This window comes from Brevibacillus sp. FSL K6-0770 (assembly GCF_038000275.1).
Classification (GTDB): Bacteria; Bacillota; Bacilli; order Brevibacillales; family Brevibacillaceae; genus Brevibacillus; species Brevibacillus parabrevis.
Window position 1 is genome coordinate 3,762,479 of the sequence record NZ_JBBOBQ010000001.1, and the last position, 111,410, is coordinate 3,873,888.

The following is a 111,410-nucleotide window of genomic DNA, read 5'->3' on the forward strand; positions in this document are numbered from 1 at the left end:
CCTTGCCCTGTTGCTCGGCTGGGGCGACACGCAAATTTACACCGCTGCGGCACTGATTTTGACCGCAGTCGTGATCATGAATATTCTCGGAATGCACGTAGCGGCACGCGTCCAGACCATCGTCGTCTCCCTGATTATCGCCATCCTGATTTTGGCCGTAGTCGCTGCCCTGCCCCACGCTTCCGTCAGCAACTTCACCCCTTTCGTTCCCAACGGCTGGCTGAGCGTCATCCAGGCGGCAGGTCTGTTATTCTGGTGCTTTATCGGCTGGGAGGCGGTTACGCATTTGTCGGAAGAATTTGTCGATCCGGCGAAAAATGCCATTCGCGGTGTGCTGTGGAGCGCCGGAATCGTCGCCTTGCTGTACTTTTCCGTAGCGTTCATGACCGTAGCCACCCACAGTTACGGGGCAGGCATCTCGGCTGCTGCGCTCTCTGTCATGGTTCAGCTCACACTCGGCCCTTTAGGCGGCTGGATCGTTGCCGTGACGGCTTTGTTCATCTGTATTGCCACGACCAACGCCTACATCGGCGCAGCGTCGCGCATCGCCTATTCTCTGGCGCAGGAAAAGATCGCTCCGCGCTGGTTCGGGCTGCTGCACGCCAAATACCGGACACCGCTCGGCGGGCTTTTGTTTCTCTCCCTCTGCTTTGTTGTCGTACTGACGGTTTTGTACCTCGGACTGATTGATTTGGCACGACTGATCGAACTGCCCAACGCGACTTTTTTCGCCACTTACATCGGCGGCTGTCTCGCTGGTGTGCGGCTTTTGCGCGATCATCGCTTCGGGCGGCTGGCTGCCTGGACGTCGCTTGTTTTCACCGTCGGCCTGTACCCGTTTCTCGGCTGGTCTGCGCTGTACCCGCTCGTCATCGCTGCCGTCTTGCTCGTCTGGCAAAAACAAAAGCAAAAAGCTTGATGATCAAAAAACATGACTTTCGCAACAGCATCGACAGGCTGCCTCTTCCGCTCCGGGAGAAGCGCCTGTCTTTTTTTCGCTTTAAACAGTTTCCTAGCTTATGAATCTTGTGCACCTGCTTTCTCCGTGCTACAATGACGACATTCCCAATCATCGGATGTTTGGAGGTTTCGTTCATGACATTGCAAAAACCCGTTCGTTCCTCGCTCGTCAAGCAAATCGCGGAGCAGCTCGTCGAACGAATCGAGTCTGGCAGATGGAAGGTCGGGGAACGCATCCCGCCTGAGCCTGAATTGGTCGAACAGCTAGGCATCAGCCGCAATACGCTTCGCGAAGCGGTACAGGCGCTGATTCACACTGGCATGCTCGAAGCGCGGCAAGGGGACGGCACGTACGTCCGCGCAGCGAGCGAGTTTGGCGCGGCGATGCAGCGTCGGCTCAAGCGCTCGACTTTACTGGAAATTTTGGAGGTGCGCTACGGACTGGAGCGCGAGATCGCCAGACTGGCGGCAAGCCGCAGGACAGAGGCCGATTTGCAGACGATCCGGCAAAAGCTGGACACGTCCCTCTCGCTCAGACACGACCCCCAGGGCTATATCTCGGCGGATGTCGCGTTCCACATCGCGGTTGCCCGCGCGACCCGCAACAGCGTGATGATCGATCTGTACGAGCAAATGACCGAGTCGCTGCACATGTCCGTAGGCGGTACGGTCGATGTAAAAGAGTTGATGGATGAACAGGCACATACACACACGGCACTGGTTCAGGCGATTGCGGAGCAAAATGCAGACGCAGCCGAGGAAGCGGCAAGGAGCCTGATTCAAGCAAGCAAGACCGCTCTTTTGGAACGGATACAGAAAGGAAGTCTTGACTTATGAGTCCGACAGCATTGGCAACTGCGAAAAGCAACGCGCAGCCAGCCACCCCCAAACCGTTTCTGATCATCGCCGGAATCATTCTGATTACGTTCGCCATGCGCTCACCGTTGACTGCCGTCGGGCCGTTGGTCGGCTCCATTCAAGGCGATCTCGGACTGTCCAACAGCATGTCCGGGTTGTTGACGACGGTTCCTTTGCTCGCCTTTGCGCTGCTCTCCCCTCTGGCTCCGGGGATCGGGCATCGGCTCGGCGCAGAGCGAACACTTTTTGCCGGACTGCTTGTCGTTCTCATCGGTCTGATTTTGCGCTCGTCCGGCTACGTCTTCACCTTGTTTGCCGGAACCGCGTTGGTGGGAGCTGGCATCGCGATTTGCAACGTGCTGCTGCCGGGGCTGGTCAAACAGCGTTTCCCGCAAAAAGCCGGCTTGATGACCAGTGTGTACACGACGACGATGTCCATGTGCGCCGCTCTTGCTTCGGGCATCAGTATTCCGCTCGCCAGTACAGGGAATTGGGGCTGGCAAGGCTCGCTCTTTTCCTGGGCGCTTCCCGTCCTGTTCGCCATCGCTGTCTGGCTTCCGCAGCTGCGCTCTGCCGGAAGTGCTTCTGTCAAACACGCCGGGCAAAAAAAGCAGCCAGGGCTGTGGCGTTCCCTGCTCGCTTGGCAAATCACGCTGTTCATGGGGCTGCAATCCTTTTTGTTTTATTGCACGATCGCCTGGCTGCCCGCTATTTTGCAGCAGCACGGCATTAGCCAAGCCAGCTCCGGGTGGATGCTCTCGCTTGTTCAGGCCATCAGCTTACCCGCGAGCTTTTTCACCCCGGTGATCGCTTCCCGATTGTCCAATCAGCGTCTGCTGGCTGCCGTCATCGGGCTTTGCTCTCTCTTCGGATTCGCCGGGCTTTTGATCGGAAACAGCACGGTCTTGCTGTATGCCTGCCTGCTCTTGCTCGGCGTCTCGCAAGGCGCAGCAATCAGTCTCGCCCTCACGTTTATCGTCATTCGTGCACAAGACGTACGCCAGGCCGCCCGCTTGTCCGGCATGGCCCAGTCCATCGGTTACTTGCTGGCCGCGGTAGGACCGATTGTCGTCGGACTCGTCTACGACTGGCAGCAATCGTGGACATTGCCCCTCACCATCCTCTGCTTCGTCAGCCTGTTCGTAATCCTGAGCGGAATCGGTGCCGGGCGTAATCAGACGGTGTAAAAACAAGCTTCAAAAAAGCGTGCAAGAGCCCTTCGAAGGCTTGCACGCTTTTTTGTTCGGGGAGCAGAGTATCGACCCGCCCTGCCCGCATGGTAAAATATAGAAAACGATCCTTGCGAGGAAGGAGCCTGGAAAATGAAACGTCTGCTGCTATGTACCGCGATGACTCTGTCGCTTCTGGTCGGCTGTGCCGAACCGCAATCAAACACGCTTCCCTCGGCTATCGAAAAGCAGATGGAGGAGCAAATCGGTATGGATATCGCTGTTCCTTCAAACGACAAGCTGGTCGTCAAGTATGCAGAAATTCGCTATCCGCCCATCGTAAACGGGCAACAAATCGCTGGCCCCTCTATCGCAACCATCGTGTATACCGATGAAAAGGGAGAACTTTTGCCAATCACGGACGAGCAAAAAGCGGAAATGCGCAACAGGCAGCAGCGTGAAATCTTTTATGGCGAGTACGCGGGCAGGCCAATCATCATCATGGAAATCAGCACGATGAAAAACTCCTTACATGACGCCAAGACAGCCGAAATAGAAGGAATCACAGTCGAATACGGGCAAAAAGAAGCCGCCTCCGGAACGTATGCGTTTTATTCCTTTCACCATCAAAACGCCTCTTATATGACTACCTTCCTGCTCAATGACACGACTACGACTGATGACGCCGTTGCCTTCAACCGGAAACTCATTCGTCAGCTTCAAGGAAAACAGTAGCCCCTTTTGCAGGCAACAGCAACAGCGCTGGCAGCAAAAAAAGCAGGGAAGGCCCCCTGCTTTTTCGCTTTTCCACACCCGCTATTCATCTTTCCCAATCAATCGGAACGTCTTCCCATCCTGGGAGGACAGGTAAAAGGTCTTGTCGACGCTTCCGCCAAGCTCTCCGGCATAGTATTGCACGGTCAGCCTGTATTTGTTCGTGCCGATTTTAGCATAGTACATCAATTCATTAAATCGCGGGAACCGCACGTAATCGTAGACTTCGTACTTCATAAAAGAGAAGTGCTCGCGCAAAAACGGTTCGCTGACATTCAGCTTGTTCTCTTTGACGTAAGCTTGCAGATCAGCATAGCGTCTGATCTTTTTTTGCTCCATTACTTCGCGGACAAACGCCGATACCGCATCGCTCATCCCTTTTTTCTCGCTCGCCGTCACTTCGCCCGGGAACAGCTCTTCGATTTTGCTGTCCAGACGCGTCAGCATCACGACCGCCTGTGCCCGACTGATCGCACTATTGGGACGGAAAGAGCCGTCCGGGTATCCGGCGAGCAAGCCCATCTTGTACGCAGGGGACACGGTCATGACTTCCTGTTCGTTGGCGGTAGACAAATCAGAGAAAAAGCGCGTGGTCGTTCCCCGATACTTCTCCCCTTCGGATTGATGTCCGAGCGCCGCCAAAAGAATGCGGGCCGCCTCCAGTCTGGTCATCCCGTCTGTCGGTTTGCCTGTCGACATAATGCCTGCTGCCGCCAAATGACGGTACGTCTGCTCTGACCAGCGACCTACGGAAGGAGCCAAATACGTCTCTTTGACAAAAGCGTCAGGCTCAAATCCGCTATAGGATGGCAGCACACGCTCCACCAAGGCAAGAAATTGCTCTTGCGTAACGGTTTTTTCCGGCTGAAAAGTGCCGTCCGGAAAGCCTTGGATCAACCCGCTTTTCGCTGCCAATTCAATCTCTTTTCCTGCCCAGTGTCCTTTTGTGTCGAGGAAAGAGCCTGCGGAAGCTACGGGCTTTTCCTCCCTGGCCTGTGCCCGATTCCACTCACCAAAAGCCGCGCCCGCCCATGCGATTGACCAGGCAAGCGCCAAAACAGTGGCTTTTTTCCCGACTTGTCGCAACTTGTTCTGCATCTCGAGTACCACCTTTCCTCACAGGAATTGCCTTATTCGTAGGACGCAAAATTTGTCGGAAAAGTTTCGGTCTATTCGTTAGAAATTTTTCCCACAAGCGGTGCAACAACCAAAATGGTCATGTCCGTTTTGTTGACCGCAAGCCAAGCGGGCACATCCCATTTCCTGAAAAACATCGAGACGTTTTTCATAGAAAAAAGCCGACGTTTCGTCCAGGACGAGCAGTCGGCTTTGGCGATTTCTAGACAAAAAACAGTTGATGAGTCCCGTCATGGGTGAATGGCGCTTCGACCATGCGATCGATTAATTCCAATCCGTACTTGTTTGCAAAAGGGAAAAAGCACAGCTTGCGTTCTTGCAGACCGCCCTCCGGCAACAGCGTCGTCTCGATTCGCTTGATCCGGTTGTAGGCCACGTCTTCTTTTTGCTGCAAGGAACGAATCAGCCGCTCCTCCAAAAAGGAGACTTGTTCGAGCAAGAGCGTGCTGTTTTTCTCCGACAGCCCGCGCATTCCCGGGTCCAGCCGGATCACTTCGTCCACGAGCGGACGGTAGAGCTGCTCAATCGATTGGCGCACTTGGGCGAATTGTTCGTGCAGCGGATGCGGGCCTTGTTTCTTCTCCCAGTCAGCTTTCCATTCGGTGAAGCCGGTCAAAACCTGCTCGACAGACAGCTCCAGACCCTCCAGCAAGCGCAAATGCGCCCCTTCCACCAAAGTGATCGACATCCGCGGCAAAACGATCGGCATCTGCATCCCGAACAACGCAAAAACTTCGCGGTAATACGCCCAGTAGGCGATTTCACCGGGTCCGCCAATGAACGCAAGCGTCGGAAACAGTTGCTCCTGCATCAGACCGCGCGTGACCACATTGGCACTGAACCGCTCCGGCTGTTCCCGGACAAGCGCAAGCAGCTCGTCGCGGCTGTACGACTGCCGTCTGTTGACAAAGCGATCCAGATGACGGGAAAGCAAAAGGCGATCCTCGCCTTCATAAATAAACAAGTTGGCCTGATGTTCGTCGACTTCAAGCTGCAACGGGTAGCCCGCTGTGGCAAGCCGCTCGGAAGCCTGCACCAGCAACTGGGCCATTTGCTCGTTTTTCTCGATCACCTGCTGAAATACGGGACGTTCCAACTCCCGGACAAAAGGCAGCGATGACTCGACAAGGATCAGGCCATGCTTGCCAAACAACTGCGCCAATAGACGCGCAAACCACTCCACTACCGTGGATGAGCTTTTCGCCGTTTGCGTCAGCAATTCCCGTACGTTTTTCGTTTCCGCCGTCTCGGTTTGTTCCTGGAAAAACGTTTCCAGGAACTGCATACACACTTCCTCTTCCAAAGGAAGCTTGCTTGCAGACGCACGACCTTTCTTTTTCAGCGACAGCCGCTCTTTGTGCAGACGCGTATCGCCATCCGTCGTCCAGTACACGTGGTCGATCTCATCGATGTCGTGATCTTCGCCCGCGATCCAAAAGACCGGGACGACGTTTACTTGCAGCTCGGCAGAGAGCTTTTTGGCCGCCTGAATCAAATGGACGGCCTTGTTGATCGTATACAGCGGGCCTGTCAGGACGCCTGCCTGCTGACCGCCGATGACGACATATGTATCCTGCTGCTTCAACAACTCGATTTTGTCCAGCGCTTCGGGGTGGTTTCCGATCGCCTGATTAAAGTTATGTAAGCCTTCCGCCAGTTGGAGCCGATTGAAGGTTTGGGTGGACAGCCACTCCAGCCGCTCCCGGTATGCCTGATCTCGGTAGGGATTATGGGCAAAAAATGACAGGGCAGACTCGTTTTGCTGCTGGTACTCTCGCGCCAGCCGATTTGCCAATGGAAGCGCAACGCGTTCAACATTCATGCTAGCTCACCTTTCTTAGGGCGATGGTCACTGCAAATTATACCACGCCAGGCATTCACAAAAAACAAGACAACCCGCTTAAATGGGTTGTCAAAGTGTAGAGCTGGCATCTTTTTAAAATTGCGGCGGAGTAACAGACCAGATCAGGACAGCTTCCACCTCGCCGCTGTTTTCAATCGTGTGCGACTTGCTGCTGTCAAACGAGATGCTGTCTCCCGCCTCCAACACGTGCTCTTCATCATTGAACCTCGCTGTCACGCTACCCGATATGACGGTAAAGCACTCCTCGCCTTCGGACTGGACGAATTTGTCTGTGACCATTTCCTTCGGCATCAGACGCACTTCCAGCATGCCCAGCTTGGCGCTTCCTCCCATCGAGAGCAACGAATACGTGCCGGTCGATTCGGGAAAAACCAGCTGTCTGCGCTTTTGCAGACGTGTCACGTGTACTTGCTTTTGGTCGATGTCTTCGAAGAAATGAATGATCGGAGACTCCAGGGCCTTTGTAATTTTCCAGAGAGAATCCAGTGACGGTTGGGATATCCCCCGTTCCACCTGGCTGAGCAGCCCTTTGCTGAGCCCTGTTTTGCCTGCCATGATCTCCAAAGTAAATCCACGTTCTTTTCGAATCATCCGAATCTTATGTCCGATGCTCTCGATGGGAAGTCGCATAGTTCCAACCTTCTTTCTTATCGGAATAAATACGATATGTATCAGTCAGTGCGTTACACGACACCCATCGTCTTGATTATGCCGGTCGTAAACAGCACTATATAGACAAGTCCAAACCAGAGAAACGACAACCGCCAGGCGGAAAACCCGACCTTTTTCAGAGATAGCTTTCCTTTCAGCTTGACCTGGAGCCATCCCAAAAGCACAATGGCGCCGAGGAAAAAGCAGCTCACCCACCACCAGGCCGACATCGCCTCAGGCCAGATGAGTTCGTATGCGGAAACAGCGGAGCGAATCACCAAAAAATTCGTGATATTCACCGCCCAGCGACCGGCCAATCTCTTGTTCCGCTTCCACATGTACACGATCAAGTAAACAAGCGGAAACCCCAAGAAAGGCACTACGGTCAGCGTACCCCAAAAATAGGACCAGAAAGTTGTCCACACGGCCATCTACTGTCGCCTCCCCTCCTTCCCTATTCCCATGCTTGTCTTGAGAAGAATGACGCGAAGCAAGGTTTCGTGCAACGGAGTAGGAATCCCGGCTTCTTTTCCCCGCTTCACGAGGTAGCCGTTGATTGCTTGCACTTCCGTCGGTTTTTGCCGCTTCACATCCTGAAGCATGGAGGAAAGATTACGGGAAGTATTTCGGCAAATGGCGACAATTTCCTGCCATTCGGGATCGCCGATTTTCTGTCCGGAAAAAGCAGCTACCTCCACAGCTTCATTAAATAAATCACGCATCAGTCCTTGCGTATATGAACTGTCGAGGAGGGCGCCATTCGGAATCTCAAACAATGCCGTGAGCGGATTGATCAAGGCATTGGCCAACAGCTTTCTCCACGCATGCGGTTCGATTGCTTTTTCATAAAGCGCTGTGATGCCTGCCTCGACTGCCCATGTGACGAATGCATCAATCAAAGCATCGCGGTCTGCCTTTTCCTGCCAGGGACCAACGCGAAGCGTCCCTGTTCCGGTATGCTCCACTTCCGTAGCAGAATGCCTTCTGGCTCCTTCTGTATGAATGGCGAAGTAGCATTGCGCATCCTCCAGTACAGATGCGAGCAATTCCTGGTGTCCCATGCCGTTTTGCAAGGCAATGACACGCGCGTACGGAGGGATTTCGGCAAGAGCCGGGAGTAGCGAGGGCAAATCGGGCTGTTTGACAGTGAGCAAATACAAGTTCCCTTCCGGCAATCCATCTGCAATCGGTTGGGCTTGTACGTTTACTCTGTTTTTTTGGCCGTCCAGACTGTGGAGCCACAGTCCTTGCTCCATGAGTTGATTCGCCTGTAGTGAACTGCGCGTTACGACGGTCACGGACTGACCAGCGAGCGCAAGCCTTGCTGCATACAGCAAACCAACGGAACCTCCGCCAACGACAACCACTTGCAAAGCGCTTGTATCGGGTTGCATTTGTTCACCTACATTAATCAATACTTATTTTATAAGAATAGCAGAGTTTAGGAGATTGTTCAATTGATTGGAACAAAAAAGATCAAAATTATCGAAAAATTTCTATCAGCCACGTTCCTTTGTTTTTCAAGCGGTCAACTGCTCGCCGTTTTCAATCTGCTCAAAAAAGACTGCCGCGGGATAGCGACAGTCTCAACGAATATTTATACAGGATAAACGGGATGCTTACGGTCAGAGAAAACTTGCCGTTTCCCCTTGTAAATCTCGTAGCGCGAAATCAGATCATGGCGCAAACCGCTCGGCGGCACAATCGCGTCGACGATCAGGTTGGAAGCCAGCAAATACAAGTCGATGTCCTCCTGGTATTCCTTGCGCTTCTCCTGAATGAACGCCTGACGTTCTGCCGGGTCCTCGATCGCCTGAATTTTGTTGCTGTACACAGCGTTTACGGCAGCTTCCGGGCCCATGACCGCGATTTGCGCTCCAGGCAGGGCAATGCACGCGTCCGGTTCAAACGCCGAGCTGGCCATGGCGTACAGTCCGGCTCCATACGCCTTGCGCACAATCACGGAAATTTTCGGTACGGTCGCCTCGGCCATAGCGGAAATCATTTTCGCCCCGTGACGGATGATGCCCGCCCGCTCTACTGCGGTGCCGATCATGAAGCCTGGGACGTCGGCCAAAAACAGCAGCGGGATTCCGAACGCATCGCACAAAGTAATGAAGCGCGCCGCTTTGTCGGCGGAATCGACGAACAGGACGCCGCCTTTTACCCGTGGCTGGTTGGCGATGATCCCGACCGGCTTGCCATCCAGACGGGCAAGACCCGTAATCAGCTCCTGGGCGAACAGCTTCTTGATCTCGAAAAATGAATCCGCATCAACGAGCGATTGAATGAGATCGTGCATGTTGAACGCGGCATTTTGGTTTTCCGGTACGATAGTAGTGATGTCTTTGGCCGTCTCGATCGGCGCTTTTGCCGCCTGGAGCGGAGGCTGCTCGCTGTAGTTCGCCGGGAAAAAGCTCAAGTAGGTGCGCGCAGACTGAATCGCTTCCTCTTCGTTTGCTGCCAGCACATCGCCGCAGCCGCTCACCGAGCAATGCATCCGGGCGCCGCCCAGCTCTTCCAGACTCACCTTTTCCCCGATCACCATCTCCGCCATGCGCGGCGAGCCGAGGTACATGCTCGCGTTTTTGTCGACCATGATCACAATGTCGCAAAAAGCCGGGATGTACGCGCCGCCCGCAGCAGATGGGCCGAACAAAATGCAGACTTGCGGAATTTTGCCGGACAGCTTCACTTGATTGTAAAAAATGCGTCCCGCTCCCCGTCTGCCGGGGAACATTTCCAACTGGTCGGTAATGCGAGCGCCTGCCGAGTCCACGAGGTAAATCAGCGGTACGCGCATTTTTTCCGCCGTTTCCTGGATGCGAATGATTTTTTCTACCGTCCGCGAGCCCCAGGAGCCTGCTTTGACCGTAGAGTCATTGGCCATGACGCATACCGTCTGGCCGTTTACTTTTCCAATCGCAGTCACGACGCCATCCGCAGGCAAATCTCCCGCCATGACATTGGCGAACAGCCCGTCCTCGACCATGAACTCATCGTCGAACAACAGCTTCAGCCGATCGCGGACGAACAGCTTGTTCTGCTCCTTGAGCTTTTCGTGGTATTTGGCATCGCCACCTTGCTTGATATGCGCGATCTTCTCCTGCAACGTCTCTTCCAAATGCTTGGTCATCGGCTACTCCCCCTCGTCACTCTCCGCGATAGATCGGTTTTCGTTTTTCCGCAAAAGCTGCCAGTCCTTCCAAACGGTCCTTGGTCGGAACGAGCAGCTGGTACGCATTGCTCTCCATCATCAATCCGGTTGCCAGCTCTACTTCGCTGCCGCAGTCGATGGCAAACTTGGCCTGGGCCAGCGCCAGCGGAGCATTGCTCGCAATCTGCGCTGCCAGCTCCATGGACACATTCATCAGTTGCTCGTGCGGCACGACGCGGTTGACAAGCCCGATCGCCAAAGCTTCCGCCGGGAAAACGCGCCGCGCTGTAAAAATCAGTTCTTTGGCGATGCCCTTGCCGACTAGCCGCGGCAGCCGTTGCGTGCCGCCCGCTCCCGGGATAATGCCGAGAGAGGTTTCCGTCAAGCCCATTTGCGCCTGCTCGCTCATGATTCGCAAATCGCAGGCGAGCGCCAGCTCCGTACCGCCGCCAAGTGCCAAACCGTTGAGGGCAGCAATGACCGGCTTTTGCAGTTTTTCAAGCTCACTGAACGTGTCGCGAATCGTCCGAATGTACACTTCCACCTGTTCGGGCGACATGCCTCGCCGTTCCTTCAAATCCGCGCCGGAGCAAAATGCCTTGTCTCCCGCCCCGGTGACGATGACGACACGCGTGCTGCGATCGCAGGCAAGTTCGGCGATAAGCTTGCGCAGTTCCGTCAAAGTCTCCAGGTTCAAACAGTTGAACACATCCGGCCGATCAAGCGTCACGACACCGACCAGCCCGTCTTTTCGATAGGAAATCGTCATGTGGCCCTTCCTCTCTACGTATGCTCCTCCTGCTTTTGCTTTGCCAGGTTAGCTTTCAAAACTTTGGAAGTCAGCTCCCTGCCCAGCTGTTCCTGGATGTAGGCACCTGCCTCTGTCAGCCGATTCAGGTCAACTCCGGTTTCATAGCCCATTCCGTGCAGCATGTAGACCAAGTCTTCCGTCGAAATGTTGCCTGCCGCCCCCGGTGCGTACGGGCATCCGCCCAAGCCGCCGATGGAGCTGTCAAAAATCCGGATGCCTTCCGCCAACGCTGCCGCGACATTCGCCAGCCCGGTTCCTCGCGTGTCGTGAAAGTGCCCGGCTAAGCGCTCGGTCGTAACATCTTTCACAAGCTCCTGAAAAACCTCGTGCACTTGCTTGGGGGTTGCCACGCCGATCGTATCCCCGAGCGAAACTTCGGACACGCCCATCTCGACGAGCGCATGGGTCACTCTTCTCGTGTTGTCAACAGGGACGGCTCCCTCATACGGACAACCAAACACGGTGGAAACGTACCCGCGCACGCGCATGCCGAGAGCGAGCGCTTCCTTCGCCGCTTCCGCCAGCACAGGAAATGTTTCCGTGATGCTTTTGTTAATATTTTTGCGGTTATGGCTCTCCGAGGCAGACATGAACAGGGCAACTTCGCTCACGCCGCACTGGCGCGCCCGCTCCAGCCCGCGAACGTTTGGCACCAGCGCACTGATGCGCACGTCCTTTTTGCTGGCTGGAAGTATTCCTTGCAAAACTTCCTCGGCGTCCGCCAATTGCGGAATCCAGCGCGGATTGACAAACGAGCTGGCCTCGATCCGCACAAGCCCGGCGTCGATCAGCTTCTTAATCAACTCGATTTTTGCTTCTGCGGGTACGATGACGCTCTCATTTTGCAGCCCATCGCGTGGGCCAACCTCTACGATTTGCACGTTCACAATCTTCCCGCCCCTTTCCTAGCGACCGCTCAGTTTGGAAAGAAAAAAATTATTCGAGAACGACGATAATGTCGCCATCGTTGACAAAATCACCGATATTCGCTTTCACTTCCACGACTTTTCCCGCTTCCATCGACTGGACAGGCACTTCCATTTTCATCGATTCCAATACGATGACATCTTGCCCCTCGCTGATCGTGTCACCTGGCTGCACCAAAACAGAAATGACGGTTCCTGCCATATTCGCTGCTACTTGTTTCATCCAAGACCCTCTCCTTACTTGTGGTTGGTTTTCGTTGTCCGCTCCGTAATAAACCAGGTGGTGTAGTCTCCGCCCCGGAACTGTTCATCCGCCAATACTTCCTGCAAAAATGGAATATTCGTTTTAATACCAGTAATCAGAAAATGGTGCATAGCTTCCTGCGCCCGCTCCACAGCTTCTTCCCTTGTCTCGCCGGAAATGATCACTTTGGCAATCATCGGGTCGTAAAAAGGCGTAACCTGTGTTCCCGACTCTACCCCGTCATCGATCCGCACATGCTCCATGGCAGGCGGCTGATACAGGCTGATCGTGCCTGGCGACGGCAAAAACGTCACCGGGTCTTCCGCGTACACACGCAGTTCAATCGCGTGCCGCTTCGCCTGAACATCGCGCTGTTCGACTGGCAGCGGCTGTCCATCGGCAATCGCCAGCTGCATAGCGACCAAATCGTATCCGGTCATCTCTTCGGTCACGGCGTGCTCCACTTGCAAGCGCGTGTTCATTTCCAAAAAGTAAAAATTTTTGTTTTCATCTACGATAAACTCGACCGTTCCCAGCCCTGTGTAGCCGACAGCCTTCGCTGCCTTGACGGCTGCCTCGCACAGTTGTTCTCTCGTGGCAGGATCAAGAAAAGGCGACGGGCTTTCTTCCAGCACTTTTTGATGACGGCGCTGAATGGAACACTCCCGCTCCAGCAGATGAATGACATTGCCAGCGTTGTCGGCTGCAATCTGCACCTCGATATGCCGCGGGCGCTCCACATATTTTTCCACGTACATCGCATCGTTGCCGAAATACGCTTTGGCGCGACCCTTTGCCGACTGATAGGCTTGCAACAGCTGCGACTCTTCACGGCATATTTGCATGCCGATCCCGCCCCCGCCAGCACTGGCCTTCAACATGACCGGATAGCCGATTTGAGCGGCCTGCGCTGTCGCTTCTTCCACTGTCGCAAGCGAATCTTCGCAGCCTGGCACGACAGGCACGCCTGCCTCCTGCATGATTCTGCGGGCCGTCAGCTTGTCGCCCATTTGCCCGATGACCTTTGGCGAAGGTCCAATGAATACAAGCCCTTCTTCTAGAACGCGCCTCGCGAACGCTTCGTTTTCCGAAAGCAGTCCGTAGCCGGGATGAATGGCATCGGCATTCGTGCTTTTCGCCGCCGCGATGATAGCCTCTACGTTCAAGTAGCTGTGCGGCACTGGCGGCGGGCCGATATGGACGGCTTCATCCGCTTCACGGACAAACGGCAGGTCGCGGTCGGCATCCGAGTAGACGGCTACGGTTGCGACTCCTTTTTCGCGGCAGGTGCGCATAATTCTTCTGGCAATCTCACCACGGTTTGCGATCAATACCTTACGCATGGCAACGCTCCCCTCTTTGACAAACCGACTCCAATCGAAAGCGTTTCCAAATTGTTTGCTCGGTTTGTTTCATGTGATGCTTACTTCTATTTTGCCATGAGAATGAACATAGTTCTAGAAAGAATTTTTAAATTTTTTCCATGAACCTTTTTTCGCTTTCTGACAATTCCGCAACGCGGCAAAGAAAACGCTTCGGAAAATCCGATCATGGTGTATAATAAAGGGGAGTGGCCTAAGCCGGCCAAGGCAAAGAGCTGTGAGAGGAGTGGCTGACCATGTTTGAAGTAAGACGTTTACAGATCAACTACAAGACACTGGAGGAATTTCAAAAGTTTCGCGAATTTGGCCTGGAGGAGCTTTCGATGAAGGAAGACCTGGAGGCGAACATCGTGGAGAACGATTCGGAATCTCCTTTTTACGGTATTTATGACAACGATCTTCTGGTAGCACGCATGAGCCTCTATAAAATCGACGGGAAATACGACCGTTATTTCCAACCAGCCCAAGATTACTACGAGCTGTGGAAGCTTGAAGTCCTGCCTGATTACCGCAGCAAAGACTACGGCACGGCTTTGGTTAACCACGCAAAAAGCTTTGGCGCTCCTATTAAAACAAACTCCCGCTGTCGTGCGGACGAATTTTGGCTGAAAATGGGCTTTACCCCTGTCAAATACAATCCGATGCGCGATCGCGGCGAAAACCCTTACGTCTGGTTGCCAGAGAATGTGGAGCTGCAAGACTAGCTCTTCCTTTGGACAGGACAGAAAAAAGAAGCGGAATGTAACCGCTTCTTTTTTTGTTTGCTGCGCAGCATTTATTTTTCCACTCGCTCCAGGTTGCCGTTCTCATCCATTTTGAAAATAGCTTTGGAGGACTCCTCTTCCTGCAAAAAGGCCAGCTTGCGCGCGCGATCCATGATCTGAACAAGCGCGCGGTAATCGTCATTTACTCCCTGCACCTGCTCCAGTTCTTTTTTGGCTCGCTCATGCGCATCCTTCAATTCTTTTAACTCCAAATCTTTGCCTTCCAACTCTTGTTCCAGTTGTCGCAAGCGCCTCGCCATTTCCTTCTGGTTGACGAGCATGCGAATAACCGATTCGATTTGCTCTTCTTCCACTGATTCCAGTTCAGAAGCCTGCATCTCGGCAACAGCAGGCGGCAATTGCCTTTGCGGCAACAAAACAGCCTCTGTCTCCACAATGGTAGCTGGCGTTTGAATCCTGCCCATCTTCTTCAATTGCTGTCTCTGACTTTTGGCTATCGAGATTGCCGCATCGTAACGTTTGCGCACGCAACTATTCCAGCGAAATCCGCACGCAGCTGCTGTCCTGCCCAACCTTTGACCCACTTCTTCAAATGCGGCAAGTTGTGTACCGCCTTCGCGTATGTGGCGCAAGGTGACTTCCGCCAACACGAGATCGTCATCTTCGGTCCATGCGTCTTGTCTGGAAGCTACCATATGAGTCCCTCCCGTTACCTTTAAAAAGGATGATGTAGTTCATCCTATGCTTTTCCCTACTCTTGTAGAATCGCTTTCTACTAGAAAAAGTATGTCCAAGCAAATAAATGTTTAAACGAGAAGAACCATCTGGCGGGCGGTTACTGCTTGTTCAGAAATTTTTCCACGACGGCGACATGCGCCGGACTTCCCCATAGTTTTGCGCATTGATCCACCTCGCGCTCGATGCGCTCGGCCCGCACGATTCCTTCCCGCTTCCAGCGGACGAGCTGCATGTACGCTTCGATCCCTTCCAACGGCTGCGCGGCGATTTTTTTCGCGAACGCGTGCACAGCCGCTTGCAGCTGATCGTGCGGGTAGATTTCGTCCACGAAGCCGTACGACTTGGCCTCTTGCGCCGTCAGCCTTTCTCCCGCCAGCAAAAGAGCCAACGCTTTCGACTCCGGGAGCATGTCGAGAAGCCGGCTTCCCCCGCCCCAGCCTGTCGTAATATGCATGCCGATCTGCACAAAGCCGAACCGCGCCTGCTCGCTGGCGAAGCGAAAATGGCAAGCGCCTGCAAATTCGCATCCGCCTCCGACAGCAGCGCCGTTGATCATGGCAATGACAGGCTTGGTGAACGTGTCGATGGCAGACAACAGTCCCGCCACCTTGCTCAGCAGCGGATACGCCTGATCATGTCCGCGCGCCGCGATAAACTGGTTCAAGTCTCCCCCGGAGACAAAACTTTTGCCTGTACCTGTAATGATGAGCACCTTCACCTGCGAATCTGCCTGGCAGTCCGCCAAAACATGGTGCAGCTCGTCGACCAGCTCCATGCTGACCGCGTTATGTACGTGCGGCCGATTCAGCGTAATCGTGGCAATGCCCGCTTCTTTTTGCAGCAGTACGGTATCCATGAGCGCAATCTCATCCTTTGCTTCGATTTTGTTTGCTTTATTTTACTGGTTTGCGCGACAAAATCATATCGGATGCGGGCAAAAAAAGAAAAGAGAAGGCAGTATGCCTCCTCCTTTTCAGGACAACAAGTTTTTCATCGCGGAAGAATTGAAGCCGACAATCAAATTCTCGCCATCTGTCAAAATCGGGCGTTTCAGAAGCTGCGGCTCTTCGCTCAGCATCTCCAGCAACTCTTTGACAGACATGTCATTAATATCGACGTCCAAGTTTTTGAAGCGTTGGCTTCTCGTGGACAAAATCTCGTCCAGTCCGTTTGTCGTCATTTTGATGATGTCGAGCAGCTCTTCGGCTGTCGGCGGGTTTTTAAACAGGTGACGCTCTTCGTAATTGACGCCATTCTCTGCCAGCCATGCTTTGGCTTTGCGACAGGATGTGCAGCTCGGATACGTGAAAAACGTTAATTTTTGTGTTTGAGTACGTTCAGCAACTGCCATCGGTTACCCCTCCATCTCATCTATACCCATTTGGTTTCGTGTATTCTTGGTGTTTCCATGTGCTCTTTTGCCAATTGCCGGATGCAATTGCTTTGAGCTATTAACTCACAAAAAGTAAGCTAATAAAAATTCTTTCCTTACTTTGGATTATAAATCTACAATAAACACTATGTCAATAGTAGTTAATCTAAAAACTAGGCAGAAAATTTGGGGGATGTGTTGTTATAGCACACTGCCACCTTAACAAGCCAAACAAAATCGGATACACTTATGTGGATGTGAAATTTTTTCAAACAAATATGGAACACGGTTTGTCACTTGAGAAAGGGGTATCCGGCATGGACCACGACGCGCATAAGTTAACCAGTGCTTTGGCAGACCCCACCCGCTTCTCCATTTACCAATTTGTCGCGTACAGCAAAGATCCAATCACTGTCCAGGATGTCGCAGACCACTTTTCCATCCATCCGAATGTGGCCCGCCTGCATCTGACAAAGCTGGAGGACGTGAATTTGCTCACAGCCGTCTCGGACAAAAGTGGCAAAGGTGGACGTCCCAGTCGATTGTATTCCCTGTCTGAACAGGTGGTGAGCCTCCAGTTCCCACCTCGCGACTATCAGCTTCTGGCCGATATCGCAATCGAAAGCCTGCTGTCGCTCGGCGAGGCGGGCGAAGCCGCTCTGATCAATATGGGGCATCGCATTGGTACAGAGATGGCGAAACGGGCGGTTGTCCAAAGCGGATTGAATCTGCAAACGGCTACTTTGGAAGAGAAATTGAACCTGATCCATCGACTCGTCGTTGCTCAGGGATTGAAACCCGATATTGAAAAGCTGGACGAAGGCACCCTTCGTTTTCGTGTAAACAACTGCACGTTTTCCGACACGGCCAAAAAATATCCGCGCGCGGTTTGCGAGATGCATAACGCTCTGCTCATGGGAATATTCGAAACGTACTTAGGGAAGATTGAATTACGTGAGGATGGCTCGATGATCAGGGGCTGCAAATCGTGCAACTATACGGTTATCCATTATTGAGAATGATCCTCACCCGGACGGTGATTTGAAGCGTTTTCCTTCGCCCCAAATCCGTCATACCTTTATCGTTTACACGTCTTCGCCTGTCCTTTATAATGGGGTAGGAATCTTGTAAATCTTACCGATCTAGGCAAAAAGGGGGGACAACAAATGGATCGTATGTATCGCGTGCTTGGTTTCTGGACCATCGTTATCGCGCTGATGGCGTTCTGGGGCGGTCTGTACCCAATGTCGCTCATCTTCTTCGGTCTTACAGCATTCTTCGTAGCGTTGAGCTACATGAGCCTGACTGAGCGAGTGTATCTGAACATTTTTTTCGGCTTCATGTTCCTGTCTTTTGTAGGGTTCACGTACTACACGTTCTTCGTAATGCCTGTAGGCCCGCAAGAACACGCTTTCATGCAACTGATGATGTAAGAAAAAAAGATGCTCATCTGCGAGCATCTTTTTTTATGCAAACGACCTGAAAAAGCTTGCCGTATCCAGGCTGTTCTCCACGCCTTTTTGCTGGAGCATGACTCGAAACCGTCCGCCCAGCCCGGCAGGATCAATCAACTGGAGCAACGCCCGGTTGCGTTTCATCGCGACACTCGTAAACGGGTCTGTATCGTGATGGACGACCGCTTTGGTCAAAAGGCCGCTCTGGAGCAAAAATTTATCCTGGCGCATATACAAAACCTCTCGCAACCCCGCCGCTTCGCCAAAACGGCTCCATGCGGAAAAATTGACGTGCGCCGTTATATCTTGTTCGCCGACGTGAATGTACGGATTATCGTGGGCTTGATGGCGGTAGTAGCACATCAGTGTCCCGTTTTTCCGGCTGGCATGGTACAACTCCTCTTGTCTGTCGCCGTAATCGATCGTCATCACGTAGCCTTTGGCAAGCAGGCGTCCGACCTGCTGCGCCGCCTGTTCCAACCCGAGATTCACCTCGATGCGCATCCCGTTTGGCATCGCGGTAGCAGCCTCGATATCTGTCAGGCTGTTCAAAAGCGTGGCTCCCGGCTCTTGCAGCACCTCCGTGAACTGCCCCTCCTCGCATGTCACCGCTACTTCCTTCCAACCCGTTTTCGTCTTTTGCGCCAAGTGGACGGGAAAGGCATCCAGCCATTCATTGGACACGATCACTCCTTCTAGCCCGCCTGCTTTCGCTGCTTCTTCCAGTGACGAATACCATATTTTGCGCATCTCGTGCTCGCAAAGGGCCTCTTGCTGTTTTTGGCGATGATACGGGCTTGCTTCTATCAACACAACCGTAAGCTTGGCGTACACATCTGGCGCTGCTTCCTGTATGCGGGCAAGCATGCTTTTGCACAAGGAGCCAGTCCCGCCTCCGATTTCAACGAGCACAGGCTGCTCAATCGCCGCGGTGCTCCACAGCTTTATCACGGCATCCGCCAATGTTTCCCCGAAGACAGCGTGTACGGTCGCGCTGGTAAAAAAATCGCCATCTTTGCCTACCTTGGGCAAGTCCGACATATAATAGCCGTAGGAGTCGTGGTAGAGGGCCAGCTCCATAAAGCGTGCGAATGGGATCGCGCCTCCCTCCTGGCTTTCCATTTCACGGCGAATCATAGCGTTTATATCCATGGGCTCTTCTCCTGCTATCCAAATTCAACCTGATAAGGCTATAATACGAAAAAGAAGTCATACAATGTGGAAAGGCAAGCGACTTCCATCATGAAAGCAAAAGGTGAAAACATGCGTAAATTTTTGCTCGTCTTGTTCCTGCTTGTATGTCCGCTGACTGTGTTCGCCCAGGAAGAGACTGCAATTCCGCTGGAGCAGTTGATCTTGCAGCAGCATTTTACCCAAAAAGAACTGGAGCGAACTCTCACCTTGCTCAAGGATGAAGAGACGCGAACCTATCGGGATATCGCTCAAATCGATCTGGACCTGCAACGCCAAAAGCTGGTGATTGAAGCGATGCAGCGCCATGCCGGCGAGGTGGCACGGGCTTATTACATGGGTGAACGCGCCAATCTTCTCACGCTTTTACTCAATGCGGAAAATTTCAATGAGTTTTTATTGATGTTCGATTTCTACCAGCTCGTGTACGAGTATGATATGAATCGGCTCCAGACGTACCACGCCGAGCGAGTGAAGCTTGCCACGATGCAGACAGACAAGCAAGCACGACTCACTCTGCTCCAGGACCTCCGCAAAAAATACGAGCTGCAACTGGCGGAGATGATCGCCATTCAGGCGGAAAAAGAAAAAAACGTGCAAAAGCTTGACGATCCTACCACCGTGGAAGCGCTGATGGATCATCTGATCAATGATTGGGAAAAACGCGGCTTGCCCGCTTTCCAGACGTTTTTTGGCATGCTGGCCAAAGTGATGGTGCAAGTACCGGAGTTGGCCACGCCTGACCGGATTCAGTCCGACGGCTTTTTCTCGCACACGTTGACGATCAAGCAGAGCGATTTCAACCAGTTTTTGATGCAAAAAGACGAATTGTTCAAGCAATCCCGTTTTTCTTTTGAAAACGACAAGCTGACCGTCGAGGGCACGTATGACCACATGGAGCTTCGGCTGGTCGGCAACTACGAGCTTGTCTCTCCTACCCAGTTGAAGTTCCACATCACGGAGCTTTATTTCGACGGGTTCGCCTTGCCGCAAGCAACTGTCGACGAAATGGAAAAGACGTACGACCTCGGCTTCTACCCCGAGCTGATCTCCCCGAATATTCAGGTGCAAGGAATCAGCCTGCAAAACGAAGAGCTGAAGCTTCAACTGAAATTGAATCTCCCCTTCGGCTTCGGAAAGAAATAAGGCCAGCTAACGGTTAGCTGGCTTTTTTCTTGGAAACAGCCATATTCATGTGAACAGGCATCTCCTTTTGCAAGCGGGTCATGTACTGGATCGCTTCTTTCGTGAGGCCCGGATACTTCTCCCCGCGCTGCAATCCCTCCAATGTCTCCGCCACGGGATAAACGACATAATTGCGCTTGTTGTTTTTGCGGAAAAAATGAACGTAGGTCGGCAGCATTTCCGCCTGTTCGATACTCGCCTTTCCAGACTCGTCCTTGTGCAGCGTAAGCTTGAGAATCGCGCCGACATCTTTGTAATCCCATCTCTGGGCAGAGACGAAGTTCCCCAGCGAATACGTAATCAAGCCTTTGTGTTGTGTGCCGTCCTCCCGCGTAACGGTTTTCCATTCGTACGGCTGAACCACGTGCGGATGCGCCCCCAAAATCAAGTCGGCTCCGTACGTCAAGCACAGCTCGGCTGTCTTGATCTGCTCCGCATTCGGCAACCGCTGATACTCGACCCCAAAGTGCAGGGCGACGGCAACGAGATCGGCTCCCTTTTCTTTCGCACGGGCAATGTCCTGTTTCATCAACTCAGGCGAAATCAGGTTGACGAGGTATGGCTTGTCCTTGGGGATGGCGATTCCGTTCGTCCCGTACGTATAGGAAAGCAGAGCGAGCGTAAATCCGTCCTTGGTCAAAAGCAGCGGCTCGTCGCGCTCTTTGGCACTGGCAAACGTCCCTGTGTGCAAAATTCCCGCCTGATCGAGGTACTTGAGCGTTTGCAGCACGCCTTGCTCTTTGCGATCCATCGAGTGGTTGTTCGCAGTCGTTACCGCAGTGAAACCGACTTCCTTCAATGTCTGCCCCAAAGATTCCGGGGAATTGAACATCGGATATCCCGAGTAGCGGGCCTGACTGCCGCTCATCGTCGTTTCCAGATTGCCGATTACCCAGTCAGCCTGCTGAAACAGCGGCGTGACGTAAGGAAAAAACTTGTGGAAGTCATACGTTTTGGTCGCCGGGTTCCAGACGGCATCCATTTGCTCCTGGTGAACCATGATATCCCCGACCGCGAGAAGCGAAATCCGCTGTTCCGGAAAACGGGATGGCGGCGCTTCCCCAGTTGGGGGGACTGTATCGGATGGCGAGTCAGTAGTCGGTTCCTCTGCTGTCTGCGGCGTGGCATTGTCGGACGGACTCACTTGCAGGACAGGAGCCTTGGAAGCGTGGCTATCAGGGGCTGCTGGCGGGACACATCCGGCCAGACTCATACAGCCTAATGCTGTGATGATGACCCACTTGTTCCATGTTTGCTTCATGACAATAGCTCCTTTGGCGATAATGTAACCCACTTCCTTTTCGCCGTCTGCAAGCCATTTCCTCTTCTTTTGCCTCATAAACAATCGTGAAGTCTTTTAGCGCAGCATGCCTGTCACGAACGGATTGTACGTTTTTTCGTAGTCAATCGTCGTCTTGGGACCGTGTCCAGGGTAGACGATGGTGTCATCTTCCAGCTCAAACAGCTTGTCTTGAATGCTGATCATCAGCGTCTCGTAGTCGCCTCCGAACAGATCGGTACGGCCGATGCTTTGCTGGAACAGGACGTCCCCGCCAAAGCAATGCTTTCCGATCACAAAGGAACAGCTTCCCGGAGAGTGCCCGGGCGTATGCAGCACCTGGATGTAGAAACCAGCCAGAGCAAGCGTTTGACCATCGGCAAGCTCATGCTCTGCCCGCTCGCAAACAATCGGCTCAGGCAGTCCCCAACGGCTCGACCCGTTCAGATCAGGATTGGTCAGCCACTCTTGTTCCAGCGGGTGAATGTACACCGGAGCTTTGGTCAGCGCTCTTACTTGATTCAGCCCTCCGATATGGTCGAGATGCGCATGGGTCAACAAGATCGCTACGACGTTTTTACCGGCAATTTCCTGGAGCAGCCGCTCTGGCTGCATACCTGGATCAATGACAATCGTTTCGTTTGTTTCTTTGTTGGTCAAGACGTAGGCATTCGTTTGAAAGCCTCCCAAGGCAAAAGATTGGACGGCGAGATGTTGGTCGCTCATAAGAATAGGAACCTCCCTGATTTTTTGATACGATAAAAAGAAAGCTTGCGAAAAGGATGAAGGATATGCGACATATGTACGGAATCGAGCTTGCGATCCCCGCCGGGAAGCTGCCCGGGTTCTATGCTCAAGTCATACATAAAATCGGAGACCATGTCAATGTCTTTGCTCGGGACAAACTGCTTTTTATTGTCGAGAGCGAAGAAGAGCGGGACAAGCTTGCGGCGATCTTGCAAAAATCCAACATGCTTGGGGAGGAGTTCTCCTTGCTGCTGCTTCCTCCTCAAGCCGTAATAGACGAGGGGGCTGACATCGGCTTCGTCACGGAAAATGGCCATACGTTTGTTTATGCAGATCAAGTCGCGCTGTTTACGGCAGATAAAAACTCCGGCTCGCCCGACGATCGCTGGGCAGCGGCCGAGCAATGGAAAGAGCATGTCAAGGGCACGATCCCCCAGGCGGATCAAGCGGATACCATCTACCTCATCGACAGCAATCTGGCGGAGCTTGCCGCAGGGATCGCCAAGGCATACAAGGTCAAGCTGGACTTTCTGGCTTTGTCGTAACGTGCCTTCGCGCCGCGCATAAAAAAGCAGGCGGGCTCCCTTTTGGAGAACCCGCCTGCTTTTTTGCCAAGACGACTACTTGCTGTCAAAGCGGAACCAGACTACCTGACCGCCCGAGACACCGAAATTGGCCGTATATTTGCTGCCTTCGTACACAACCTCGGTTTCTCCGGACCCTTCGCCGTACAATTTTTTCAGTTGTTCCTTGCTGTCGTACATGGACAGCCCGCGGAGCGTCTGAAAGCGTGCCGCATCTTCTTTTGCCACGCCGCCGAGCATGATCGAGATCAGTTCGCCTTTTCTGACCTTGACGAGCAGCTGTGTGCGATCGATCAAAAGCATGCCCATGACCGCCTCGCCCTCGCCTTTTGCCATTCTCTCCACCGTATAGCTTTCGCGGGAGATCATGTCCATAAAATCGGCTTTGGTCGGCTTTAGCAAGTCCATCGCTTCCTTGATGTTTTGGCCGAGGTAAACCCCGCTGACGCCATATTCCTGCTGATTTTCCGGATCAAACGCCCCGGCTGGCCCTGCTTGCGACGAACAGGCTGCCAGCATACAAGCAAGCAGTACAAACAGTCCAAGCATTCGGAATGAATTTTGCCATTTCATCGTGCCCACCTACTTTGCGGTATGTACTTTTGCTATCTTACCGCACGCTGCAAGCATGATTCAACCAGGTTGTGCTCACTCCCGCGGACCGCTTACCTTTTGCCGCGGGCGATTGGGTGGCTGATTGTGATTGACCGATTGCTTGAAGCCTTCCAAAATTTTCAGGACGGAAGCGAAAAATGGCGAGCCGAACACCGCGACGATGCCCCACAGCCACGTTCCTACCTGCCACGGGTCTTCGACATACGCCGTCTGTGCGCCTGTCAAGATCAGGGCGGGGTCCAGACCGAGCATGCCAAAAATGACGCCGGCCGCCAAAACAGAGATGAGCAGGTTGAAAAATCGCTTGTAATTCATCAGCCGCGCCGCATGGTTTTGATCCTCCCAGCAATCTTCCTTCGGCTCATAGTCCGTCGACAAGAACGGAATAATCGATTTGAACGCTTCCGTCACACCTGCCGCCGCACTGGAAACAGCCGTCACATACACAAAAAAGGCGATGGATGAGTCCAACGTGACCATATGCGCTCCCTCCTTTTTACATGTGTATGAAGGCAGCGGGACAACCTTGCAAAAAATAGCGGGAGCTTGTTTTCTGAATCGTCTTTTTACGGTAACATGGAGAAGAATGGAAATGGATGAAAGGTGGTTTTGTCATGCAGGATTACTCATTTGTATGGAATCAGTATGATATGATTCGCGGCATGTTTCTTGAAGGCTTGTCCAAAACATCCGAGCAAGAGGCAGAGATTGTTCCGGCAGGATTCAAAAACAACATTCACTGGAATATCGGCCACATCTTGCTCACGCAGGATTACTTGTTGTTCGGACCAGCCGAAATGAAATGTCCTCCGTCGTATGCCGCTTTGTTCAGCCCCGGCACAAAGCCCGCAGACTGGCAAGGCGATGTGCCATCCATCGAGGAGCTGGCGGCACAATTGAAGGAGCAGCACGCCCGGGTAAAAGAGCAGTTGCAAACGAAACTGAATGACCCGCTGCCCAAGCCGTTCCAGTTGGGTGACAAAGGTGTCATGAACACGTATGGCGAGATGATGGTCTTCACCCTGTTCCATGAGGGCATGCACATCGGCACCATTTCCGCTTTGCGCAAAGCAATCGCCCATTCCAACGCTTAACTTTTTGACTCATTCGCCAACAAAGCAAAACGCGGAACCATTCCCACGGTTTTTCGCGTTTTTTTATGACCCTCTCGCCGAGCAAAAATGAAACCGCCCCCAGATTGGGAGCGGTTCTTTGTCGAGCCCGATTGCTTATGGGGTTTTACCGGTTATTCTCTTTGGCACTTCAACCTCCCTGAAGAGATTAGGTTACCCAAGAACTCGGCTTATTTCCATTCGACTTTCGTCGATTGCTAATTCATGATTATCCACGGATCTTCGCCTCCTGCAAGGCATTTCGCCGTTTGCTACATGAATCTGACGGGCTCGACAACTATAGTATGGTCCGCAAAACGATTTTCATACACGCTTTTTACAACAAATCGGCCGCGAGTTGTGCAAGCACGCTCCGCTCGCCTTTTTCCAGGCGGATATGCCCGGCCAGCTTCTGGTCTTTGAATACTTCCACTACATAAGTCAGACCGTTGTTGCTTTCGTCCAAATACGGATGGTCGATCTGCTCCGGGTCGCCCATCAAAACGATTTTCGAGCCGTCGCCTACCCTGGTCAAAATCGTTTTTACCTCGTGCTTGGTCAGGTTTTGCGCTTCGTCAATAATGATGAACTGTCCCGGAATCGAGCGGCCGCGAATGTAGGTCAACGCTTCTACTTGCAAGCTGCCCATTCCCGCCAAAATTTTGTCGAGATCGCCTGGGCGCTTTGTGTTGAACAAATATTCCAAATTATCATAAATCGGTTGCATCCACGGCCGCAATTTCTCTTCTTTCTCGCCGGGCAAATAACCGATGTCTTTTCCTAAAGGAACGATAGGTCTTGCTACCAACAGCTTTTTGTACTTTTGCTGATCTTCAATCTGCAGCAGCCCCGCAGCCAAAGCCAGCAACGTCTTGCCTGTTCCCGCCTTCCCCGTCATGGTCACGAGCGGAATATCATCTCGCAGCAACAGCTCTGTCGCCATTCTTTGCTGCACATTTCGGGCCCGGATGCCCCAAATCGGATCGTCATCTGATACAAGCATTTCCAAAGTTTTGCCGTCAGGGTCTACTTTTCCAATCGCGGAAATGGACGGGTTGCACTCGTCCTTCAATACGAGAAACTGGTGCGGATAAAAGCGATAGCGAGGGAAACAGGTAGCCAGATGAAGCTTGCGCGTCGCGTAGTAAGACTTGATGATCTCCGAGGCTACCATCATCTTTTGATAGCCGGTGTAAATGCTGGAAAATTCACCTACGACGCGATCCGAAAGAAAATCTTCCGCTGAAATGTTCAAGGCATCTGCCTTCACACGCATGAGCGCATCCTTGCTCACCAAAATGACGGGTCTGGGCTGTGGGGATTGGTTCTCCTCCTCCTGCAAATTGAGTGCGACCGCCAAAATGCGGTTGTCGTTCGTCATTTCCGTAAATTGCTTTTGCAACTGATGGAGCGAAGAATGGTTCAGCTCCACCCGAAAGAGCCCGCCTGTCTCCAGGGTAATGCCTTTGTGCAAATGACCCAGCTCACGAAAACTGTCAAAGAGCCGCGATACGTACCGTGCGTTGCGGCCAATTTCATCCATGTACCGCTTTTTGGAATCGATTTCTTCCAACACCACTGCGGGTATGACAATTTCGTTGTCAGCGAAAGAGAACATCGCCCGTGGATCTTGCAGGAGTACGTTGGTGTCCAGTACGTAGATTTTCTTCAAAATCTCGCCTCCTATTACCCTTCTTATATACGGTATGCAATTTTTGGAGGGATGCTCAATTGTGGCGACGTGATGTACTACAGTCTATGTTCGGTCGAACAGAGATAGACGACCCTTGGCAGAATGAAATGGGGCGGAGGGGAACAAAATACAGGTAACCTGCCCTCCTGATCGGAGGCACTACGGGGAAAGGGAGTATGCGTGTGAAACGGATCATCATTGGTTGCCTGGGTGCGAGCCTTGTTTTGTCAGGGTGCATGGCGGGCAACAAAGCGAACCAGGCTGCGCCACAACCCAACCAACAGCAAGCGCCCCATACCCAGCGCGTTCAGCAAACGGCACCGGAACCAGCTTACAACCAATCTTCGCAGGCGACCGCCGACCGTCTCGTCCAGTTGGCTACTCGCGTGAAAAAAGTCAATGGCGCCACAGCCGTGGTGATTGGCAAATACGCCGTCGTCGGGATCGATGTAGACGCCCAATTGGATCGGCCGGAAGTCGGCGTCATCAAGTACACCGTAGCAGAAGCGCTGAAAGAAGACCCGCAGGGGGCCAATGCCGTCGTAACAGCCGACCCGGACATCGTTCAGCGGCTGAAAGAAATGGCGGCAGACATTCGCAGAGGCCACCCGATCTCCGGCTTCGCAGAGGAATTGGCCGACATCGTCGGACGGATCATTCCGCAACTGCCGCGAGATGTCAGAAAGCGCGAAGAAACACCGGCGCAGGAAAATCAGCAACAACAGATCAACAACGATGGGCGTACCCCGCAAGGAAAAATCAACGTAAATCGCACTGGCACTCCATAAGAAAAAGAGGCATAGCCCCCGGTTCGTTACACCCGGGAGTATGCCTCTTTTTTGCTTGGAATCGCGGATGGCAAAGGCGGCAGTGCTTCCAAAGCCTGTTTCAAGTCTGCCAGCAAATCGTCCGCGTCTTCCAGACCTGCGGACAACCGGATCAAACCGTCTGTAATGCCGCGTGCTTGCCGCTCCTCTGCCGGCATAGCCGCATGCGACATCATGACCGGATACGAGAGAATCGTCTCCACCGCGCCAAGACTGACCGCTACAATCGGCAGCTTTACGCGGTCAAACAACGCTTTTGCCCGCTCGCGGCTCCCGACGTCAAAAGACAATACGGCGCCGTGGCCGCTCGCCTGTTTTTGCTGAACGAGATGTCCCGGATGCTCAGCCAAGCCTGTATAGTAGACGCGGCTCACTTCGGGGTGGCAAGAAAGCCATTCCGCCAAAACTCCGGCAGACTTCGTGCTGACATCCAGACGCGCTTTGAGCGTCTTCAGCCCTCTCATGACCAGCCAGCAATCCTGAACGCCGAGAACGGCTCCCATGCCGTTTTGGATGAGGTACAGCTGTTCGCCGAGCGCTTCATCGCGGGTTACCGCCAGACCTGCAACAACGTCGCTGTGGCCGCCGATAAACTTGGTTGCACTGTGGATGACGATATCCGCCCCCAGCTCCAATGGCCGCTGATAGTACGGCGTCAGGAACGTATTGTCCACGATGACGAGCAGGTCATGCTCTTTCGCAATGGCGGAAACGGCAGCGATATCGGTCACTTTCAACGTCGGATTGGACGGAGTTTCCAGATAGACCCCTCTGGTAGCCGGAGTGATCGCCGCGCGCACCGCTTCCGTCTGTGTCGCATCCACAAACGTGACAGAGATTCCCATTCTCGACAGCACTCTCGTCAGAAAACGGAAAGTGCCGCCGTACACATCTTCCGCGACCACGATATGATCGCCCGCCGAAAAGAGCATGAACACACTGGAAATGGCCGCCATGCCGGAAGAAAAGGCGAACCCGCGCGCTCCGCCTTCGAGTGCGGCGATCGCTTCTTCCAGCGCATGTCTCGTCGGGTTCCCCGAGCGGGCGTAATCGTATGTGCCCGGCTGATCGATATCAAACTGATGAAAAGTGGAAGCCTGGTAAATCGGAACCGACGACGCACCTGTAAACGGATCGATGCCTGTGGAGCCATGCAAAACTTTTGTCGCGAAATTCATCGAACAGCCCCCCCAACGACGAGACTTGCATCCAGCGCTTGAAACAAATCAGCGATCAAATCATCCGGATGTTCAATCCCCACCGAAAGCCTCAGCAATCGATCGCACACGCCGACATACGCCCGCACTTCCTCGGGGATGTCTGCGTGAGTCTGTGTCGCCGGGTACGTACACAACGACTCTACCCCGCCAAGACTTTCCGCAAAGGAGACGACGCGCAAATTTTGCAGAAACAAGCCCACCTGCTCCTGGGAGCGTACCCGGAACGAAACCATGCCGCTGTATCCGCTCGCCTGGCTCGCCTGAATCTCATGCCCGGGATGCTCTTCCAGTCCGGGGTAAAACACTTCGGCAACGGCTGGATGTTCTTTCAGCTTTTTCGCTACCGCGAGCGCATTCGACTGGTGTCTGTCCATGCGCAGCGCCAACGTTTTCATGCCGCGCACCAGAAGCCAGCTATCCTGCGGCCCCAGCACCGCGCCGATCGAATTGTGCAAAAACCGGATTTTTTCCGACAACTCCTCGCCCTTTGTAACGATCAACCCTGCCAGCACATCGTTGTGTCCGCCCAAATACTTCGTTGCGCTGTGCAAAATCACATCAGCCCCAAGCTCTAGCGGGCGTTGACAATACGGAGTCATGAACGTGTTGTCTACAATCGTCAGAAGCCCGTGTTGCTTGGCCAAGCTGGTTATTTCACGAATATTTGTAATCTGCATGAGCGGATTGGTCGGCGTCTCGACGAAAATCGCTTTCGTCTCTGCGCGCAGCGCCTTTTTCACCGCTTCCAGATCGCGCAAATCTACGTAAGTAAAAGCAAGCCCGTAACGGGAAAGCACTTGTTCAAACAAGCGATACGTCCCGCCGTACAAATCGAGCGATACGATGAGGTGATCGCCTTGGGAAAACAACCCCATTACCGTATGGACTGCCGCCATCCCGGACGCGCAGGCAAAGCCGGCATCGCCTCCCTCTGCCTCAGCGATTGTCTCTTCCAAAACAGAACGGGTAGGATTCGCCGTCCGCGTATAGTCAAAACCTGTGCTCTGTCCCAGCGCCGGATGGCGATAAGCGGTAGCGTAGTAGACGGGGAAGCTCACCGCACCCATTTTCTCATCTTTGCCTACGCCTGCCTGAATCAATTTTGTTTCCAGTCTCATACCGTAATTCTCTCCCTCCAATGATGTCGAGGGGCATGAAAAAAGCCCCCTTTCCTCTGAAAGAAGGCTTTGTTTACGTCGCCGTAAGCAAGACCTTCTCATCTTTCAGAGTTAAAAAACTCTGCAGGAATTAGCACCATTATCTCCCCGTATGAACGAACATACAGGTGATTGGTTGCCGGGCATCATCGGGCCAGTCCCTCCGCCTCTCTGGATAAGAAGTTTGCTATTCAATTTGAATGACCTAATACTAAAGGATAGCGCTGTTTCTTGTCAACAAGATTTTCCACAAGAGTGTGACAACCGCGCCTACGCTTTTTTCAAGGCGTCCATGACCTGATTGTCCAGCTTCGCTGCGGCATTTTTGTCGTATGTCTTTTCGTACTGAGGCTCTACGGATATGCGCGAACCGTAAAACATCACGTCTCTGACAGAGTCAATCGCAATCTCCGCCATCGCAAGCTTCAGGGGAACCCCTTCCAGCCGTTCTGCCTTCAGCTCGGCGCGCCCGTTGATCGCAAAAGAAGAGCCTGCCCCGATCAAATGCAGCACGACCTGCGGTTCTTTGGCGATATTGGCGAGAATGCGGGAGCGGCTGTCTACAGCAAAACGGATGAGTCCGCTGTTCACAGCAAAAGTCCAGGACAAGGAACTGACGGATGGCGCACCTGTCTCGTGATCGACTGTGGCCAACGTCACAAAGCGCTCTTTTTGCAGGAGCGCGAACAGTTCTTCCGATAAGGTTTGGGATACGGTTTCAGCCATTCGGATGCCTCCTCGTATACTTTTGTACGTCTATTGTACCCCTCCCGCAAGCCGGAGGCAAACCTTTCCTCCCCGCCTTGATTCTGGTCGGCTTTTTCCCTAAACTGGTAGAAAACAATGCTTCCAGGAACAAGGAGGTTGAAACAAGTGGCTCCTACGCCTACAGATCGGCTCATGCACAAAATAGATCAAGTCCTCCACGAGCTTCAGGAAGTGCGGAAAATGAACGAGCGCATGGATAAGATCGCCATGTTTTTGGAGGATATCCGGCTTGCTGATGTCATCCAAAATTACACAGCCCCGCGCAAGCTGCTCTGGATCAATTTCCTCGCAGGTCTTGCCCGGGGTCTTGGTTTGACGATTGGGACTGCTATCGTTCTCGCACTGCTCGGTTCGCTACTGACACAATTTCTCTCGATCCCGATCCTCGGCGACTACATCCGCGAACTGGTCGATTACGTCCAGACTTACAAACAGCCGTAACAGCAGCTACTTGTCTTTCTTTTTGTCACGATCGTCGTCATCTTCGTCACGATCGCGGTCATCGTCGTCCCGATCGTCATCGTCCCATTTGCCATCGTGTTTCTTCCAGAAGCCGTACGCTTTGCCATTCGGATGCTTGTGCTTCTTCTCATCCTCATCATGCTTAGGCGGCGCGACGATGACCTTCGTGCTCAGGACGATGTCTGCTTGCTTGACCAGCTTGTCTTTTACATACAGTTCAAGCTGAATCGCTTTGGCCGTGTACGAGCGATCTTTGTACGTCAATTCCAGCGTGTACTCGCCCTTGTCATTGGGCTTGATCTCTTTTTTCTTGCCGTCTGGTTTAATCGCGAAAAGCTTCGCCTTTTGCTTTTTGTCCCAGCCCTTGACGGTACCTTTCAGTTCGATCTGCTTTTTCTTTATGTCGTGCACAGCTGTGCCCGCAATGCTGTAGTCTACTGCCGGATTGTTGTCCGGTGTCTTATTCGGCTCAATCGCAATCGAGTCCTCGTCCACCTTTTTCCCGGCCTCATACACTTCGATCACAGCCTTGCTGCTCTTGGCATCCGTCGTCGGATTCTCGAAAGTCACACTGAAGCTGTCAACGTTATCGAGCAGCTTTTTCAGGCTGGCCTCTTTTCGCACGCCGTTATACGTGACGACAACCCGCTCCGCCCCGTGCTTGACAATCCCTTTGACTTGCCACTCTGCTTTTTTCGCGTCATAAACCGTGAACATATGGAGCAGCCTGTTTTTGTCCTCTTCCGTTTGCGCTACGAGCTTTACTTTCTCCGTGTCGGCAAGCACGCTTCCCGCAAAAGCCTGAACAGTCACATACTGCTCGGCGGACGTACCGACGGCAGGGAAGCTGACGGTAAACGAGTGCTCGCTGGTCGGCACCGTCTCGATGATATCACCGTTCGGCTTGGTCACGACCACCTTGGTCACGTCCGGTGTCACAAGACCTTTGATGTACACCTTGTCGCTTTTCGTCTGGGCGCTCACGCTGACCAGTTGCTCATCCGCTTTCGGGCTGCGCACTTCCAGCCAGATGTCGTTGTAGTAGTCGCGATAAATCCGCTCCCATTCCGCCTTGTTCGTTTCCATATACGATTGCAACTTTACGTTCAAATTAATTTTATCGACGATAATGTACAGATGGTCTGCCTGTGTTTTCAGGAGCGTGTTCAGCGTAGCCGGATCGCTTTGGACAAGCTCCTTGAGCTGATATCGGGTCGCTTTCTGTCCTTGCTCATTCATGACTACCTTAGATGTTTCGGCTGCTCCTGTCGAGCTTGCGTCCGCCAGAAGCGGTGTCAGGCAACCGATGAGTCCCGCCGCTGTTACGACAGCCAAAACGGGCCTGGTCATGATTTTTTTCATTGTTGTTCCCCCTCTATTCTGCCAGTCATTCCCTCTGTGCCCAGGGCAACCATACAGACGGCGCATTTTTTTCAAAAGTTGCATCCGGAAGAAAACCACTCCTAATGGCCCATTTTCCGCTTGCAGAACCAGTTTGTTTTGAGGCTAATCACCCGCACCTGGATTAAAAAAGACTCCCGCAAGCCTCGGATTCGTCCCCAAGGCTTCGGGAGTCTTTTTGTTTCGCTCATCAACAGTTGAATTTCGGCTCGTTTTCAATCGCAGCCAGCAGGCTCTCCACCGCTTCCGCGGGATAGCGGTTATCTACCGCACCCGCTTCCTGCTTGCCCGACAAATGATACCAGCCGTTTTCCACCCGGTACGAAAGCTCGCTGATGGCATGATCCTCCAGCAACAGCTGGGCAAAAAACGCGGCAGTGTCGAGCGCAGACTGATCGTCGGGGCGGGCTTCTGCCACAACCTGAATTTGCAGCCAGTTAAAAAGGGCATCTTCACGCTTCATGAGAAATCCTCACTTTCGCTCTGTTTGCTCCGGCTTGATGCGCAATTTCACAACGACCAAAATCGCAATGGCAACCAGCATCGCGCTCTTCACCGGCAGTTGGACATCCAGAATGGCAAAAATAAGCGCACCTGCGAACAGCAAAATGTACAAAAGCAATGTTTTCAAAATCGGCATGCGAATGCGGGTTGCAAATCCAAGGTAGTACACGATAATCAATTGCACAAACAAGATCCAAGCCCGGTTATGGTCTGCCCACAGGCGGAAGCTGTCAAACGCCGTGAGCTGATCCGGGTTGGCGGGTACGTAAGTTGAAGCAAGCTGTATCCAGTCCATCCTGATCTCTCCTGTAACGCAAAAGGATTTCTCGTTTCACATGCGGGAATCGACTGTTTCTTTTGCATCCTCTTATTCTGTTTCCACATTTTTATGTATCCTTTTTACTTTATCAGGTAACCGTTTCATTTGTCAAAATAGATCGGCACACACTTTGGCGCGCGCCAGTTACTGCCTATTTTTGGGCGAACATGCTATGATGGACAAGTCAAGTATGCCAAAAAGGTGGGAATCCAATGAGCTTGTACGATATTGCCGTCCAAACGATTTCCGGAGAAGAGACGACGCTTGCCGCTTACAAAGGACAAGTGCTTCTGATCGTCAACACGGCCAGCCAGTGCGGTTTGACTCCGCAGTACAAAGGACTTCAGGAACTGTACACAAAATACAAGGACAAAGGCTTTGCCGTGCTCGGCTTTCCTTGCAACCAGTTTGCGGGTCAAGAACCAGGCAGCGAAGCAGAGATCGCTTCCTTTTGCGAAAGTCACTACGGCGTGACCTTCCCGTTGTTTGCCAAGCTCGAGGTCAATGGCCCTGGCACCCATCCTTTGTACCAGCACCTGAAAGCACACGCACCGGAAGGCGAAAGCGAAGATATCGAATGGAACTTCGCAAAATTTCTCGTCGACAAGGACGGACAGGTGGTCAAGCGCATCGGCGCCCGCGTGCAACCGGAAGAGCTTGCAGCCGACATCGAAAGTCTTTTGTAGATCAACCAAAGTCAAAAAAGCCGCTTCGTCCCGGTCAGGGCAAAGCGGCTTTCTTGTTATTCACGCTTAGGCTTGCGGTTGTGCTTCCCAGCGTCTTTGTTTTTCATAGCGCTCACGATCCGATTTGTTCAGATACTTTTTGCGCAGGCGAACGGAATGCGGAGTTACCTCGCACAGCTCGTCGTCATTCAAGTATTCCAAAGCTTCTTCGAGCGTCAGCAGACGTGGCGTCTTCATTTTTACCGTCTCGTCTTTCGTTGCGGAACGCACGTTTGTCGCATGCTTTTCCTTGCAGACGTTCACAGTCAGGTCATTGTCGCGGTTGTGCTCGCCCACGATCATGCCTTCGTATACTTCCGTACCAGGCTGGATGAACATGATTCCGCGATCCTCTACAGACATCAGTCCGTACGTGGTCGCTGTGCCTGTCTCATGGGAAATGAGCACCCCGGCATGGCGTCCACCTACCGCGCCTTGCACCAGCGGACGATAGCTGTCGAAGGAGTGGTTGAGGATGCCGTAGCCGCGAGTAATCGTCAAGAACTCTGTCCGGTAGCCGATCAAACCGCGGGATGGAATGATAAATTCCAGGCGAACTTGACCGAAGCCGTTGTTGATCATGTTGACCATCTCAGCCTTGCGTTGGCCAAGCGTCTCCATGACTGGCCCGGTGTACTCTTCCGGTACGTCGATCACGAGAAACTCTGCCGGCTCCATTTTTTGTCCATCGACCATACGCACGATAACTTCCGGCTTGGATACGCCCAGCTCGAAGCCTTCGCGACGCATGTTTTCGACCAGGATGGACAGATGCAATTCGCCGCGCCCAGATACGATGAAAGCATCTGGAGAATCTGTTTCCTCGACACGAAGAGATACATCTGTCTCCAATTCCGCCATCAGGCGATCACGCAGCTTGCGGGATGTTACGTGCTTGCCTTCGCGACCTGCAAACGGGCTGTTGTTCACCAGGAAAGTCATTTGCAGCGTTGGCTCGTCAATTTTCAGCAATGGCAATGCGTCTGGATGGTCTGCATGGCACACCGTTTCCCCGACGTTGATATCGTCAATCCCTGCGATCGCTACGATATCGCCCGCTCTTGCTGTTTTTTGTTCCACGCGCTGCAAGCCGGAGAAGCCAAACAGCTTTTGAATCCGCGCTTTTTTCACTTCGCCTTCGCGTGTGGTAACAGATACCATTTCATTTACGTTCATCGTTCCGCGATAAATGCGGCCGATCCCGATACGACCCAAAAAGTCGTTGTAATCCAGCATGGTTACTTGCATTTGGAGTGGAGCCGCTTCGTCGGCATCAGGTGCAGGCATATGCTCAACAATGGTGTCGAAGAGTGGACGAAGGTCGCCTTCCAGCTTATCTGGCTCCATGCCTGCGATACCTTGCAGACCGGAAGCGTAAACGATCGGAAATTCCAGCTGATCTTCCGTCGCGTCGAGATCGATAAACAGGTCGTACACTTCGTTGATGACTTCTTGAGGGCGTGCATTGTCGCGGTCTACCTTGTTCACGACAACGATTGGGGTAACTTTTGCTTCGAGCGCTTTTTTCAATACGAAACGCGTTTGTGGCATACAGCCTTCAAATGCGTCAACAATCAAAAGAACGCCGTCCACCATGCTCATGATCCGCTCTACCTCGCCACCGAAGTCGGCGTGGCCCGGGGTATCCAAAATGTTGATGGTGAACTCATTGTATTTCACGGATGTCGTTTTCGCCAGGATCGTAATCCCGCGCTCCCGCTCCAGGTCGTTGGAGTCCATCATTCTCTCCTCTACCTGCTGATTGCTGCGGAATGTGCCCGATTGAATCAAAAGCTTGTCAACCAAAGTAGTTTTCCCGTGGTCAACGTGGGCAATAATCGCGATGTTGCGTATGTCAAGACGCTTCATGTGAACCTCCTCTGTTATGCATACCTTCCATATTAACAGGTCGTGAAACCCGGCACAATGGGCATTTTTTGACGGAAAGCACTTCCTGATTAGCATGTGCCACAAGCGCCATACTATAGACAGGAGGTGGTCTGCCATGAGGAAAAAAGGGCCGAGCTATCTAGCAGGCTTATGTTTGATTGCAGCAGCGCTGGTCGGGTGCGCAACTTCCAAAGCAGGTCCCGACACAGGAGCGCAGACGCAAAGCAGCTCGTATTCAAAGACACCGCTGACGCGATCCAGCATCGCGCACGATCATAACGCTTATACACAAGGAATCAACGCGCAAAACTACCTGAAAGGCTACACCTCAAACGGCTTCAATCAAAACCTCGCTGAACAGCTGACGAAAGCGGCAGACGACGTTCCCGGCGTAGATCGGGCCACAGTGGTCGTCAGCGGCAACGACGCCGTCATAGGCGTCAAAGTGCGCGACAACCTCGCCCAGCCCCAGGCAGAAGTGATTGAGCAACAGGTGCACTCGGCTTGCCGCGCAGTTTCCCCTGCCTTGCAGCTGCAAGTATCATCCGAGCCATCCGTATTTGATCGGGTACGCGCGATCAATGCGCAAATTTACCAGGAAGCCACCAATCGCACCAACGATCTTTTGCACGAAGGCGGTACGGCCGGACAAAAAGTGATGAACACCTCGACGGAGTTCACCAGACTCCTGCACGATATGGGCGCGACCGTCAAACAGCCGTAATGATGTCGCTCACTCACGTAAAAGAGGTGCGGAATGTGGTTCCGCACCTCTTGAATACTCTTCCGTTTGTTACTTGCTCACAACTTCAGCCACTTTGATTTCTGGCTCAATCACTTGCAGTTCACCAATTCCGCGAACGAGTTTCTTCGCGTAGGTTTTCTCCGGCTTCAGCACGGATACCAAGTAGTCGATAGCAACTTGCGGATCGACTGTCTCGCCACAAGTGTAGCAATCCAGAGCAGCAAAACCGCGCTCAGGATAAGTATGAATGGACAGGTGGCTTTCCGAGAGAAGAACCAGTACGGTAGCACCCTGAGGAGAAAACTGCTTTGCTTGCACGCTAAGCACCGTAGCTCCGCATGCCTCAGCAGCTTCAATCATTTCCTTTTTCAAAAATTCTGCGTCGTTCAACAAGTCAAACTGAACTCCCCATGTGTCAACAGCAACGTGTCTTCCGAAAGTCGAGTATTCCATCTTTCGGTTCCCCCTTCCTAACGAGTGTAATGTTAAACATCGCTAGGACCTGCGTCATTCACTAACGGGGGCGGTTTCCCTCTTGTTATCCACCCTTTGAAGTGAATCCTGGTTCCTAATCCTGTTTCCAACGAAAACAACAATACCATGTATTTGCCTACTTTGACAATACCCTTTTCAAGAAAAAGTCCAAGAAAAAAACGGGCACCATCTGGCACCCGTTTTCGTCGAACGTTCCTACACTTCTAATTCAAACAGCCGCTGCGACAATGACACTAAGCGTGCATCGATTGCTGGAAGCTTCTCAGGCGCAGCTCCCTTTGCCCAATTTCGCAAATCCAGCCAGCGGTCCGTCTCCTGACGCAAGGACTCGATCTCTCTTTCGCTGCCTTCTTGCTGGAACAACGACTCCAGCTCGCTCGCCGCGTTCAGAGAGGTATTTTCAAAGATGGACGTCTCCTCATCCCCAGACAATTCCTGAATGCTTACAACAGAACCTTGGTCGTAATGGTAGACCATGGTGAAGCCTTCGTAAATTCTGTGGACGATTCCGTAGCCCCGAAACGTTTTCATCGCTTTTCGCATCGCGTTTGCCAGCTGTCTGTCCCGAATGAGATAGGAGCTATCGCAGGAATAGCGGTTGCCCGCACGGCAAAAACTCAGTTGAATTTCGCCGTTATGGTCAGTCAGAATCACGTCGCGGTCGCCGTTGTCGCATACTTTGACATCGACTGAAATGTGTTCATTGGTGAAGAGCGAGACGAATTGGTTCAGCTCCTCTTCATTCACCGTAAAATAGGCCTTGGCGTAGTTGGTTGCTAAACGCTGTGCCATAAATATCTCCTCAATTCTTTTGGTTTCCGTGGGCCGATTACGACCAAACTGTGTCCAAATGTAGAGGAGATACGCTAAGTGTCAACGAAGGAACGCTGTAGAACCTGGCCTTGCCCCGCGAATCGAAAATCGATTTGGGTAATGAAGGCGGATCACCTACTTTTTGTTTTTCCGAAAAAAAGCCATCCTTGACACCTTTATTATACAACAGGCGCCCTCAAAAGTCTTGATGAAAAAGCAGATGAATTTGCGCAAAAATAACGAATATCTGCAATATAGCGCAGGGAGACGAAAGGATCTCCCTGAATCATTCATATGCTTGCGGTTTCAAAAGAATTCGCTAGGAGTTACAATCCAGGATTGGCAGTCATCGCCTTTTTGATTGCGGCCTGTTCTTCTTCGGACAAATGGTAAGTGGATGCGCCCGCTTCAATCGGCTTGGCATACACGCGCGATTCTTCCCGGCCGAAAATACTGGTGATCACCACGCCGTTTTGGGCATCGTCCAAAATCGCCATGGAAAAGCTGAGATCGCTTCCGACATCTCCAAAAGCGTTGTAGCGAATAATCGCTACTTTGCCACATTGGGCTGCAATGCGCTGCGACAGGCGATTGATCGTAAACTGCTGATCACTTTGCAGCTTTTTCACTTCATCCACCTGATCAAGCAATCTGTGCAGTCCTTCCTCCAGGTTGGCTCCTCCGGTACCTGTCATCAGCCTGTTGATCGATTTGCGCATCCGGTTGATGCGAACGGATTGCAGGATGATGACGAGCAGCAAAATCAGGGTCAGCGCGATGACCGCCAAGAGCAAAATCGCTACATTGGAAGTCTGGGATAGGAATGGTTCCAAAACATTTTCTTCCTTTCTGATACGTGCGTGCGTATAAGCAGTCAAAACCTCCTCTATTGTACCTCCGCATTGCCTGGCGTTCAAACAAAGTCTTGGGCAAAACAAGAATTACTAAAATTTGCGCAACCAAAAAAAGCGACACTCTCCATTGTGAGATGTCGCTTTTTTTAATTCGCGCGCCTATGTGTCAAACTCATCGTCCTATGGTTATCCTCCAGTCTACCTACGCTTCCAGCAGCAGCATTTCCCGACGAAGCTGTTTTAGTATTTCCATGGATTTGCCAATTTGCGTCTGATCTTCTGCCTGTATCGCATCAAACAACGTCGCCAATTCGTAATCAAGCTCCAGGCGCAAGACAGGAATCCGTTCTTCTGAGTCGCGTCGTTTCAAAGCAGCAATCACCTGGTCCATCGTCACGTTGCAAAATTTTTCGTAGATCATTGTTTTCTCAGCTCCTTTAATTTCCACTATTCTGACGACTTCGCCGTACTGGACGTGCTTCACCAAGATGCAGTCTTCAAACGTGACCTTGATGATGGCGTGCCCCTTGGCCTGCTCCACGAAGCGGTATAGCACCAGCGCCACGCGGGAGTCATGCACCGGAACACCTGCCACTTGCAGCTTGTAAGACCCGTTTAATCGCTGCATTTTCCAGTCGGAAAGGCCGTCTGTGGTATTCACGAGGAGGTGAAACTGCTCGGGAGATTCCTTCCACGTGACGCTCACCCCCGCTTCCACCAGGGCCTGCACCATCGCGTGCAATGTTTTGCGATCAAACCAAACCGCGAGATTGTAATACTCCAACTCCATGCCGAGATTCATCCAGGCCCCTCCCGTTGACAGAATACTCAGATTTCACTTTCGCTGTAAGGGAGTGAGTGGTATATCATATTATTCACGCTTCGGTTTTGCTATTCATATCCCGGCAAGTATTTTTTTCCTGCGTGGTATGATATCATATGGAGGTTTCCAAGCTCCCTTGACAAGGACGTTCGCCCTTTTCTTTTGCATGGCGATCGATCATGGATAAATTGAGGTGTTTGTTTCATGACTGCTTTTTCCGGCTTTCACCAGGAAGACTTTGACGTTTTTGCCATTGATGGACTCGACCAGCGAATGGACGCCATCAAAACGATTGTTCGTCCCAAGCTTGAAGCGCTTGGCCATCATTTCGCGCCTGTCTTGTCGCTTAAAACCGGGGACGAGATGTTTTTTCATGTAGCCAAGCACGCTCGCCGTACCGTCAACCCGCCAAAAGATACGTGGGTTGCCTGGGCCAATGACAAACGCGGGTACAAAAAGCATCCCCACTTTCAAATCGGGCTATGGCAGACTCACCTGTTTGTCTGGTATGCCGTGATTTACGAAGCGCCGGCGAAAACCGAGATCAGCCAGTCGCTCCAGTCCAAACTCGACGAGGTCATGACGCTCGTGCCGGATACGTTCCACTGGTCGCCTGACCACACGGAGCCAACGAGCCATTCTCAGGCAGAGCTGGGCAGAGACGGCGTGAAAAAGCTGGTGGACAGGCTGGCTCAAGTAAAAAAGGCGGAGCTGCTCTGCGGCATTACGATTGATCGCCATGATCCCGTGCTCGCCGATCCGGAAGCCTTGCTGGAACGCCTCGAAAACACGTTTACCGTCCTCGGCAAGCTGTATACAATCGGTCGTTAACCTTTCATCTATCGCCTCCCTGGCATTTGGTTAAGGTATATGCAAAAGAACAGGTCCGCTTTCTTTTGAAAAGCGCTTGCCTGTTCTTTTGTTTTTGGCACACCCTGACGGCACAATAACGGGCATTCTAAAATAGGCTCGCTTACCTGCCTATCTGCCCTGAAGACTGTTCAATCGCCCAAGTCCGCCTTCCACCTCTTGCAGCATCCGCTCGAACAGCTGCTGCACGGTCGGGATGTCGTCGATCAGGCCGATGACTTGACCAGCCCAGCCAAAGCCGTTGTCACAGTCGCCTTCGTAAATAAAGGTGCGGTTATTTTCGCCGCTGATGAAGCTTTTCAGCTCTTCATAGCCGGCTCCTGCTTTTTCCATTTGCAAAATGCGGTCCGATCCTGGCGTGCGCACGACCCTCGCCGGGGCTCCCAGCGTCCTTTTGATGACGGCGGTATCTTGCTCGGTTCCGTTCAATAGAGCCTGCTTGTACGCCTCATGGGCATGCACGCATTCCTGTGTGGCGATGAAGCGTGTTCCCATCTCCACCCCTTCGGCACCGAGAGCGAGCGCGGCGAGAAGCCCGCGACCGTCACCGATTCCGCCGCTTGCCAGCACCGGAATGTTTACAGAGTCCACGACGCGCGGAATCAGCACGAACGTACCGATATCATCGCGTCCAAGGTGGCCGCCGCCTTCCTGTCCGACCGCCATGACCGCGTCTGCCCCGATCGCTTCCGCTTTTTGCGCTTGCCGCACGGAAGCGACCAGCACGAGCTTTTTGATCGGATGACCGTCCAGCCTGCGCAAAAGAGGTTCGGGATTGCCTCCCGTCACGGAGATGGCTGCTACGCCCTCCTCGATGGCAACCTCCAGCGCCTCCTCATAAGGGCGGTTGTATTGGCCAATCGCGAAGTTGACGCCAAAAGGTTTGTCCGTCAACTGCCGCACCTTGCGAATTTCTTCGCGCAGCGCTTCTGCCGAGGGCAGCGACATCGCGGTGACCTGTCCCAATCCTCCCGCATTTGACACAGCTGCTGCCAATTCTGCGTATGCTAGATAGGCCAATCCGCCCTGAACTACCGGATGGTCGATTTTCAGCAGTTCCGTTACTCTTGTTTTCATCCCCATCCCCCCATTTTTGTTATGCTTCTCGGCTACCAGAGGAAACTCCTGCTGCCACACGCGAATATGAATAAAAATTCGCTTGCTTTCCCCCCCTATTTTGCTATACTCAATTTGTTTGTTTTATCCCCTTTATTCTTGATTCGTAAAGCGAGGCGATCGTAGTGAGACAAATGAAAACTCCTTTGTTCAGCGGGTTGTTGGAGCACGCCAACCGGAACCCGATTCAATTTCACATTCCGGGCCATAAGAAAGGTATGGGCATGCATCCGGCATTTCGCGAGTTCATCGGGGAGAACGCTCTCTCGATAGACCTCATCAACATTGCCCCGCTGGATGACTTGCACCATCCGAAAGCAATGATTAAAGAAGCGCAAGAACTGGCTGCCGAAGCATTCGGCGCTGACCATACATTTTTCTCTGTTCAAGGGACGAGCGGCGCGATTATGGCGATGATTATGGCGACGTGCAGCCCTGGAGACAAAATTATTGTGCCGAGAAACGTGCATAAATCCGTCATGTCGGCGATTATTTTTGCCGGAGCGGTACCGATTTTCATTCATCCAGCGATGGACGAGCGTTTGGGGATTTCCCACGGGATTACAGTGAAAGCCGTGCAAAAAGCGCTGGAAGCCCACCCTGACGCGGCTGCCCTGCTGGTCATCAACCCTACTTATTTCGGGATTGCCGGAGACTTGCGCGAAATCGTGCGCACGGCCCACAACTACGAAATTCCGGTGTTGGTGGATGAAGCACACGGCGTGCATATCCACTTCCACTCTGATTTGCCGATTTCAGCGATGCAAGCCGGGGCTGACATGGCGGCAACGAGCGTTCACAAGCTGGGCGGATCGCTTACGCAAACGTCCATTCTCAACGTCCGCGAGGGACTGGTCGATGTCGACCGCGTCAAGACAGTGCTGAGCATGCTCACGACGACGTCTACCTCGTACATTTTTCTGGCCTCGCTCGATATGGCCCGTCAGCACTTGGCGCTCAACGGCAAAATGCTGGCTGACCAGGCCATGCAGCTGGCGAACAAAGCGCGCGACATGATCAATGAGATTCCGCGCATCTACTGTGTCGGCAAAGAAATTCTCGGGAAGCCTGCCACCTACGCCATGGACCCGACCAAGCTGTTGATTCACGTCCGCGATCTTGGCATTACGGGCTGGGAAGTGGAAAACTGGCTGCGCGACAAGTATAACATCGAAGTGGAAATGAGCGACTTGTACAACGTGCTCTGTTTTGTTACCGCCGGGGATACGGAAGACTCCGTTCAAGCGCTGGTCAACGCTCTGCGTGAGTTGTCAGTGGAGTTTTCCCACGTGCAGGCAGAAGAAAAGCCAACGATCTCCCTGCCGAACATCCCGGTGCTGTCCACGACACCACGCGATGCGTTCTATGCCGAAACCGAAACCATTCCGCTGGTGGAAGCGGCAGGCCGCGTAACTACCGAGTTTATCATGGTCTACCCGCCAGGCATTCCGATTTTCTTGCCGGGAGAAGTCATCACCGAAGAAAACATCGCCTACATCCAGGAAAACATTCGTGTCGGACTTCCTGTACAAGGCCCGGAAGACGAATCGCTGAAAACGATCAAAGTCATCAAACGCCAAACCGCCATTTCGGGATAAGCTCGCCGAACTTGCATCCCAAGCCGTTGCCTCTGCGGAGACAACGGCTTTTTGCTTTTTTGGGCATGTATCGCCTGAACCTTTTGAGATAAGATAGAAATGGGAAAAATCAGGAAGGTGTTGATCCTTTTGCCAGACTGGTCCTATCAAACGTTGTTTCGGCCCTTGCTTTTTCTGCTGCCAGCCGAACGCGCCAGAAGCCTGACCCTCACCGCCATCGGCACGCTGGCAAAGCTGCCTGGCGGCTCGTCCATCATCGAGCTGATGGGCCATATGCATCCGCCTGCAACTTTATCCAAAACAGTCGGCGCACTGACCTTCCCTGCTCCGGTTGGCCTGGGAGCTGGTCTAGACCCGGCTGGAACAGCGCTTGGAGCATTGTCGCGCTTCGGTTTTGGCTACATCGAGCTGGGGCCAGTTACGCTTGCGCCGCTTGCCGATTCCGGGCAGACGGCTCGGAACGTGGGCACTTCCGCCATTACGTACAGGACACCGCTTGAAAATCCGGGAATCGAAGCCGTAGAAAGCCGTTTGCGCCAATCCACTTCCACGCCGTCAGCGATCCCGCTCGGAGCCAGATTGGGGTTTCGTCCGGGGGCAACATTAGAGGAAGCGACAACGGAGAGAGAACAGCTGATGGCCCGTTTGCAGCCGTACTGCGCCTTTTTTTCGTTGGACTGCCGCGCCATGGAGGGAGACAACCCGTGGAGTGACGCCGAGTGGCAGCATCATCTGGCCTGTTTGCGGCAAGCTACCGAGCTGCCCGTCCTGCTGGCGCTCCCGCCTGACCTGGAGGAAAACCAGTGGCTTCGTCTGCTCCGCCTGGCCCGGCAAGCAGGGCTGAACGGCGTGATCGTATGCGGGGGCGTCAGAGGCGTAGGCGTACAGCAGCGGGAGCGGGATGCGGAAAATGTGCATACTGCTGCATACGTCACAGGCGAGCCGTCACACACAGCTTCTCTCCAAGCTGTTTCCCGCACCAGAGCGGCCTGGCCTGAATGCCTTTTGATCGGCTCTGGCGGCATCCTGGAACCGGCAGACGCTCTTGCTTTTTTTGACGCTGGCGCTGACTTTGTCCAGTTGCACAGCGGTTTGGTCTACTCCGGTCCTGGCCTGCCGAAGCGAATCAACGAAGCGATTTTGCAATCCCGTTTCGGCGCATGCGCTTCGCTGGACTGTCCGCTCCCGGACATGGACAAGGAAGCAGCGGCAGTGTCTGAAACGACCACGACTACGAAAAAGCCACAGGAACGATCTGCCTTGTGGCTTCCTTCCTGGCTTTGCGGGCTGCTTTTGGGCATCGGGATGATCATCGGCGGCGCACTGGCGTGGCTGGTTGCCGTTGCCAGCGTCATCCTCCCGTACGACGAACGTTTTTTGCAAATGAGCGCGGAACAACTTGCTTTGATCAGCCCGCAGCTGCTTTCGTTTATGGCTCACGACCGGATCAGCCTGGCGGGAACGATGATCTCGATCGGCATCATGTATGCGCAGCTATCGTATCACGGCTTGCGCAACGACATTCATTGGACGCGCGCCGTGCTGCTCGCTTCCGGAGCGGTCGGATTCTCCAGCTTTTTCCTGTTTATTGGCTACGGCTATTTTGACTACATGCACGCGATTCTGGCGCTGCTTTTGCTCCCGCTGTTCTTGCTTGCTCTGCGTACGCGAGCCAACAGACATATGCCTGCCCTTCCGCCAGACGTACATAACGACCGGACGTGGAAAATGGCTTTGTGGGGGCAGCTGCTTTTTGTCATCATCGGCTTTAGCCTGACGGGAGCTGGACTGATCATTTCCCTGATCGGGATTACTGGCGTCTTCGTTCCATCCGATTTGGTCTTTCTTTGCGTATCCGCAGAAATGCTGAACGCCTTTAACGAAAAGCTGATTCCGCTGATCGCTCACGACAGGGCAGGTTTTGGCGGTGCACTTGTATCGGACGGTCTCGCTGTCCTCTTGATCAGCTTGTGGGGCTTCCGCCGCGGGGAAGCATGGGTGTGGTGGACACTGTTCCTCGCTGGCATACCGGGGTTCGCTGCGGGCATCGGGATTCACTTTGCCGTCGGCTACGTCGACTTCTGGCATTTGTTCCCCGCTTATGTGGCCGTCCTTTTGTTTCTGGCCGGATTACTGCTGACAAAGCCGTATTTATGCCAAATTCCAGCAACTCCCCCTGCTTAGAAAACCTGGCTGCGCCAAGCCTTTGGCGCAGTCTTGGTTGCACCTATACTGGATAAGCATCTGATCAATTCTTATCTGTGCAAAGAAGCGCTCGCGCAGTGCAAAACGGTTTGCACGCAAAAAAGCAGACAGCTGGAAAATGTCCACTGTCTGCTTTTTGCTTGCGCATTCCTTCTAGTAGGTGACGCGCACCACGACTTCGTCCACGTCGCTTTGCTTCATGTAATCGTCAAAACGTCTCTTGTCGTTTACGACCTCGCGCATGGTCATGGTAACTTCCTCGTCCGTTCCTGCAAAGAACACATACACAAAATTGTTGTAGCCGACTTCTTTGAGCAGTTTGCCCAAAGTGTTGTTATTGAGCAAGTCGACATACTTGAACTCTTTTACTTCACCAGGCTCCGGCTTTTCTTCCCCTGGCTCCTCTTCCTCATCGCTATCTTGCGGTTTCGCAAATGCCATCGTGTACACAACCGGATCTCCATCGCGCTCATCGATCCAAACAACGCGGTTGCCGCCGATTCGCGCACTGGACATTTCCGCTTTTTCGTTCCATTCGACGTCGCTGAACGAACCGTCTTCTGCATCATACAGCTCATAGTAGAAATCATTGTCTTTCTTCGTCAGGCGGTTGTCTTCAAACAACACCATATTGCGGGAAGCTTGCGGATTTTTTTGATCGCGATCGTTGAAACGCATCAGCAAATCGGTCCGTTGGCGATCCATGTTGTAGCGGTACAAATCCCAGCCAGTCTTAGACTTGTCGCTTGTTTCGCTCCAAACGACAAAATCGTCACCGATTTGCGCCGATTGCACGTTAACATTTTTGCGGATTTCTGTCGTGTCTTGTTCATCGATTTCGTACAAATAAACGCTCGCCGTTTTCTTGCCAGTCTCTGCCACCCAGGCAGCGTAGTTTCCGTAAATATCGATGGAGAGCGGCTCACTCTTCAAGCTCTCGATCTCTGTTGTTTTTTCTGTCGCCAAATCGGTAATCATCAGATCAGCCCGGCGATTGATGTTCACCCAGAAAAGGTTGTCGCCATCGACTTCGTACAGCTTGTCGCTCGGCTCCTGATCTTCATCTTCGTCCGTAATCTGTTTGGTTGTCCCTTTGCGAATATCGTAGGCAACCAGCGCGTCTTCCTTCTGGTCATACCAGACGACGTAGCGTCCACTTACAACGGCTCTTTCCGGATCGGAGTCCTCGCTGCTGATCGTTTTGCTTGTACCTTTTTCTGTATCATACAGAATGACAGCATTGCCCTTTTTGGCTTCTGCCACGTACACGACATAACGGTCGGAAGCGTCTGGCTGAATCGGCTTGCCGGAAGTGGTCCCGAGCGGAATGACTTCTTGTTCGTCCAGGTCGTACAGACTCAAGCGCAGTTTTTTGTTGTTGTCCTTCTTGGCATACAGCACGTAGTCTTCGTAAAGGCGAGGACCGACCTCGTCAAAAATGTTGCTGACGATTTCTTTGCCAAACGTTTTGTTTAATTGGTGGTAAACCAAATCGTCATCTTCCAAATAGACGACTCTGTCTTTGAAAATATGTACGAATCCCTTGCTGTCCGAACTATCTGTAAGCTGTTTGTTTTTACCGCCGCTGATCGAATATTGGTAAATTTGTTGGCTCGTACTGTTCTCGTACACGATCTTGTCGCTGTAAATGCTTGGCTCGATCTGATCGCCTTTTCCGGAGACTGCCGCTTTTTCTACTCCGCGCTCGATGTCGTAGTAGTAGATGTCGTAGTTGCCTTCTCTCTTGTCTGCCCAAGCTACATAGCTGTCGCCCACGGTTGGAGACTCGGCTTTCCCGCTTGTGGACACGCGTGTCGTATCACCTGTCGAGATGTTGTACAAATAAATGTCTGTGCCTTCATCGCTCTTGTCTGCCCAGGCGACTTGCTTGCCTGTGATTTCCAGACCGCTTACCGAAGCGTCTTTTGTCAAACGGATCTCTTCGTCTTTGGCGATATCGTACAGGTATACATCGGAGCCTCCGTTGCGAGAGTCGATCCAGACGACGTATTTCCCGTCCACTCTCGGGCTTGTTTTGTCGGACTTTTTATCACCGATTTTCAATTCTGTCTGTTTGCTGAGGTTGTACAGGGTGAGTGTTTTCTCGCCTTCCACTTTCCATACGGCATAATCTTTGGAAATGTCGAAACCATCCTCAGAAATTTCAGGTTGACTAGCGTCTATTTTGATTTCCTCTCCGACACTGTTAGCGAACGCTGGCGTCCCGGTCCACAAGGAGCTGACCAGTAGCGCTGCGGCCATCAGTCCTTGCATGGGCTTTCGTTTCATGAAACAATTCCTCCTTTTGCAACGATTATCACACTTCCCCATTATCCTTCAATATGAAAAGGTTGTCAAAAAAAACAGGCCCCGAACTGAGTGGCCTGCGCGTTTTATCCTATTCTTTTTCCTGTCTCTGATCAGGTCGGCACTCGCAGTTGCAAGCCGCATAAAGCGTTTTCACTGAGTTGCTCTCAAAATGCTCGATGATGGTCCCGCAAGTCTGACATACGATAGTTCCCATCTGTGTCCCCTCCGCATTGGATTCCTCATGAAATGTGATAACACATATCCTTCAATTCAACGTACTCTCATCTTAATATGCCACGCCATTAGGAGTCAATACGGTAATTGCACACAAATTGAATTTAATTAGTATGTCATATTCGTTTTGGCGATTTCATCCAGCCAGTTGCCGATTTGCCGGAGTACATCCTCGCGCTCCGGCTCGTTCAGCACCTCGTGGCGCAAGCCTGGCAAACGCCGAAACGTTTTGTTTCCCTGTATGCCTTCGGCGAAGCGCTCGACAGCATCGGCATCGACGAGAGAGTCGTCACCTGCCTGGAGCACCAGCACAGGCACCGCAAGCTGTCCGCTTTGCGCAAAAGCCATGTTCATCGCTTTGTGCAATTCCTGAAACCACCGTACACTGACCTTTGGATAGTTGAGTGGATCGCTTTTGTAAGCAGCCTGAACCGCCACATCCCGCGAAACCATGTCAGGGGTGATCCCGTTGGCGATGGCAAGCGTCGGCCAAACGCGGTCGAGCAGACTCGCCACCCGCGCCTTCCACGCCGGAACCGCCAGCTTCAGCGCAAGGCACGGAGAAGTCAGGATCAGTCCCGTCAGCTCACGAGCGAGCTTCTCTTCCTGCACGAAGCGAGTCGCAATTAATCCGCCCAAGCTGTGCCCGAGCAAAAAGACGGGACGCTTTCCGGCGCTGTCTTGCAGGGCAAACGCCGTCCACTCCCGCACCCTTTGCAAATAATCGTCAAACGAGTCGATATGCCCCCTGATTCCCGGAGAGCGCCCCCAGCCTGGCAAATCTCCTGCATACACATCCCAGCCTTGCTGATTCAAAAAAGCGGCGACATGCTCATACCGCCCGTGGTGTTCTCCTGTTCCATGCACCAGCACGATTGCTCCTCTCGGCTCGCTGGCCGCCCATTTATGTACGTTCATCGATCTGGCCTCCTGTTCCTTATCCCGATTGTAAGCCGGGTCGCCCGCCTTCGTAAACAGGGTACTCCGCTTGCTTTCGAGACAGCCACGGCGCTCTAGCAAAAAAGACGGGCAGAAGATAAACTTCTGCCCGCCTGCTAGTACTGATTCTCTTCAAATGAAATGGTCGGTAGGTACTGTTGGAAAAATTCAGCGAGCGCCTGGGCTTCGCTTTCCGAGTCCAGTCGGAAAACTTTTTGCAAATATCCCGGCTTTACCGCATCCTCTGAACAGAGAAGGGTTGATTGCCCCGTTTGCATACAGACCACCAACGGCTTTCCATAAAACTTGTGTGTAAATACAATCCCAAAGTCGTGTCTGGTTCCCTCAGAAACAAATCCGAGAAAACGGACATTCGCGTTCTCAGAAACGTCGTATAAGTGTTCGTAGTGCTCCATCAGCAATCCCTCCTCATCTTGGTTTTCACTCCGGAAATATTTCAAAAATATTCGGAGTATTTAACAGTATACACGAAAATCGGCTTTTTTGCCACCCTCTGCTCCTTAACTAATCAGATGAGTAGGATTCATCACGCGATCTTCGCCCTCCTGAATCCATCTCACCTTCTCCGCTCCGTGCAGCGATTGGGCGACAAAGGAGAGGCATTCGAAGAACAATTCGACTACTGCTGTACTGTATCGTTCCTCCATTTTCTCCAGGGCATACGTCAATCTGAAAATTGATGGGACATTTCTTCTGCTTTCTTCCAAAACTTCTTTGCCTCGCTGGGTTGGGTACACATGGACGACCCGTCCGTCCAGCTCAGACTTTTCAATCGTCACCATCCCTTTCTCCATCAACTTTTTGATGTGAATGACGATCGAAGACGGGTGCCAGAAAGTCCAATCGGCAATTTGGGTGACACGCACTCCTTCATAACAGTAAATGATCCAGAGAATGTTTAACTGCACGGAGGAATCCAATTCGGCTTCCTTCGCCGCCCGCTCCCAGTCTTCCTTGTTTACCACATCAATGGCGCGCATCGTGTTCAATGCTTCAAATACGTGTCTAATCGAGGCCTCCTGCATGGGCTTACTCCTCCATGATCCTTTATCGTTCACTTATCGACTATATAAATAGTATTTATATTTTACACTTTTCAGAAAAGACGCGCAATTGTTTTCGTTTCGCAACTGTCTCATTGCCAAAGAGTGGAAGCAATGCTACACTAAACGCAGATATTCCCGGTACTAGGAGGGTGCAATCGTGAAACTTCAATCGGCCTACATCTATTTTGTGAATGGCTCTACCGCCCAATCTGCAACTATTGAAGACGTGAAAGCCAAGTTTACGCGATATATGGACATGACCGCTAAAACAGGGCAGCAACTCGGCTGGTCCTATCAAGAGGCAGCGTTTCCATACACCATAGAAGAACGTCCGGAAGGCAAGGAATCGTGGTTCCTCCTCAAGGGAAAAGACCCGAGCATGTACAAATCGATCGTGGTCGGAGTTGGCAGCGCCAACGAAGATGGCACCGAGAAGCATTACATCCAGATTTCGCTCCCGGAAGCTGCCACGAACGGAGACATGAACAAAGCCAACGAATACTGTCGTTACTTGGCCCGCGACTACAAGGCGGAGCTGCATTTGTTCAACAAACGCGTCCAATATTTTCAACCTCGCAAACCGTAACCATGAAGCAGCAGGCTCTGACCTGCTGTTTTTTTACGTCTGCATGCGTGCGCTGCTTTCCTCGCGGAGCTTTTTTCGCTGCGCCCGGCATAACATGGGTACAGATAGCCGAATTTGCCAGTACCCACCGCCAGAGGTCAGCGACGACGAAAGAGGTGAAAAGCGTATGGAGCCGCAAGCATTCATCGAGCTGGTGGCAGGCTCCGCCAGGCAGTCTTACTTGAATTATCACATTTTCCCTTCCATCACGATTGCGCAAGCCATTTTGGAATCAGGCTGGGGGCAAAAAGTGCCTGTTGATTCGACGACAGGCCGCTCCTCCTACAATTTGTTTGGCATCAAAGGCACAGGCCCCGCCGGATCGGTCACCACCGTCAGCAAGGAAGTCGTAAACGGGGAAACCGTGTCCCACCCATCCGAGTTCAAAGCTTACTACAACTATCAACAATCCATCGACGATCACGCCCAGTTTCTGCTCAAGCCCGCATACAAAAAAGTGCTGATGGCCCAGACGCCGCAGGAAGCTGCCCAGGCGCTGTCAAAAGCCGGGTATGCCACTGATCCGCAGTACGCCGACAAGCTGATTCGTTTGATTCAAAATTACAATTTGAGCGCCTACGATCAATTTACGCCTGAAGAGCCATCCCCTTATCCCCCCTGGAAGCTCGATCTCGGCAAACGGGCATTGCGCGAAGGTTTGATTACGTCGCCGGAATGGCTCGGCAAGCTGGATGAGCCGCTGCCTGCCTGGGCGGTCTTCGCTATCGCGCTTCGTCTGCTGGACAAACAGCGCCAAGTGCCATAAGCCATCCGCCGCAAAAATAAAAGCCCCGTTCCAGCCACACGAAAACGTGGGCCAGCGGGGCTTTTTCCTTATAAGAAAACGGGTACTACTTCCTATGCGGCTTCCTTGGATCACACATCCAAACAGCCAAATCAAACGAGCACGTTGATCAAATCATTTGAGATCTTGACAGCGAATAGAACCTTCCATCCACCATCCGAATGCCGAGATCGACGCAATATTCCAATCCTTGCGTGACTCCGTACAAAATCCATTCGGAAGAGCGGTGATTAATATCAAAATCAGTGTAAAGGTCTGTGCCATCGTTACGGATCTCTTTGCGCTCAGTCACGTCAAAAAGGCGCAGGACAAACGGCAGTTCGGCAAAAGGTATCGCAAATTTCTTCTCCACTTCCTGCTCGAACTCCTTCGTCATACTCCACTCTGCCTGAATCGAATGCTCATCTTTCCAGGCAATGTGTATACTCGGGCCTTCTACATCCGTGGACGATCGCGGGGGATTTGTCTCCATCTGCTCCCATCGTTCCTTTCTTTCATGTACTTGCTTTCAACATGTATATTGGTTTATTCAGTCTATTATACCATGTGACCAAGCCAAGTGGGAACGTTTCCAAGCCATTTAATTTATCGCCCTACCGTAAAAGTGTTTTCGCCTACTACGACATACGTAGGGAACTTCTCCGACTTCATTTGGACTTGCACCTTGTAATTGCCGTAGTCCTCCAGCTTGGTCGAAACAAACGGCTCGGCGAAATAGAAGCTGTTCGCGTTTTGCGTCGAATACTTCAGCTCTTTTCCTCTGCTTACTTCTTTGCCATCCGGTCCGATCAGAACCAGTTGTATACGCAAGTCTTTGGCGACGGGAGCTTCGTCCACTTCGACAAAGACGTTGAAGGTGCGCGGAACATTTTTGTCACTGTAGCCTTTGATCGGGTTGCTGAACACGATTGTTTTGTTGCGTGTCTGCTGAATCCCTTCCAGGACAATGATGTTTACATTGGGCTTGACTACTTGCAGCTTTCCTGTTTTCTGATCGTAATCGACGAATCCGCCAAGCTTATTGACCAACGATTCAATCGAATCAGCTTTGGAAGCCGGCATGTCACTCGCAATCGTTTCTGAGCCGACAAATACGCGCAACGCACCTTCTCCCAAAGCAGCGGTAGTCCCGACTCCCGCTACAGTCAGCGCCAACAAGGCCGATAACCATGCTTTTTTCATGTCATAATCCTCCTGTATGTGTGCGCGGCAGCGCTTGTTCTTCCGGAATTTCTTCTCTCTAGTTTATACGTGAAAAACGGCAAATAGTTGTGGTGCAAAGACAAGTTTTTTCAACAATATCCACAGAATCCACAAGCAACGGCCGCACAGGAAGAAAGACTTGTTCACCATTTTGTGAATAACCACTCCGGACTCTTGACAATGCGGGCATATGGCCGTCCGCACACTATTGGTATTGGCCGATAAAAAAAGAACGGCCAGCACAGCCGCTCTTCTTTTGCCGTCGCACGCTAGTCTTGCTGCGAAAGCCAGGTAAAATACCGGGAGACGAGACGAATCGCGACTTCGATCGCTTCCTCGCTCGGCTCGATTTTGGCATGATGCAAGCCGTAGGGGGTATGAACGCCCAGCCAGAACAAAAAGCCGGGAATCTCTTGCAGGAAGTAGCCGAAGTCTTCTCCGGTCATCGCTTCCTTGCAGGCGATCAGCGTCACATCCTCCCCATGCTCGCGCACCCAGTCCATGAACGCTGTCGTGAGCTTTTCTTCGTTGTACACCTGGCAGTAGCCCACGCCGTAGTCAATGGATGCTGTACAGTCAAAACCGGCCTCGATCCCTTTTACTAGCGATTCAATCCTCTCCTTGACCAGAGCCATGGACTCTGTCGAGAACGTGCGAATCGTCCCTTCCAGCCGCGCCTTCTCGGCGATGATGTTTTGCTTGGTTCCGCCCTCCAGCTTGCCGATGGTCACGACAGCGGAATCGAGCGGGTCGATGTTGCGCGAAATGATGGACTGTAGCTGCGTCACCAGATGGCTCCCGGCAACTACCATGTCATTTGCTTTGTGCGGGAACGCCGCATGTCCGCCTTTTCCGACCAAATCGATGTACAATTCGGACGTGTTCGCAAACAAAATGCCCGGCTTTGTAGCAATATGCCCCACAGGGTACTCGGGAGCGATATGCAGGGCAAAAATGCAGTCGGGCCGCCAGAGCGCAAACTCTTCGCTCTCCATCATCGGCAGGGCGCCGCCTGGCCCTTCTTCCGCCGGCTGAAACAGGAACAGCAGGTGATCTGCGATCGGCTGCTGCACAAAATGCGTCAGCAGCCCGAGAGCAATCGCCATGTGCATGTCGTGTCCGCACGCATGCATATACCCTTCATGCAACGAGCGAAACGGATAGGACGTCTCCTCTGCAATCGGCAAGCCGTCCATGTCAGTCCGCCAGGCAATCGTCCGCTTCGGATTGGTTCCGGCAACCTTGACCAAAATCCCGGTGCGCCATGTCTTGATCTCCAGCCGATCTTGCGGAAGCTTCTCCAGGTAATCGAGCAAATACTTTTGCGTTTTTACCTCTTGAAAGCCCGGCTCGGGAATTTGGTGCAGATCGCGGCGAATTTGGGTAAACAAAGATGTCGTCATCGCTTACACCTCCCCTTTTGCCCCTTGAAGCTCAGCCAGTTCCGCTGCAAAGCTTTCCAGGAAACGGTCTACGTCTTCCTTGGTCAAAGTGAGCGGCGGCAGCAAGCGAACAATCGTTTTTTGCGTCACATCCACGAGAACTCCCCGATCCAGCATGGCTTGCTGCAAGCGGCTGACCTCTTCGGGAGCAGCACTGAGCGGGATTCCCACCATCATGCCTTTGCCGCGCAGCGCCTGAAGCTGTTCCGGGAGGCGCTCACGCAGTGCTTCCAGTCCAGCCCACAGGTAGGCAATCACTTCGTCTACGCTCGCTGCAAATGCGGGATCGAGCAGTTCGTCCAGCACGACATTGCCCAAAGCAGCCGAAAGCGGAGACGGCGCAAAAGTCGTGCCGTGATCTCCCGGCTTGAACTGGTTCATCAGCTTCGTCCCGGCAATGACGCCACCGAGCGGAAGTCCGCCGCCTACTCCTTTGGCAAACAGGATCAAATCTGGCGTCACGCCTGCGTGCTCGTAGGCAAACAGTTTTCCCGTCCGTCCCATGCCTGTCTGGATTTCATCCATGGCAAACAGCATGCCTTCCTCTTGGCAAATGGTCGCCACCTCGCGCAAAAAGTCTACAGACAAAGGCACGACACCCCCGGAGCCAAGAACAGGCTCCATCAGGACGGCTGCTGGCTTTGCCTCGCGACAGATGGCGCGCAATCCGGCTGTGTCCTCCGGATCAAGCTCGTACACGGGAAAATCCGGCTGCGGAAAATCTTGATAGACGTGCGCTTGCCTGGTCAGCCGAACGGCGCCCAGCGTCCTGCCGTGAAAACTGTTGCGCAAGACGACGATCCCTTCGCGTCCGGCTCCGTCGGTCTTCGTCCATTTGTGAATCATTTTGATCGCGGACTCGGTCGCCTCTGCGCCGGAATTGGTGAAGAACACTTTTCCCGGGATCGTCTGCTCGACCAGCCGCTTGGCCAACAGGATCGCCGGCTGGTTCAAAAATACGTTGGAAATGTGCAGGAAACGTTCTCCCTGATCGCGCAGCGCCTGAACAATCCGCGGGTGGGAGTGGCCCAGCACATTGACTGCCAGGCCCGTAAACAGGTCCAAATACTTGTTGCCCGCTGTATCGTACAGGTAGTTTCCTTCCCCTTTGGCGATCGCGATAGGCAAACGTTTATAAGAAGAGACGATGTATTGTTCGTCGAGCGTACGCCAGTCCATGTGAGCTCTCTCCCCTACAGCTGACGTAGCTCCTGCTTGATCTCCGTCTTGGAGCGAGTTTTGTCGTCGATTTGTTTGATGACACGAGCAGGTGTGCCCGCAACAACCACGTATGGCGGCACATCCTCAATCACGACCGCGCCTGCTGCTACGACCGCGCCTTTTCCTACGCGAACGCCTTCGAGGATAACCGCATTGGCACCGATCACGACATCGTCTTCGACAACAACCGGCTGTGCGGAAGGCGGCTCAATAACGCCTGCAATGACAGAACCAGCGCCGATGTGGCAATTTTTCCCGATTGTACCGCGTCCACCTACAACCACGTTCATGTCGATCATCGTGCCTTCGCCAATTACCGCGCCAATATTGATCGAAGCTCCCATCATGATCACCGCGTTGTTTCCGATGGTAACCTGGTCACGGATGATCGCGCCCGGCTCGATGCGAGCCTGGATGCCTTTTGTATCGAGCAATGGAATCGCGGAATTGCGGCGGTCGCTTTCTACCACGTAGTCCTCGATTTTGTCGGCGTTTGCAGCCAAAACAGGCTCGATCTCTTTCCACTCGCCAAAGACGACGCCAGTAGAGCCAGTGATGAACGTTTTTGCGCTGGCACCGAAGTCAATGCCCTCCAGATTGCCTTTCACGTATACTTTCACAGGTGTTTTCTTTTCGCTTTTTTGAATAAACGCGATAATTTCATTTGCATCCATCATGTTCACAGGTAAATCCTCCTTTTTGGTCAAAACCTTGCCTTGTTTAAATTGACTAAAAAAAGCAATGAGTGCATTCGCTATCTCATTGCTTTCCAAACTGCCCAAGCAAATCGTAAATAGCGCTCCACAAGAAGACAATCGTCTTTTGTGACAGGATGTTCATTGTTCATGAGCCACCCCAGCCGCTGCTGTTCGAGGGGAACAACAACCGCTTCGGCGCTTTAGCCTTTCCTCCTTTTCCCGCCCCCCGGCAGATGACGAAAAGATGTACTATTCTTCGGCGCACCTCTATTTAGACTTCCAATATTATAATTTCATTTAACTCTACCAAAATCATTCCCATGTGGCAACAGCTTTATAGAAAGAAAAAAAATCATTGACAACGAGAATCATTTTCATTATCTTATTTTTGTGAGAATGATTTTCATTATCTTATTTGGAGGGTTTCAACCTTATGAGCCGCATTTTGATGGTTTACGCAAGCATGACTGGAAACACACAAGAGATTGCTGAAGCGATTGCTGAGGGTATTCGATCCACAGGAAAAGAGCTGGAGATAAAAGAAGTGATGGACGCAACAGCCAAGGAACTTGAGGACTACGATGGCATCCTGCTCGGCGCTTACACTTGGGGCGACGGCGATCTTCCGGACGAGTGCCTGGACTTCTACGAAGAGATGGACGACATCGATCTGACTGGCAAAAAAGTAGTCGCATTCGGTTCCTGCGATTCCGCTTACGAGCACGTTGGCGCTGCCGTAGATACTCTCTTGAAAAAAGCGAGCGAGCGCGGTGCGGAAACACCACTTGAAGGCTTGAAAATCGAGCTGTCCCCTACAGCGAAAGAAGTGGAAACCTGCAAGGCGTTTGGCGTTTCTTTCTCCGAATTGCTGGGCTAAGACCAGAAGGCCGCTGAAAAGAAAAAGCCTTTCCACTTAAATCAAGTCATGGTACAATGTCGATCCGACTTTTTCCAGGGAGGATTGATATCATGACGCTACATACAGAAACGGTCTATCTGCGACCTCTGGGCATGGACGACGCAGCCGAGCTTCTTGAGCTTCGGCTGCGTAATCATGCTTTTTTGCAACCTTTTGAACCGATTCGGTCGTCTTCCTTTTTGACGCTCACGGGCCAACAGGAACAAATCGCCCAGGCGGAAAAAGACTTTGCCGCTGGCACAGGCTACGCTTTTGGCGTCTTTCTGCGCGAAACGGACGACATGATCGGCCGTGTTGCCCTGTCAAACGTCGTACGCGGCGCCTGGCAAAACGCAACCATCGGTTACTTCATGGATCAAAGCTGCAACCAAAAAGGCTACACGACAGCCGCCGTCAGGCTCGCTCTCGCTTTCGCCTTTCAAGAAGCCGGTTTGCACCGCGTGCAAGCCGCTGTCATGCCTCGCAATACGGCCTCTATTCGCGTTTTGGAGAAAAACGGTTTTCGCAAGGAAGGGTTGTCCTTGCACTACTTGCAGATCAACGGCGTGTGGGAAGATCATCTGATTTTCGCGCTGACAGCCGAAGACCTGGCTTAATCACGCTGCGCTGTTTCTTGTGCCCGCAATCGCTCCAGGATTCGCCGCTTGCGGTAAAGCATTCTCCCCGCTTCGGCGACATCCTGTACGGTTGAACGATTCAAGTACGCTCCGAACAAAATACCCGCAATCGGTACCAGCTGAAACAGCTTTTTCCACCCGAAATTTTCGGTGTACGTCACGACGACCTCCCGCCAGCCTTGCAATTGCGCGATGACGTCTTTCTGCGCAGCTGGCTCGTCAAACCGGGAAAGCTCAGCCAAAATCGCTTTTTTCCCGACAATATCCGAGGAAGCAAATTGAAGACACTTGACCACGAACAGGCGCTCTCGCTTTTCTTCTGGCCGATATCCGTAGCAGAGGGCCATTTCTTGCAACACTTTCAACGAAGTGCCCAAAAGCAACGGAATGTCGATAGCCAATGTAAAAATTCCGCCGATCCCCGTCGTCGCACCTTGCACCGTGGCAAAAGTCGCCCGCGACTCTTTCAGATTAAGAGCCACTTCATCCATGAGCACAAGCGGCGCTCCTGCGACCTCTTCTGCTCGCGGCTGCCTCGAACCGGATTGCTCCTGCTCAAGCCGCTGAGCGAACTTGCTGTAAATCGCCGCATCCGAAACGAGATACGTCCCTCCCGTTTCAAGAAATGCCGCCATCTCGTCTACTGCCGTTCCCAGCTTATCCCTGACGAAATTCGGCGTTATTTTATCCAGCCAGACGAAAGGAAGCCTGCCCAGCTTTTCCCAAAACCACAAGTCGTTTTGATCTTTCTCCCATGCTTCTACCTCTGCCAGCTCCTGCTGCAAATATGCTCTCGACTCCATCTGTCCCAATCCCTCCCACACCTTTCCGCTCTTCCGTTTCTATTGCTCGCCGCGCTTTTGCTTCCATAAGCACTGATTGCGAAGCAGCTGTTTGATATGCTCCCGCAACTGCTCAGGCGTGGAAAAGCGTGCAAATTCCTTACTGTCTGTTACGATTCCCAGCTTCAAATGTTTCACTTGCTCCCCTTCGATGCAAAAACCGAACTGTTTCAGAATGGCGATCTGTTCACTGGTCATCTCGCTTGCCCTCCCCTTCGAGCACTTTTCCCAACAAAAACCCCCCTGCCAACTGCAAGGGGGACGTTTGCTTATTTCACTTCTACTTTCAGAGACATGGTTTCATTTCGTTCCTGGACGTTCAAGTCTTTCACGTATTTTTTGTCTTTTAGCACAAGCGAGCAAGTCTTGTACGTAAGATGGTTGGTCACCTTGATTGTGTAGACGCCTGCTTTTCCGTCGTTGTCCTCGATAATTTGCCGCAAATCGAGGGATGACATTCCCTCATCTTCGTATTCATCATCCGGGTCTGACTCGAAAAGCGCGATTTCCTGTCCTTCATAAAACACTTGAACCGTGTTGTCGGATGAAATCGTCGCTCCAACAGTCGTCTGATTGGAGCCAACTGGCGTCTCTCCGTACGTCCAGACGAGGTTCGGCATGTAGTAAGCCGTGCCGTTGCGCCCCGTTCCATCCCGAAGCTTTTTGTTTCCGCTGCGTTTTGCGTACGTAGCTTTTAGCCGCAGCTCTCTGTCATTGTCCAGCTCTGCCAAGGAATTGACTGAAATGGTCTGCCCGTCGCGATATTCCTTGCCGCGATTGTTGATCAACAGCAGCGGCGATTGGGTAGGAGCCAAGCCTGATTCATCCTTGTCGCAGGCGGGGACAGCCGGGATTGGCCGGACATCTTCAATTACTTGAATATAGCCGCACCACGACTGGCGAGGCTCCCGCTTGCTGTAATAGTTCACCTTGAGTCGGCCTGGCTTGTAGCTGGACAGCAGGAGCGCTGTATGATCCCAGTTCAGCTTCGATTCATCCACCACCACGTTGTCAACGGCCCAGAAGCCCGGCCCTTCGTCGTCTGACGCTTCACTGCCATGCTCCACATGCTCCGCCGCTGTCGCCAGCCAGATCACATGTACAGGTCTTTGGTAAAGCTTCACGGTAATATCGGACGAGGACAAATTTTCCCGCTCGACCATCATCGAGGATTGCGCATTTTGCTGCATCAGCACATCCATCGTCGCAGTTGCACTCGCTGAATCACACGAGTTGGGCGCACCGGGAACCTGAATTTTTACTTCCGTTGCTGAGCTGCCCCAGATGTTGTCAGGATTGGTTGTCTGATTCGGCTCAAAAGTGACCGTCATCGTCATTCCCGCCATCATTTCCGGAATCGCCACCTCGAAATGCTGGGAGTCGGTCAAAGTCTGTCCTGTCCCATTCGCCGACCAGCGTCCGGCAACGGGAGAATACAGCGGAACCACTCCCGGAGCCGCAGGGGCAGAGATTTGCTGGCCTTGCGAGAGCTTTTGACCATTGGCGTCCGTTCCCATGTACAGTTCCGCCATGCCGACGCGAATATTTGTCGTCCAGATGCTCATGCTCATGTCATCGGGAGTGAACACGAGATCGTATTCTCCATTTGCCAGCGTTCCCGTCGCAAAAACGGTTCCCGGTACCGCTTTTAGCTCGGCACCTGTTGCTTTGTTGGTCATTTTCCACGTTCCCGGAACCGTGCTGGCAAAATTCGTAGAGCCCATCATGCCGAAAATAACTGTCTGACGGCCGGCTGGAACTTCCTCGCCCTCAGCCTTCTCCCCTTCAAAAACGCTCGGGTAGTTTTGCGCTTCTACTTGAAAGCGCACATGCACGGTGCTTTTCTGCCCTTTGGCATCTGATACGACAAACGTGAGTGTATGCAGGCCAGCCGTCAATTTGGCAGCCGGAATGGAAAAGCGGGGAACTTGCCAACGGAACGTGCTTTGCGAAGACTGCTGTTCGGCCTGGTACTCCGGCATGGCAACACCGTCAAGCATCACCTCGCTTTTATTGAGGTTCGTGCCGCTACCATACGTCGTTTGCAGCAGGTCGATATCGAGAGGAGTATCTGGCGGAAGGATAAATTCGTCATTTTTTACCCAGTTCCACCCTCCTGAATCCTGGCCAGCCACTTGATAGTCGTTAAAGATAATCATATTGTGAACAGGCTGCGAAACGGGCTTTGCTACTTGGCTGTTTTTCTTCATAGATGTTGCAGCCCCTGCTCCCATGGCTGGCGGAGCCGATACTCCCGACAAAAAGGTGCCAGTAGCCAGACACACAAGAAGTGCTTTTACAACCCATTTTTTCACGGAATATTCTCTACCTTTCTTTGCATTCGCTGTAGTGTTTCCACTCGTCTTTCTTCGACAAAATGAGCCTGATTTCCTGTGCCGTTTGAAAAAATTCCGCGCCATGCACATAGGTAAAAACTATTCGTTTGATCATTTTTATAGATTTGATTTATACCTATAAAACTGGTAAAACAAGAGAAAAGGAGGGAGACAGATGAGTCTCACGAATCAATGGAATGCCAAGCTCTACGATGACAAGATGGGTTTTGTGTCCGCTTATGGCAAAGGACTTTTGGAGTGGCTTTCCCCCGTGCCCGGCGAAAACATTCTCGATGTAGGCTGCGGCACCGGGGATTTGAGCGCGCAACTGGTAGAGGCTGGCGCCAAGGTGACAGGCATCGACTTTTCTGCAAGTATGATCGAGACAGCCAAACAAAAATATCCACAGATTGCCTTTTCCGTAGCCGACGCCCACTCCTATCAATCAAACGAACTGTATGACGCTGTTTTTTCCAATGCGGCGCTGCACTGGATGAAAAAGCCGCAGGAAGTGATTCAGTCTGTCTGGCAACTGCTCGTTCCCGGCGGACGCTTCGTTGCCGAGCTTGGCGGAAAAGGCAACTGCGAATACATCCTCCAAGCTTTGCGGATCGCATTGAGTCGGCACAATATTTCGGCAGATGAGCGCTCTCCCTGGTATTTTCCAAGCATCGGCGAGTACACTGCCCTTTTGGAAAAGCAAGGCTTTCGCGTCACACTGGCCTCCCACTTCAACAGACCAACCACCCTGCCAGATGGCGATCAGGGGTTACAGCATTGGCTGGATTCCTTTTGCAGCCCTTTTTTCGCGGGACTGTCCGCGCAAGCGAGGACGGACATCCGCGAAGAGGTGACGGAGCTGCTGCGCCCGGCGCTTTTCCACGCTGGCAGCTGGGTCATGGACTACAAGCGACTGCGCTTCATCGCCCGCAAGGAAGCCACGCCAACCTCTTTGCAGCCGGATGCCAGCCGATGAAGCGAATTGCCTGCTTGCACGCGCACCATTCGAATATTGCGCTTTTAGCCGATGCCTTCGCCGCGCTCGACGTCGAACTTGTTCATTTCGTCGATCCGGGCATTCTTTTGCAAAGCACAGGAGCTGTTGTCCTTGCGATCGAGCAGGCGCACGCGAAACTGCGCGACCATTTGCAGTGGATGAGTCGATGTTCGGCAGACGCCGTGATCATCACCTGCACCCAGTACGCTTCTTACCTAACCCCAGAAGACGAGGCCAGTTTCGCGGTTCCCATTTTCACCATAGACGGCCCGCTTCTTCAGGAACTGTCGCTTGATCCCGGTGCGAAGCTGCTTTTGTTCAGCAACCCGGCCACAGTCGAACCGACCATGAACCGCTTGCGGAGCTACGCGCAAGCAGCCGGGAGCGATCCCGCAATCGAGCTTCACATCATCGAAAATTCGTTTGACCTGCTGATGGCAAACAGACAAGAAGCATACTGCGCCAAAATAAAGGAAGCGCTCCATCACCTTCAACTTGCCCGTCCTGGCATAGCCTTGGCAGCGGCGCAGCTGTCCATGGGTCCGGCAGTTGAGCAGTTCAGCCGCGAGACTGGCCAGCTGGTGGCTCATCCTTTGAAAAGCTTGACCTCAAACGTCTGCGAGAGACTTTCATTGACCCGCTATCGCTAAAAAAGACAACAGCCAACGCGATCCGTTTGCAAGACGGGTACACAAGGCTGTTGTCTTTTCTCGTTGCATGCTCGTGCTGTAATCCTTACATGCCTTCCGGATTCATCATCAATACTTCTTCGCCTTCATTCAGGCCATTGACAATCTCTACAAAGTCCGCGCCTTCCAGTCCGATCTCAATTTCTTTCGGTGTCGGCTCTCCAGACGACGGGTCTTTGACCATGACGGTTGCATGTCCTGCTTCCATGACCTCAACGGCATTCAGCGGCAATCGCTTCACGTTGTCTTTTTGCCCGACGTAAATATCGCAGTCACCCGTCATGCCGTGCTTCATATCGGCAGCCTCGCTCAACTCCACCTTGACGGCGAAGCGAACAGACTTGTCCTCTTTTGTCCCTTCTTTCGGAAGCTCGGTGACTTTCCCTTTGAACGGCTTGTTGCCAAAAGCATTCAAGTAAACATCTACGCTTTGGCCGAGCTTGATCGCTGGAATATCCATCTCATCTACCGCAGCTACAAAGTAAACAGAGGAAGTATCCATAATAACGGCAACTGGCTCAGAACCAGGGGTTTCGCCTTCTTTGACATTCAGCTTCGTGATGACCCCGCTGATCGGCGCTTCCACTTGCTTTTTGGCGATTTCCCGCTTTTTCTGCTCCAGGTTCAGCAGCGCTTCTTTCAAGGAAAGCTCTTTGTCTTTCAGTTCCAGCTCGGAATCGGTCAAATCCATTTTGAACAAAAGCTGTCCGCTTTTGACTTCGTCTTCCTTGTCAATCTCCACTTTTCCGATCTTGCCATGCGTTCCGGCCAAAATCTCCATTTCATCCGACAATTCAAACGGAGTGGCTTGCTGACTCATGTACAGCACCCCTTTAGGGTCTGTGTACTGAACTTGCCCGATATCTCCTGCGTAGAGTGCACCCGGCTTCTTGACCAGCACTTCGACGTCGTGAACGCCACCCACGCCTTTTTCCTTTTTCCCGATCTTGTCGACCTTCGTCACCACTCCATCCACATAATAGAGAGAGGCGGTGACAAACACCTTCACAGGCTGGCCGACGCGGAACTGATCCGCTTCAAACGCCGTAAACTTCCCGACAATTTTCAAATTGTCGGTGTTGACCAGCTTCGCTACAACCGTGTCAGGAGTAACCGAGTCTCCTTCTTTCACGAGCAGCTCTTTCACCTTCCCGGCTTTGTTGGAGACAATCCGGTCTTTCTTGTTTTTCAGCTCACTCAACTCTTTTTGCGAACGGGTGATCCCCAGCTCCAGCTTTTGCAATTCGAGCTGGGCGTCCATGCTGTCTACGGTAAACAGCACGTCGCCTTTTTTCACCGCTTGTCCTTCTTTCACGAGCAGTTTCTGCACCTTGCCGCTGCTCTCGGACCGGACTTCCTCACGCGCTTTTGCTTCCACGGTCCCGGAAGAGAAAATCGTTTTCTTCACTTCCCCTACATCTACGACAGCCGTCGGGAAGGAAGGCTCTTCTGCCGGCGGTTCTTCTGCCACCGTGTTTTGCGACTGGTAGTATGCGTAGCCACCGTAGCCGCCCCCTCCCAGAACGACCACGATTGCTGCCAGTATGATCCATTTTTTCTTGTTCATCTTCGTTCCCCACATTTCTTATTCTGATCGAATCGCTTGAAGTGCGCTTAAACGGGAAGCCCGAATAGCCGGGAAAATCCCTGCGAGCAAACCGATAACAAAGGAGAAGCCGATGGCAAACAGTGCCAGCCAGGCTGGAATGACTGCCAATTTGCTCGGTTCGCCTTCCGGTCCGCCTCCGCCATACCCCATGTTCAAACTGTCCATAATGCCGCCCGAAGCTCCGAAATAATTCACCAGTTCTACAGCGCCCCAGGCCATGCCAAGCCCAGCCAATCCACCGATCAGACCGATAAAGCCCGACTCCATCAGGAACAGCCAGCGAATGTTGAATACCGTTGCGCCAATCACTTTCATGATGCCGATTTCTTTCGTTCGCTCCAAAATCGACATGATCATCGTATTGACGATCCCGATCGTGGCTACCAGCAAGGAGATCGCCGCGATACCGCCCAAGACCATCTGAATCACGAAGAAAAATTTGTTGATCGTTTCCAGCTCGCGCGCTGGCGACCAGACTTCGTAGCCTTTTTCTTTCAAGGCTTTGACGACGCTCTCTACCTGCTCGCGCGATTCCACCTTGACGGTCATCTGGTCAAATTCGAACGTGTCTTTCTTCGCTTGCTCGCGCGTACGGCGCGGTGAGCCTTCATCGCTCTCGTTGCCCCGGCTGCGGTTGACCCAATCGTTCAGCTCTTTGACGACACTGAGCGGCACGTACACAGCGCTGGAGTATCGGAAGTTTTCCGATTTGCGCAGCTGTCCGACGACTCTCACCCGCAGTTCTTTTTTCTCAAACTTCGGTTCGTCGTCGATGCGGTATTCCCGCGTCAAAACGAGTGTGGCCGCTTTGTCGACGATGTTGAAGGCTGCTCCCTCGCCACCGCCGCCCATCATATCCGGCGGCATGTCGGACTGCCTGCCGCCTCCGGAATTTCGTCTGCGCGCCTCGCGTTTTTCTTTTTCCACATCGCGCATTTCTCTTGGAACATCGTATGCCACAACAACTTCCTGCGGAGAGCCTGTCAAATAGTTCCCTTTTTCCACATCGTTTTTCCGGTAGGCAGCCGATTCATTCACGTCTACCCCTACCAGCTCCACGTAGCCCTCGCGCCTGCCTACTTTGAGCTTCGCCTGCTCGTTCAGCCGCTTGACGGGCATGACGCTGGCGATTCCCGGGATCTTTTTCAGTTCTTGCACGGCTTCCATGTTCAGCCTCTTGCGCTGGTCATCCGGGATCGGCTCGTCCTTTTCCTGATTGTAATACATCGGCTCGACGTCCATTTCCGTCAGGTTCCCGAAGTTTTCCAAGCTTTTCACAGCGCTTTCCTTCAGGCCCAGACTGAGCGCCATCATGGCGACAATGGCCGCCGTTCCGATCATTACACCGACGGACGTCAGAGCCGTCCGCAGCTTCATTCGCCACAGATTTCTCCAGACGATGCGAAACGAATCTATTACCTTCACAATATGTTCACCTCATACCCTCGCCTACGCTGGTCTCGTCCTTTTTTGTACAACCCGGCCGTCTTGCAAGTAAATCACGCGGTCGGACTGTTCTGCTACTTCCTGCTCATGGGTAACGATGATGAACGTAGTCCCATTTTCCTTGTTCATTTCCCTCATAAGATGAAGGATTTCTTGCTCCGTCTTCGAATCGAGGTTCCCCGTCGGTTCGTCAGCCAAAATGATATCCGGCTGGTTGACCAGCGCTCTCGCAATACTGACACGCTGCTGCTGACCACCGCTCAGCTCGTTTGGACGGTGATGAATCCGCCCATCCAGCCCGACGCGATTCAAAATCTCCGTCGCTTTCGCCCGACGCTTCTTGACGCTTTCGCCCGCGAAGATCAGCGGAAGCTCCACGTTTTCCAGCGCAGTCAGGTTGGGCAGCAAATTGTACGACTGGAAAATGAAGCCCATGTTTTTGCGCCGAAACAGACATAACTGGTTTTCGCTAAACTTGGAGATCTCCTCTCCGCTTACCGTCACGCTTCCTTCTTCCGGCTTGGTCAGGCCCGCGAGCAGATTCAGCAGTGTGGACTTCCCTGAACCGGACGAACCGCACAGAGCCACAAACTCGCCGCGATTGATGTGCAGGTTAATATCAAACAGTACGGGCACCCTGAGTTTCCCTGTTCCGTAGCTGTGATTGACCCCGGTTACTGTCAGCTCTCCTTTTGTGTTGGCCATCTTTTACAGCACCTCATTCGTTCATTTCTCATACTAAAGACGCAAAAACGTTCAAAACGTAACGGCTTTTTGAAAAACAATTTTTCCCTTGTTTTGTTACAAAAAAGATGCAAGATCTTCAAAATCATGTAACAAACGCGTAACCAACTGCTGCCAAATCCGTACTACAATAAGAGAGTGAAGAAAACACGGAGGGTCGATGACCGATGACAATCTACCGCTTTTTATTTGAAACCGCAACGCGCAGATGGGTGGAAATCATCAAGGCACCAAGCATGTTTGAAGCAGCGAAGCAAGCCAAACAGCTCGCTACCAAGCGCTCCCGCACTCTGTCCACGCCAATCAGCTTTTCCTTCCACCACGCTGCTTCCAATTAATTGCATACACACATCTGCAACCGCTCCTCATCTCGGGGAAGCGGTTTTTTATTTGTGGAGATATTATTGACATCGCCGTTTTTTTCCTCTTAATATAGAGGGAGACATTACAGTGCATGACAGTAAAGATCTGCATTCACTTCGCTGCTGCACATAAGGGAGATAATCAAAATGACCATGAAAAAAGCACTCACGATTGCAGGCTCCGATACCAGCGGCGGAGCTGGACAACAAGCAGACCTCAAAACGTTTCAGGAGCTTGGCGTATTCGGATTGACAGCGCTTACTGTCATCGTGGCCCAAGACCCGCACAACAACTGGAACCATGAAGTGTTTCCGATCGATGTGGCCATCCTCGAAAAGCAGATCGAGACGGTACTGGCCGGAATCGGCGTAGACGCAGCAAAAACGGGCATGCTCGGTACAACCGAACTGGTAGAGCTTGCTAGCCGCAAAATAGAACAATACCAATTGAAAAACGTTGTCGTTGACCCGGTGATGATCTGTAAAGGCGCTGAAGCGCTCCACCCGGAAATCGCCATCAGCTTGCGTGAAGTTCTGCTTCCGCGTGCGACTGTGGCAACCCCGAACTTGTTCGAGGCGGGCATCCTCAGTGAGATGGGCGCGCTGAAAAGCGTTGATGATATGAAAGAAGCGGCAAAACGCATTCATGACTTCGGCACCGCTTACGTTGTCGTAAAAGGCGGCACCAAGCTGGAAGGCGGCCATGCCGTCGACGTTTTCTATGACGGCCAATCCGTTGAAGTGCTTGAGTCCGAGCGCATTGACACTACGTTTACACACGGAGCAGGCTGCACATTCTCGGCTGCGATTTGTGCCGAGCTGGCAAAAGGCAACTCCGTGCGCGGAGCCGTTGCTGTCGCGAAAGATTTCATTACAGAAGCGATTCGCCACTCCTTTGCCCTCAATCAGTACGTCGGTCCAACCGACCATGGCGCGTATCGCCGCAAACAGCAAGCCTAAGCTTTTGCGCAAACAAAAAACTCCTGACCAGACGAAGCATATGCCTCGGAACTGGTCAGGAGTTTTTTCGTTCACGTTCACGCCTGCTTTTTGATCGCCACTCCCTGTTTGATCGGAGCAGCGGCCGTTTTTTTGCGCATCGAGCTTGCGGTAAAAATGATCAGCGCAGACCAGATGCAGGCAAAACTGATCAAATGCGTGGTTGTAAACGGTTCTTTATAAAGGAAGACGGCCGTGAGCAAAGAAATCGTCGGAGACAAATACTGGATGAAACCGACAATTGACAGCGGCAAGCGCACGGCAGCCTGTGCAAACCAGTACAGCGGCATCGCAGTCGCAACTCCTGCGAGCGCAAGCAGCAACATTTGCCACCAGGCGAGAGTCGCGATCGTCTCCGTTCCGTTCGCCTGGAGCATAAGCAAATAGCCGAGAGCGATTGGAGCGACAAACAAAGTCTCCCAGGCAAGCCCGATCATCGCTTCTTGCTTTACGAGCTTTTTCGCCAGACCGTAAAATGCGAACGTCACGGCTAAAGAGAGCGCGATCCACGGAACTTCGCCGTATTGAAAGGTGACAAACAGGACGCCACAGGCTGCCAGAATGAGCGCAACCCACTGCCCTGCGTGCATTTTTTCTTTTAAAAAGATGACGCCGAGCAACACGGTAAACAACGGGTTCATGTAATAGCCGAGGCTTGTTTGCATGATCTGGTTGTTATTGACCGCCCAAATGTAAATCAGCCAGTTCGCACTGATCAGAAGCGAACAAATGGCAAGAGCCGCGAACATCTTCCCCCCGGTTACCGAGCCCCACATCGTCTTCCAGCGTTTCGTTACCTGAATAATGATTGCGACAAAAAGAACGGACCAGACGATGCGGTGAGCGAGGATTTCCCATGCACCCATTGACTGAAACAGCTTCCAGTACAGAGGGAGCAAACCCCATGCAAAATACGCCGCAACCGCATAAAAGATCCCCTGTTTCATTTTTCTGCCTCCACCGAGTTTGCCATGTGCCACACATATAGAGTAGTGTACCGGAATTGCCGCCAAACGGCTATGTATTCATGCTCAATATAAGCGTTTCAGACACTTTCTTTCGCTACCATAGTAGTGAGTTACCTAGATAGTTGATTACCTCAGTAACACAATAAAGCGAAGCTAAATTTTTCATTGTACCATTTTTCCTACTGGTGTACAATAGGCATTATTCAACCGAGTTTAGTCATAAGAAAGGAATTTTTACCTATGACATACTGGCGTTCTGTTCTGTTCGTTTTGTTTGGCGCATGCAGCTATGGCGTGTTGTCGCTGTTCATGAAACACGCATTTGCCCTGGGCTTCACTCCCTATGAAATGAGCGGAAGTCAACTGGTTTTCGGCGGCTTGATCATGATTGTGGCGGCCTTGTTCTTCTCGCGGGAACGATTCCAGTTCAAATACTTGCTGATCCTCGCGCCTGTCAGTCTGATGATGGCTTCTACCAGCATTTTTTACCATCAGGCTGTCAGCCGCGTGTCTGCTTCGCTCGCGATCGTCCTGTTGTTCCAATTCACCTGGATCGGGGTTTTGCTCGAATCCGTGGTCGATCGCAAGTGGCCGTCAGCTGCCAAATGGGTTTCGCTGCTCATGCTGGGAGGCGGAACGGTGCTCGCCAGCGGGCTTAGCGAAGGCGGCTTGCAAAACGTGAGCGTCACTGGCCTGATCTACGGACTGCTGTCTGGCGCTACCTTTGCCCTGGTCATTTTCTTCAGCGGCCGCGTCCTGCCCGGCATGAATCCTTACTTGCGCAGCGCGATTACGATCAGCATGGCTGCCGTCATGTTGTCCATCGTCTACCCGCCAACGTTTTTGCTCAACGGACGCCTGCTGGAAGGTCTGCTGCCGCTCGGCTTGCTGGTCGCTGTATTCGGCTCCGTCATCCCGATCTTTTGTCTGGCTGTAGGCGTACCCCGGATCGGCAACGGGCTTGCGACGATTTTGAGCGCAGTCGAATTGCCGACGGTCGTTCTCTTGTCCAGCTTCGTGTTGCATGAAACAGTTACTCTCTCCCAGTGGAGCGGCGTTCTGATGATCCTGGCTGCCATCTGCGTGCCGCAAATCAAATGGCGCAAACTGTTTGCTCCGTCACATGTCCTGGAGAAAAAAGGAATGTAACCGAAAAAGCGTGTCAGTCCACCAGGGACTCGGCACGCTTTTTTCTGTGAAACACGTCTCGACGTTTTGCATGAACGGGGATGTGAGCGCTTGCGGTTAACAGTTCTCTCTCTTTTCTAGCTGATAGGAAATCGGGGTGGTCGCATGGAATGGTATGAAGAGATTGCGATTCCTACATGAAGGAGGCTTGTGAAAAGATGACGCTTGCCGTTATGCCGATTTTTCGCATTTTTGACGAAGCAAAAGCGAAGGAATTTTACGTCGACTTTCTCGGATTTCAGGTCGATTGGGAGCATCGCTATGAGGACAATTTTCCGCTGTACATGCAAGTCTCCTCGCCTGACTGCGTGCTGCATCTGACTGAGCATCACGGAGATGCGTGCCCGGGTGCAGCGATCCGCGTGCAGGTCGAGGACATCGAGCTGCTTCACCAGACACTGGCTGGCAAGTCGTACAAATACGCCCGGCCGGGTTTGGAAAAGACGTCATGGGGAACGCATGAAGTGTCTGTGACAGACCCTTTTGGCAACCGGATTCACTTTTTCCAGCCGCATCCTTTTCCGTAAGCTGGAAGAAGCTGTTTCCCGCGAAAAGACGAGAACACAAAAAAGCCCAGCCAGGCTCGTGCAAGAACCTGCTGGGCTTTTCCCTTTTGCTGTATGGGGCGATCGATGGGACTTGAACCCACGAGTGCCGGAGCCACAATCCGGTGCGTTAACCCCTTCGCCACGACCGCCATGGACACAATCAGATCAGGTAGCGGCGGAGGGAATCGAACCCCCGACCTTTCGGGTATGAACCGAACGCTCTAACCAGCTGAGCTACACCGCCAAACGCTATGGAGCGGGTGATGGGAATCGAACCCACGCGACCAGCTTGGAAGGCTGGAGTTCTACCATTGAACTACACCCGCAAAACAAAGGCACGTCCACTCGCACGCTTCTGCGACCTACTCGCCAGCGCAAGTGGCTTTGCGAACTTCTGGCTCATCTTGCGCCCAGAGGTTCTTTTCTGCATTTTATTGTAACACACGTGAAATTAAAGTCAAGAATAGCGAAAATAGACCCGCAAGACCCGTAACCCGTAGCCAAGCCCGCTTTTGTTACGAGTCCTGTGGAGCAACAGCGCACAGCAAGCTGTGCCGAAACATTCAGACAGAATCGGCCTGAGGAACGATCCGGTACACACAGCGATTATGCCCAGCCAAAATATGTTCGTCCCGCGTTATCGTCAAGCCAGCGCCGAGCACGGCCTGAAACATCTCCAGTTCCTTGTTGCACAAGCCGGAACAGGCTCTTGCCGCCTCGCAGATCGGACAGTGCTTCTCGACAAAATAAAACGAGCCGTCTTCGTTGGCAATGATCTCTGCCATATAGCCTTCATCCGTCCGCGATTTGGCCAAAGCAAGCAATTTTTCCTGCAGCGGCAAGCTAAGCGGCGCCTTGCTCTGATAGTCCAGCACTTGCTTGCGGTTGCGAATTTCAATCAGCTTCTCCAAGCCTTCCTCGCCGAAAGCTTCCTTCATCGATTCGATCAAGCTGACAGTCAAATCGGCATAGCCGTCCGGAAACAGGCGGTTTGCCTCAGAGGTCAAAGCCCACATTTTGGCCGGTCGGCCCATTGAGCGCGGTTCCTCGAAAAAAGTGACGAGCCTTTGCTCTTGCAGGTCGTATAAATGCTGCCGCACCGCCATGGCGGTCACCCCCAGCTCGCTCGCCAGCTGATTGGCGTCCATGGCGCCGTTTTGCTTGAGCAGATTGATGATCGACCGCCTCGTTCTTTCTGCCCCGTCTTTTGCATTTGTGTTCGACTTTTTCAATCCCATCACCTTCAAAATTCGGACTGTCTAGATTATAAAGAAAAATATTGACAAAGTCAAAACGCAGGTATAATTTGTTAATTAAAGAAATTTCTTTACAAAGTATCCGGATACTTGGCCGCTCTGTTTACAATCCGCGAAGGAAGGTGACCAGCTTGTCTGCACAAAGCATTTTTGGCCCGCGTTATCTTGCTTTATCGATTGGGATCATTTTGTCAGCGATGGCGATCGGTTTCGAAGGATTGGCCGTCACAACAGTCGCTCCGGTCATTGCTGGCGATTTGCAAGGGATTCATTTGTTCGGCTGGATATTCAGCGCTTATTTGCTGGCGCAAATTGTCGGTACGCTCGTGGTCGGCCGTCAGATTGACCGAAAAGGGCCTGCCCTGCTTTTCACCATCGCTGTCGCTTTGTTCGCGCTCGGACTCGTCGCAGCCGCCATCGCTTCCAACATGTACGTCATGATCGGTTCGCGCGTCTTGCAAGGCTTCGGTGCGGGAGCCATGTACACTTGCATGTACACGGCCATCTCGCTGAGTTATCCCGATGAACTTCGCGCCAAAATATTGGGTTCACTAGGCACTGCTTACGTGCTCCCTTCCATGCTCGGGCCCTATGTAGCGGGATTGATTGCCGAACACTTTTCGTGGCGATTCGTCTTTTGGGGCGTGCTGCCTTTCATGCTTCTTGCCGTGCTTCTCACGCTGCCTGCCTTTCGCAAGCTGACGATCCCCGCTGCTCCAGCGAAAGACGAATCCGGCGTGGTCGGCCTGTCTGTGCTGCTCGCGGTCGGAACCGGGCTGTTTTTGAGCGGACTTGGCATGCTGCCGCAAGCATGGGGAGTCGCGCTCATCATCGTGGGCCTCGCTTTGATGGTTCAACCTCTCCGCAAGCTGCTGCCCTCAGGAACCTTTACTTTTCAAACTGGCTTGTCGGCTCTGCTCGCTTCCCGCGGACTCTTTTTCGCCGCCTATGTCTGCACGCAAAATTTTCTCGTGCTCGCTTTGACAAAAACGAAAGGGCTTGCTCCGGACAAAGCGGGGCTGATCGTGGCAAGCGCGGCGTTCAGCTGGTGCATCGTGGCGATTTTGCAGGCTCGCTGGGACGCAGCCGATCAAGGTCGCGGACGCTCGAAGCGAATCACGCTCGGGATTTTGCTGATGCTTGTCGGGATCGGCGTCATGCTGTGGGTGCCATCCCTGACGATTGCGATGGCGGTGATCGGGGAAGTCATCATCGGGATCGGCATCGGATTGGCGCATACCGTAAGCGGAACAGTCGCCTTCACTCTGGTCAGGGAAGGGGAAGCTGGTCAAGTATCTGGCAACCTGCAATTCGCGGACTCCTTTACCCCCGGCGTGGCGGTCGGGATCGGCGGAGCCGTAGTCGCCATGAGCCAAACCGCCGGAATGTCCATGGCCGCAGGAGTTACAATCGCCATGGCCTTTAACCTCGCGCTGATTTTGCTCAGTTTGGTGGCGAATGCGCGAACCAGGCAAAGTCAACCAAGCAAACAGACATCTGCCTAGCCTTTTTCCACAAAAAAATCCCCGCTTTCCTGCGTCTGGCAAAAGCTTGCCGTTCGCAAGGAAACGGGGTTTTTCATGTCCACATGGCGGGAAACTGCTCCAGTGTCAAGACGCCGGTGAATGCATCGTCCAAGTTCCAAAAGCCGAAGCCATGCTCCACTCGGGCTGGCAGCATGGCTTCGGCTTGCTTGACCTGGACTGGCATCAGCAAGAGCAGTCCGGCGGAGAATCGGCTTGGCAAAAAGACAGCACGGCATTTCCGGTCACATCGGCGAAATACGCTTCCACGACGCGGCGAAAATGTTGCGCAGCACGGGAAATATACCGACTTTTGTGCCATAGCAACGTAATCTCTCGTGCCAGCCGCTGATCCTCGATTCGCAAATAGTGGACTTGTTCGTGCAGGCTCCTCCCTGTGCACGGAATAAAAGCAATGCCGATCCCTGCTTCCACGAAAGTGACGAGCCTCGCAGGTTCATCGCCCTCGTACACATAGGCAGGCTCAAATCCGGCTTCGTGGCAAACCGCATCCACCAAGTCGCGTGTGGCATACCCCCGTTTGACTCCGACAAACCACTCGCCTTGCAGCTCAGCCAAAGCGACACTTCGCCGTCCAGCCAGTCGGTGGTTTTTGGGCACAGCGACGAGAATCGGATCGAGAAACAATGTCTGGCATTGGATTTCGTCGTCCTGTACCGGAAAAGACGACAGGCAAAAGTCCGCCTCCCCGCGCCTGAGCGCCGCCAGCATCTCTTGCGTAGTCACCATTTGGACGTGAAAGTGAATCATCGGCCATTGTTTCCGAAATTCACTCAAAATCCCGGGCAGCGTGCTCGCATTGGTTACCGCCAACTTGAGTGTTCCGTACTCAGCCTGGGTCCAATCGCGAATTTCCCGTTTGCCTTCTTCCAGTTCCAGCAAAGCCCGCTCAGCCCGGAGTAAAAATCGGCTGCCGTGCTCGTTTAAACGCAGCCTTCTGCCCACTCTATCGAATAGTGGAGCCCCCAAGTCCTCTTCCAGCCGCTGAATCGTTTTGCTTAATGACGATTGCGTCACATGCAGGCTTCGGGCAGCCTCGGTCACATGCTCCAGCCTGGCTACCGTGAGAAAATATTGCAACTGCAAAAGTTCCATGCCGCCATCCCCCTTCCATTCATTCCTTTTAATCAATGAAAGTATAGCATCAAATGCGTTGGAATAAATGAAGGGTTTCCCGTACGATGACAGCAATAACGTATGGGAGGAACAAACATGGAGATTCGTCAAAAGTGGCTGATGGTCGCCGTCGGACTGGGCATCTTGCTGAATCCGCTAAATTCATCGATGATCGCCGTTGCCATTGCCAGACTGCAACAAGTGTATGCTTTGGACTTTGCTACCGTTTCCTGGATTCTGTTTTCGTTCTACATAACGAGCGCAATCGCGCAGCCCGTGATGGGCAAGGCCAGCGATATGTTTGGGCGAAAACGCATTTTTCTCGTCGGGCTGGTCATCGCCGGGATCGCTTCGTTGCTTGCCCCCTTCTCCGCCACGTTTGGCTGGCTTCTTGTTTGTCGCATCGGGCAGTCGATTGGCACGAGCATGGTCGTGGCAGTCGGAATCGCCATCGTGCGGCATCATGTTACGGAAAAGCAAGGGACGGCGCTTGGCGTGTTATCCTTGTTCCAGTCCACGGCGGCTGCCATCGGCCCTTTTATTGGCGGAGTGCTCATTCATTGGTGGGATTGGCCTTCTATCTTCTTCGTCAACCTTCCGTTCGCTTTGGCGAGTTTTTTGCTCGTGTGGAAAATGATTCCGCGCGACGAGCCGTCCACGTCCGTATCCCGGCAGCTCTCCTTGCGCCAATGGATTGCGCTGTTGGACATTCCGGGAATTGCCTTGTTCACAGCGGGGCTCGTCGCCTTGCTCATCGGCTTTTTCCAGGCGAAGTCGGCCGGGCCTCTCGCTTATGGCAACGTCATTCTCGGCGGAATCGGCCTGGTGATCTTGGCGGTCTTCATTCGTCACGAGCTGCGGGTATCGTCACCGTTTCTGCCTTTGCGCGCATTCGCCAAATACCGTGCCATGACATGGGTTCATAGCGAATTTGTCCTCGTCAACGTCGTGTTTTACGCGATATTTTTCGGCCTGCCGGTTTATTTGCAAACCGTTCGTCACGTCTCCGAGCTGCATACCGGACTCTTGATGTTAAGCCTTGGCTTGGGGTCGTTGATCGCGTCGCCATTAGCCGGACGCTGGATCGACAAGTCTGGACCCCGCCCTGCTTTGCTCGTCTCTGCTGTCTTGATGCTCTTCGGCGCTGTCTGGCTCGCGATGTTGAATCCTGCCTCCCCGGTGATCAGCGTCTGTGTGGCATTGGCAGCGTTTGGCGTAAGCAACGGGCTGAACAGCGTAGGCATGCAGGCCGCCTTGTTCCGCTCCACGCCAAAAGAGATCATTGGCGTCGCCACCGGATTGTTCATGACAGCCCGCTACGCCGGGACGATCCTCGCCTCGCTACTGGTCGGCCTCATTCTTCAGGCAAAAGGGGTTGTGCTTTTTGCAGCCGTCCTCTTCCTGCTCGCCTTGTCTCTCTTGTTCATCAACGGGCGACGCAAAAGCTTGGGACAACCAGGGGAATCATAAACATGCGAAAACGGACCGAAACAAAGCTGCTTCGGTCCACTTCTCATTCCATCTCGCTTGCAAGGCTTTCTTTTCCGGTGGCTGTTTCGCCTATTTCCCCGCCAGCTTGGAAAAGTTGTCGGCAGCCAGGCGGATCGCCAGCACGCTGCCTGTATTCAACGAGTTATCAAACAGTAAAACTTGGTTGTTTTTGACTGCCTTCAACGAGTTCCATACAGCCGATCCTTGCTTGTCCTGGATGGCTGCTTGGGCAGCGTCAAGCTTGTGCTGAATGATGATGTAGTCGGGATTCATTTCCGCAAGGGCTTCCAGGGAAAGCTCGCCCCCCTCTTCCGGGTACTGATCTGGCTTTTTCAGGCCAAATCCTTCTGTCTCGTTGTAGTAAACCGTATTTTTCGTCCCTTGGGCGGTAAAACCGTTTTTGCTGCTCACCCGCAGCAAGGCAAACGTTTTTGTTTTCAGATCGCCCAGCTGCTCTTTTGTTTTGGCGATCTTCTCTTTCGTATCTTTGACGAGCTGTTCGCCCAATTGTTCTTTTCCGATCGCCTGTGCGCACAGCATGGTGGCGTTTTCCCATTTGTCACTGTAGTCAATTTGAATGAAGGGCGCGATTTTCGACAGATCGTCGTACTGGGCATCGCCATGGCCTTTGAAGCTGACAATCAGGTCAGGCTTTGCCGCAATGATCGCTTCCATGTTCAAATCTTTGCCGCTGCCCAGATCGATAATCTCCGCCTTGCCCACATACGGCTGCAAGGTCGCGTATTCTTTCAACGCACTCTCTGCACTGCCCGAGGCAATCGGCGGCACGTCCAATGCGAAAAAGTAGTCAAGGAACAGAGGATGCAGCACAGCAATGCGCTTCGGCTGCTCCTTGATCGTCACTTGATGACCCGCACCGTCGGTAATCGTCCTTGGCCATTCGCCTTTTGACGAAGAACTCGCGGAAGGCGTCTGCTCCGTTCCCCCTCCAGCGCAGCCAGCCAGCACTCCCATCAGCAAAACTAGCGAAAAAATGATTCCTGTCCATCTATTCATGTCGGTTCCTCCAGCATCGTTTCATTCCTGTATTGAAAACCTGGCCTTGCGCTTTCCGTTTGCTCCCCTGCTGCCGATCATCCCTTTCTTTTGCCATGGCTGCCCGCCTTGTCTTCCTCAAAGCAGCAGCACTTTCATGACGAGTCCAATTGATAATCATTCTCGACAATTAGTGTAGCAAGGGCGCTCGCAATTGGAAATACACAGAAACCTAAAGGAACATGCACAATTCTCCAAAAACGCCGCTGTTCTGGCGCGACAGACGCGGATCGCCCTTCCGGAAACAGCGGCACTCATCAGGGAGCAAACACTTCGGAATAGCCAAATCGGCCCGTCCTTTTGGAAAAAGGCACGAGCCGATTGGCGAGCTATGATGCGGTTGTGTGAATACGGGTTGCGCTTATAATTTGTGCTTGCCCTCCACGAGCATATCGGCAATCAGATTGATTTGCGCTTGGACAGCAATCGGGTCGTACGGCCAAAAATAATCGGTGTCCATCTGGTAGACATGCCCTTTTTTGACGACGTCCAGCGTATTCCAGATCGGACTCTCCGGGTCAAGTCCCGCCTGCTTGCCAGACTCGACAAACAGGTAGTCGCCCGAAAACTCTTTGACCTGCTCCAGCGAAATCGTCATGTTCTCCTTGCCCTCATCGACGAATTTTTGCACCTGTGGCGGCCGTTTCAGTCCGAGGTGCCTGTACATCGCTTCCGCTCCTCGCCACAGACCTTGCCCGTAAACGACCAGCTGCTTTTCAAACCCGCCCATGATCGCCACGGTCGCATTTTCGTCGACGACTCCCTTGATTCTTTGTTTGGCTTTGGCAACGGTGTCGTTGAAGGAGGCAATCCACGCCTCGGCTTCTTTTTCCTTGCCCAAAATCTCGCCAAACGTCCGAATTTGATCGCGTGAGTCTTTGAAGGTCGTATGGACGAAGACGATCGTCGGCGCGATTTTGCTCAACTGCTCATACAGCTTGGGATCATCGCTCAACGTAACGATCAGATCGGGATTGAGCGACAAAATTTTCTCGACGCTGCCGGCGTCAATCGTTCCGATATCCTCGATGCCAGCCGTCTGTGATTTGATGTGCGGCGAATCGATATCCCAAAACGGCGCTCCGACAGGCTTGACGCCAAGCGCCAGGAACGTAGCCAAATATCCTTGGGCGACAATCCGCTTCGGCTCAGCGGGAATTTCGATTTCTCCGTTGACGGTCTGTATTTTTCGGGTGGCTGGCTTGCTCTGTTCGTCAGACGCAGCAGCCGTGTCTTTTTGCCCCTCCGGTTGCGGATTTGTTCCTGCGGTACCGCCGCATGCAGCCAGCAACACCGTCATGACCAGCAGCCACATGGCCAATTTCATCAGCGGCCGGGATACTCGCTCGCTTGTTCTGTTCATCCTGCACAGCTCCTTCTTGCTTCATAATGAGAAAAGATCAAAGCAATAACGATAATCATTATCATTAAAATCCGTACTCATCATAGCAAGCTTTTCCACAGGCCGTCTATTTCATAATGTTGCCGCTTTTTATGGATAAATGTTCACTCCGACTCACCAGCGATCAGGCAATTCGTCTGGATGCGCAGTTGCCGCTCCAATGCCAGGCCGCCGCTGCTCCAAAATTCGTTCAAGGACAAACGGTACACCCGTCCCTTTCCATGCATGCTCGCCAATACATGCTCTCCCTCGTCACTCTGGTCGTCGCGGGCATCGATCACAAACATATGGTCTGCCATGTAGTCGGGCAGCCTGTCTTCCGTTATCCAAAGATGCTTTCCTGGCACGAGTACATCGCGGCGCACAGTATCAGGCGGGCGGATGCCAAGAGCTTCGTACAAGTTAAACGCTCCGCGGGCTGTTTTGTCCCAAATGAAGATGCCGTCGCTACGCCATTCATAGACGGCTGCCGTCTCCCCTCTGTCAATCAATGCGCGCAGACTTTGTCTCGCTTCGTCAACTTGTGCCTGATATTTTGTCAGCCATTGCTGTGCTTCCGATTCTCTGCCAATCAGCTTGCCGATCAGCTGCATTTCCGCCAGAGGGTCCAGCTTGGCCCATTCCAGAGCGAGGACAGGCGCGATCTTCTCCAATTGCTTCATCCGGCCAGGCGTATGGTAAAAGTATGTAGGCGCCAAAATGAGATCCGGCTTCAGCTTGCCGAGCTGTTCGTCATCGTACGCTCCCTTTATGATCGGAACATCGCGCAATTCCTCCTGCAACAGGAGCGAGCCGCGCACCAATTCGGCTTCTGTGGCTACAGGCGTGACACCGAGCGCCAGCAAGGCCCCTGCGAATTGAAAGGCCGCGATTTTTTTCGGGGCCGGACGACTGCGAAACTCGCCGGGAGACATGCCTGTCAGCTGCTTGAATTTTCGGCTCAAATATTCGCCGTTGCTGTAGCCGACCTCAAGGGCAATCTCGTTGATCGTCATGGTCGACGCCAGCAAGTGCTCTTTAGCCCGGTCAATCCGTACGCGATTCAAATATTCGGAATAGCCCCACCCCAGCTTTTTGGCAAACATCGTGGAAAAATAGCTCGTATGAAACCCGGCCAGACGCGCCAGTTCGGAACGGGTAATCGGGCTTCGGTAGTTCTCGTCGATATACGTGATCGCCCTGTGGATGGAAGGCTCCCAATCCAGCTCAGGTGTCGTCTCATAGTGCAAAACGAGCTGCATCAGCTCTTTGAAAAGGTGGTGGTGCCGCTCCGCTTTTGCCGTATGCCCAGACGGATTGGCCTGCAAACGCACGAGTTCGTTCACGAGCACAGTTGCCCGATACGGCAGTTTGTTGGTGATCCAGCCGCTCGCAGGCAAACCGCTGCGATCATTGCGGTACATAATGGCGTCGTCATCGTGCTGGGCCAACCGATAGCTTTCGAAGCAAATGCGGCAGACAGCCGGAAGTTCCGCCCCGTCCCGGACCAACGTGACCGAGTCGCCCGGACGCAAAAACAGCATCCTCATCGACTCCAGCTTTAGCGTTTTCTTGCCATCGTTCACGCGAATCCGGCCCGTCATGGGAGTGAGGATCGTAGGCGCAAAGCACGTAATCTCGATGGACGGCTGCGTGCTTTCCCACTGCATGATGCCGCCTTCTTTCCAAACGTGAAGGGTTGCTTCCATAAAAGGAATGTCACCTCTTTCGCTGCCAGTTCTTCTTTTCTAGTTATACCACAACTCCCGAGCGGCACAAGACGTACGCCAGCAGGAGCAGCTTGAGGCTCCAACTGTAAAAAGCCGATCTTCCTGTTGGGGAAAGTCGGCTATGTTTCTTCTATAGCCTTGCCGTGTTGCCAAAGCAAAGATTGTCGTGCTAGTATACCAATTATTGGATTGACACTTTTCAACAATAAACCAGCATCTCGTGCAATCCATATTAACAGTACAAACACGCGAAGGTGAACAAATGCTAAAAGTAAACCGCGATGACGCCCGGCCCATCTGGCAGCAACTTTTGGATCAGGCGATTCATAACATTACAACCGGAAAATGGCCGCCAGGCGAGCTGCTGCTCCCGTCCCGCGAGCTTGCTCCATTGATTGGCGTTTCCCGTTCAACCATACAGATCGTTTACGAGGAGCTGTACAGCCGGGGTTACACGGTAACCTCTCGCCGCGGCGGAACGAGAGTGAGCGAATGGATTTATGCAGCTCGTCCGGCAGAGGAGGCTTCGCCCCCGGAGCTTTTTCCGCCCGAGTTGCCTTTATTAAACGATGCGGTCGGCCAGTTGCACAGTTGGTTCGGCGCTAAAGACAATCCAAAAATAGCGATCGATTTCACTCCCCACGAGCCGTATTTGGATGAGCATTTTCAAAGAAATTGGCGGCAATCCTTTTTGCAGGCTACCACAGAAACAAGCCTGGACAGTTGGGCTTACGGCGATCCTTATGGATTTTTGCCGCTGCGGGAGCAAATTCAACGCTATTTGTCGCTCGAACGGGGCGTTCATGTGGATAGCGACCAAATCCTGTTAACCTCTGGCGCACAGCACAGTCTCGATTTGATCGCGCAAGCGCTTTTGCAAGAAGGAGAGACGGTTTCGGTAGAAGATCCCGGCTTCCCTGCTGCCTGGATGGCGATGAAGTATCGGCGTATGCAAGTTGTTCCCGTTCCGGTTGACGAGTACGGACTTTGCGTCGACCATGTTCCCCCTGCGTCCAAGCTTGTGTTTGTTACGCCGTCGCACCAGTGTGCGGTTGGCGTCATTTTGTCGGAACCTCGCAGGCAACAATTGTTGCGCATGGCTGCCGAGCGGCGGTTCTGGATTGTCGAAGATGATTACGACAGTGAATTTCGCTATCGCGGTGATCCGCTTCCAACTTTGTTCAGTCAACGACCTCAAAACACGCTGTACATGATGAGTTTTTCCAAAATGGTCGCTCCCGGCATTCGCCTGTCGGCCATCGTTGGTCCCAAAGCGGCCATTCGCCAGCTCGCTCGCGTTCAGGAATTAACCTACCGCCATCTTCCGATCATGGAGCAATTGACGCTTGCTCATTTTATCGAACACGGTCATTTCATGCGCCATATGCGGCGAGTTCGCAATGTGTATCGGCGCAGGCACGAGGCTATGACAAAAGCGATTCTCTCGACGGGGCTTGGCGAACAGTTCACACTGAGCGGCGTGGAAACGGGCTTGCACATGCTTCTTGAAGCCGAGCAATCGTTTGCCGAAGAAGCCGCGACGAACCTGGCGCTCGAACAAGGAATCCGGGTTTATCCGCTCAGCAACTATTGTTTGGAAAGCGACCGGAAAGGTTTTGTCCTCGGTTTTGCCAAAGTAGACGAACGAGCCATTGCAGCAGGCATAAAACGTCTAGCGGGGATGCTTTTATGACGCAAGCATCCCCGCCTGTTTTCCCCTAGTCGTCCTGACGCGCATGTTCATTCCAGTAATAACTGTCCGGCAAGTAACGTTGGCCGAACACTTTCGTTCCTACGCGAATGATCGTAGCCCCTTCTTCAATCGCTACCGTGAAATCGCCGGACATTCCCATCGACAGGATGTCCATTTCGACTCGCGGCAGCTTTTTCTCCCTGATCTCTGTCTGAATCCTTTTTAATAGTCGGAAACAGTGGCGGGTCTCGTCGTTTGTCGCATTCAGCTTTCCGATGGTCATTAAGCCTTTTATGTTTAGCGTTTCAAACTGCGCCAATTGCTCGACCAGTTCCAGTGCTGCTTCCGGCGGCGCACCAAATTTGCTTTCTTCGTAGGACGTGTTGATTTGCACCAGTATGTTCATCGTCTTGTTCTCTTTAAGGAGCTGCTGGTGCAAAGCTTGCCCCAGTTTCAAACGGTCCACAGAATGAATGAGCGTCACATATTTGACGACGTCCTTCACTTTATTCGTCTGCAAATGCCCGATAAAATGCCATTCCACCTGCTTGTACTGCTCCATAAGCGGAAATTTGCCGCGCAGCTCCTGCGCTTTGTTTTCCCCAAACAGCGTTTCCCCCGCCTGCATGGCTAATTGCAATTTTTCCAGCGGGACGGTTTTGGTCGCCAACAACAGCTTCACGTCCTCAAGCTTGCGCCCCGAGGCTTGGCAAGCCGTTTTCATCTGCTGCCGTACGGTTTGCAGATTCTCCGCAACGAGATTTTCCATCTTCCCTGCCTTCTTTCTGATGAAGATTCGGATGAGGCGTTCCCCCACGCCGGGCAGAGTAGCCTCTGTCTCCTACTTTTCCGAGATTGCCGCGATCAATTGAACGACAAATCGCTGGATTTTCATACCAGTCACACCGTTAGTCCCGGTTTGAACATTTTTTCTTCCTCTATTGGATTTTCTTTGGCGGTGATGTGCTGTGGATCAATTCGATACACCTGCACCGGGCCACCGAATACGGCTGAACGGTATTTGTCTACATGCTGCTTGGGCAACGGCCGTTTATAGTAACCAGGCACGTATTTATGAATCATTTCTTGCAGCATGTGTGTCGCTTCATCCAGATCGGCGACGGGTTCTGCCTTGCCAAAAACGATGACACTCATATACGCTGTGTCCGTCTTGGCTGGCACCGGATCGGTAATCGTTCCGTATTCCTCGCAAACCGTAAAACAGACCTCCGCATTCGCGCTCATCACCTGATTGCGTCTCCCGCCAGTGGCTCCATGGAAGTAAAGCTTCCCATTTGTCCAAACAAAATTGAGCGGAACCACATACGGCAACTGTCCGTCGACCATGCCAAGATGCCCGATTCGCGCTTGCTGCAAAAATGCCTCAATCTTGCTCTTGTCCAACACTTCTCTTACCTTGTAACGCACTCCATCCATTTTCTTCACTCCTCATGAATTGAATTGATGTATGATGTAGGCAAGTTTAGCAAGTATTGGAGTGAAGAGAAACGTCCATATGCGTTGAGTTTGAGCAATCCATAATACACATTGATCATTAATTCACTAAATCAATTAGATTTATATAATGGAAATATGAAAAATGTGTTTATACCAAACACATAAAAAAACAAAAAACTCCTGAGTTTCCTTATAAGGAAACCCAAGAGCTTGTTCATCACTGGACTTGAATCTCCACAATGTTACCACTACTAGAATCTGAACGTTCTACACCATCATAACATGAGCGGGACTCATTTAAATTTGCCTCCGTTAAAATTCTTGTAAAATCAAGGTTTATGATCTTTTTTATTCATTTCGAGACCTAGACAATTATTCAAAAAGAGACAATAATCCAAGCGAATTGAGCTATTTGTGAGAATTTATACGAACTGAACCTGCTCTCTATTAATTTAATTGTAAGAGGCAATACACGATACATAGCCGAGATGATGGACGTGCTGGTGTTGTGACAACTGCAATGAATCTAGTTTGTTGATTCTTTAGATTGCGTGAATATTTTTCTGCTCCATCCAATTAGTCAGAACAGATAATGCGTCCTCAGAAAGTTCTTGTGTGAACAGTATTGCCAGTCGTTTCATTGGTCGAGAAATGGCAACATAGAATAGATTTCTATTCCTCTCATAAAAATCCACTTTATTGTTAGGTATAGTTTCTGGAGCCTTTGAAAGTTCAAGAAACTGGTTGAAATTATATAGATCCCATCCACGCCCAATAACTACAAGTACATTCTCAAATTCAGCCCCTTTTACTCCATGCTTTGTTGAAAACGGGGTCTTTTCCTTAATGTAATGAGTTAAAGCAATGACTTCACGGTAAGGTATGCTCCTTAACATTCCAAGACGTTCCATTGACTCATTCTGCTCATTTGAGCTATTTAATTTATATTCATTATATTTTTGTTCTCTCTCCTCCACCTTCCCTGATAAACGTGGTCGTTTAACATTTGTAATATAAGCTAATACTTCGCCAATTGTCCCATTGAGCCGTAATTGAATCAGAGTCTCCATGTCATTAACCCATTTTGTTTTATCACTAAGTGAGGTTATATTTGGTGTACGTCTATCGAGTACTTCAAACATTGTTCCATACTGCTTACTCTCAAAAGCAGAACATAACGGTTCTAGAGTATTCACAAAAAAATCAATGTGTGGGTCTTCCTGCCTTACATAATCATCATTTCTTCCTTGAAATACCTTCGCAATACCAGAATACCCTTGTTCATTGGCCAAAAGATTGTTAGTCAGCATAAGTATTTTAGTTTTTTCAGGTTCGAACCCCCATCCTTCTTTCATTAAGATGTCTCTTGTCATCTCAAGCTTTTCGTGAGCAATGTCTGCAGGCAAATCGCCTTTCCATGGCCTCTTAGTCAATCTTTCACCCGACCACTCATTAGTGTGAAATACCCTCACTGCACCATTTGATTGAGGATCTTTCACAGCTTGTTTTAAATCTGGTCTCACAAGGTTCAATACATTAACGATAGCTTTTTCGGAACGAAAATTAGCTTGTTTATATATATAGTGCAAGTTCTCATTCTTAATTGCACCACATCCATCGCTATAAATTTTTTGCCAACCATCACCGTAAAATCCGATTAAACATCTCGACTCTTTATTGTCTACGAAATGATTAAGGATAGCCTCTGTAAAATCTTTATTTGTGTCTTGGTACTCATCGATAAATAGTATAGGGTATCGCGAACTTAGTATATTTCTAAACTTATTGTTTTTCATTAATAATGCTGTAAGTAAAATGACATCATTGTGCCCTAGTGAAATTTTTTCACTTTCTACTTGTGGATAACCAAAATCGTACTCAATTTTTCTAGGATTTCTCACGCTATCGTTCTCAAAGCGTTCAATCCATTTTGGTAAATTACAAAGTTCATGCCATAGTTGTGACTGAAAATCCTTAATCAAAGACCAACAAAATGCATGAATCGTCGATGCTAAAACTGCTGGATGTCCATCCACTCTATTTTTAATTTCATCGCATGCAACATTCGTATATGTAATACATGCAATTTGCTGACTTCTTTGGAGTAAAACGTTTCCTTGCTTATTAACTATATATTTAAGAGCTTGAATTAAAGAGTACGTTTTACCTGCACCAGCACCTGCCTCAAGTAAAAATGACTTATTCTGATCCAAACATCTATAAATTTCTGCAATAGCTCTTTCTGCAGCTTCTTCTGCTGGATTTTTATTACCAACCTCAATCATGAGATTCCTCCTTTGCAACAGCAACTTCAGCCATATTGAATGGAATAGGAATATTCGAGGGTACATCCGTATCGTCAATTTTGTTAGCCCCTAGCCATAATAAACCTTCCTTTATATATCTTGGAATGTTCCATTCTGTCTTCTCTAAAGCATATTCTAATGCAAACTGTACCTTTTTCACCTTTCGAGCGATATCCCATGCTTGATTTTCAGCTTGATCTACGTGGGTTTCATTGATTCCAAATAACTGTAAATTAGCCAGAATAAATGCTTCCTCGAAACTACGCCCACAAGGCATATCGTCTTGTTCAAATTCCGGTACTTGATATGCAATTCTGTAAACCCCGCTAATTTTTTCTTTGACGGTTTTCTTAATAAGTTCGTTTGGTGTTATTTCAGGTGCCTGAAACCATGTCTTTATGCAAGCATTGCTTGTCCTGTTCCCTGCCGATACTTTGCAAGCACTATTATTTTGGGTGCTATCAACTGTGTCTAAATCAGTAATGATTAAGGTTTTAAGCTCTAGGAAGTCCAATAATTTAAAAAAGTTATGTGCGTAGGCTCCTCCTACTTCCATTACAGTTATATATTGACTACCAAGATTAATCTCTCCGTTATCTTTATCTAGTTTCTCGATCATTTTTGGAAGAAGCAATCTTTCCGTAGAACCTTCTATCAAAATTGCCTTATCTGCAAACAGTAAATCGCATCGTGTCAAGGTCATATATTGTTGTAAGAATGCTACTTCATTACCTAAAGTGCCTGCTACACCTGCTTTAAAATCCTTAACTTTCGTAGTATAAAAATCGCTTGTATTATGGTTATTTGTCGTCATAAAATAGCGCATGGACGAGAATTCTGCTTTATTCGCCATGTGAGACGAATGGGTCGTGACTACAAACTGCACAGGCCATGGTTCCCCATTATTGTATTGCTTAGAAAAAATCGAGGATAATTCGTTGAGTTTTGAAATGAACACTTCTTGCATTTGCGGATGAAGATGCGCTTCTGGCTCTTCAATAAATATCAGATGTACCATTGGTCTTGGTTTTTTTGCAATAAACTCTTTGTAAAATTCCAGCATTCTCAACAAAATAAAGATTAAATTTCTAGCGCCAAGACCATTATAAGATTCGGGCAAGTGTACACCATTGAGACCTGAATAACGTATCTTAGTATAGTTCTTCAATAATGTATCTATATTAAGAAGCGTTTCAGTGATCAAGTTAGGATCACGCAATCCAGGATAACCGAACAACGAAATTGCAGGTAGTAAATTCTTTAGTTGATTATTAAAATCAATGTCAAGTTCTCCTTGAATTTTTTGAATTGTTATATTTATGTTTTCAGTCACTTTTCGGTCATCTAAACTTGCCGATTCTGACTTTGCCGAGTTAAAAAGTCCTTCAAGAATTTTACCAAGTACATCCTTTTCTTTGTTCGTCATATCTCCTAATTCTCTTTGTGCATTAACAAAACTACCTCGTACTAAATCCTGTATCTTTTTCCAATCCAACTTTTTTTGATTGGTAACGTCATTAGGATCTACTGCCATAAGAAACATTTTGTAAAATCGAGGCACTCTTTCTTTTATAACTCTGAAAAAAATTCGTTTCTGTTCTGATTCCGAAAGTGTGGAGTCAATCCTAATATCATCAAAAAAGGCAGTCATCTTTCCTTCTTCTAGCTGATAACACATCTTTATATGCGCCACAGTACAATTAGGGTTTAAATCAATAATAAAATCGCTAAGCACGCCATAGCTCGAATCATTCTTATAATCAACACTAATTTCCATTTCGATACTAGGAAGTGTCTTTCGAGCGCGCTCCTCATCTTTATGATTCTGCTGTAAAATGTTATACGCTTCCCAAAACTGAATATGCTTGCTCATTGTAAAGTCTTCTAATTTAAAATTCGGCGAACTTTCGGTTGATATTCTACGAAAAAGTTCAGCAAATGATGTCTTACCACTATTATTACGACCAACTATGACTGTCGCCTTCTCATCAAGAGAAATTTCAATATCTTCAAGCAGCCGAAAATTCTTAATATGAATTTTTTCTATATGCATGGCATTAACAGCCCCTTCCGTTCATTTAGTTGCCCGCAATATCCGAAATACTATTCAACTTATATAAGCATCTTTTACAAAGTGATCTGGCGGCGCTCTCTGTTCCCCCTGCAGTGCAATGTGCACCATCACCACTAACAGAGGATTCCAACTTGTATTTGTTTAATGTGGTAGTAGCAATTTAAATATTTCTTAAGTATTGTTCTAGATTATCCTTTCCTTTCACCGAAATCGCCTCAAAGAGTTTCATTCCACCAAAAGGACTTTAGACCCACTTGAAAGGTCCCTATCTAGAGTACATCTCCCTTTCAATCAAACTTCTATACCATTTCATATTTAGACGAAACCCAGAAAATACCTGCACATCCAGTTATAAAAATAACTTGATCAAATGTCTTATTTCTCACTTCCCAATCAGACTTTATACCCAAATGGCACAACTATAGCGTTTTATTATGCTCACCTCTCCATGTAAAACCCAATAAAATTCCATGTATCAAAACGGTTGCCAAACTCTACATTTTTATTTTTGGCAGGAGTTCGATCTCCTGTTTGATAGCGTAAAAGGCTGCTGCGCTAAATCGCCTCACTAACAAGCCAGGATAGCCAGGCGACTTATCATCTAGCAAAGGACGATAACGCTCATCTAACACCAAAAGCGGCTTGACACGATAAAGGCGATTGTCCCCCTCTCTGCCAAGCCGCGGTTACAAACAAAACAGCGGGCACTGCTTGCTTTTTCTTCTATCTGACAATCAGGATTTATTTTCCAAAAGACAGGCAAAAATTACTTCCGAGCAACCGGCAGTTCCAACAGTGCGTTTACAAAAGTATCGTACAAGCATTCCCCAATCACTTCCAGCGAAATCGGCGAATAGTAGCCTTCCGATTTTGGATTCTCTCGGTTGAAAAACTCTTTTTCAACCATGGCCGGAGCTTTCATCCCCAGATCTTCATAGATGATTCCTCGCGTTTTGTCTCATACTGTGCGATAAATTCCTTCGCTTGCTCAGGCATTCCGAATACTTCCCCGAACAAAGTCATCCGCTCTTCCAACGTAGACATTTCATTGACGGTCCCTATCTTTTTTCTCCTTTTATAAGAATAGTCGTTGTAATTGAGAATTATTATCAAATATAATGAGTAGCAACGAGCATTATGGACTTGAGCTTGGAGTTGGAAGGGGCTAGGCGAAACGAATGAAACTGGACGATCATCTGTTGCTATGGAATCAGGCTTCCGTCAAAGTGATGGATATACGGCATAGAAGCATGGAAAGCGGCGAAGAGCTGCTCGCCTATCGGCTGCCAGCCAACGCTTTTTTGTATGCGACCCGCGGAAGCGCGCAAGTAAGGCTCGACGGAGTGCCGTACGATGCGCAGCGGTTTCATCTTTTTCACGGGGGCAAGGGCGTTTGCCTCGATATTGCCGCCAAGCAATCATTCGAATATTACATGATTTTGTACAAGGCATCGGCCTCCCTTCCTAGCCGCAAAGAATTGATGCGGCAAGCGGAGCTGGACGATCCGTTTCGCATGCAGTACGGATTTGCGCCGCAATATCCGGTTTTTTTGCTCGATATCGCCGAGCGAATGGCGAAGGAATGGATCGCAGCTGGTCTTATCGACAAATTGCATGTGAAGTCGTTATTTTATCAATTCGTCTACGAAGTCATGCGACAGCTCGACCAGCAAGGAATCGAGCCGATCAAGCCGGACCCGGTCACCCAGGCGGTGCTGTTCATGAACCAGCATTACGCCCGGCCGATTACGCTCGAATCGCTTGTGGAGATGCTCGACTGCAATCCGCGCCAATTTTTGCGCTGGTTCAAGCGACGCTACGAGACGAGCCCGATCGATTACTTAATCCAGCTTCGCATGACGAAAGCGAAAGAACTGCTACTTGGGACAGATTGCACGCTTAAAGAAATTGCCGAAAGCGTCGGTTACCCGGACAGCTACTATTTCAGCCGCCAGTTCAAAAAAAACGAGGGCGTTTCGCCGACCGCTTTTAAAGAAAAGGCGCTGAAACAGGAGCAACGTCTAAAAAATCCATCCTTCCTGTCCACATCTCCCATTGTTGCGCGAGAGCTTCAACGGTATAGTGTTCATGTAATTGATAATCGTTATCAACATGAGAGAGAGGGACATTTATCGATGCGCAGAAGGACCAGAACATCTTTAGCCGTTACACTGCTCTTTTGCTTCGCTTTGCTGCTAAGCGCATGCTCCGGAGGTACGACAAATCCGGGTACGGGGGCCAGCGGGACGGCAGGACAACAGCAAAATACAGAGGCGACAGCCCCGGCGTCCCAGACTTCGTCGGATAAAGAAGCGCCCCGCGTCATCAAGCACGCAATGGGCGAAACGACAGTGAACGGCACGCCGAAGAGAGTCGTCATTTTGACAAACGAAGGTACGGAAGCGCTGCTTGCTGTAGGCGTGAAGCCGATCGGCGCCGTCCAATCGTGGGTCGGCTCGCCGTGGTACAACCATATCAAGGACGAGATGCAAGACGTCACGGTCGTCGGCGACGAGTTGCAGCCGAATATCGAGATGATCGCAAGCTTGAAGCCGGATCTCATTATCGGAAACAAAGTCCGGCAGGAGAAAATATACGAGCAGTTGAACCAGATTGCGCCGACCATATTCGCGGCTGACCTGGCTGGCGACTGGCAAATCAATTTCAAGCTGTACATGGAAGCGATCAACAAGAAGGACGAAGGCGAAAAAGCGATGGCGGACTTCAACAAGCGCGTTGCCGACGTGAAGGCGAAGCTGGGCAGCAAAGCGGCAACAAAAGTGTCGGTCGTCCGCTTCTCCGCGTCGCAGGTGCGGATTTACCAGAAGCAGACATTCTCCGGGGTGCTGCTCGATCAACTCGGCATCGCTCGCCCGCCCGCTCAGGACAAAGATTCGTTTATCGAAGTGATGACGAAGGAAACGATCCCGAGCATGGACGGAGATGTCATGTTTTACTTCGTGTCGGAGCAAGCCGGGAAAAACGATGCGGCGAAGGTTGTGGAGGAATGGAAAAACGACCCGCTGTTCAAAAACTTGAACGTTGCCAAAGCGAACAAGGTGATCCAGGTAGACGAGGCGATCTGGAACTCGGCAGGCGGCTACAAGGCGGCGAACTTGCTGCTCGATGAGCTGGCCGCTTATTTCGAAGTGAAGTAACATAAACGCTGGCTGGCGTCGGCTTGAAGCTGACGCCGGTTTTTTTCTTGTTCAGAACACGAAAAGAGGTGAAGGACAATGGGATAGTGATGCAAAGTCGCAAGCGGAAATGGATCGGGCTTGCCGTCGGGTGTGCGATCCTTCTGCTCGGGATGCTGGCCAGCGTCCTGTTCGGGCTGCAACAATTCGGCCTTCGCGACATCTGGCTCGCCTATACACAGTTTGACGGCTCCAACGAGCATCTGATCGTGACGACTACGCGTGTTCCCCGGGCGCTGATCGCCGCCGCCGTCGGAGCGAGCTTGGCCGTTGCCGGAGCGATCATGCAGGTGCTGACGAAAAACCCGATAGCCTCGCCTTCTCTGCTCGGGATCAATTCCGGTGCCGTTCTGTTTATCGTTATCGGACTTGCCTTAACCGGATCGTCCCTGCCGATGAGCAGCATGATCTGGATCGCGCTCGGCGGAGCGGCGATAACTTCCTTGTTCGTATACACGCTGAGCATGCAGGGGGGCGGCGGTTTCGAGCCGATCAAGCTGACGCTGGCCGGGGCGGCTGTTGCTGCCTTCGCGTCCTCGGTCACCTCAGGGATTATGCTCATTCACAAGCATTCGCTGGAAACGGCGCTGCTCTGGATGATCGGCTCTGTATCGGGTCGAGAGCTGGGCCATCTGCTGTTCGTCCTGCCGTACTTGTGCGTCGGCTGGCTCCTCGCAATGCTGATCGCAGGCTCCCTCAATGTGCTGGCGCTAGGCGACGACAACGCCAAGTCGCTCGGTCAGCGGCTGACACTGATCCGGGCCGCCTCCGCGCTCGCAGTCGTCCTTCTGGCTGGCAGCTCCGTAGCGGCGGCGGGACCGATCGCCTTCGTCGGACTCATCGTGCCGCATCTGTGCCGATACGCGGTAGGCAGCGATCACCGCTGGCTGCTTCCTTACAGCGCCTTGACCGGAGCGATTTTGCTGGTAGCGGCTGACCTCGCCTCGCGCTTCGTCCTTATGCCGAAAGAAGTCCCGGTCGGCGTGGCGACGGCGCTGATCGGCGTTCCGTTCCTGATCTTCGTGGCGAGAAGGAGGAAGTCATGAAGAGACGTCCGACATGGAAAAATGCGACGATCGTAAGCTCGCTTGCCGTTGCGGCTTTGATCCTCGCCGTCTTCTGTCTGTCGCTCGGCAGTGTGTCCATTCCGATTCGGGACGTGGTCCTGTCGCTTGTCGGCATGAACGGCGAAGGAAGCGATCTGATTATTACACAGTTTCGTTTGCCACGCATCGTAGCGGCGCTCCTGATCGGCGCGGCATTGGCTGTTTCCGGCAGCCTGCTGCAAGGAGTGATCCGCAATCCGCTCGCTTCTCCGGACCTGCTCGGCGTTACGGGCGGCGCTTCGGTAGCGGTGGTCGCTTTTATGACCGCCTTTACCAGCTACAGTATTCATTACGTGCCGATCATCGCGATCGCAGGGGCATTCGCCGCTGCTTCGGTCAACTACTCGTTCGCCTGGAAAAAGGGAGTCACTCCGTCCCGGCTCGTGCTAATCGGTATCGGCATCTCGACGGCGATGAGCGCCTTGACGATGTTTTTGTTGCTGAGCGGTCCCGCCTATCTCGCCGCCCAGGTGCTGAACTGGATGACGGGCAGCTTGTATGGGACGAACTGGAGCTATATCAAGGCCATCTGGCCGTGGATCGTCGCTTTGATCCCGCTGTCGCTCTTGTATGCCAAAGAGCTGGACATTCAGGCGCTCGGCGAAGAAACAGCGATCGGTCTCGGCAGCAGACTTCAGATGAGCCGAATGGTCGCGATGCTACTCAGCGTCGCCCTCGCCGGGGTAGCGGTCGGCATCGCCGGAACGATCTCCTTCATCGGCCTGCTTGCCCCGCATATGGCGAGAAAGCTCGTCGGCAATCGCTACGGAATCGTCATCCCGACGGCAGCGCTCATCGGCGCAATCGTGCTGCTGCTTGCCGATCTGGCGGGACGAATGCTGTTTTTGCCGCTCGATATTCCTGCGGGCGTATTTACCGCCGGAGTGGGCGCTCCGTTTTTCCTGTATCTCTTGTTCAGGCGCAAACGGCCAGGGTCATAATCGGCAGAAGCGAAAAGGAGTCGGAGGCTGACCCCCGGCTCCTTTTTCTGTATGGATGGGATTTTTGTTTTGCAAGGCCAAATGCTTGTGCATGATTTGGAAATAGCAAAAAGGCTCCTGCTCTGCCAGAAACAGCAGAACAAGAACCTTTCATTGATAAAGCGATGCGGTCGAGAGGACTTGAACCTCCACGGTGTTGCCACCACTAGAACCTGAATCTAGCGCGTCTGCCAATTCCGCCACGACCGCGTATGAAAATGGTGGAGGCTGACGGGATCGAACCGCCGACCCTCTGCTTGTAAGGCAGATGCTCTCCCAGCTGAGCTAAGCCTCCACAATACCCCGACTTTTGCCGGGGCCCCAACAAGTTGTTGGGCTTCTAAGTGACCCGTAGGGGATTCGAACCCCTGTATGACAGCGTGAAAGGCTGCTGTGTTAAACCGCTTCACCAACGGGCCAAGATGGCGGATGGAGTGGGATTTGAACCCACGAGACGGGTCGACCCCGCCTACACGATTTCCAATCGTGCTCCTTCGGCCGCTCGGACATCCATCCATCTGTATCACTTGCCGAGCTGTACAGCTCAGGCAAGAATTAATCTATCATATCTAGCAAACGATTACAAGATATATTTTAAAATTTGTGGGAATTGCCTAAAGCAAGTTTCTCCCTCCGCCAATATGCTACCAGTAATCATCTATGTTGCGGAGTGATGACAGGTGGGCAGAAGACGACGGCGGGCAAGACGTATCCCTTGTTTGTACGGAAATTGGTGCGGGCCAGGCTGCTCTGGACCAGGCGCACCTATCGACGATATCGACCGTTGCTGCAAAAAACATGACTACTGCTACCAGAAGCGCGGCTACTTTTCGTGCAGCTGCGATCAGGAGCTGCTGCGCTGTTTGCAGGACAAGATCGATATGAGCACGGAAAAAGGCAGGATGGCTGCGATGATTTCCGCCTATTTTTCCCGATCGAAGTGTATTCCTGACGACATGAAGTAGCCTTTTTACGAATTGTCATTCTTATCATTCTTTATACAAAAAACGGTAACTACTTGGACATAATTCCGCCATATTTCCCGTGATTTTCCTTGGCTTTTTTTGGTACTCTATTGAATGTCCAAGGAGGTTACACGCCGTGGAAGTACACATATGCACCGACGCCCGTGCTGCACTGTCGCTTAAAAGAGAAGTGATCTGCCATGGGATTTCCTGCTTTTACGTCCGCAAGTTTGAAAATGATCAAGTAGAATTTGTATTCCTAGCGCTCTCGGAGCACCAAAAGAAGCTCTTATGCTATACGCTGCGAAATTACAGCTACGCCCTAACTTATCTAGCCTAATCATAGCCATACAGTCGCGATCATTTTCGTCCCCTGGAAAACAGGGGATTTTTTCATGCCCAAAAAGCACATGCCCAAGCGATGAGACGGGAAGAAGCTGCTCTTCCCGCCCCACCCAAGGCAACTTGCTGCCAAAATCCGGCTTCTCGGCTTCCGAACAGCGACGAGTCTGCTTTCGGTTCTTACAGCTTATGCTGTTCGATCTTGCCCAGCCGATGGATATCGTCGGCCGATACGGAGGACAGCGCATCCAAAAACTGAATCTGGAAGCTGCCCGGACCGTCTGCCGCCGATTTTTCCGCTGCTTTTTGCGCAGCCACACCGTATGCGACGAGCGCAGCAGCCCCAGCCGCCAACGTGTTTTCGGCAACAGCGGCAAAAGCCCCCATGACGGAAGTCAACAGGCAGCCTGTTCCCGTCACTTTGGTCAAGATCGGATGGCCGTTGTCGATGGCGTACACCGTACTGCCATCTGAAATGACATCCACCTTGCCCGTGATCGCCACTACCGTCTCCAGCTTCTCGGCAGCTGCTTTGGCAAGCGAAGCGACATCTCCGCCTGCCTCGCCTGCGTCCACGCCTTTAATCTCCCACGATTCCCCGATGACGTTGGCAATCTCCGCCGCATTTCCGCGAACCAGGGCGATATCTAGCTCGCGCACGATTTTTTGTGCCGTTTCGGTTCGATACGGGGTTGCTCCTGCGCCTACCGGATCGAACAAGACCGGAACGTGGTGCTGATTGGCCGATTTGCCCGCAATCAGCATCGCCTTTACTTCCCGCTCGCTCAAGGTGCCCATGTTCAGGACGAGTGATCCCGCGATTTTCGCCATGTCCGCCACTTCTTGCTTCGCATAGGCCATGACGGGAGATGCTCCGAGCGCGAGCAAGCCATTGGCTGTAAAGTTGGTCACGACAACGTTGGTGATGTTGTGCACAAGCGGATTGCGCTCCCGTACTTTTTCAAGCAGTTCACTGATCGCTTCAAGCTTCACGTTCGCCTTCCCTCTCTTTCCTATCTACAGAGCGGGGAACCATCTTGAACACTTCCACGATTTTCCCCAGCTCCGGATGATCCTGTCTTACTCCTATGATGATATAGGAATGATGCAAGACAGGCAATTCAGGCGAGCTGGCAACCACCTTCCAGAGCGTGTCCGTATCGTCCCGCACCTTTGCCAAAAAAGAAATGCGCCCCGCCCGCTGCTGCAAAATTTCAAAGTCCTCCAGCGTACCGCAAATCTTCAAACGTTCATCCGGATGCGCGATCCGGTTTTCCTCTACCCATTTTTCCTTCAATTCCTCGACTTTGAGCGATTTCCACCGATCAAGAAACTCCCAATCTTTGGAATGCGGGAAAATATGCTTCGTCTCTTCCAGGAAGGTGTTGTATTCTCCATGCAACTGATCGACGTATTCGTCCACATCTTCCGAGATGACGCGGATGGAATCCTCCCCGCAAGTGCGGATGTGATGGGCCAGAAACTTGAAGGACTCGATCATGTCAAAGTTCCCCCACCCCCAAGGCTGTTCGCCGAAAACTCCCCCCCGGGTTCGGCACTTTTGGCAGGTGAAGTAATAGTATGTAGCCATATTTGTTCCCCTATCTCCCCTATAATGTCTCCTTTTTGATATCGGTTGCACAAGCCATGCAATTTATGTTACATTCGAACCTATTTTGGAAAAATCAAAAGATGGCCCCCGCGCGACACCGGGAACCACCTCTTCTTATACCCCTTTGATTGCGATCAGCGGCTTGCATTTGGCTACGACAGACGCCAATTTTGCCCCGACGACGGAATCGATAATTTGATCCACGTCTTTGTAAGCTTGCGGGCATTCATCCAAAATCGCTGCGAGCGAGCGGTGATTGACCATGATTTCGTCATCCTGGCCCACCCGCAAGGCGCGCTCGAACTGATCAATCGTCACGATTTCTTTCGTAGCCTTGCGGGAGCGCACGCGTCCTGCGCCATGGCAGATCGAGTAAAAGTTTTTCGCTCCGCTGTCTGCCCCTACCATAATGTAGGAAGATGTTCCCATCGAGCCTGGGATCAGCGCCGGATGCCCGGTCTTTTTGTACGCCTTCGGATTTTGGAAGTGGCCTGCCGGAAGCGCCTTGGTCGCCCCTTTGCGGTGGATCAGCATCGGCGTGTTGCGGTGATACTCCTGAAGGGCGTAGTTGTGCATCAAATCATACAGCACCGGGGTCGAAAAATCTTTTCCCAGCACATCCTGAAAAGCCCGTTCCACGGAGTAGCCGATCAGATGGCGGTTCGTAACGGCGTAGTTCAACGCCGAGTACATCAGGTTCAAGTATCTTTGCCCTTCCGCCGTCTCGATTGGCGCGTAAACCAGATTCGGCTCCGGGTTCTCGATCCCCCATTTGAACATCGCTTCCTTGAAGCTTTTCGTGTAATCTCTTCCCAGCGTCGCTCCCCAGGCGCGGGAGCCGGAGTGGATCATGATCACGACTTGCCCGTCGAACAAGCCCCATTCTGTGGCGATCTCCCGGTTTTCTTCCGCGATTTCGATCGCCTGGATTTCAATGAAGTGATTTCCTCCCCCCAATGTTCCGAGCTGACCCCACGCCCGCTGCCACGACTTGGCCGGAATGTGTGCCAACGCCGCATGATCGAAGGCAAATGTATGCTTTTCCACGTGTGTAAGCGATCGGCTCACTTCTCCCGGCTCGCCTGTCGGCTTCGCCAAATAAGCAGCCGGCAGTCCGTTCAGTCCATGCTTTACGACTTCCTCGATCGAAATGTCTGTAAAGTCCGTTTGTCCGCGCTCAGAGGTCGGCACGTACGCTTCTATCGCCTCGATCAGCTTCCGCTTCAAATTTTTGTCCTGCAAGTCGTCCCGGTGCAGCGGCGTCATATGCACACGCATGCCGCAGCCGATATCCGAACCGACAATCGACGGTGACACAAATCCGTCGTGCATATTCCAGACCGCAGTCGTCCCAATGCATGTTCCAATTCCGACATGGGCATCCGGCGTGTAAGAAAAATACACATTGCGCGGGATGCGCAGATTGTGCTCTGCCATCTCGTATACGCGTTCCCCAAAGCTGGCAAACACTTCATCGTTGGCAAACACATGCACGGAGCCAGAGCCGAGCTGAACCTCCCGATGGTGCTGTCCGTGGTTTATCGTCTTCATAATCGTGTTCTCCTCTCTTCCTTCCAGCGGGCAAGCTTTGCGTGCCCTTCCTTCTCTCTGTCGTTATCTTCGCTCATTTTTGCATGGATGAACATGGCAAAAGTATTACGACTTGACTTTGGCTCTTGCTCTTTCGTAATATGAGGACTAATTTGGAAAAAATGGCACGGATAAGGATGAATGTAAATGGCTAGAGAAGGCTTTGACAAAGAAATGCAGCTGCTCAGGCTGATGTTTTTGACCGCAGGCGCCTACAATCGGCAACAGTTGGCGCAAAGACTGGGCATCTCCGTACACACGCTGGATAAAACGGTGAAAAAGCTCAAGGAAATCCAGTCCACGATCTACCAGTACGTGACGGATGAGGAGAAGAAAGGTTACTACACACAGTTGCGCTACAACCACTTCGCTGTCACCGACAATTTCCTGATGTTTCTCTATCACGCCAAATCGTTGAAAGAGTCGGAAGTGGAGCGGCTTTCCCGCCTCTTGGAGCAACTCAGCCAACAGCCGTGCTCTACAAAAGAGCTGCTGGATTGTTTTCTCTCCACGCCAACTGGCGAAGTTCCGGATGAAAAAACATTGCGGCAAGATTTGAAATACTTGGAAGAACTCGGCGTCATCCAAAAAAGCGGGGAAGCCCGTCCGTTCGTCTATTCCTTCGCGCAAGACCTGTGGAACTGCCTGACAGAAGACGAGCTATTGGACTTGCACGACTTCATCGACATCATGGCAAACACGCAACTGCCTGCTGTGCCCGGCTACTTTTTGCGCCACAAGACACAACGCTTCCTGGACAGACGCCTGCAACGCGAGGATTGGCAAGCCTTTTTGTTCAAATATCACTTCGTTTCCCGCATTCTTGACGAGCAGCAGGCGCTGATTCTCGCCGCTGCGATCACCAAGCAGCAAATGGTTGAATTTTGCTATTTCACGCCCAAGCGCAGCAAATTTTACGATTCGCAAAATACGAATCCGGCCTTCCAGCGCGATTCGTCAGGAAAGCCGCAAAACGTGTACCCGTTGCGGGTCATTTTTGACCATCAGTACGGGCGCTGGTATTTGCTCGCGCAGGAAAGCGAAAATGGCCCGCTGAAAAAATACCGCGTGGAAGGAATGACCCAGCTCGCTCTCGGCAAACAAGCCCATCCTGACGCTTTTGCCCGCATGCGGGAGCGCGTAGACAAGCAAATCCAGACGAGTTGGCTCATCGACACAGGAGATCCCGTGACGATCAGGCTGCGCTTCTTCCACCCCAAGCACACGCCGCATTCTTTCATCAAGGAAAGAGTCGAGGCGCAAGGTCAGTGGGGCAGCATCACGGAAGAAACCAGGGACAACTTCGTGTACGAGATCACAGTCAACGGCACGCAGGAGATCACGCCCTGGATTCGCAGCTTCGGTTCCAGTTGCGAAGTGCTTGCACCAGCTTTTTTGCGCAGGCAGTTTCAAAAAGAATGGGAGGAGCTGCTCGCTTACTATGAATCTGTTTGATAAAATACACAACTACCAGCTTGTTGCGCGGCTGGACGAAGCGGGCCTGTATCCGGTGACGTCGCACGAGAAAGCGTGGCTTGCCATGATGCTTGCCCACCCGGCCGCCGCCCACTTTTTTGCAGCCGATACTTTGCAAAAGCTCCAGCAACTGACCGCCACGCACGAACGATCGGCCGATCAAGCATCGTTTGTGGAAAAAGCGGGCGCGTCCACCAAGCAAGTCTGGCATCCGCTCATCCGCAAGCTGCGCCGCATCATTCTCGGCAAAAATCACATTTTGGTTCATAGCGCTACCCGAAAAGGCCCGGCTTTCCGCAAGCAGCGCGGCGTCCCGTACAAGCTGGAGTATTCCCTGGTCAAAAAAGACTGGTATCTGATCTGGTTGACAGTCGATTCCAATCAACTGCTTACCACGCCACTCTCGCTCATCCAGTCCATCAAGGAAATCTACATCGAGGACGAGTGGTACGACAGCTTTTTGCCTGTCATTGCCGGAAAACTGGCGGCGCGCAAAAAATCGGCGAAAATCTTGGTCGTGCGCCGCTACAATAACGAGCTGCAACGCATCTTGTACGCCTTTTCCTGCTTTGACAAAGACGTCGCCTACGACCCGGACACACATGAATACACGATCACCTTGCGCTTTTTGCAGGACGAGCAAGAATTTATTTTGTCCCGGCTGCGCTTTCTCGGCTTGCGGGTCAAAGTGGTCGAGAACGATCAGCTGAAAAAGCGCATGGCTGAGTCAGCCGCGAACGCTTTGGCGCGATACGTTCCTCCCCTCCACTAATTTCCTAAGCAAAATCAGGAAAAAATGCCCTACTGGCAGGTTGCTTTTCCCTTTATCATTGTCCAAAGAGCAACTGACAATCGATGACCAGAGGTAGACATCATGAAACGAACAAGCAAAACAGCGTCCCTGCTCGGCGCGCTGACTGTATGTTTCGCTGTGGCCGCTTTCACGGAGCCGGCACAAGCAGCGCAAGCAAAAGTCGTTGCGACCTCCCTGAACGTCCGCAGCGAACCAGCTTTGCAGTCGTCCGTCGTTGCGACGCTGAAGTACGGTACATCCGTGACCATCTCGGACGAATCGCATGGCTGGGTGAAAATCAACTACCAGGGCACGAGCGGCTGGGTTGCCGGCTATTACTTGCAAAAAGGCGCGGCTGGCACCGCCTCCTCCCCTGCGAAAAGCTCAGGCACATCCGTGCAAGCCCCAGCAACTTCTGGCAGCAAAAAAACAGGCTTCGTGACAGCCGATGCGCTGCGCATGCGCAAAGGTCCCGGACTTACGCATGACATTTTGCACGTGCTGTCCGCAGGCACGCAAGTAGAGATCGTCAACAGGCAAGCAGACTGGCTCCAGGCCAGAACCGCCGATGGCAAAACAGGCTGGGTATCGTCGAGTTACATCCAGGAAGGAAAAAGCAGTCCAGCCACTAGCAAGAGCAACAAGTCAGGCGGACTGCGGGGCAAAGTCATCGTGCTTGATCCGGGGCACGGCGGAAGCGATGTAGGAACGCTCGGAACGAAGTGGAACACCGAAGAGAAGACGCTGAACCAGAAAACTACGGCGCTGTTGGCGAGCAAGCTGCGGCAGCGCGGGGCGCAGGTCATTTTGACGCGGACGAGCGATGCGGAAAAGCCTTCGCTCTCGCAGCGGGTGGCGATCAGCGAGGCGCGGGGAGCAGACGCCTTCGTCAGCATCCACTACAATTCTTCGACCAAGCCAAACAGCGGCACCTTGACCTTTTTTTATGCGCAAAACAAAGACTACGACCTCGCCCGCAGCATCGAATCGCGCCTGGCAAGCGGCATAGGCTTGAAAAGCAACGGCATCTCCTACGGCGACTACCACGTCCTGCGGGAAAACGACAGGCCGTCCGTGCTCGTGGAGCTGGGCTTTTTATCGAATCCAAAAGACGAAGCGCTCGTTCGCACGTCCTCGTACCAGGAAAAAGCCGCGCAAGCCATCGCGGATGGACTCGCCGACTACTTCGGAGGTTGAGCATAAGGCTGTATGTTGTAGGAGAACAGCTTCCGCTCGAATTTGCCTTTGGCGCCGATCAGCTGGTACCACGTTTCCCCGATCAACAGATCCGTGGCGAAATCTTTTTCCAGAAGCTGCGTAATCCGGTTAATCGCTGCTTGCTCGTGATCGGCGGCCGACTTGCAAGATAACGCCAGCACAAAATACGGCTGGTCGTCCTCCATCTCCAGCATTTGCAAGTAGGCCGTGCCGTCGTGCTTGAGGTTAAACGCATCGATGACACGAGCCAAGCCTTGCCGCGGCTGAACCTTGAACTTCCCGGCTTCCTTCCAGCACGTAATCAGCGAATCGTACAAGGAAAACGTCAGGATGAAATGGCGGCTGTAGTCACTAGGATCAAACGCTTTTGGCCCCGCTCCCTTTTCTTTTGCCGGGATGACCACGAACGCTTTGTAGTTGCCAAAAAAACGATCGCTCATTGCTCCCCCGTCCTTTCCGTCAAAACTCTCGTAAGGGTTAGTATCCACTACTTCGCCATATAGTTATGTACGTAGAAATGGCAAAAGGCCAAGTCGACAGCTAACCCGACTTGGCCTTTTGCGCGCATGTGTATAGGCATGTTTTTCAACTGGATTACTCATTTTCATTGGTGCGTCACAGAGACGTTGCCATGAGCGTGCGCCTCTTCCTCTACGGCGATTCCTGTTCCGGATTTGACCGTCCAGGTAATCACTTGGCTGGAAATGACTACAGCTAAAATGGTGTACAGCATCTCTTTCATCGGCACATACCAGAACGACAGGCACAAAACCATCACGTCCAGCAACAAGAAAATCGTACCGATGGACAATCCCGTATACTTGCTGAGCAACAGGGACAAAATGTCGTCGCCGCCCGTCGCTGCTCCGTAGCGCAAAACCAGTCCCGTGCCGAGTCCGGTCAATACGCCTGACAGTACAGAAGCCAGGGGCATCATTCTGCTCATGTCCATGACAATCGGGGAATACTGCTCAAACAGCTCGTAAAACCCGGTAAAAGCCAAAGAGGCAAAAATCGTATCCCAGATGAATTGTCGCCCTCTCACTAACCAGGCAACCAAAAACAGCGGGATATCCAACAGCAGCACCATTAACGCTGGCGACAGGTCAAAGACGTATTTGGCCAACAGGCCCAAACCAACAAAGCCACCTTCAGACAAATGGTTCTGAAAGTTAATGTGATAATACGCAAATGCCAGCAAACAAGCTCCAAACAAAATCATACCGTAACGTTGAACAAATTGCAGCGCTCTCCTCATCATCGATTCCTCGCATTTTTGTCGGTTTTGGCACAGACGACCAACCGACTACGGAGGAACATCGCAAGTATAAGTCGCTACTCATACAAAGGGCCTCGCTTTCGTAGTAGATTGGTCGTCCAAGTGACGATCGACTACTACGAAGCTAGATGTAGGAGAGGTCAAAACGTTTCCAGATCGTCCTATGGGGACGCATGGTATCCTGATCCCTTCCATTGCTTTTCTTATATTATAGCATAAAAAAGGGAAAAAGACGACTCGAACCGTCTTTTCCCCTTCCTAAAAGCGAAACGCCTTGCTTTTGATCTCCAGCGGAATGCCTGCCGTGAGCAGGAAAACCTGATCGGCTGCCGCCGCCATGCGCTGGTTCATCAGGCCCGCCAAATCGCGGAACATGCGTCCCAGCGGATACTCCGGAACCAGCCCGTCTCCGACTTCATTCGTAACGAACAAAATCGTTCCGGGAAAATGTTGCAGCGCTGCAATCAGCTCATCTACCTGTGCAAGCGTGCGTTCCACTGCCTGCTCCTGTTCGTGGCGGATCAGCCAGTTGGACAGCCAGACGATCAGGCAATCAACCAGCACGACTGCCTGATTTTGCTTGAACTCGTCTCGCTGCTGCAACGAGCGAATCACGTCAGTGAGTGCATAAGGCTCCTCGACTGTCTCCCACAGAAAGCCGCTTTGCTGTCTTCGCGCGCGATGCCTTGCGATCCGCTCGCGCATCTCCTCGTCAAAAGCTTGCGCGGTGGCGATATAGACGCCTGCTTTTCCCAGATGAGCCGCATATTTTTCCGCAAACGTGCTCTTGCCGCTGCGCGCACCGCCTGTCACAAGTACGATCATTCCAACGTCTCCTTACGCCCGGGATTGCAGCATGATTTGCGGCAAATGATGGACAGGGTGCTCCATGACGATCGGTCTTGTCCCGTACACCGCTTCAATCTTGTCCGTTTGCAGCATGTCTTGCGGCGTTCCTACCCCAATCTGCACTCCTTTGTGCAGCATCAGGATGCGGTCGCAGTAGAGCGACGCCAGATTCAAGTCGTGCAGAACTGCCACGACGGTCACTTGCGTCGTCTTTTGCCACTTGCGGACAATATCCATCAGTTGAATCTGGTAACCGATATCGAGGTACGTAGTCGGTTCGTCCAGCAGCAGCAGTTGCGGTTTTTGCACGAGCGCCTTGCCCAAAGCCACGCGCTGCTTCTCCCCGCCGCTCAGCTGATCCAGCGTGCGCTCCGCCAGCGGCACAAGCCCCAGCAGCTGCATGATTTCCTCGATCAGCGGCGTGACGTCATCCTTTTCCTCACCGAGCCAGTTTTGATAAGGGAAGCGTCCCATCTCCAGCACTTCGCGGACACGGAAACCGACAGGAGGCAGCCCTTCCTGTTCCAGTACGGCGAGAACACGAGCCAGCTCTTTGCGCGTATAGCGGGCAAGCGGCTTGTCAGCGAGCGTAATCTCTCCCGCATCAGGGGCAATGACGCTGGAGATCATTTTCAGCAGCGTCGATTTGCCGCTGCCATTCGGACCGATGATGCCGAAAAACTCGCCCCGCTTCACGTCAAAATCGATTTCTGTTAAAACCGATACATCCTGGTAAGCTTTTTGCAAACCTCGTACGTGGATCATCGTAGCTACCTCCTTCCGGTTCGTTTGTTTTGCTTCAACAAATAGGCGAAAAACGGCGCTCCCAAAAACGCGGTCACGACGCCGAGCGGGATTTCCGTAGGAACGAGCAGCATCCGCGCCAGCGTATCCGCCCACAGGACGTAGATGCCGCCGCCAATCGCCGACATCGGCAGCAGGATGCGATGATCCGGCCCGACCAGCATCCGCACCAGATGCGGTACGACGAGGCCAACGAAGCCGATGATCCCTGAGATCGAAACCGCTGCCGCCGTCAACAAAGTCGATACGAGCAAAATAATGAGCTTCGTCTTGTCGACATTGACGCCCAGATGCGCCGCCTGACGCTCACCCAGGGCAAACAGGTTCAAGGAGCGGGCATAGCCAACCAGCACGATTACGCCGATCAGCACATACGGAATCAGCACATACGTAAAAGCCCAGCCGCGAAACGACAAGCTGCCCATCAGCCAAAAGACGATTTCGTTCACCGTCTGGTTCGACAAGGACACCATAAAAGAGACGAGCGAACCGAGAAACGCCTGAATGACGACCCCGGATAAAATGAGCGTCTCTGTTTGCAGCTTGCCCTGCGTCTTCGCCAGCGACAGTACAATCCACAGACTGCACAGCCCCGTCAAAAAGGCGACCACAGGCGTGCTCCATTCCCCGAGAAAAGCGAATTGCAAGCCAAACAGGATCAGAAAAGCGGCACCGACAGCAGCTCCGGATGCCACTCCCATCGTAAACGGGTCTGCGAGCGGATTGCGCAGCACCCCTTGAAATCCGGCGCCCGCAAGCGACAGGCAAGCCCCTACCAGAATCGCCAGGATGACGCGGGGAAAGCGCACTTTCATCACGATTTGCTCGGACGAATCCGGCCATGTCACGGCAACCAAGTCCGACATGCCGGGGAGCTGATGCAACAAGATCAGCCATACTTGCGAAAGCGGAAGCGATGCCGCTCCCATCGAAATGCTGACTACCGCCGATGCCAGCAGAATCAGACTGCTGGCTCCTCCCCATAAAAGCAACTGCTTCTTCATTTTATTTCACCAGATCAGGGTAAATCGCTTTGGCTACCTCGATCAAACCTTGGGTAATCCGCGGTCCCGGGCGCGAAAGCAAATTTTGCTCCATCCCGAAAATCTGCTTGTCGCGGATCGCCTTCATCTTGTCCCAACCGTTGCGGTTCGCAATGATGTCCTCCAGCTTTTTCCCTGTCTTGTCGTCCGTAATGCCTTTTGCATACAAAATGACGTCAGGATCGCTTTTTAAAATCTTTTCTTCGCTGATCGGGTTCCACCCTTGGGTATCAGCGGCAATGTTTGTCGCGCCTGCCAGTGAGATCAGCTCATCCAGAAATTCCCCTTTGCCTACCGTCCAGCCCGGCGAAAATTCCAGGTACACTTTTTTCTTGTCTTCCGGCTTCACCGCTTTGACCGCTTCCTGCACGCGCGCGATGTCCTGCTTCATGCTTGCGACTACTTTTTCCGCCTGCTCCTGTCTGTTTGTAATGACACCCATCGCCAAAATGTTGTCAAATATCTCATCCATTTTTTGCGGGTGAGTCACGTAAACAGGCATGCCTAACGTTTTCAGCTTCGCAGCGACAGGCTCATCCATCGAGATTCCGCCGATGACCAGATCAGGCGACTGGGCGAGAATCGCCTCTTCGCTCGGCTTGACGACACCGCCCACTTTCGGCTTCGTGGCAGCTTCTGCCGGATAATCGTCGTAGTCGGACACCCCGACGATCCGGTCGTTCAGGCCGAGTGCGAACAAAATCTCCGTTTCACCTGGAGAGGTGGAGACAATCCGCTGCGGCTCTTTTTGCAAGGTCACTTCTTTTCCCGTCGAATCTTTGACCGTCAGCGGGTAGACAGTGGCTTTGGCCGTTGTTTCCTGTGGTGTTGTCTGTGGCGCCTCTGTCTTTGGAGCAGGGGCTGTTTGCGTGTTGCCATTGCCTGTGCAGCCGACCAAGCTTGCAGCAATGACCAGGGGCATGAGCAGTTTCCACGAACGTTTCATATGTATAACTTCCTTTCTGGGCAACTGGTTGATTCTTAGCATAGAAAAACCCCTTCGCTTCCAGCGGGAAACAAAAGGGTCGACTTGCCAGGACGATCTGGTCACGCCAAAAAGTCCTGAACGGGCCGAACCTTTCCGCGAAGGCGCAGGCACATCATGCAAACAGGCAGGTCTCCTGGCTTGCGGCTTGCGACAGCCGCTTTACAGTGGCGGGACCGCGCCGGATTTGCACCGGCTTCCCTTTTCACCTCGCCCATGACAGACGAGGCACCTGCTTGCTGTATTCAGTTGTTTGTACCTGCAAGCTAAGACTCACCCACCATCATAGCATTCCTTGGCCAAAAAAAGAATGCGTCATTTTGCAGCAAAACGCAGGTCCAGGCTACCCGTCAACCTGCAGCAGCCACTAGCCTTTTGCCTAACCGACGAAAATTACTGCTTGCGCTTGTGCAAGTAATCGATAATTCCCATCGCGCACACCTGCAAATCCAGTCGCAGGACGTTCATCACTTCATGCTGCTCGGCAATGCCGCGCGCTTGCAGATGCTGGCTGACAAGAGCGAACAGCCTGTCCCCCAATTGCTCCGTGCCAAGCCCGGCGGAAACGGCCGCCTCGCCTTCTGCCACGAATACGGGAAGCCACTCTGCCACTTGCCGATAGACGTCCTCCACTTCTTCCGTCATGCCAAAATGCCCGAAGTAGATACGCTGGAGTTCGCGCTTGCGAAAACGCTCGATAGACGCAAGCATCGCCTGCGGATCGAACTGGTTTGGAGACGTGGACGGCAAAACGAAATGCAATCCGTCTTTTTGGAGTTGCGGATAAAAAACGCCCGCTGTATCACCTGTGAACATGCCGCGGCTAACCGGATCGTAAATGCTGAAATGATGGTTCGCATGGCCGGGCGAATCCAAAAATTCAAGGACACAGTTCGGCCCGATCGGCAAGGTGTCTCCGTCTTTTCGCACCAAGATTCGCTCCTCGGGAATCGCCACAATCGGATCGAACAGGCGGTTGAAATCGTCCTGGTAAACGGCTTTCGCTCCCGCAATCAAGCGACTCGGGTCCACCAGATGGCGCGCTCCTTTTGGATGCACCACGATTTTGGCCTGCGGGCATTCGCGCAAAAACAAGCCTGCCCCACCCGCGTGATCCAGATGAATGTGCGTCACGATGATGTATTTGACTTGCTCCGGCGAAAAGCCGAGCTTGTGCAATCCTGCCACAATGTACGGTACGGACGGGCTTGGCCCTGTCTCGACAAGCGTCAATTGTTCCTCTGCTATTACATACGTTCCCGTCCGCTCCGCCCAGCCCATGTCAAAGCCGTCAATCAGATGGATGCGGTGCCCCAAGGAAATCGGTTCAGTAGGTTGCATCGATTTTTCTCCCCCTGCCAACTTGATATCGTGTGAATATTTCCACTTTACCATTGATCGTGCCCGGATTCGAGAGGGCTTTGCCGTTTCTTGGCTGGTTACGGGCGGGAAGCGATGCGCGCTACTTCGCCATTCGTCATTTGTACCAGTTGCTTTGGCGTCAGCGAAAAAACAGCGTTCGGATGCCCGGCAGCCGCCCAGATGACTTCGAAGCGAAGCAAATCCTCATCAATCCACGTCTCAATCGGTTCCAGATGTCCGACGGGCGAGACACCGCCGATGACAAATCCGGTTTTTTCGCGCACAAAATCGGCATCTGCTTTTCCCGGCTTCTCCTGCATCCATTGCGCGAGCAGCTTTTCGTCAATCCGGTTTGTGCCGCTTGCCACGACCAGAACAGGCTTGTCCGTCGTCTTCCGGCGAAAAATGATCGACTTGGCAATTTGCGCGACCTCGCATCCGATCGCTTGCGCTGCCTCCGCTGCTGTGCGGGTGCTGTCCGGCAGTTCGACCACCTGATTGTCATACCCCAATTGTTGCAATCTCGCTTGCACTTTCTGCGCGCTTTCTTTTAATCGCTGCATTAGTTTTGCTCCTTTCCTTTTACACGTTTTCGTTAAATGAACGACAGGTATGGTTATAGCTAAGGCTCTGCGTAATACATCACGACCTGAATGACGGCTTGCTTTTCGCCTTCATTGCTGTACTGATGGGGAACGTTTCCGGCAAAACGGATGCCGTCACCTTCCGACATGCGAAACAGCTCGTCCTTGATTTTCAGGCAAAACTCGCCCGCGCTGACGGTAATGTACTCGTAGACGCCTTCATTGTGTGGAGCCGACGAGTAGCTTGCCCCCGGGTCAAGCTCGATGCGAAACATTTCCAGCTTGGTCATCGGATCAAAAGGAAACTGCAAATACGCCCGGCACAAGCCGTTGTCTTCGATGATGGGCGACACGTCTGCGATTGACACAAAAGAAACGGCACTGTCCGGCGCCTTCAACAGCGATGAGAACGACACTTGCAGACCTGTTGCCATTTTCCACAAGGTCGTCACCGTCGGCTGGGAATCGCCGCGCTCAATCTGGTGCAACATGCCTTTGCTTACGCCTGTCAGCTCCGCTACTTTATCGAGGCTCAAGCCCCGCTTTTTGCGAATCGTCTCCAAGTTTGCTCCAATGATCGTCTGTATTGATTCCACCAGAGTGCTCCTCTCTTTGCATTTTGTATCAGATAATGAACAATTATATAACATAACAAACACAAAGAAAAATAGCGCCCAAACAAAAAACTCCCCCGAACCGCCAAAAGCATGCGCGGTTCAGGGGAAGTTTTTCGCTAGTCATTAGGCTTGTGTGTAAATGACGACAGCGTCGCGCAGGAATGCTGCCAGGCCAGGCTGCTCCTTGTCGTAGTAAGCCGTAAATCTCGGATCATCGACATACATCTGAGCCACGCCTGCGTGCGCCTCCTTGCTGTAGCTGTCCCAGTAAAAGCTGAGCCACTGGCGATGCAAATCGGCTGCCTGCTGGGCCAGCTCGCTGCCCGGATCGCCGCTGGCAAACGCTTGCTTCAGCGTCGCGTGCAGCTTTTCGTTCAATTGCTCGACTTGCGCATACTCTTCCTCGCTCATCTCTTTGATTTTCCGATTGGCACGCTCTACTCGCTCGTCGCCGTACTTGGCCCGGATTTCTTCGCCGTACTGCTGCTCGTTGTCGTGAATCAACTGCTGTTTGAAGCCTTCGAATTTCTGTTTGTCTGTCATTGTTTTCGTCCCCTCTCGCTGCGCCAAAGTCAGATCGACATTCGCAATCAGCCGATCCAGCTGCGCCCGTTTTTCCAACAGCTTCTCCCGGTGCTCCCGCAGTGCCCGCTCCGCATCAAAGGTGGGAGAACTCATGATTTCCTTGATCTCCTCCAGGCTGACACCAAGCTCGCGGTAAAACAAAATTTGCTGCAACCGATCCACTTCTGCCTGCCCGTAAATACGATACCCGGATGAATTGATTCTCGCCGGCTTGAGAAGGTCAATCTCATCGTAGTAACGCAATGTCCGGGTGCTGACACCTGCCAGGAGACCCAGCTTTTGCACGGTATATTCCATCTTGTATCCCTCCTGACAAATTCATCGTACACATTTACGCACCGGCAAAGTCAACAGTAGTAGCAGCAGGAAAATAATGTTATTGTAAAAGCAAGCCATTGTGAAAAGGGGGAATGTCTTTTGCTCTATTTTCTCATCGCAGTAGCAGCCACCTTCATCGCGGCCTTCTTTTTTACAGGGTCTGTCAGCTTGCGGGCCAGAGACAAGCACGCCGTCCACCACTACAGCGACGACGCCTATGCTCACCAGACGATGCATCATTTGCAACAGCACAACAACAATCCGTTTTGAATGCATGAAAAAAGCTGCCCAGACCAATGTGTCCGGGCAGCTTGCTTTTTTCTAACAATTACAGAGCTTGAAACGTATCTGTCAGTACAGGAACGATTTGCTTCTTGCGGGATACAACGCCTTTGAGCACCGCTTTGTTGTCTGCGAGCGTAACGTTGTACGCTTTTTCTACTGCCTCGGTTGCTTTGCCGAGCGCCAGCGCAACGGAATCGTTGTTCAAGATGTCTGTCACCACGAAGACGAACAGGTCCAGACCTTTTTCCGCAATGATCGCGGAGATCGCTGCTTCCAGCTCGCTTTGGCGGGCCAGTACATCGTTGACGTCCACGGCGTTTACTTGGGCGATTTCCACTTTCGCGCTACCCATTTGAAATTCTTTTGCATCCAAAGAGAGCAGTTGAGCGATTGTTTTGTCGCTCAGGTCAGCGCCTGCTTTCAGCATTTCCAGGCCGTATGCTTGCAAGTCCACGCCTGCGATCTCAGCCAGTTCGTGAGCTGCCGCAACATCTTGCGCGGTGCAGGTAGGGGATTTCAGCAGCAACGTGTCGGAAATGATCGCAGACAGCATCAGGCCCGCGATTTCTTTCGGGATGTCCACGCCGTTTTCCTTGTACATTTTTTTCAAAATCGTAGTCGTGCAACCGACAGGCTCTGCACGGAAGTACAGCGGGTTGCTCGTTTCGAAGTTCGCAATGCGATGATGGTCAATTACCTCGACTACTTGCACCTGCTCGATGTCGTTTGCGCTTTGTTGACGTTCATTGTGGTCGACGAGAATGACTTCGTTGACTTCATTTCCTACTGTTTCCACGAGACGCGGCTCTTTTACCTGGAAGTAGTTCAAGACGAACGCTGTCTCGCTGCTGATGACACCGAGGCGAACCGGCTCTACATTGTCGCCGAGCTTGGTTTTCAGATCAGCGTAAACGAGCGCCGAGCAAATGGAATCCGTATCTGGATTTTTATGACCGAAGATTAGCTTTTTTTCCATCATCCATACTCCTTAGTCGTATATTGGCGTCAAAATTATACCATGGAATAGCGGATATTCCCAAGGAAAATTCCAGAAGCCGACCTTTGTTTGCAAACAAAGATCGGCTTCCGGCGCCGCAACAAACTTAGTCGTCCCACTCCATGCTCAATATGTCGCCTGTGGTGGCCGATATTTCCAGCTCCGCTTCCTGGCGGTTAGAGGTACGGACTTCCACCTCGTACACGTACTGTCCATCGTCTTCATCCAGCTTGATTTTCTTGATGCTTCCGTTCACTTTGGACAAGGCGATCTTTTGAGCTGTCTCTGCGGTGATCTTCACCAGCTGCTGCTTGCGGGCCGGATCATGCTCGCGCCACGCCTGCCCGGTTACGGCATCGACGTACACATCGGTCTCCTTCCAGTTTTGGACGATTTCCGCTTTGTACACGAGCGCCGTTCCCGCGCGATCCAGCTTCCACTCCTTGATCACTCCGGGTTGGACGCCGAGCGCGATTTTTTGTGCCTGCTCGGAAGTAAGGCGTACTTGCTTCGCCCAGTCTGCCGGGACATCTTCATCTACTTCCAAAAAGACGGGCATAGCCTGCTGATTCGGCTGAGGAACGTGCTGATGCGTCTTCGCCAAGGCTGTGACGCTAAAACTTCCTACGAGCATGATACCTGCTGCTAACATGACGATTTTTTTCATGGAAATTCTCTCCTTTTTCTCTGCTGTCTTCATGCTACAAGACGCAGATGAGCGAACAGAGAGAAGAAGATTAAAATTTGCTGAGAACGGACTTAATCCTCCCACATGATCGACAAAACCTGTCCCGTCAGCGGATCGATGCTTACTTTCACTTCCCGGCTTTCGGCGGTTTTGATCTCTACCTCGTAGACGGTTGCGCCGTTTTTATGCTCTACTTCGATGCTGTCAAACGTCCCGGCCACTTGTTGCAGCGCGATTTGTTTGGCCCGATCGAGTGAGATTCCGCTTTTGGCAAGCTCGTTGTTCGCAGGTGGTGCAGGAGGGGTTTCCTTGCTTTCGTCCACGGGCTGCACGGTCTTGTCCGGGGGTGTCTGCTTTTTCGCCAGAGGGGTAATCCGTATCACCCGTCCCGTCTCGGCGTCC

Annotated in this window: 114 protein-coding genes, 7 tRNA genes and 3 riboswitches (2 of these 124 running past the window's edge); of the genes, 38 read left to right on the plus strand and 83 right to left on the minus strand. The window is 52.1% G+C overall.

Going from position 1 to position 111,410, the window contains the following annotated elements:
• The 4 genes from NST23_RS17655 to NST23_RS17670 form a co-directional block, all read left to right on the plus strand.
• Positions 1 to 919 carry the 3' portion of an APC family permease gene (locus NST23_RS17655; protein WP_122964996.1) on the plus strand. The gene continues 350 nt to the left of window position 1, outside the view, so only the last 919 of its 1,269 coding nucleotides appear in the window; its start codon lies off the left edge, out of view; the stop codon is at positions 917 to 919.
• 176 nt (positions 920 to 1,095) lie between these two features.
• A complete protein-coding gene (locus NST23_RS17660) occupies positions 1,096 to 1,797 on the plus strand; it encodes a FadR/GntR family transcriptional regulator (protein WP_173597034.1) in 702 nt (233 codons plus the stop codon).
• Positions 1,794 to 3,005 (plus strand): CynX/NimT family MFS transporter, encoded by a 1,212-nt coding sequence (locus NST23_RS17665; protein WP_173597033.1) that lies wholly within the window; start codon positions 1,794 to 1,796, stop codon positions 3,003 to 3,005. Before NST23_RS17660 ends, NST23_RS17665 begins: the two co-directional genes overlap by 4 nt.
• A 135-nt stretch (positions 3,006 to 3,140) precedes the next feature.
• Positions 3,141 to 3,722: a hypothetical protein gene (locus tag NST23_RS17670; protein WP_122964993.1), complete on the plus strand. Its 582-nt coding sequence runs from the start codon at positions 3,141 to 3,143 to the stop codon at positions 3,720 to 3,722.
• A gap of 81 nt (positions 3,723 to 3,803) precedes the next feature.
• Here NST23_RS17670 and NST23_RS17675 read toward each other — a convergent pair whose 3' ends face one another.
• From NST23_RS17675 to NST23_RS17720, 10 genes are all read right to left on the minus strand, one after another.
• Positions 3,804 to 4,859: an S-layer homology domain-containing protein gene (locus NST23_RS17675; RefSeq protein ID WP_340964175.1), complete on the minus strand. Its 1,056-nt coding sequence runs from the start codon at positions 4,857 to 4,859 to the stop codon at positions 3,804 to 3,806.
• A 241-nt stretch (positions 4,860 to 5,100) separates the two neighbouring features.
• Positions 5,101 to 6,720, minus strand: coding sequence for a bacillithiol biosynthesis cysteine-adding enzyme BshC (gene bshC, locus NST23_RS17680; protein ID WP_173597031.1), 1,620 nt, complete (start codon positions 6,718 to 6,720; stop codon positions 5,101 to 5,103).
• Between the two features lie 114 nt (positions 6,721 to 6,834).
• Positions 6,835 to 7,392: a helix-turn-helix domain-containing protein gene (locus NST23_RS17685; RefSeq protein ID WP_122964990.1), complete on the minus strand. Its 558-nt coding sequence runs from the start codon at positions 7,390 to 7,392 to the stop codon at positions 6,835 to 6,837.
• Positions 7,393 to 7,445: 53 nt separating this feature from the next.
• Positions 7,446 to 7,844, minus strand: coding sequence for a DUF3397 family protein (locus NST23_RS17690; protein WP_063230374.1), 399 nt, complete (start codon positions 7,842 to 7,844; stop codon positions 7,446 to 7,448).
• A complete protein-coding gene (locus NST23_RS17695; protein WP_173597030.1) occupies positions 7,845 to 8,807 on the minus strand; it encodes a ketopantoate reductase family protein in 963 nt (320 codons plus the stop codon).
• A gap of 203 nt (positions 8,808 to 9,010) precedes the next feature.
• A complete protein-coding gene (locus NST23_RS17700) occupies positions 9,011 to 10,549 on the minus strand; it encodes an acyl-CoA carboxylase subunit beta (protein ID WP_122964987.1) in 1,539 nt (512 codons plus the stop codon).
• Between the two features lie 16 nt (positions 10,550 to 10,565).
• Positions 10,566 to 11,339, minus strand: a complete 774-nt coding sequence (locus tag NST23_RS17705) for an enoyl-CoA hydratase-related protein (protein ID WP_173597029.1) — start codon at positions 11,337 to 11,339, stop codon at positions 10,566 to 10,568.
• Positions 11,340 to 11,353: 14 nt separating this feature from the next.
• A complete protein-coding gene (locus NST23_RS17710) occupies positions 11,354 to 12,268 on the minus strand; it encodes a hydroxymethylglutaryl-CoA lyase (protein ID WP_173597028.1) in 915 nt (304 codons plus the stop codon).
• Between the two features lie 49 nt (positions 12,269 to 12,317).
• Positions 12,318 to 12,530 carry a biotin/lipoyl-containing protein gene (locus tag NST23_RS17715; RefSeq protein ID WP_122964984.1) on the minus strand — a complete coding sequence of 71 codons (213 nt, stop codon included), beginning with the start codon at positions 12,528 to 12,530 and terminating at the stop codon, positions 12,318 to 12,320.
• A 14-nt stretch (positions 12,531 to 12,544) separates the two neighbouring features.
• Entirely contained in the window at positions 12,545 to 13,894 is a 1,350-nt protein-coding gene (locus NST23_RS17720; protein ID WP_122964983.1) for an acetyl-CoA carboxylase biotin carboxylase subunit, read from the minus strand.
• Positions 13,895 to 14,169: 275 nt separating this feature from the next.
• Here NST23_RS17720 and NST23_RS17725 point away from each other — a divergent pair, with 275 nt between their 5' ends.
• Positions 14,170 to 14,637 (plus strand): N-acetyltransferase, encoded by a 468-nt coding sequence (locus NST23_RS17725; protein ID WP_063230368.1) that lies wholly within the window; start codon positions 14,170 to 14,172, stop codon positions 14,635 to 14,637.
• A gap of 71 nt (positions 14,638 to 14,708) precedes the next feature.
• Here the strand turns inward: NST23_RS17725 and NST23_RS17730 are convergent, their stop codons facing one another.
• From NST23_RS17730 to NST23_RS17740, 3 genes are all read right to left on the minus strand, one after another.
• Positions 14,709 to 15,353 (minus strand): RsfA family transcriptional regulator, encoded by a 645-nt coding sequence (locus NST23_RS17730; RefSeq protein ID WP_122964982.1) that lies wholly within the window; start codon positions 15,351 to 15,353, stop codon positions 14,709 to 14,711.
• Positions 15,354 to 15,493: 140 nt separating this feature from the next.
• Positions 15,494 to 16,252 carry an enoyl-CoA hydratase/isomerase family protein gene (locus NST23_RS17735; RefSeq protein ID WP_122964980.1) on the minus strand — a complete coding sequence of 253 codons (759 nt, stop codon included), beginning with the start codon at positions 16,250 to 16,252 and terminating at the stop codon, positions 15,494 to 15,496.
• A 117-nt stretch (positions 16,253 to 16,369) separates the two neighbouring features.
• A complete protein-coding gene (locus NST23_RS17740; RefSeq protein ID WP_063229687.1) occupies positions 16,370 to 16,747 on the minus strand; it encodes a Spx/MgsR family RNA polymerase-binding regulatory protein in 378 nt (125 codons plus the stop codon).
• Positions 16,748 to 17,085: 338 nt separating this feature from the next.
• On the opposite strand from NST23_RS17740, the gene NST23_RS17745 reads away from it, so the two are divergent.
• Entirely contained in the window at positions 17,086 to 17,784 is a 699-nt protein-coding gene (locus NST23_RS17745; RefSeq protein WP_122964979.1) for a helix-turn-helix transcriptional regulator, read from the plus strand.
• A gap of 150 nt (positions 17,785 to 17,934) precedes the next feature.
• Entirely contained in the window at positions 17,935 to 18,201 is a 267-nt protein-coding gene (locus tag NST23_RS17750) for a DUF2626 domain-containing protein (protein ID WP_063229689.1), read from the plus strand.
• A gap of 33 nt (positions 18,202 to 18,234) precedes the next feature.
• Here the strand turns inward: NST23_RS17750 and NST23_RS17755 are convergent, their stop codons facing one another.
• Positions 18,235 to 19,374, minus strand: a complete 1,140-nt coding sequence (locus tag NST23_RS17755) for a class I SAM-dependent methyltransferase (protein WP_340964177.1) — start codon at positions 19,372 to 19,374, stop codon at positions 18,235 to 18,237.
• Between the two features lie 111 nt (positions 19,375 to 19,485).
• Between NST23_RS17755 and NST23_RS17760 the strand changes: the two genes are divergently transcribed.
• On the plus strand, positions 19,486 to 20,559 hold the full coding sequence (locus tag NST23_RS17760; RefSeq protein WP_173597026.1) for a hypothetical protein: 1,074 nt from the start codon (positions 19,486 to 19,488) through the stop codon (positions 20,557 to 20,559).
• Positions 20,560 to 20,572: 13 nt separating this feature from the next.
• On the opposite strand, the gene NST23_RS17765 is transcribed toward NST23_RS17760, so the two are convergent.
• Together NST23_RS17765 and NST23_RS17770 are read right to left on the minus strand one after the other, a co-directional pair.
• Entirely contained in the window at positions 20,573 to 21,859 is a 1,287-nt protein-coding gene (locus tag NST23_RS17765; RefSeq protein WP_122964976.1) for a CapA family protein, read from the minus strand.
• A gap of 96 nt (positions 21,860 to 21,955) precedes the next feature.
• Positions 21,956 to 22,603 (minus strand): MBL fold metallo-hydrolase, encoded by a 648-nt coding sequence (locus tag NST23_RS17770; protein WP_173597025.1) that lies wholly within the window; start codon positions 22,601 to 22,603, stop codon positions 21,956 to 21,958.
• 65 nt (positions 22,604 to 22,668) lie between these two features.
• Between NST23_RS17770 and NST23_RS17775 the strand changes: the two genes are divergently transcribed.
• Positions 22,669 to 23,169 (plus strand): hypothetical protein, encoded by a 501-nt coding sequence (locus NST23_RS17775; RefSeq protein WP_122964974.1) that lies wholly within the window; start codon positions 22,669 to 22,671, stop codon positions 23,167 to 23,169.
• A 75-nt stretch (positions 23,170 to 23,244) separates the two neighbouring features.
• On the opposite strand, the gene NST23_RS17780 is transcribed toward NST23_RS17775, so the two are convergent.
• Positions 23,245 to 23,781: a hypothetical protein gene (locus NST23_RS17780; protein WP_229049704.1), complete on the minus strand. Its 537-nt coding sequence runs from the start codon at positions 23,779 to 23,781 to the stop codon at positions 23,245 to 23,247.
• A 75-nt stretch (positions 23,782 to 23,856) separates the two neighbouring features.
• Positions 23,857 to 24,303: a hypothetical protein gene (locus tag NST23_RS17785; protein ID WP_122964971.1), complete on the minus strand. Its 447-nt coding sequence runs from the start codon at positions 24,301 to 24,303 to the stop codon at positions 23,857 to 23,859.
• A 134-nt stretch (positions 24,304 to 24,437) separates the two neighbouring features.
• Between NST23_RS17785 and NST23_RS17790 the strand changes: the two genes are divergently transcribed.
• A complete protein-coding gene (locus tag NST23_RS17790; RefSeq protein WP_122964969.1) occupies positions 24,438 to 24,917 on the plus strand; it encodes a DinB family protein in 480 nt (159 codons plus the stop codon).
• Positions 24,918 to 25,272: 355 nt separating this feature from the next.
• Here the strand turns inward: NST23_RS17790 and NST23_RS17795 are convergent, their stop codons facing one another.
• On the minus strand, positions 25,273 to 26,607 hold the full coding sequence (locus NST23_RS17795; RefSeq protein ID WP_122964968.1) for a PhoH family protein: 1,335 nt from the start codon (positions 26,605 to 26,607) through the stop codon (positions 25,273 to 25,275).
• A 197-nt stretch (positions 26,608 to 26,804) separates the two neighbouring features.
• On the opposite strand from NST23_RS17795, the gene NST23_RS17800 reads away from it, so the two are divergent.
• Entirely contained in the window at positions 26,805 to 27,416 is a 612-nt protein-coding gene (locus NST23_RS17800) for a YhcN/YlaJ family sporulation lipoprotein (RefSeq protein ID WP_173597024.1), read from the plus strand.
• A 26-nt stretch (positions 27,417 to 27,442) separates the two neighbouring features.
• On the opposite strand, the gene NST23_RS17805 is transcribed toward NST23_RS17800, so the two are convergent.
• The 3 genes from NST23_RS17805 to NST23_RS17815 form a co-directional block, all read right to left on the minus strand.
• Positions 27,443 to 28,633: a trans-sulfuration enzyme family protein gene (locus tag NST23_RS17805; RefSeq protein WP_122964966.1), complete on the minus strand. Its 1,191-nt coding sequence runs from the start codon at positions 28,631 to 28,633 to the stop codon at positions 27,443 to 27,445.
• Positions 28,630 to 29,793 (minus strand): aminotransferase class I/II-fold pyridoxal phosphate-dependent enzyme, encoded by a 1,164-nt coding sequence (locus NST23_RS17810; RefSeq protein ID WP_340964179.1) that lies wholly within the window; start codon positions 29,791 to 29,793, stop codon positions 28,630 to 28,632. The genes NST23_RS17805 and NST23_RS17810 overlap by 4 nt, the downstream gene beginning before the upstream one ends.
• Positions 29,794 to 29,888: 95 nt before the next feature.
• A riboswitch (SAM riboswitch) is annotated at positions 29,889 to 30,014 on the minus strand.
• 88 nt (positions 30,015 to 30,102) lie between these two features.
• Complete coding sequence (locus NST23_RS17815) at positions 30,103 to 30,558, minus strand: pyridoxamine 5'-phosphate oxidase family protein (RefSeq protein ID WP_122964962.1); 456 nt, start codon at positions 30,556 to 30,558, stop codon at positions 30,103 to 30,105.
• Between the two features lie 174 nt (positions 30,559 to 30,732).
• On the opposite strand from NST23_RS17815, the gene NST23_RS17820 reads away from it, so the two are divergent.
• Complete coding sequence (locus tag NST23_RS17820; protein WP_173597067.1) at positions 30,733 to 31,041, plus strand: DUF5665 domain-containing protein; 309 nt, start codon at positions 30,733 to 30,735, stop codon at positions 31,039 to 31,041.
• Between the two features lie 6 nt (positions 31,042 to 31,047).
• Here the strand turns inward: NST23_RS17820 and NST23_RS17825 are convergent, their stop codons facing one another.
• From NST23_RS17825 to NST23_RS17835, 3 genes are all read right to left on the minus strand, one after another.
• Positions 31,048 to 32,424 (minus strand): hypothetical protein, encoded by a 1,377-nt coding sequence (locus tag NST23_RS17825; RefSeq protein ID WP_173597023.1) that lies wholly within the window; start codon positions 32,422 to 32,424, stop codon positions 31,048 to 31,050.
• Positions 32,425 to 32,653: 229 nt separating this feature from the next.
• On the minus strand, positions 32,654 to 32,926 hold the full coding sequence (locus tag NST23_RS17830; RefSeq protein ID WP_173597022.1) for a hypothetical protein: 273 nt from the start codon (positions 32,924 to 32,926) through the stop codon (positions 32,654 to 32,656).
• 9 nt (positions 32,927 to 32,935) lie between these two features.
• Complete coding sequence (locus NST23_RS17835) at positions 32,936 to 33,262, minus strand: YlaH-like family protein (protein WP_122964958.1); 327 nt, start codon at positions 33,260 to 33,262, stop codon at positions 32,936 to 32,938.
• A 236-nt stretch (positions 33,263 to 33,498) separates the two neighbouring features.
• Here NST23_RS17835 and NST23_RS17840 point away from each other — a divergent pair, with 236 nt between their 5' ends.
• Positions 33,499 to 33,972, plus strand: coding sequence for a glutathione peroxidase (locus NST23_RS17840; RefSeq protein WP_173597021.1), 474 nt, complete (start codon positions 33,499 to 33,501; stop codon positions 33,970 to 33,972).
• Positions 33,973 to 34,038: 66 nt separating this feature from the next.
• On the opposite strand, the gene typA is transcribed toward NST23_RS17840, so the two are convergent.
• A complete protein-coding gene (gene typA / locus NST23_RS17845) occupies positions 34,039 to 35,880 on the minus strand; it encodes a translational GTPase TypA (RefSeq protein WP_173597020.1) in 1,842 nt (613 codons plus the stop codon).
• Positions 35,881 to 36,016: 136 nt separating this feature from the next.
• On the opposite strand from typA, the gene NST23_RS17850 reads away from it, so the two are divergent.
• A complete protein-coding gene (locus tag NST23_RS17850) occupies positions 36,017 to 36,625 on the plus strand; it encodes a YhcN/YlaJ family sporulation lipoprotein (RefSeq protein ID WP_122964954.1) in 609 nt (202 codons plus the stop codon).
• A 69-nt stretch (positions 36,626 to 36,694) separates the two neighbouring features.
• Here the strand turns inward: NST23_RS17850 and speD are convergent, their stop codons facing one another.
• From speD to NST23_RS17870, 4 genes are all read right to left on the minus strand, one after another.
• Positions 36,695 to 37,099, minus strand: coding sequence for an adenosylmethionine decarboxylase (gene speD, locus NST23_RS17855; RefSeq protein ID WP_063229709.1), 405 nt, complete (start codon positions 37,097 to 37,099; stop codon positions 36,695 to 36,697).
• A 237-nt stretch (positions 37,100 to 37,336) separates the two neighbouring features.
• On the minus strand, positions 37,337 to 37,933 hold the full coding sequence (locus tag NST23_RS17860; protein ID WP_063229710.1) for a hypothetical protein: 597 nt from the start codon (positions 37,931 to 37,933) through the stop codon (positions 37,337 to 37,339).
• Between the two features lie 347 nt (positions 37,934 to 38,280).
• Positions 38,281 to 38,787 (minus strand): DUF4446 family protein, encoded by a 507-nt coding sequence (locus NST23_RS17865; protein ID WP_122965469.1) that lies wholly within the window; start codon positions 38,785 to 38,787, stop codon positions 38,281 to 38,283.
• Between the two features lie 223 nt (positions 38,788 to 39,010).
• Complete coding sequence (locus NST23_RS17870) at positions 39,011 to 39,610, minus strand: hypothetical protein (protein ID WP_122964953.1); 600 nt, start codon at positions 39,608 to 39,610, stop codon at positions 39,011 to 39,013.
• Positions 39,611 to 39,835: 225 nt separating this feature from the next.
• Here NST23_RS17870 and NST23_RS17875 point away from each other — a divergent pair, with 225 nt between their 5' ends.
• Positions 39,836 to 40,462, plus strand: coding sequence for a YktB family protein (locus tag NST23_RS17875; RefSeq protein ID WP_063229713.1), 627 nt, complete (start codon positions 39,836 to 39,838; stop codon positions 40,460 to 40,462).
• Between the two features lie 150 nt (positions 40,463 to 40,612).
• On the opposite strand, the gene NST23_RS17880 is transcribed toward NST23_RS17875, so the two are convergent.
• A complete protein-coding gene (locus NST23_RS17880; RefSeq protein WP_173597019.1) occupies positions 40,613 to 41,578 on the minus strand; it encodes an NAD(P)H-dependent flavin oxidoreductase in 966 nt (321 codons plus the stop codon).
• A gap of 164 nt (positions 41,579 to 41,742) precedes the next feature.
• Here NST23_RS17880 and NST23_RS17885 point away from each other — a divergent pair, with 164 nt between their 5' ends.
• Both NST23_RS17885 and NST23_RS17890 read left to right on the plus strand, forming a co-directional pair.
• The gene (locus tag NST23_RS17885; RefSeq protein ID WP_173597018.1) at positions 41,743 to 43,215 is read left to right on the plus strand and encodes an aminotransferase class I/II-fold pyridoxal phosphate-dependent enzyme; all 1,473 of its coding nucleotides are present in this window, start codon (positions 41,743 to 41,745) and stop codon (positions 43,213 to 43,215) included.
• A gap of 129 nt (positions 43,216 to 43,344) precedes the next feature.
• Positions 43,345 to 45,399: a dihydroorotate dehydrogenase gene (locus NST23_RS17890; protein WP_173597017.1), complete on the plus strand. Its 2,055-nt coding sequence runs from the start codon at positions 43,345 to 43,347 to the stop codon at positions 45,397 to 45,399.
• A gap of 174 nt (positions 45,400 to 45,573) precedes the next feature.
• Here NST23_RS17890 and NST23_RS17895 read toward each other — a convergent pair whose 3' ends face one another.
• The 5 genes from NST23_RS17895 to NST23_RS17915 form a co-directional block, all read right to left on the minus strand.
• A complete protein-coding gene (locus NST23_RS17895; RefSeq protein WP_173597016.1) occupies positions 45,574 to 47,709 on the minus strand; it encodes a hypothetical protein in 2,136 nt (711 codons plus the stop codon).
• Between the two features lie 109 nt (positions 47,710 to 47,818).
• Positions 47,819 to 47,944: a GapA-binding peptide SR1P gene (locus NST23_RS17900; RefSeq protein ID WP_083955739.1), complete on the minus strand. Its 126-nt coding sequence runs from the start codon at positions 47,942 to 47,944 to the stop codon at positions 47,819 to 47,821.
• A 128-nt stretch (positions 47,945 to 48,072) separates the two neighbouring features.
• Positions 48,073 to 48,882: an alpha/beta hydrolase gene (locus tag NST23_RS17905; protein ID WP_173597015.1), complete on the minus strand. Its 810-nt coding sequence runs from the start codon at positions 48,880 to 48,882 to the stop codon at positions 48,073 to 48,075.
• Positions 48,883 to 49,019: 137 nt separating this feature from the next.
• Positions 49,020 to 49,319 (minus strand): DUF3055 domain-containing protein, encoded by a 300-nt coding sequence (locus NST23_RS17910; protein ID WP_063229717.1) that lies wholly within the window; start codon positions 49,317 to 49,319, stop codon positions 49,020 to 49,022.
• Positions 49,320 to 49,424: 105 nt separating this feature from the next.
• The gene (locus tag NST23_RS17915) at positions 49,425 to 49,949 is read right to left on the minus strand and encodes a MarR family winged helix-turn-helix transcriptional regulator (protein ID WP_122964949.1); all 525 of its coding nucleotides are present in this window, start codon (positions 49,947 to 49,949) and stop codon (positions 49,425 to 49,427) included.
• A 178-nt stretch (positions 49,950 to 50,127) separates the two neighbouring features.
• Here NST23_RS17915 and NST23_RS17920 point away from each other — a divergent pair, with 178 nt between their 5' ends.
• Together NST23_RS17920 and NST23_RS17925 are read left to right on the plus strand one after the other, a co-directional pair.
• Entirely contained in the window at positions 50,128 to 50,556 is a 429-nt protein-coding gene (locus NST23_RS17920; RefSeq protein ID WP_122964948.1) for a DUF1885 family protein, read from the plus strand.
• A gap of 166 nt (positions 50,557 to 50,722) precedes the next feature.
• Positions 50,723 to 51,361, plus strand: coding sequence for a glycoside hydrolase family 73 protein (locus NST23_RS17925; RefSeq protein ID WP_122964947.1), 639 nt, complete (start codon positions 50,723 to 50,725; stop codon positions 51,359 to 51,361).
• Positions 51,362 to 51,509: 148 nt separating this feature from the next.
• Here the strand turns inward: NST23_RS17925 and NST23_RS17930 are convergent, their stop codons facing one another.
• From NST23_RS17930 to dapD, 5 genes are all read right to left on the minus strand, one after another.
• Complete coding sequence (locus NST23_RS17930) at positions 51,510 to 51,872, minus strand: DUF4912 domain-containing protein (protein WP_063229721.1); 363 nt, start codon at positions 51,870 to 51,872, stop codon at positions 51,510 to 51,512.
• 113 nt (positions 51,873 to 51,985) lie between these two features.
• A complete protein-coding gene (locus NST23_RS17935) occupies positions 51,986 to 52,582 on the minus strand; it encodes a hypothetical protein (RefSeq protein WP_173597014.1) in 597 nt (198 codons plus the stop codon).
• 290 nt (positions 52,583 to 52,872) lie between these two features.
• Positions 52,873 to 54,006 (minus strand): N-acetyldiaminopimelate deacetylase, encoded by a 1,134-nt coding sequence (locus tag NST23_RS17940; protein WP_173597013.1) that lies wholly within the window; start codon positions 54,004 to 54,006, stop codon positions 52,873 to 52,875.
• Positions 54,007 to 54,009: 3 nt separating this feature from the next.
• Positions 54,010 to 55,224: an aspartate aminotransferase family protein gene (locus NST23_RS17945; RefSeq protein ID WP_173597012.1), complete on the minus strand. Its 1,215-nt coding sequence runs from the start codon at positions 55,222 to 55,224 to the stop codon at positions 54,010 to 54,012.
• Between the two features lie 14 nt (positions 55,225 to 55,238).
• A complete protein-coding gene (gene dapD / locus NST23_RS17950; protein ID WP_173597011.1) occupies positions 55,239 to 55,949 on the minus strand; it encodes a 2,3,4,5-tetrahydropyridine-2,6-dicarboxylate N-acetyltransferase in 711 nt (236 codons plus the stop codon).
• Between the two features lie 103 nt (positions 55,950 to 56,052).
• A riboswitch (Lysine riboswitch) is annotated at positions 56,053 to 56,242 on the minus strand.
• A 155-nt stretch (positions 56,243 to 56,397) separates the two neighbouring features.
• On the opposite strand from dapD, the gene NST23_RS17955 reads away from it, so the two are divergent.
• Complete coding sequence (locus NST23_RS17955; RefSeq protein ID WP_063229726.1) at positions 56,398 to 56,841, plus strand: flavodoxin; 444 nt, start codon at positions 56,398 to 56,400, stop codon at positions 56,839 to 56,841.
• Positions 56,842 to 56,933: 92 nt separating this feature from the next.
• A complete protein-coding gene (locus NST23_RS17960; RefSeq protein WP_173597010.1) occupies positions 56,934 to 57,479 on the plus strand; it encodes a GNAT family N-acetyltransferase in 546 nt (181 codons plus the stop codon).
• Here NST23_RS17960 and NST23_RS17965 read toward each other — a convergent pair.
• The 3 genes from NST23_RS17965 to NST23_RS17975 all read right to left on the minus strand — a co-directional run bounded on the left by NST23_RS17965 (position 57,476) and on the right by NST23_RS17975 (position 60,657).
• Complete coding sequence (locus NST23_RS17965) at positions 57,476 to 58,303, minus strand: EcsC family protein (RefSeq protein ID WP_173597009.1); 828 nt, start codon at positions 58,301 to 58,303, stop codon at positions 57,476 to 57,478. The two genes, NST23_RS17960 and NST23_RS17965, sit on opposite strands and share 4 nt — an antisense overlap.
• Before the next feature lie 39 nt (positions 58,304 to 58,342).
• On the minus strand, positions 58,343 to 58,540 hold the full coding sequence (locus NST23_RS17970; protein ID WP_122964940.1) for a hypothetical protein: 198 nt from the start codon (positions 58,538 to 58,540) through the stop codon (positions 58,343 to 58,345).
• A 71-nt stretch (positions 58,541 to 58,611) separates the two neighbouring features.
• Complete coding sequence (locus NST23_RS17975) at positions 58,612 to 60,657, minus strand: hypothetical protein (RefSeq protein ID WP_173597008.1); 2,046 nt, start codon at positions 60,655 to 60,657, stop codon at positions 58,612 to 58,614.
• 196 nt (positions 60,658 to 60,853) lie between these two features.
• Here NST23_RS17975 and NST23_RS17980 point away from each other — a divergent pair, with 196 nt between their 5' ends.
• On the plus strand, positions 60,854 to 61,654 hold the full coding sequence (locus tag NST23_RS17980; protein ID WP_173597007.1) for a class I SAM-dependent methyltransferase: 801 nt from the start codon (positions 60,854 to 60,856) through the stop codon (positions 61,652 to 61,654).
• Complete coding sequence (locus NST23_RS17985) at positions 61,651 to 62,325, plus strand: hypothetical protein (RefSeq protein ID WP_173597006.1); 675 nt, start codon at positions 61,651 to 61,653, stop codon at positions 62,323 to 62,325. The genes NST23_RS17980 and NST23_RS17985 overlap by 4 nt, the downstream gene beginning before the upstream one ends.
• Before the next feature lie 85 nt (positions 62,326 to 62,410).
• Here NST23_RS17985 and NST23_RS17990 read toward each other — a convergent pair whose 3' ends face one another.
• The 3 genes from NST23_RS17990 to NST23_RS18000 are packed head-to-tail and all read right to left on the minus strand — an operon-like array spanning position 62,411 to position 66,124.
• Positions 62,411 to 63,931, minus strand: coding sequence for an HlyD family secretion protein (locus NST23_RS17990; RefSeq protein WP_173597005.1), 1,521 nt, complete (start codon positions 63,929 to 63,931; stop codon positions 62,411 to 62,413).
• Between the two features lie 18 nt (positions 63,932 to 63,949).
• On the minus strand, positions 63,950 to 65,398 hold the full coding sequence (locus NST23_RS17995; protein ID WP_122964935.1) for an ABC transporter permease: 1,449 nt from the start codon (positions 65,396 to 65,398) through the stop codon (positions 63,950 to 63,952).
• 24 nt (positions 65,399 to 65,422) lie between these two features.
• The gene (locus tag NST23_RS18000) at positions 65,423 to 66,124 is read right to left on the minus strand and encodes an ABC transporter ATP-binding protein (protein WP_122964934.1); all 702 of its coding nucleotides are present in this window, start codon (positions 66,122 to 66,124) and stop codon (positions 65,423 to 65,425) included.
• Between the two features lie 206 nt (positions 66,125 to 66,330).
• On the opposite strand from NST23_RS18000, the gene NST23_RS18005 reads away from it, so the two are divergent.
• Positions 66,331 to 66,501 carry a hypothetical protein gene (locus NST23_RS18005; protein WP_167470319.1) on the plus strand — a complete coding sequence of 57 codons (171 nt, stop codon included), beginning with the start codon at positions 66,331 to 66,333 and terminating at the stop codon, positions 66,499 to 66,501.
• A 171-nt stretch (positions 66,502 to 66,672) separates the two neighbouring features.
• Complete coding sequence (gene pdxK / locus NST23_RS18010) at positions 66,673 to 67,485, plus strand: pyridoxine/pyridoxal/pyridoxamine kinase (protein WP_122964933.1); 813 nt, start codon at positions 66,673 to 66,675, stop codon at positions 67,483 to 67,485.
• A 77-nt stretch (positions 67,486 to 67,562) separates the two neighbouring features.
• Here pdxK and rarD read toward each other — a convergent pair whose 3' ends face one another.
• Positions 67,563 to 68,471, minus strand: a complete 909-nt coding sequence (gene rarD / locus NST23_RS18015) for an EamA family transporter RarD (RefSeq protein ID WP_309538820.1) — start codon at positions 68,469 to 68,471, stop codon at positions 67,563 to 67,565.
• Positions 68,472 to 68,732: 261 nt separating this feature from the next.
• On the opposite strand from rarD, the gene NST23_RS18020 reads away from it, so the two are divergent.
• Complete coding sequence (locus NST23_RS18020) at positions 68,733 to 69,641, plus strand: EamA family transporter (RefSeq protein ID WP_122964931.1); 909 nt, start codon at positions 68,733 to 68,735, stop codon at positions 69,639 to 69,641.
• A gap of 197 nt (positions 69,642 to 69,838) precedes the next feature.
• On the plus strand, positions 69,839 to 70,207 hold the full coding sequence (locus NST23_RS18025; RefSeq protein WP_122964930.1) for a glyoxalase superfamily protein: 369 nt from the start codon (positions 69,839 to 69,841) through the stop codon (positions 70,205 to 70,207).
• A 94-nt stretch (positions 70,208 to 70,301) separates the two neighbouring features.
• Here NST23_RS18025 and NST23_RS18030 read toward each other — a convergent pair.
• The 4 genes from NST23_RS18030 to NST23_RS18045 all read right to left on the minus strand — a co-directional run bounded on the left by NST23_RS18030 (position 70,302) and on the right by NST23_RS18045 (position 71,460).
• A tRNA-His gene (locus tag NST23_RS18030) sits at positions 70,302 to 70,377 on the minus strand.
• 21 nt (positions 70,378 to 70,398) lie between these two features.
• Positions 70,399 to 70,472, minus strand: a tRNA-Met gene (locus NST23_RS18035).
• An 8-nt stretch (positions 70,473 to 70,480) separates the two neighbouring features.
• Positions 70,481 to 70,554: transfer RNA gene (locus tag NST23_RS18040), tRNA-Gly, on the minus strand.
• A gap of 237 nt (positions 70,555 to 70,791) precedes the next feature.
• Positions 70,792 to 71,460, minus strand: a complete 669-nt coding sequence (locus tag NST23_RS18045) for a helix-turn-helix transcriptional regulator (RefSeq protein WP_217365151.1) — start codon at positions 71,458 to 71,460, stop codon at positions 70,792 to 70,794.
• Between the two features lie 146 nt (positions 71,461 to 71,606).
• Between NST23_RS18045 and NST23_RS18050 the strand changes: the two genes are divergently transcribed.
• Positions 71,607 to 72,989: an MFS transporter gene (locus NST23_RS18050; protein WP_340964183.1), complete on the plus strand. Its 1,383-nt coding sequence runs from the start codon at positions 71,607 to 71,609 to the stop codon at positions 72,987 to 72,989.
• Positions 72,990 to 73,062: 73 nt separating this feature from the next.
• Here NST23_RS18050 and NST23_RS18055 read toward each other — a convergent pair whose 3' ends face one another.
• On the minus strand, positions 73,063 to 73,194 hold the full coding sequence (locus tag NST23_RS18055; protein ID WP_255679099.1) for a hypothetical protein: 132 nt from the start codon (positions 73,192 to 73,194) through the stop codon (positions 73,063 to 73,065).
• The gene (locus tag NST23_RS18060) at positions 73,194 to 74,123 is read right to left on the minus strand and encodes a LysR family transcriptional regulator (RefSeq protein ID WP_173597003.1); all 930 of its coding nucleotides are present in this window, start codon (positions 74,121 to 74,123) and stop codon (positions 73,194 to 73,196) included. Before NST23_RS18060 ends, NST23_RS18055 begins: the two co-directional genes overlap by 1 nt.
• Before the next feature lie 117 nt (positions 74,124 to 74,240).
• Here NST23_RS18060 and NST23_RS18065 point away from each other — a divergent pair, with 117 nt between their 5' ends.
• The gene (locus NST23_RS18065; protein WP_340964185.1) at positions 74,241 to 75,614 is read left to right on the plus strand and encodes an MFS transporter; all 1,374 of its coding nucleotides are present in this window, start codon (positions 74,241 to 74,243) and stop codon (positions 75,612 to 75,614) included.
• Positions 75,615 to 75,704: 90 nt separating this feature from the next.
• On the opposite strand, the gene NST23_RS18070 is transcribed toward NST23_RS18065, so the two are convergent.
• The 3 genes from NST23_RS18070 to NST23_RS18080 all read right to left on the minus strand — a co-directional run bounded on the left by NST23_RS18070 (position 75,705) and on the right by NST23_RS18080 (position 79,781).
• Positions 75,705 to 76,652: an ABC transporter substrate-binding protein gene (locus tag NST23_RS18070; protein ID WP_340964188.1), complete on the minus strand. Its 948-nt coding sequence runs from the start codon at positions 76,650 to 76,652 to the stop codon at positions 75,705 to 75,707.
• A 400-nt stretch (positions 76,653 to 77,052) separates the two neighbouring features.
• Positions 77,053 to 78,054, minus strand: a complete 1,002-nt coding sequence (locus tag NST23_RS18075) for an ABC transporter substrate-binding protein (RefSeq protein ID WP_242775170.1) — start codon at positions 78,052 to 78,054, stop codon at positions 77,053 to 77,055.
• Positions 78,055 to 78,197: 143 nt separating this feature from the next.
• Positions 78,198 to 79,781 (minus strand): AraC family transcriptional regulator, encoded by a 1,584-nt coding sequence (locus NST23_RS18080; RefSeq protein ID WP_340964190.1) that lies wholly within the window; start codon positions 79,779 to 79,781, stop codon positions 78,198 to 78,200.
• A gap of 283 nt (positions 79,782 to 80,064) precedes the next feature.
• Here NST23_RS18080 and pdxR point away from each other — a divergent pair, with 283 nt between their 5' ends.
• A complete protein-coding gene (pdxR, locus tag NST23_RS18085; RefSeq protein WP_340964192.1) occupies positions 80,065 to 81,495 on the plus strand; it encodes a MocR-like pyridoxine biosynthesis transcription factor PdxR in 1,431 nt (476 codons plus the stop codon).
• Between the two features lie 25 nt (positions 81,496 to 81,520).
• On the opposite strand, the gene NST23_RS18090 is transcribed toward pdxR, so the two are convergent.
• The 6 genes from NST23_RS18090 to NST23_RS18115 form a co-directional block, all read right to left on the minus strand.
• On the minus strand, positions 81,521 to 82,264 hold the full coding sequence (locus NST23_RS18090) for a YggS family pyridoxal phosphate-dependent enzyme (protein WP_122965465.1): 744 nt from the start codon (positions 82,262 to 82,264) through the stop codon (positions 81,521 to 81,523).
• Between the two features lie 131 nt (positions 82,265 to 82,395).
• Entirely contained in the window at positions 82,396 to 82,932 is a 537-nt protein-coding gene (locus NST23_RS18095; RefSeq protein ID WP_122964922.1) for a pyridoxamine 5'-phosphate oxidase family protein, read from the minus strand.
• A gap of 563 nt (positions 82,933 to 83,495) precedes the next feature.
• Complete coding sequence (locus NST23_RS18100; protein ID WP_173596997.1) at positions 83,496 to 85,238, minus strand: UvrD-helicase domain-containing protein; 1,743 nt, start codon at positions 85,236 to 85,238, stop codon at positions 83,496 to 83,498.
• On the minus strand, positions 85,231 to 87,312 hold the full coding sequence (locus NST23_RS18105; RefSeq protein ID WP_173596996.1) for an ATP-dependent nuclease: 2,082 nt from the start codon (positions 87,310 to 87,312) through the stop codon (positions 85,231 to 85,233). The genes NST23_RS18100 and NST23_RS18105 overlap by 8 nt, the downstream gene beginning before the upstream one ends.
• A 787-nt stretch (positions 87,313 to 88,099) precedes the next feature.
• On the minus strand, positions 88,100 to 88,240 hold the full coding sequence (locus NST23_RS18110) for a hypothetical protein (protein WP_340964195.1): 141 nt from the start codon (positions 88,238 to 88,240) through the stop codon (positions 88,100 to 88,102).
• An 11-nt stretch (positions 88,241 to 88,251) separates the two neighbouring features.
• A complete protein-coding gene (locus NST23_RS18115; protein WP_255679100.1) occupies positions 88,252 to 88,377 on the minus strand; it encodes a hypothetical protein in 126 nt (41 codons plus the stop codon).
• 134 nt (positions 88,378 to 88,511) lie between these two features.
• On the opposite strand from NST23_RS18115, the gene NST23_RS18120 reads away from it, so the two are divergent.
• From NST23_RS18120 to NST23_RS18130, 3 genes are all read left to right on the plus strand, one after another.
• Positions 88,512 to 90,491: an AraC family transcriptional regulator gene (locus NST23_RS18120; protein ID WP_340964198.1), complete on the plus strand. Its 1,980-nt coding sequence runs from the start codon at positions 88,512 to 88,514 to the stop codon at positions 90,489 to 90,491.
• An 89-nt stretch (positions 90,492 to 90,580) separates the two neighbouring features.
• On the plus strand, positions 90,581 to 91,576 hold the full coding sequence (locus NST23_RS18125; RefSeq protein WP_280648499.1) for a FecCD family ABC transporter permease: 996 nt from the start codon (positions 90,581 to 90,583) through the stop codon (positions 91,574 to 91,576).
• Complete coding sequence (locus NST23_RS18130) at positions 91,573 to 92,577, plus strand: FecCD family ABC transporter permease (RefSeq protein WP_173596994.1); 1,005 nt, start codon at positions 91,573 to 91,575, stop codon at positions 92,575 to 92,577. Before NST23_RS18125 ends, NST23_RS18130 begins: the two co-directional genes overlap by 4 nt.
• 165 nt (positions 92,578 to 92,742) lie before the next feature.
• Here NST23_RS18130 and NST23_RS18135 read toward each other — a convergent pair.
• The 4 genes from NST23_RS18135 to NST23_RS18150 all read right to left on the minus strand — a co-directional run bounded on the left by NST23_RS18135 (position 92,743) and on the right by NST23_RS18150 (position 93,132).
• Positions 92,743 to 92,826 (minus strand) — tRNA-Leu (locus tag NST23_RS18135).
• A 9-nt stretch (positions 92,827 to 92,835) separates the two neighbouring features.
• Positions 92,836 to 92,911: transfer RNA gene (locus NST23_RS18140), tRNA-Val, on the minus strand.
• Positions 92,912 to 92,961: 50 nt separating this feature from the next.
• Positions 92,962 to 93,035 (minus strand) — tRNA-Glu (locus tag NST23_RS18145).
• 4 nt (positions 93,036 to 93,039) lie between these two features.
• Positions 93,040 to 93,132: transfer RNA gene (locus NST23_RS18150), tRNA-Ser, on the minus strand.
• A 164-nt stretch (positions 93,133 to 93,296) separates the two neighbouring features.
• Between NST23_RS18150 and NST23_RS18155 the strand changes: the two genes are divergently transcribed.
• Complete coding sequence (locus tag NST23_RS18155) at positions 93,297 to 93,581, plus strand: phospholipase A2 family protein (protein ID WP_063229741.1); 285 nt, start codon at positions 93,297 to 93,299, stop codon at positions 93,579 to 93,581.
• 522 nt (positions 93,582 to 94,103) lie between these two features.
• On the opposite strand, the gene thiM is transcribed toward NST23_RS18155, so the two are convergent.
• The 3 genes from thiM to NST23_RS18170 form a co-directional block, all read right to left on the minus strand.
• Positions 94,104 to 94,916 (minus strand): hydroxyethylthiazole kinase, encoded by an 813-nt coding sequence (gene thiM, locus NST23_RS18160; protein WP_122964916.1) that lies wholly within the window; start codon positions 94,914 to 94,916, stop codon positions 94,104 to 94,106.
• The gene (locus NST23_RS18165) at positions 94,906 to 95,424 is read right to left on the minus strand and encodes a hypothetical protein (RefSeq protein ID WP_229049707.1); all 519 of its coding nucleotides are present in this window, start codon (positions 95,422 to 95,424) and stop codon (positions 94,906 to 94,908) included. Before NST23_RS18165 ends, thiM begins: the two co-directional genes overlap by 11 nt.
• 225 nt (positions 95,425 to 95,649) lie before the next feature.
• Positions 95,650 to 97,086 (minus strand): RtcB family protein, encoded by a 1,437-nt coding sequence (locus NST23_RS18170; RefSeq protein WP_340964200.1) that lies wholly within the window; start codon positions 97,084 to 97,086, stop codon positions 95,650 to 95,652.
• Positions 97,087 to 97,272: 186 nt separating this feature from the next.
• Between NST23_RS18170 and NST23_RS18175 the strand changes: the two genes are divergently transcribed.
• The 3 genes from NST23_RS18175 (at position 97,273) to NST23_RS18185 (ending at position 100,591) form a co-directional block, all read left to right on the plus strand.
• Entirely contained in the window at positions 97,273 to 98,580 is a 1,308-nt protein-coding gene (locus tag NST23_RS18175; protein WP_122964913.1) for a helix-turn-helix transcriptional regulator, read from the plus strand.
• Positions 98,567 to 99,373 carry a WYL domain-containing protein gene (locus NST23_RS18180; protein WP_122964912.1) on the plus strand — a complete coding sequence of 269 codons (807 nt, stop codon included), beginning with the start codon at positions 98,567 to 98,569 and terminating at the stop codon, positions 99,371 to 99,373. The genes NST23_RS18175 and NST23_RS18180 overlap by 14 nt, the downstream gene beginning before the upstream one ends.
• A gap of 102 nt (positions 99,374 to 99,475) precedes the next feature.
• Entirely contained in the window at positions 99,476 to 100,591 is a 1,116-nt protein-coding gene (locus tag NST23_RS18185; protein ID WP_340964202.1) for an N-acetylmuramoyl-L-alanine amidase, read from the plus strand.
• On the opposite strand, the gene NST23_RS18190 is transcribed toward NST23_RS18185, so the two are convergent.
• The 10 genes from NST23_RS18190 to NST23_RS18235 all read right to left on the minus strand — a co-directional run bounded on the left by NST23_RS18190 (position 100,576) and on the right by NST23_RS18235 (position 109,017).
• On the minus strand, positions 100,576 to 101,052 hold the full coding sequence (locus tag NST23_RS18190; protein ID WP_122964910.1) for a hypothetical protein: 477 nt from the start codon (positions 101,050 to 101,052) through the stop codon (positions 100,576 to 100,578). The genes NST23_RS18185 and NST23_RS18190 overlap by 16 nt on opposite strands.
• A 164-nt stretch (positions 101,053 to 101,216) precedes the next feature.
• Positions 101,217 to 101,873, minus strand: a complete 657-nt coding sequence (locus NST23_RS18195; RefSeq protein WP_122964909.1) for a YitT family protein — start codon at positions 101,871 to 101,873, stop codon at positions 101,217 to 101,219.
• A gap of 276 nt (positions 101,874 to 102,149) precedes the next feature.
• Complete coding sequence (gene cobU, locus NST23_RS18200; RefSeq protein ID WP_173596992.1) at positions 102,150 to 102,716, minus strand: bifunctional adenosylcobinamide kinase/adenosylcobinamide-phosphate guanylyltransferase; 567 nt, start codon at positions 102,714 to 102,716, stop codon at positions 102,150 to 102,152.
• A 12-nt stretch (positions 102,717 to 102,728) separates the two neighbouring features.
• Positions 102,729 to 103,505, minus strand: coding sequence for an ABC transporter ATP-binding protein (locus tag NST23_RS18205; RefSeq protein WP_173596991.1), 777 nt, complete (start codon positions 103,503 to 103,505; stop codon positions 102,729 to 102,731).
• Positions 103,506 to 103,510: 5 nt separating this feature from the next.
• Positions 103,511 to 104,548, minus strand: a complete 1,038-nt coding sequence (locus tag NST23_RS18210) for a FecCD family ABC transporter permease (RefSeq protein ID WP_063229754.1) — start codon at positions 104,546 to 104,548, stop codon at positions 103,511 to 103,513.
• A 1-nt stretch (position 104,549) separates the two neighbouring features.
• A complete protein-coding gene (locus NST23_RS18215; RefSeq protein ID WP_173596990.1) occupies positions 104,550 to 105,533 on the minus strand; it encodes an ABC transporter substrate-binding protein in 984 nt (327 codons plus the stop codon).
• Positions 105,534 to 105,681: 148 nt separating this feature from the next.
• Positions 105,682 to 105,823, minus strand: a riboswitch (cobalamin riboswitch).
• A 142-nt stretch (positions 105,824 to 105,965) separates the two neighbouring features.
• On the minus strand, positions 105,966 to 106,913 hold the full coding sequence (locus NST23_RS18220; RefSeq protein ID WP_122964905.1) for an MBL fold metallo-hydrolase: 948 nt from the start codon (positions 106,911 to 106,913) through the stop codon (positions 105,966 to 105,968).
• Between the two features lie 98 nt (positions 106,914 to 107,011).
• The gene (locus tag NST23_RS18225; protein ID WP_173596989.1) at positions 107,012 to 107,497 is read right to left on the minus strand and encodes a YbaK/EbsC family protein; all 486 of its coding nucleotides are present in this window, start codon (positions 107,495 to 107,497) and stop codon (positions 107,012 to 107,014) included.
• A 59-nt stretch (positions 107,498 to 107,556) separates the two neighbouring features.
• Positions 107,557 to 108,114 (minus strand): helix-turn-helix domain-containing protein, encoded by a 558-nt coding sequence (locus NST23_RS18230; protein ID WP_173596988.1) that lies wholly within the window; start codon positions 108,112 to 108,114, stop codon positions 107,557 to 107,559.
• Positions 108,115 to 108,258: 144 nt separating this feature from the next.
• Positions 108,259 to 109,017: a MerR family transcriptional regulator gene (locus NST23_RS18235; RefSeq protein WP_122964902.1), complete on the minus strand. Its 759-nt coding sequence runs from the start codon at positions 109,015 to 109,017 to the stop codon at positions 108,259 to 108,261.
• Between the two features lie 120 nt (positions 109,018 to 109,137).
• On the opposite strand from NST23_RS18235, the gene NST23_RS18240 reads away from it, so the two are divergent.
• Positions 109,138 to 109,308, plus strand: coding sequence for a hypothetical protein (locus tag NST23_RS18240; RefSeq protein WP_173599317.1), 171 nt, complete (start codon positions 109,138 to 109,140; stop codon positions 109,306 to 109,308).
• Between the two features lie 58 nt (positions 109,309 to 109,366).
• Here the strand turns inward: NST23_RS18240 and NST23_RS18245 are convergent, their stop codons facing one another.
• The 3 genes from NST23_RS18245 to NST23_RS18255 all read right to left on the minus strand — a co-directional run.
• The gene (locus tag NST23_RS18245) at positions 109,367 to 110,299 is read right to left on the minus strand and encodes a manganese-dependent inorganic pyrophosphatase (protein WP_122964901.1); all 933 of its coding nucleotides are present in this window, start codon (positions 110,297 to 110,299) and stop codon (positions 109,367 to 109,369) included.
• A 127-nt stretch (positions 110,300 to 110,426) separates the two neighbouring features.
• Positions 110,427 to 110,987 (minus strand): PepSY domain-containing protein, encoded by a 561-nt coding sequence (locus NST23_RS18250; protein ID WP_217022970.1) that lies wholly within the window; start codon positions 110,985 to 110,987, stop codon positions 110,427 to 110,429.
• Positions 110,988 to 111,079: 92 nt separating this feature from the next.
• On the minus strand, positions 111,080 to 111,410 hold the 3' portion of the coding sequence (locus NST23_RS18255; protein WP_122964899.1) for a PepSY domain-containing protein. 239 nt of this gene lie beyond the right edge of the window; 331 of the gene's 570 nt are visible here — the last part of the coding sequence; its start codon lies beyond the right edge, outside the window — the gene reads right to left on this strand; it ends in the stop codon at positions 111,080 to 111,082.

What these genes read in the sequence shown, in the direction of transcription:
- NST23_RS17660 (WP_173597034.1), top strand. Translation starts at nt 1,096, where the DNA reads ATGACATTGCAAAAACCCGTTCGTTCCTCGCTCGTCAAGCAAATCGCG.
- NST23_RS17665 (WP_173597033.1), top strand. Translation starts at nt 1,794, where the DNA reads ATGAGTCCGACAGCATTGGCAACTGCGAAAAGCAACGCGCAGCCAGCC.
- NST23_RS17670 (WP_122964993.1), top strand. Translation starts at nt 3,141, where the DNA reads ATGAAACGTCTGCTGCTATGTACCGCGATGACTCTGTCGCTTCTGGTC.
- NST23_RS17675 (WP_340964175.1), bottom strand. Translation starts at nt 4,859, where the DNA reads ATGCAGAACAAGTTGCGACAAGTCGGGAAAAAAGCCACTGTTTTGGCG.
- bshC (WP_173597031.1), bottom strand. Translation starts at nt 6,720, where the DNA reads ATGAATGTTGAACGCGTTGCGCTTCCATTGGCAAATCGGCTGGCGCGA.
- NST23_RS17685 (WP_122964990.1), bottom strand. Translation starts at nt 7,392, where the DNA reads ATGCGACTTCCCATCGAGAGCATCGGACATAAGATTCGGATGATTCGA.
- NST23_RS17690 (WP_063230374.1), bottom strand. Translation starts at nt 7,844, where the DNA reads ATGGCCGTGTGGACAACTTTCTGGTCCTATTTTTGGGGTACGCTGACC.
- NST23_RS17695 (WP_173597030.1), bottom strand. Translation starts at nt 8,807, where the DNA reads ATGCAACCCGATACAAGCGCTTTGCAAGTGGTTGTCGTTGGCGGAGGT.
- NST23_RS17700 (WP_122964987.1), bottom strand. Translation starts at nt 10,549, where the DNA reads ATGACCAAGCATTTGGAAGAGACGTTGCAGGAGAAGATCGCGCATATC.
- NST23_RS17705 (WP_173597029.1), bottom strand. Translation starts at nt 11,339, where the DNA reads ATGACGATTTCCTATCGAAAAGACGGGCTGGTCGGTGTCGTGACGCTT.
- NST23_RS17715 (WP_122964984.1), bottom strand. Translation starts at nt 12,530, where the DNA reads ATGAAACAAGTAGCAGCGAATATGGCAGGAACCGTCATTTCTGTTTTG.
- NST23_RS17720 (WP_122964983.1), bottom strand. Translation starts at nt 13,894, where the DNA reads ATGCGTAAGGTATTGATCGCAAACCGTGGTGAGATTGCCAGAAGAATT.
- NST23_RS17725 (WP_063230368.1), top strand. Translation starts at nt 14,170, where the DNA reads ATGTTTGAAGTAAGACGTTTACAGATCAACTACAAGACACTGGAGGAA.
- NST23_RS17730 (WP_122964982.1), bottom strand. Translation starts at nt 15,353, where the DNA reads ATGGTAGCTTCCAGACAAGACGCATGGACCGAAGATGACGATCTCGTG.
- NST23_RS17735 (WP_122964980.1), bottom strand. Translation starts at nt 16,252, where the DNA reads ATGGATACCGTACTGCTGCAAAAAGAAGCGGGCATTGCCACGATTACG.
- NST23_RS17740 (WP_063229687.1), bottom strand. Translation starts at nt 16,747, where the DNA reads ATGGCAGTTGCTGAACGTACTCAAACACAAAAATTAACGTTTTTCACG.
- NST23_RS17745 (WP_122964979.1), top strand. Translation starts at nt 17,086, where the DNA reads ATGGACCACGACGCGCATAAGTTAACCAGTGCTTTGGCAGACCCCACC.
- NST23_RS17750 (WP_063229689.1), top strand. Translation starts at nt 17,935, where the DNA reads ATGGATCGTATGTATCGCGTGCTTGGTTTCTGGACCATCGTTATCGCG.
- NST23_RS17755 (WP_340964177.1), bottom strand. Translation starts at nt 19,374, where the DNA reads ATGGATATAAACGCTATGATTCGCCGTGAAATGGAAAGCCAGGAGGGA.
- NST23_RS17760 (WP_173597026.1), top strand. Translation starts at nt 19,486, where the DNA reads ATGCGTAAATTTTTGCTCGTCTTGTTCCTGCTTGTATGTCCGCTGACT.
- NST23_RS17765 (WP_122964976.1), bottom strand. Translation starts at nt 21,859, where the DNA reads ATGAAGCAAACATGGAACAAGTGGGTCATCATCACAGCATTAGGCTGT.
- NST23_RS17770 (WP_173597025.1), bottom strand. Translation starts at nt 22,603, where the DNA reads ATGAGCGACCAACATCTCGCCGTCCAATCTTTTGCCTTGGGAGGCTTT.
- NST23_RS17775 (WP_122964974.1), top strand. Translation starts at nt 22,669, where the DNA reads ATGCGACATATGTACGGAATCGAGCTTGCGATCCCCGCCGGGAAGCTG.
- NST23_RS17780 (WP_229049704.1), bottom strand. Translation starts at nt 23,781, where the DNA reads ATGAAATGGCAAAATTCATTCCGAATGCTTGGACTGTTTGTACTGCTT.
- NST23_RS17785 (WP_122964971.1), bottom strand. Translation starts at nt 24,303, where the DNA reads ATGGTCACGTTGGACTCATCCATCGCCTTTTTTGTGTATGTGACGGCT.
- NST23_RS17790 (WP_122964969.1), top strand. Translation starts at nt 24,438, where the DNA reads ATGCAGGATTACTCATTTGTATGGAATCAGTATGATATGATTCGCGGC.
- NST23_RS17800 (WP_173597024.1), top strand. Translation starts at nt 26,805, where the DNA reads ATGCGTGTGAAACGGATCATCATTGGTTGCCTGGGTGCGAGCCTTGTT.
- NST23_RS17805 (WP_122964966.1), bottom strand. Translation starts at nt 28,633, where the DNA reads ATGAATTTCGCGACAAAAGTTTTGCATGGCTCCACAGGCATCGATCCG.
- NST23_RS17810 (WP_340964179.1), bottom strand. Translation starts at nt 29,793, where the DNA reads ATGAGACTGGAAACAAAATTGATTCAGGCAGGCGTAGGCAAAGATGAG.
- NST23_RS17815 (WP_122964962.1), bottom strand. Translation starts at nt 30,558, where the DNA reads ATGGCTGAAACCGTATCCCAAACCTTATCGGAAGAACTGTTCGCGCTC.
- NST23_RS17820 (WP_173597067.1), top strand. Translation starts at nt 30,733, where the DNA reads ATGCACAAAATAGATCAAGTCCTCCACGAGCTTCAGGAAGTGCGGAAA.
- NST23_RS17825 (WP_173597023.1), bottom strand. Translation starts at nt 32,424, where the DNA reads ATGAAAAAAATCATGACCAGGCCCGTTTTGGCTGTCGTAACAGCGGCG.
- NST23_RS17830 (WP_173597022.1), bottom strand. Translation starts at nt 32,926, where the DNA reads ATGAAGCGTGAAGATGCCCTTTTTAACTGGCTGCAAATTCAGGTTGTG.
- NST23_RS17835 (WP_122964958.1), bottom strand. Translation starts at nt 33,262, where the DNA reads ATGGACTGGATACAGCTTGCTTCAACTTACGTACCCGCCAACCCGGAT.
- NST23_RS17840 (WP_173597021.1), top strand. Translation starts at nt 33,499, where the DNA reads ATGAGCTTGTACGATATTGCCGTCCAAACGATTTCCGGAGAAGAGACG.
- typA (WP_173597020.1), bottom strand. Translation starts at nt 35,880, where the DNA reads ATGAAGCGTCTTGACATACGCAACATCGCGATTATTGCCCACGTTGAC.
- NST23_RS17850 (WP_122964954.1), top strand. Translation starts at nt 36,017, where the DNA reads ATGAGGAAAAAAGGGCCGAGCTATCTAGCAGGCTTATGTTTGATTGCA.
- speD (WP_063229709.1), bottom strand. Translation starts at nt 37,099, where the DNA reads ATGGAATACTCGACTTTCGGAAGACACGTTGCTGTTGACACATGGGGA.
- NST23_RS17860 (WP_063229710.1), bottom strand. Translation starts at nt 37,933, where the DNA reads ATGGCACAGCGTTTAGCAACCAACTACGCCAAGGCCTATTTTACGGTG.
- NST23_RS17870 (WP_122964953.1), bottom strand. Translation starts at nt 39,610, where the DNA reads ATGAATCTCGGCATGGAGTTGGAGTATTACAATCTCGCGGTTTGGTTT.
- NST23_RS17875 (WP_063229713.1), top strand. Translation starts at nt 39,836, where the DNA reads ATGACTGCTTTTTCCGGCTTTCACCAGGAAGACTTTGACGTTTTTGCC.
- NST23_RS17880 (WP_173597019.1), bottom strand. Translation starts at nt 41,578, where the DNA reads ATGAAAACAAGAGTAACGGAACTGCTGAAAATCGACCATCCGGTAGTT.
- NST23_RS17895 (WP_173597016.1), bottom strand. Translation starts at nt 47,709, where the DNA reads ATGAAACGAAAGCCCATGCAAGGACTGATGGCCGCAGCGCTACTGGTC.
- NST23_RS17900 (WP_083955739.1), bottom strand. Translation starts at nt 47,944, where the DNA reads ATGGGAACTATCGTATGTCAGACTTGCGGGACCATCATCGAGCATTTT.
- NST23_RS17905 (WP_173597015.1), bottom strand. Translation starts at nt 48,882, where the DNA reads ATGAACGTACATAAATGGGCGGCCAGCGAGCCGAGAGGAGCAATCGTG.
- NST23_RS17910 (WP_063229717.1), bottom strand. Translation starts at nt 49,319, where the DNA reads ATGGAGCACTACGAACACTTATACGACGTTTCTGAGAACGCGAATGTC.
- NST23_RS17915 (WP_122964949.1), bottom strand. Translation starts at nt 49,949, where the DNA reads ATGCAGGAGGCCTCGATTAGACACGTATTTGAAGCATTGAACACGATG.
- NST23_RS17925 (WP_122964947.1), top strand. Translation starts at nt 50,723, where the DNA reads ATGGAGCCGCAAGCATTCATCGAGCTGGTGGCAGGCTCCGCCAGGCAG.
- NST23_RS17930 (WP_063229721.1), bottom strand. Translation starts at nt 51,872, where the DNA reads ATGGAGACAAATCCCCCGCGATCGTCCACGGATGTAGAAGGCCCGAGT.
- NST23_RS17935 (WP_173597014.1), bottom strand. Translation starts at nt 52,582, where the DNA reads ATGAAAAAAGCATGGTTATCGGCCTTGTTGGCGCTGACTGTAGCGGGA.
- NST23_RS17940 (WP_173597013.1), bottom strand. Translation starts at nt 54,006, where the DNA reads ATGACGACATCTTTGTTTACCCAAATTCGCCGCGATCTGCACCAAATT.
- NST23_RS17945 (WP_173597012.1), bottom strand. Translation starts at nt 55,224, where the DNA reads ATGGACTGGCGTACGCTCGACGAACAATACATCGTCTCTTCTTATAAA.
- NST23_RS17955 (WP_063229726.1), top strand. Translation starts at nt 56,398, where the DNA reads ATGAGCCGCATTTTGATGGTTTACGCAAGCATGACTGGAAACACACAA.
- NST23_RS17960 (WP_173597010.1), top strand. Translation starts at nt 56,934, where the DNA reads ATGACGCTACATACAGAAACGGTCTATCTGCGACCTCTGGGCATGGAC.
- NST23_RS17965 (WP_173597009.1), bottom strand. Translation starts at nt 58,303, where the DNA reads ATGGAGTCGAGAGCATATTTGCAGCAGGAGCTGGCAGAGGTAGAAGCA.
- NST23_RS17970 (WP_122964940.1), bottom strand. Translation starts at nt 58,540, where the DNA reads ATGACCAGTGAACAGATCGCCATTCTGAAACAGTTCGGTTTTTGCATC.
- NST23_RS17980 (WP_173597007.1), top strand. Translation starts at nt 60,854, where the DNA reads ATGAGTCTCACGAATCAATGGAATGCCAAGCTCTACGATGACAAGATG.
- NST23_RS17985 (WP_173597006.1), top strand. Translation starts at nt 61,651, where the DNA reads ATGAAGCGAATTGCCTGCTTGCACGCGCACCATTCGAATATTGCGCTT.
- NST23_RS17990 (WP_173597005.1), bottom strand. Translation starts at nt 63,931, where the DNA reads ATGAACAAGAAAAAATGGATCATACTGGCAGCAATCGTGGTCGTTCTG.
- NST23_RS18000 (WP_122964934.1), bottom strand. Translation starts at nt 66,124, where the DNA reads ATGGCCAACACAAAAGGAGAGCTGACAGTAACCGGGGTCAATCACAGC.
- NST23_RS18005 (WP_167470319.1), top strand. Translation starts at nt 66,331, where the DNA reads ATGACAATCTACCGCTTTTTATTTGAAACCGCAACGCGCAGATGGGTG.
- pdxK (WP_122964933.1), top strand. Translation starts at nt 66,673, where the DNA reads ATGACCATGAAAAAAGCACTCACGATTGCAGGCTCCGATACCAGCGGC.
- rarD (WP_309538820.1), bottom strand. Translation starts at nt 68,471, where the DNA reads ATGAAACAGGGGATCTTTTATGCGGTTGCGGCGTATTTTGCATGGGGT.
- NST23_RS18020 (WP_122964931.1), top strand. Translation starts at nt 68,733, where the DNA reads ATGACATACTGGCGTTCTGTTCTGTTCGTTTTGTTTGGCGCATGCAGC.
- NST23_RS18025 (WP_122964930.1), top strand. Translation starts at nt 69,839, where the DNA reads ATGACGCTTGCCGTTATGCCGATTTTTCGCATTTTTGACGAAGCAAAA.
- NST23_RS18055 (WP_255679099.1), bottom strand. Translation starts at nt 73,194, where the DNA reads ATGCCAGTCCAGGTCAAGCAAGCCGAAGCCATGCTGCCAGCCCGAGTG.
- NST23_RS18060 (WP_173597003.1), bottom strand. Translation starts at nt 74,123, where the DNA reads ATGGAACTTTTGCAGTTGCAATATTTTCTCACGGTAGCCAGGCTGGAG.
- NST23_RS18065 (WP_340964185.1), top strand. Translation starts at nt 74,241, where the DNA reads ATGGAGATTCGTCAAAAGTGGCTGATGGTCGCCGTCGGACTGGGCATC.
- NST23_RS18070 (WP_340964188.1), bottom strand. Translation starts at nt 76,652, where the DNA reads ATGAATAGATGGACAGGAATCATTTTTTCGCTAGTTTTGCTGATGGGA.
- NST23_RS18075 (WP_242775170.1), bottom strand. Translation starts at nt 78,054, where the DNA reads ATGAACAGAACAAGCGAGCGAGTATCCCGGCCGCTGATGAAATTGGCC.
- NST23_RS18080 (WP_340964190.1), bottom strand. Translation starts at nt 79,781, where the DNA reads ATGGAAGCAACCCTTCACGTTTGGAAAGAAGGCGGCATCATGCAGTGG.
- pdxR (WP_340964192.1), top strand. Translation starts at nt 80,065, where the DNA reads ATGCTAAAAGTAAACCGCGATGACGCCCGGCCCATCTGGCAGCAACTT.
- NST23_RS18090 (WP_122965465.1), bottom strand. Translation starts at nt 82,264, where the DNA reads ATGGAAAATCTCGTTGCGGAGAATCTGCAAACCGTACGGCAGCAGATG.
- NST23_RS18095 (WP_122964922.1), bottom strand. Translation starts at nt 82,932, where the DNA reads ATGGATGGAGTGCGTTACAAGGTAAGAGAAGTGTTGGACAAGAGCAAG.
- NST23_RS18100 (WP_173596997.1), bottom strand. Translation starts at nt 85,238, where the DNA reads ATGATTGAGGTTGGTAATAAAAATCCAGCAGAAGAAGCTGCAGAAAGA.
- NST23_RS18105 (WP_173596996.1), bottom strand. Translation starts at nt 87,312, where the DNA reads ATGCATATAGAAAAAATTCATATTAAGAATTTTCGGCTGCTTGAAGAT.
- NST23_RS18110 (WP_340964195.1), bottom strand. Translation starts at nt 88,240, where the DNA reads ATGGTTGAAAAAGAGTTTTTCAACCGAGAGAATCCAAAATCGGAAGGC.
- NST23_RS18115 (WP_255679100.1), bottom strand. Translation starts at nt 88,377, where the DNA reads ATGTCTACGTTGGAAGAGCGGATGACTTTGTTCGGGGAAGTATTCGGA.
- NST23_RS18120 (WP_340964198.1), top strand. Translation starts at nt 88,512, where the DNA reads ATGAAACTGGACGATCATCTGTTGCTATGGAATCAGGCTTCCGTCAAA.
- NST23_RS18125 (WP_280648499.1), top strand. Translation starts at nt 90,581, where the DNA reads ATGCAAAGTCGCAAGCGGAAATGGATCGGGCTTGCCGTCGGGTGTGCG.
- NST23_RS18130 (WP_173596994.1), top strand. Translation starts at nt 91,573, where the DNA reads ATGAAGAGACGTCCGACATGGAAAAATGCGACGATCGTAAGCTCGCTT.
- NST23_RS18165 (WP_229049707.1), bottom strand. Translation starts at nt 95,424, where the DNA reads ATGATCGAGTCCTTCAAGTTTCTGGCCCATCACATCCGCACTTGCGGG.
- NST23_RS18170 (WP_340964200.1), bottom strand. Translation starts at nt 97,086, where the DNA reads ATGAAGACGATAAACCACGGACAGCACCATCGGGAGGTTCAGCTCGGC.
- NST23_RS18175 (WP_122964913.1), top strand. Translation starts at nt 97,273, where the DNA reads ATGGCTAGAGAAGGCTTTGACAAAGAAATGCAGCTGCTCAGGCTGATG.
- NST23_RS18180 (WP_122964912.1), top strand. Translation starts at nt 98,567, where the DNA reads ATGAATCTGTTTGATAAAATACACAACTACCAGCTTGTTGCGCGGCTG.
- NST23_RS18185 (WP_340964202.1), top strand. Translation starts at nt 99,476, where the DNA reads ATGAAACGAACAAGCAAAACAGCGTCCCTGCTCGGCGCGCTGACTGTA.
- NST23_RS18190 (WP_122964910.1), bottom strand. Translation starts at nt 101,052, where the DNA reads ATGAGCGATCGTTTTTTTGGCAACTACAAAGCGTTCGTGGTCATCCCG.
- NST23_RS18195 (WP_122964909.1), bottom strand. Translation starts at nt 101,873, where the DNA reads ATGATGAGGAGAGCGCTGCAATTTGTTCAACGTTACGGTATGATTTTG.
- cobU (WP_173596992.1), bottom strand. Translation starts at nt 102,716, where the DNA reads ATGATCGTACTTGTGACAGGCGGTGCGCGCAGCGGCAAGAGCACGTTT.
- NST23_RS18205 (WP_173596991.1), bottom strand. Translation starts at nt 103,505, where the DNA reads ATGATCCACGTACGAGGTTTGCAAAAAGCTTACCAGGATGTATCGGTT.
- NST23_RS18210 (WP_063229754.1), bottom strand. Translation starts at nt 104,548, where the DNA reads ATGAAGAAGCAGTTGCTTTTATGGGGAGGAGCCAGCAGTCTGATTCTG.
- NST23_RS18215 (WP_173596990.1), bottom strand. Translation starts at nt 105,533, where the DNA reads ATGAAACGTTCGTGGAAACTGCTCATGCCCCTGGTCATTGCTGCAAGC.
- NST23_RS18220 (WP_122964905.1), bottom strand. Translation starts at nt 106,913, where the DNA reads ATGCAACCTACTGAACCGATTTCCTTGGGGCACCGCATCCATCTGATT.
- NST23_RS18225 (WP_173596989.1), bottom strand. Translation starts at nt 107,497, where the DNA reads ATGCAGCGATTAAAAGAAAGCGCGCAGAAAGTGCAAGCGAGATTGCAA.
- NST23_RS18235 (WP_122964902.1), bottom strand. Translation starts at nt 109,017, where the DNA reads ATGGAATATACCGTGCAAAAGCTGGGTCTCCTGGCAGGTGTCAGCACC.
- NST23_RS18245 (WP_122964901.1), bottom strand. Translation starts at nt 110,299, where the DNA reads ATGGAAAAAAAGCTAATCTTCGGTCATAAAAATCCAGATACGGATTCC.
- NST23_RS18250 (WP_217022970.1), bottom strand. Translation starts at nt 110,987, where the DNA reads ATGAAAAAAATCGTCATGTTAGCAGCAGGTATCATGCTCGTAGGAAGT.